Here is an 86,019-nt window from a genome sequence, read left to right as displayed (position 1 = left end):
TGGTGCGCATGGAAGGAGTCGAACCTCCGACCACCTGGTTCGTAGCCAGGTACTCTATCCAGCTGAGCTACATGCGCATCGCATTTGTAAATAGACCGTGATGTATGGTGCGCATGGAAGGAGTCGAACCTCCGACCACCTGGTTCGTAGCCAGGTACTCTATCCAGCTGAGCTACATGCGCTCACAATACAACATTAAGAAAATGGCGGAGAAGGAGGGATTCGAACCCTCGATGGGAGATAAAGCCCATACTCCCTTAGCAGGGGAGCGCCTTCGGCCACTCGGCCACCTCTCCGTCGTTTCTTGGCGCACATATTACTGTTTGAAGAAAATAAGTCAAACGCTTTTTAGGAAAGCTAAAACAGTTTGAAGCGTTTTTAATCATATACCTTTCAAGTGGTTGTAATTACGCTCAATTCGTTTGAATTACAGACAAAATTAAAGCGCCAGTCTTTCGATCTGGCGCTTATGCAACATCACTCACAACGATCTATAGGATCTTAATAGTTACCTTCGTCCGAAGAATTACCATTTTTTTCTGACTGAATGCGTTGATAAATCTCTTCACGGTGTACAGATACTTCTTTTGGCGCGTTAACCCCAATACGTACCTGATTTCCCTTAACTCCTAACACTGTTACAGTGACTTCATCACCAATCATTAAGGTTTCGCCAACTCGACGAGTCAAAATCAGCATTAGTTTGCTCCTCTATGTTTCCATATTCTGTATACGGCGTTTGTCCGTAACCGCAGTTATTATAAAGTGAGCTTAGTACAAATTAATAGTGGTGAGTACTAAATCCCCAGTTTTTCGCTACTTTTATTGCAAAAGGTTGTGGAAATCGCCGAGAAGGCCCCTTTTCAAGCAGTTTCGACCGTTTTTAACAACTTGCCCTTGCACGCTAACATAAAAAAATCTATTTCCCAAATACCGCCGTCACAATTTTAGCAATCGCTAATAAATGAGCATTCACTTAGAGCCGCTTTATCTTTGGCGTTTAATTTTTGTTCACGTTAAACACATTATGAACGAGGCGCGGTCGGCGCCCCTTAGTCCTAAGCAAGCTGGGCGTAACAAAGTTCAGGAGGCGTTTCAATGACCCCTTCGGACTGCAGCAAAAACAACTAGCAAAGATAAACAGCCCCTAGCATTCAATGGCAACAGACAAGTTAACCGAGGGCGGGGAAGCGGCACCAATCGGCATACAACAAGGATGGGGCCAATAAATACAAAAAGTCGGCAAAAGCCGACTTTTTGTATTAGAACACGTTTGCGATTACAGCTTAGCAGCTAACCAATCATTGACTGACGCTAGCGCCGCTGGCAGATTTTCTGGTTGTGAACCACCAGCTTGAGCCATATCAGGACGACCACCGCCCTTACCGCCCACTTGAGCAGCGATCATCGCCACCAACTCACCTGCTTTCACTTTGCCGACCAGATCTTTCGTCACACCAGCAATCAAGTTAACTTTATCTTCGCCAGCAATGCCCAGCACCACTACGCCTGAACCTAACTTCTGCTTGATCTCATCTTGCAAACCGCGCAAAGCACCAGCATCGACGCCTTCCAACTGTTTAATCAAGACTTTTACGCCAGCGATCTCTTTAGCTTCGCCAACCAAATCGGCACTAGCGGCTGCTGCCAGTTTATCTTTCAACTGGCGGATCTCTTTCTCAAGCTGACGCGCATGCTCAAGCTGTGCTTTAAGCTTATTCACCACACCGTGGCTATCGCTTTTCAGCAGTGATGCTGCTTCATGCAACTCTTGCTGCTGCTCGGCGATATAAGCCATAGCAGCCGCACCAGTGACCGCTTCAATACGACGGATACCCGCAGCGATACCACCTTCTGAGACGATCTTAAATACGCCGATGTCGCCGGTGCGGGTTACGTGAGTACCACCACACAACTCGATAGAGAAATCGCCCATGGTCACGACGCGCACGGTGGTATCGTATTTCTCACCAAACAGCGCCATAGCGCCCTTCTCTTTAGCTTGCTCAATATCCATCTCGGCCACTTGCAACTGATGGTTGCGGCGGATTTGGGTATTCACAATCTCTTCAACTTGCAGCAGCTCTTCAGGTTTCACCGCTTCAAAGTGTGAGAAGTCGAAACGCAGACGTTCAGGTTGAACCAAAGAACCTTTTTGAGCGACATGAGTGCCCAAAACTTGGCGCAGTGCCGCATGCAGCAAATGCGTAACTGAGTGGTTGAGTTCGGTGCGGTGACGCAGCTTTTTGTTCACTAACGCTTCTACCGTTTGACCGACTTTCAGGCTGCCAGACTGCAATACACCTTTGTGACCGATAGCAGCGACATATTTCTGGGTATCGACAACATCGAACACGCTATCAGCTTGTTTCAGCTCGCCTTTGTCACCTACTTGGCCACCAGACTCAGCATAAAACGGCGTTTTATCGAGGATCACTACCGCCTCTTGGCCTGGTAACAAACCTTCAACTTCTGCGCCATCAACAAAAATGGCGACAACTTTGCCCTGCCCCGTGGTTGCTTGGTAACCACAGAACTCAGAATCAGCATCCGTTTTCAAACCGGCGTTGTAGTCAGTACCAAACTGACCAGCGGCTTGAGCACGTTTACGCTGTTCTTCCATCGCAGCATTAAAGCCCGCTTCATCCACGGTAATATCGCGCTCACGACATACGTCAGCGGTTAAATCTACTGGGAAGCCGTAGGTATCATACAGTTTGAAGGCAGTTTCACCGTCAAGCACCTTGCCATTCAGATCCGCTAGCGCAGTATCCAGAATCCCCAGACCACGTTCTAAGGTACGGGCAAACTGTTCTTCTTCGGCTTTCAGCGCTTTCTCAACGACAGCTTGCAGTTGTTGTAGCTCTTTCGCTGCATCGCCCATCACGTCGATCAGTGTTGGCACCAACTTGTAGAAGAACGTATCGGTTGCGCCCAACTTATAGCCATGACGTACTGCACGACGAATAATACGGCGCAACACGTAACCACGGCCTTCGTTAGATGGCATCACACCATCAGCGACCAAGAACGCACAAGAACGGATATGGTCAGCAATTACGCGCAAAGATTTAGCTTCTAAATCGGTAACACCGATGATCTCTGCCGCCTTGGCGATCAGCGTTTTGAATACGTCAATTTCGTAGTTAGAGTGAACGCCCTGCATGATGGCAGAGATACGTTCAATGCCCATACCGGTATCCACTGATGGCTTAGGCAGCGGCTGCATTTCACCATCAGCTTGACGGTTGAACTGCATAAATACGATGTTCCAGATTTCAATAAAACGGTCGCCATCTTCTTCTGGCGTGCCCGGACGGCCACCCCAAATGTGGGCACCGTGATCATAGAAAATCTCAGTACATGGACCACAAGGGCCGGTGTCACCCATCTGCCAGAAGTTGTCTGACGCGTAAGGTGCACCTTTGTTGTCACCAATACGGATGATGTCTTCAGCAGCGATACCGATCTTCTTATTCCAGATCTCGAATGCTTCGTCATCATTTTGATAAACAGTGACACACAACTTCTCTTTTGGCAGTTGCAGAACTTCGGTCAAAAAGCCCCATGCAAACTTGATGGCATCTTCTTTGAAGTAATCACCAAAGCTGAAGTTACCCAGCATTTCGAAGAAGGTGTGGTGACGAGCGGTGTAACCAACGTTATCCAAATCGTTATGTTTACCACCTGCACGCACACAGCGCTGGGCAGTAGTGGCACGGCTGTAACTACGCTTGTCGTGACCGAGGAAAACGTCTTTAAATTGGTTCATCCCTGCGTTAGTAAATAGCAGGGTTGGGTCGTTGCCCGGTACTAAAGAACTACTATCAACAATCTGATGACCATGCTTGCTGAAATATTCCAGGAAGGCGCTTCTAACGGCGGCGGTGGTTTTGTACATGAAATCGTCCTGAATTGCGTTGGCACTAAACAATAAGGCTCAAGCATATGGCTCAAGCGCAAACTTATGGATTGCCCCGCATTATAAGCGTGCGGCGTAAGAATACCAATGGGAATAAAAATAGTGCGGGATAAGATGGAAAGACTAATCGCTAGTCAGTTCACGGAGATGGCTGCTGAGCGCGTAATTCGCCTGCTCGTAGTTAAAACCCTGCCCTAATAGATGGCGCACAATTTTCGCTTGCTGCTTTTGCTTTGCCTGAAAATCGGCGGCGGGCGCGAGGTTAGCAAACTTACGTTGCAGTCGTTGTTCGGCTAGCGCAAACCAATCAACTTCAGTGTTATTGAGTACTTGCACGGCAAGTTGTTTGCTAATGCCTTTTAATTGCAAAGCTTGCTCAACTTTCGCGGGGCCATGCAGTTTGGTGAGTTGCGAGCGCAATATAGCTTCAGCAAGACGCTGGTCATCGAGATAACCCAACTCCAACGCCCAGCTGACAGCTTCATCTACAGCAACTTCATCAAAGCCTTTTTGCAAAAGTTGCTGCGCCAGTGCGGCGCAGCTTTTGTCACAGCGAGCAAGAATGTTCACTGCGACAGCTTTGGCAGTGGGTTCGCTCAGAACACTTCTCCAGTTTCGAGATCCACATTGCCTTCATTGTTGTTGTCATTGTCATCGCCAGCTGGCATGCCACCTTTGTGCAGCAGCATTTCACGCAATGCGACATCAATCTCTTTGGCAATCTCTGGATTGTCTTGCAAGAACTTACCAGCGTTGGCACGGCCTTGACCAATCTTGTCACCTTTGTAGCTGTACCAAGCACCCGCTTTTTCAACCAACTTGTGTGCTACACCTAAGTCCACCAGCTCACCCACACGGTTGATACCTTTACCGTAAAGGATTTGGAACTCAGCCTGTTTAAATGGTGCTGCAACTTTGTTCTTCACCACTTTAACGCGGGTTTCGTTACCTACAACTTCATCGCCTTCTTTGATAGAACCGGTACGACGGATATCTAAACGTACAGAAGCGTAGAATTTCAGCGCGTTACCACCCGTGGTGGTTTCAGGGTTACCAAACATCACACCAATTTTCATACGGATTTGGTTGATGAAGATCAGCAGTGTGTTTGACTGCTTCAAGTTACCCGCAAGTTTACGCATCGCTTGGCTCATCATACGTGCCGCTAGGCCCATGTGAGAATCACCGATTTCGCCTTCGATTTCCGCTTTTGGCGTCAATGCTGCAACTGAGTCGACGATGATCACGTCAACAGCACCACTGCGAGTCAGCGCATCACAGATTTCCAACGCTTGTTCACCAGTATCGGGTTGTGAACACAGCAGGTTATCAATATCTACGCCTAACTTACGGGCATAGATAGGATCAAGTGCGTGCTCGGCATCGATAAAGGCACAGACTTTACCTTCACGTTGCGCTGCGGCAATCACTTCCAATGTCAGCGTAGTTTTACCTGAAGATTCAGGACCATAAATTTCAACGATACGGCCCAATGGCAAACCACCAGCGCCCAACGCAACGTCCAATGAAAGCGAACCGGTTGAGATAGTGGCGACATCCATACTACGGTCTTCACCCAGCTTCATAATGGAGCCTTTACCAAATTGTTTTTCAATTTGGCCCAACACGGCATTTAACGCTTTCTCTTTATTTGCATCGATCTTCATATCTGTCCCTCTGTGCTCGAAACCTGCATGGAGTACTACTGACTCCCGATTGCGATGAACTTAATTGCGGTTAGTATACTGTACAATCATACAGTATCAAGTGCTGGATCAGATTATTTCTTCTACGGTTAGCTAAAGTGTTTGAAATTTAGTGGCAAAAATTTTGTAGCACGCCGTTAAAGCGCGTGTCAGAGCTGGTAAGATGACGCCCAAAGTAACATCCCTAGCATCAAAGAAGACAAGGAAACTATGAGTATTCACAGCCAAACGCCGGATTTAGAGGATTTGGAAAAACATACCCCGATGATGCGCCAGTACTTGCAGATGAAAGCAGAGCACAGCGATATGCTGCTGTTTTATCGCATGGGCGACTTCTACGAGCTGTTTTACAGTGATGCAAAACGAGCATCCGAGTTGTTAGGGATTTCACTTACCGCCCGCGGTAAGAGCGGTGGAGACCCGATCCCAATGGCGGGTATTCCTTACCACGCCGTGGATAACTACTTAGCCAAGCTAGTACAACAAGGCGAATCGGTCGCTATTTGTGAACAGATTGGCGACCCAGCATTAGCAAAAGGCCCGGTTGAACGCAAAGTGGTGCGGATTGTTACCCCGGGGACCTTAACCGATGAAGCCCTGCTGCAAGAGCGACGCGATAACTTATTAGCCGCGGTTTACGAAGGCAAAAAAGGCTTTGGTTTTGCCACCTTGGACGTCGCCTCCGGTCGGTTTATTATCGCAGAACTCAACACGTTAGAAGCGCTAGAAGCCGAGTTACAGCGTACACGTCCAGCAGAATTACTGTATAGCGAAGACTTCACCCACAAACATTTAGTCAGTGATGTTAAAGGCGCCCGTCGCCGCCCTGAATGGGAATTTGATTTAGATACTGCACTCCGACAACTGCTGGAGCAGTTTGGCACCAAAGATCTGCGTGGCTTTGGTGTCGATAACGCTCGTTTATCGCTGCAAGCGGCCGGTTGTTTGATTCAGTATGTGAAAGACACCCAGCGCACTGCCCTGCCCCACATCAATAGCATCACCCAATTTAGCCCAAGCGATACGGTGGTGTTAGATGCGGCAACCCGCCGCAATTTAGAGCTTACCGTCAACTTAGCTGGCGGGCTGGAAAACACCCTGGCATCGGTATTGGATAGAACCGCAACTGCCATGGGCAGCCGCATGCTGCAGCGCTGGATCCACCAACCGCTGCGCCACCAGCAACGCGTCAGCCTACGCCATGCTGCAGTAACTGACCTACTGAACAGTGGCCAGTTTGAAGCCTTGCATGAATTATTAAAATCTATTGGCGATGTGGAACGTATTATCGCGCGGTTGGCGATCCGTAACGCACGTCCTCGCGACCTTGCCCGTCTGCGTGATGCGTTAGCAACCTTGCCAGAAGTACGCAGTGCCATTGCAGATAGCGGTAGTGAACACCTGCAAGATTTGTATGGTGCACTCAATGAATTTCCGAGTGAACTAGAGCTACTGCAAAACGCGATTGTTGATAATCCACCGGTACTTATTCGCGACGGCGGCGTGATCCGCGCAGGTTACCACAGCGAATTAGACGAATGGCGCGGTCTGAGCCAAGGTGCCACCGATTATCTGCAACGTCTTGAAACCCGTGAAAAAGAGCAAACTGGCATCGCCACGCTTAAAGTGGGCTTTAACAAAGTACACGGTTACTTTATTGAAGTGTCTCGCGGTCAATCCGCCTTGGTGCCATTGAGTTACCAACGTCGCCAAACGTTAAAAAATACCGAACGTTACATCATTCCTGAGCTGAAGGAATATGAGGAAAAGGTCCTTTCCAGTCAAGGTAAAGCGCTGGCGTTAGAAAAACAGTTATGGGAAGAGTTATTTGATCTGCTGCTGCCGAAATTGCATGAGCTGCAGCAGTTTGCCCTCGCCGCTGCTGAGCTAGATGTACTGAGCAATTTTGCCGAGCGTGCTGAAACGCTTAACTACCAATGCCCGCAACTCACGGCAACCGCAGGCATCGACATCAGTGACGGCCGCCACCCTGTGGTCGAAACGGTTAGCCAGAATCCATTCATCGCCAATCCGGTGTTACTCAATCCTGAGCGACGCATGTTGATTGTGACTGGCCCCAACATGGGCGGTAAGTCGACTTATATGCGTCAAGTCGCCTTAATCACCTTGATGGCTTACATCGGTAGTTACGTGCCTGCGGCTTCAGCCGTTATTGGACCTGTTGACCGAATCTTTACGCGTATTGGCGCCTCAGATGATCTCGCCTCTGGTCGCTCAACCTTCATGGTGGAGATGACTGAAACAGCTAATATCCTGCACAACGCCACGCAAAATAGCTTAGTGTTAATGGATGAGATTGGCCGCGGAACCTCTACTTATGATGGGCTATCACTGGCATGGTCAGCAGCAGAGTATTTGGCACAAAAGATTGGCGCACTCACGCTATTTGCCACCCACTACTTTGAGCTAACGCAATTAGCCGAGTTACTGCCACAAGTGATCAACGTGCACTTGGACGCTATTGAACACGATGATTCCATTGTGTTTATGCATGCGGTGCAAGAAGGCGCAGCGAGCAAGAGTTATGGTTTACAAGTGGCGGCACTAGCTGGCGTACCACAAACAGTAATCCGCGCGGCTAAAACTAAATTACAGCAGTTAGAAAGCCGCGATGACGGGCAAACGGTCGTGGCACAAACTAGCCTGGCACCAGTACAAACCTCGCTGGCACTCGAGGAAGTTTCCGAGTTGGAGACCATGCTACAAGCGATTGACCCCAATGAGTTAACGCCAAAAGCCGCGTTGGATTTACTGTACCAACTCACCTCACTGGCGAAACAACGTTAACCGAGGCTGTAAATGTAAAAAGCGCACTTCACAGTGCGCTTTTTTGCTACAACAAAGAGATAAGCAGTGATTACATGCGGAACAACGCTTCGACAGACAGCCCTTGTGATGACAGCATTTCACGTAAACGTTTCAGTGCTTCCACTTGGATTTGTCTTACACGTTCACGGGTCAAGCCAATCTCAGCTCCTACGTCTTCTAAGGTGGCAGGCTCATAACCCAGTAACCCAAAACGGCGTGCCAACACTTCACGTTGTTTGGAATTCAGCTCGTTAAGCCACTTCACAACCGATTTAGAGATATCTTCATCCTGCACTTGTGAGTCAGGCGTGTTCATATCTTCATCAGTTAATACGTCCAGCAGGGCTTTATCATTATCGCCGCCGATCGGTGTATCAACCGAAGTAATCTTTTCGTTGAGCTTCAACATGCGGCTAACGTCAGCACTGGCCACATTGAGCCGTTCTGCAATCTCTTCTGCGGTAGGCTCATGATCCAGCTTTTGCGCCAGTTCACGGGCAGTACGCAGATACACATTCAGCTCTTTAACCACATGGATAGGCAAGCGGATGGTGCGCGTTTGGTTCATGATGGCGCGCTCAATGGTTTGACGAATCCACCACGTTGCATAGGTTGAGAAGCGGAAGCCACGCTCTGGGTCAAACTTTTCCACTGCGCGGATTAAACCGAGGTTACCTTCTTCGATCAAATCTAACAGCGCTAAACCACGATTGTTATAGCGACGAGAGATTTTCACCACTAAGCGTAAGTTACTCTCGATCATACGATTACGAGACTTCTCACAGCCTTTAAGTGCTTTGCGAGAAAAGTAAACTTCTTCTTCAGCAGTAAGTAGCGGGGAAAAACCGATTTCGCTCAGATAGAGCTGGGTGGCGTCGAGGTTCTTTTGCAGATCGTCTTGGACCATATCTGCCAGTGCATCGTTTTGCACGGCTTCAACGTCGTTTACCGAAAAATCTTGGAATTCTTTGTAAGAAGCATTGGTATTATTGCGGCTCATGATGTGCTCTCCCGAAAATGAAAAAGACAACTACATTGTGTAACTCCTCCAATGCCAAATTGGCGCCTAAACAATTAGCGTCTAGGTAAATAAGTGAGCGGGTTTACCGACTTGCCAAGATATCTGATCTCAAAATGCAACATCACTTGGTTAGTACCAGAGCTGCCCATCAAGGCAACCGTCTGTCCTGCTGAAACCTGCTGTTTTTCCTTCACTAAAATCTTATCGGAGTGGGCATAAGCACTTAAGTAATCATCGCTATGCTTAATAATGACGAGGTTCCCGTATCCTCGTAGAGCATTACCAGCATATACCACGCGACCATCAGCTGCGGCTTTGATTATATCGCCTCGATTCCCCGAGATTTTTATCCCTTTGTTTCCTTGTTCTCCACCGGAAAACGTACCAACTAATTTGCCATTCGCGGGCCATATCCAACGCCCGACTTTTTCCGGGAGCATTGGATCATCTTTCTTAATGACCGCGTTAACATTTTGTTTACCAGTTGTGACAGGGTACGAATTATTATCTGCCGAAGCAAGTGTTTTTTGTGTATTTTGTGTTGATTTTTTATGACTAGCGTTATTTTTTACAACCTGTTGTTTTTTAGGAGATTTATCTTCTACAACTTTAGTTTTATGCGGGTGTTTTACGGCAGGCGTAGCAGATACTGTTCGCTTTTTAGCGCTAATAGGCGCTAAACGTAGTACCTGTCCAGGATAGATGGTGTAACTGCGGTCTAGCTTATTTAGTTGGGCTAAATAACGGAAATCTTTGTCTGCGCCCCAGGCGATTGAATATAAGGTATCACCGCTTTTTACCTTGTAAGTTGCCGAATTAATAGAACCTTTTTCAAATCTGGGTGACTGAGCTTGCTGCAATGAATAGACTGGGGCGGGACGGGATGCTTGAAAACTACAGCCAGTTAACACAAAAATAACAAATACACTCCAAAATAAGCGACAAAGCCGCTTATTGGTGCAATTGATATTGTGCTTGGTTAAATACTGGCGCACTGTGCTCCCCGTTCCATGATTCAGGCTAAGTCTCCATTGATTAATGGCACAAACTTAACGGCCTCAATCACCGTAGAAATATACTGTGCCCCTTGCCGCTGAATCTTCAACAATTGCTGGCTGTCGTCACCTACCGGAATAATCAACACACCGTCTTCGGCAAGTTGCTGCAATAACGCCACCGGAACTTCAGCCGCCGCAGCGGTCACAATGATGGCGTCAAATGGCGCACGATTCGCCCAGCCTTGCCAACCATCGCCATATTTAAAGGCTATATTGTGCAAATCGAGCCGCTTTAACCGTTGGCGCGCTTGGATCTGTAAGCTTTTAATGCGCTCGACCGTACAAAGCTGTGGCACCATTTGCGCCAAAATGGCCGCTTGGTAACCAGAGCCAGTGCCAATCTCTAATACCAGCTTGGGTTGATGTTCCATTAGTAGCTCGGTCATCCGTGCCACAATGTACGGTTGGGAAATGGTTTGCCCTGAGCCAATCGGCAAGGCGGTATTCTCATACGCCTTATGAGTCAGCGCCCCATCAATAAATAGCTCCCTTGGTGTTTGGGCAATCACTTGCAACACCTCTGGATTACGAATACCCGATTGGGCTAGACGTTGCGACAGCTGCACCGCAGCAGAAGCAGAAGCCATGCGACTCATAGTGTATCAATCCATTCCTTTAATTTGGCTAACTGCCGATAAGCAGTTAAATCAACGGTTAACGGGGTTATCGACACATAACCTTCAGCCACAGCGTAAAAGTCGGTGTCTTCGGCGCTGTCGAGTTCAGCTCCAACAGGCCCAAGCCAGAAGATATCACGGCCATGTGGGTCCTGCGTTTTAATCATATCTTCTGCTTTGTGGCGCGTGCCCAAACGGGTCACGCGCACACCTTTAATCTGATCTAGCGGCAAATCCGGCACGTTGATATTGAGAATTTGGTCCGCATCTAATGGGTGACGAATCAGCCCTTCAATGATCTTTACCGTGTAAGCCGCAGCGGTACCGTAATGCACCAACTGGCGCCCAGCCAACGATACCGCAATGGCAGGCAGGCCGAGAAAGCGCCCCTCCATCGCCGCAGCAACGGTACCGGAGTACAGAGTATCATCACCGAGATTGGCACCAGCATTGATACCAGAAACCACAATATCTGGCTCCTGTTCACACAGTTGGCGTATCGCCAAATGCACACAATCCGTCGGCGTACCGTTTACCGCAATATAACCGTTATCTAACCTATTAATTCTTAAAGGGTTAGTCAAGGTTAAAGAGTTACTTGCACCAGAACAGTTGCGATCGGGAGCCACTGTTAAAGTGTCGCCGACACGGCTCAACGCCTCGGTAAGAACTTTAATGCCAACCGCATTCACTCCGTCATCGTTACTGATCAGAATGTTCATGCGTTGTCACCTTCCTGCTGCTCGCGCTCAGCTAGCCACTGCTGCCGACGGACATCGGCCATGTCTTGATATTGTGCCAACTCGCGCAGCACTGAGGTAGCAAATGCCCCGGCGGGCAGCACAAAGTCCAGCGTGATGGCATCGTCGTTAAGCTGTTGCCAACTAAAGTTATCAGCCAAGAGCAACAAAGGTCGACGCTCTTGTTTCAAGTCGTACTTTTCCAACCCGGCCAAATCACTCTCGTAACCCGCTAACGCCGCCAGCTCTACAGCCGCTGCGTCTGAAGCAGATGGCAGTTCGCCGTCGCCCCAAAGTGGCGCTGATAATTGAATATCACGGCTCGTTAAACGGCCGAGCAGTTCATCATCCCACTGTTCAACGGTAAAGAAGCTACGAGAGCCCGCTAGCATGACGCAATCACCCGCGAGCGGCTGCAATTGATGTTGTGCCAAACGCTGTGTCACCACTTGGTTAAATACCAGTGAACGCATTGCTGACAAGAACATCGCTTTCTGGTTGCTGCTTTTCACTTTTTTGCCAGCAAACATATCGCGTGCTTTTTGAATATTAGCGCCATCATTGCCAAAACGTTGTTCACCAAAATAGTTCGGTACACCAAGTTGCTTGACTTGCGCCAAACGCTCTAGCAGCGCATCCATACCAACAACGTTACGCAAGGTTAGCTTAAATCGGTTACCAGACAATGCACCAATTCGTAACTTCTTGTTATGTCGTACAGCTTGCAACACCGTTAAACGCTCACCATTGAGGTTGTGCCAATCTGGCGTTTCTTTACCGGGAATACGCACGCAGAACCACTGTTCAGTGATGGCATTTTTATCTTTTTGACCGGCGTAACTCACATCCCGCGGATGCACTTTAGCAAACTTGGAGAGTCGTTCTGCCACTTCGACGGTATTGAGACCATCTTTTTGGATATACAGCAGATGGTGTTCGCCTTCGCCAGTCATGGTAAACGGCAGAATCTCCTGCACGACAAAGTCGGCATTCTCAGTACGAATATCAGCAGTGGTGAGCGGTGCACCGTGTAAATAAGTCAGCGTATTCACTTAAATGTTTCCTTGCATCAGTACCACAGCTTCTACAGCGATACCTTCTTTACGGCCAGTAAAGCCGAGTTTTTCAGTCGTGGTGGCTTTGACATTGATAGCGTCAATATCCACCTGTAAATCTTGGGCCAATACGGCGCGAATGGCTTCGATATGCGGCAGCATCTTCGGTGCTTGGGCTATCACAGTCACATCTAAATTCCCCACGTAATAACCTTTGTTGTGCGCCAACTTCAGGCAATGACGTAGCAGCACACGGCTATCAGCACCGGCAAACTCGGCAGCAGTATCGGGGAAATGCTTACCGATATCGCCGAGCGCTACCGCACCTAAAATAGCATCAGAAATCGCATGCAGCACCACATCACCATCAGAGTGCGCAATCAAACCACATTCATACGGGACTTCGACACCGCCTAGCATCAGCGGCTTGTCACCACCAAACTTGTGGACATCAAAACCATGACCAATACGTAAATTCATCTGTTACTCCAATGCTTGTTTGATGTGTTGGTGATGAGATAGATACAGTTGTGCGAGGGGCAAATCATCCGGGTGGGTCACTTTGATATTGTCAGCGCGGCCACTGACTAATCCGGGCATGATACCGGCCCACTCCATGGCAGAGGCTTCATCGGTAACGTTTACGCCCGCAGCCACCGCTTGTTGCAGTATCTGTTTTAACTGCAGCGCAGGGAAAAACTGAGGTGTTAACGCATGCCATAACGCTTCCCTTGGCACAGTAGTATCGATACAGCCATTGCCACTGGCGCGCTTCATTGTGTCACGCACTGGCGCGGCTAAGATGGCCCCTTGCGGAAATTGGCGTTGACTTGCGATTAACTTGTCGATGTCCTGATGCGTCAAACACGGTCTGGCCGCATCGTGCACTAACGCCCACGCATCAACTTCATGCAACGAGGCTAACGCGGCAATCACCGAATCAACGCGTTCTCCGCCACCAATCACTTGGGTTAATTTAGGATGTTGCGCCTCGGGCAACTTGGCAAAGTACTCATCTTGCGGATGTAGTGCCACCACCACTCGGCTGATGGCGGGATGGCTCAATAACACATTCAGCGTTACCGACAAAATACAGCTGCCCGCTAATGGCAAATACTGTTTGGGGCACTGCGCTTGCATACGACTGCCGATTCCCGCAGCAGGCACAATGGCAATAATCTCTTGGGAGAAGTGATTCATGTTGAATGGTTAACTCACGCGCTAAAAAACGCTGGCTATAGCCAGACTAATTGGCGGCCATTGAGCGTTGTTCTCCGCCCACGACACGATAAAAGGTTTCGCCCTTTTTGATGAGCCCAAGCTCATTGCGAGCCCGCTCTTCAATGGCTTCTGTCCCACTACGCAGATCGGTAATTTCAGCCATCAACGCATTATTGCGTTGCTGCAATTGGCTATTACTCGCAGTCTGCTCGGCGATTTGGTGCTGTAATTGGAAGTACTCGGTGAGGCTGTTATCACCCATCCAGAGCCGGTGTTGTAGCACAGCTAATAAGACAATACCCAGCAGTAGCAAACGTTTCATGATGATAAATTCCACCGTCAGAGTGTTAGCAACCTGCGAATATTACAACAAAAAAGGCCGCCTGTTGGCGGCCTTTTACTAAATCAGCAAAAATTAAGCTTGGCCTTTGATAGCAGACAGACCGCCGAAAGGTGCTTTTTCGCCCAAAGCTTCTTCAATACGCAGCAATTGGTTGTATTTTGCTACGCGGTCAGAACGGCACAATGAGCCGGTTTTGATCTGACCAGCAGCAGTACCCACTGCCAAATCTGCGATTGTAGAGTCTTCAGTTTCACCACTGCGGTGAGAAATCACTGCGGTGTAACCAGCTTCTTTCGCCATGCGGATAGCCGCCAAGGTTTCAGTCAGTGAACCGATTTGGTTGAACTTGATCAGGATTGAGTTACCAATGCCTTTTTCGATACCACGAGCCAAAATCTTAGTGTTGGTTACGAACAGGTCATCACCCACCAATTGGATCTTGTTGCCGAGGATTTTGGTCAAGTATGCCCAACCGTCCCAATCTGATTCGTCCAAACCGTCTTCGATAGACACGATTGGGTATTGTTCAGTCAGTGACGCCAAGAAATCAGAGAAACCGTTAGAATCGAATTTTTTGCCTTCACCAGACAGGTCATATTGACCGTCTTTGTAGAATTCAGACGCAGCACAATCCAGTGCCAAAGTCACGTCAGTACCCAATTTGTAACCTGCGGCTTCAACGGCTTCTTTAATCACAGCCAGTGCTTCAGCGTTAGATGACAAGTTAGGCGCAAAACCACCTTCATCACCGACTGCAGTGTTCAGGCCTTTGCCTTTCAACACTTTTTTCAGGTTGTGGAAGATTTCAGAGCCCATGCGCAGTGCTTCACGGAAGTTTTTCGCGCCGACGGGTTGCACCATGAATTCTTGAATATCAACGTTGTTGTCAGCGTGTTCACCACCGTTGAGGATGTTCATCATCGGCACTGGCATGCTGTATTGGCCTGGAGTACCGTTCAGTTCGGCGATGTGTTGATACAGTGGGATGCCTTTAGCGGTTGCTGCGGCTTTGGCGGCTGCCAGAGACACGGCCAGAATCGCATTCGCGCCCAGCTTGTCTTTGTTTTCAGTGCCGTCAAGGTCGATCATTACTGCATCAATATCAGCTTGTGCAGTAGCGTCTTTACCTAACAGTGCATCACGGATAGGACCGTTAACATTAGCCACGGCGGTCAATACGCCTTTGCCCATGTAACGTGATTTATCGCCATCACGCAGTTCCAGCGCTTCACGGCTACCTGTAGACGCACCTGATGGTGCAGCAGCCATACCAACGATACCACCTTCCAGATGAACTTCGGCTTCTACAGTTGGGTTACCGCGCGAATCCATGATTTCGCGACCAATGATGTTGATAATCTTAGCCATAATATCCTCGATATGAGATTTAAGTTTGAAAGAAAAAAGCCATACCCATATACCGCTTTTATATGGGTATCGGCTTTTCGTCGCCTCAATCTACAAGTCTTATAATATGATAATATCTTTCCTGCTAATAATGACAGTCCTTTTGATAAAAAAGCCGGAGCTGCTTCGCAGTCCGGCTTTTCCTATCTTACCCTAATTTCTGTTTTTGGTAACTGTTAGCGGCGCTAACAAACCCTTCAAACAGTGGGTGACCATCACGTGGCGTGGAGGTGAACTCCGGATGGAACTGGCCTGCCACAAACCATGGGTGGTTTGGCAGTTCAATCATCTCAACCAATTTACGGTCAGATGACAGGCCGCTGAAGATCAAGCCCGCTTTTTCGAGGCGTTCAACATAAGTATTGTTCACTTCATAACGGTGACGGTGACGTTCGATACAGGTTTCGCTGCCGTAAGCCGTGGCCGCTTTGGTGCCTGCTTTCAGGTGACACAGTTGCGCACCTAGACGCATAGTACCGCCCAAATCTGATTTCTCAGTACGATGTTCAACTTGACCATCTTCGTCAATCCACTCAGTGATCAAACCAACCACTGGGTGCGGCGTATCTTGCTTGAATTCTGTGGAGTGCGCACCTTCAAGGCCAGCAACATGACGGGCAAATTCGATCAGCGCCACTTGCATACCTAAACAGATACCAAAGTAAGGCAGGTTGTTTTCACGGGCATATTGCGCCGCCATGATCTTGCCTTCAACTCCACGCTCACCGAAGCCGCCAGGTACCAGAATGCCATCAAGGCCTTCTAATACTTCTACGCCTTTAGCTTCAACGGTTTGTGAGTCGATGTATTTGATATGTACTGAAGTACGGGTTTTGATACCTGCATGTTTCAGTGCTTCGTTCACTGACTTATAAGCATCTGGCAATTCAGTGTATTTACCCACCATACCAATGGTCACTTCACCATTTGGATTAGCTTCTTGGTAAATCACGTTTTCCCATTCAGACAGATCGGCTTCTTCACATTCAATGCCGAAGCGCTTAACCACTAATTCGTCCAAACCTTGTGAACGCAGCAGTGCTGGGATCTTGTAGATAGAGTCAACGTCACGCAGTGAGATAACCGCTTTTTCTTCAACGTTACAGAACAGCGAAATCTTGGCACGTTCAGTCGCTGGAATCGCACGGTCACCACGGCAGATCAGTACATCTGGCGCAATACCGATAGAACGCAGCTCTTTCACTGAGTGCTGAGTAGGCTTTGTTTTCACTTCTTGCGCTGGGCCAATAAATGGCACCAAGGTCAGGTGCATAAACAAGCTACGATCACGGCCCAGTTCTACCGCCAACTGACGGATAGATTCAAGGAATGGCAGCGATTCAATGTCGCCCACAGTACCGCCGATCTCAACAATCGCCACATCACGGCCTTCGCCGCCTTCAAGCACTTTCTCTTTGATGGCGTTAGTGATGTGTGGAATCACCTGAATGGTGGCACCTAAGTAATCACCACGACGTTCTTTACGCAGTACTTCTTCGTAGATACGACCGGTAGTGAAGTTGTTACGACGGCTCATCTTGTTACGGATGAAACGTTCGTAGTGGCCGAGGTCAAGGTCTGTCTCTGCGCCGTCCTCAGTCACAAACACTTCACCATGTTGAATTGGGCTCATGGTACCTGGATCAACGTTGATGTACGGATCCAGCTTCATGATGGTCACGTTAAGACCACGAGCTTCAAGAATGGCAGCCAAAGACGCTGCTGCAATACCTTTACCAAGTGATGAAACAACACCACCTGTTACGAAAATATACCTAGTTGTCATGCTGAGCCTGAGAAAAACGAGTGAGAATTCAGCGCTGGAAAAGAGCGCCAGGACGGGGCGACAGTATAACAAAGCCGATGCAATTTACCAAACGGCAAACTGCATAAAATAGGAGAGATCTGAGGAGTATGGCGTAATTACTTAGCTTCTAAACGTTTTACATCGTCCCAAAACCTATCCAAACTTGCCAAACTGTGTTCACTAAAGGCTTTGCCAGACGCAGCCACACGCTGCTCTACACCGCGAAAACGTCGCTCAAATTTACGATTTGCCCCTTGCAACGCCGCTTCAGGGTTCACGCCTAAGTGTCTCGCTAAATTAGCGACGGCAAACAGCAGATCTCCCACTTCTTCTTGCAATGCGGCAGAGGCTGGCGGCTCAGGTTCAACTTCCGCGAGCACCTCTTCTAGCTCTTCATGCACTTTATCGAGCACCGGGCCAAGCTCATCCCAATCAAATCCAACCCGCGCCACTCGCTTTTGAATTTTCACCGCGCGCGCCAGTGACGGTAAGGCTTTGGGAATGTCCGCCAAAATTGACGTTTGTTCACGCGCGGCCCGCTCTAACGCTTTTTGCTGTTCCCAATTGTCTTTGAGCTGCTGCTCGGATAACGATGCATCGGCTAGCTCACCAAACACATGCGGGTGACGGCTGACGAGCTTATGGCAGATACGGTTCACTACCTCAGCAAAATCAAACTGTTGTTGCTCACGGCCAAGTTCCGCATAAAACACCACTTGAAACAGCAAATCGCCCAATTCTGACGGCAGTTCCTGCCAATCATCATTGGCGATGGCATCGGCCACTTCGTAGGCTTCTTCAAGGGTGAACGGTACGATAGAAGCAAAAGTTTGTTGTTTGTCCCACGGGCAGCCGTGTTCGGGATGACGCAGCTGCGTCATAATGCGCAGCAGGTCATCAAGTTGGTATTGCTGTTGAGTCATTGATTCCATCTTAAATTACAGGCGACGTGCCTCGACCACACCATCCACTTGGGTCAGTTTAGAGATGACTCGTGATAAGCCTTCAACGTTGTACATCTCCATCTCCAACTCAATCGTAGCGGTTTGATTTTTCAGATCAGAAGAGGTGTTCATTGCCAGCACGTTAGATTTCTCCGCTGCCAGCACCGAAGTTAAGTCACGCAGCAAGCCGGTACGGTCGTTGGCCAATACGCGCAAACGCACCTTGTAACCGCCGGAGTAGTTTTCCCCCCAGACGACATCCACCACACGCTCTGGGTGCGCCCGCATCAACTCTTTCACTTGCTCACAATCGGCACGGTGCACGGAAATGCCACGTCCTTTGGTGATAAAGCCGAAGATTTCGTCGCCCGGAACCGGTTGGCAACAACGCGCCAGATGGCTCATCAAGTTACCCACACCATTGACTTCGATGCGGTCTTTATTATTGGACGATGGTTTTTGGCTGCCCTTCTTGACCAGTTCGTCGATAGCTTCCGCTTCGTCGGGTTCGTCATGACGTAACTTGCTTTGAACATAGTTAACCACTTGGTTCAAGCGCACATCACCGCCGCCAATCGCCGCTAACAAGTCGTCCATTGAGCCCATGTTGAACTTATCGGCCGCCACGATGGCGTCTTTTAAGTTCAAGCCAACGCGAGACAATTCGGCATCCAACATTTCACGACCGGCAACCAAGTTTTTGTCGCGGTCTTGCTGTTTCAGCCAATGTTGGATCTTGCTGCGCGCACGCGATGTTTTGATGTAGCCCATGTTTGGATTGAGCCAATCGCGCTTCGGATTGGGGGTTTTCGAGGTGATGATTTCCACCCGCTCGCCAGTCTGTACTTGGTATGTAAACGGCACAATACGGCCGTCCACTTTGGCGCCAATACAACGGTGCCCCACTTGCGAGTGAATGTAGTAGGCAAAATCCAATACGGTCGAGCCCATTGGCAAGTCGACCACTTCGCCACTTGGAGTAAACACATAGGCGCGATCTTCAAACACTTGGCTGCGGATCTCTTCCACCAAGTTGCCGCTTTCGGCCACGTCTTCCTGCCATTGCAGAATTTTACGCAGCCAATTGATCTTTTCTTCGTAACCCGACTGTTTGCCGCTAACGTTGCCCTCTTTATATTTCCAGTGAGCAGCGACCCCCAGTTCAGCATCTTCATGCATCTGCTGAGTACGGATTTGGATCTCGACGGTTTTCCCTTCTGGCCCAACCACCACAGTGTGAATCGACTGGTAGCCATTGGGTTTAGGGTTGGCAATGTAATCGTCAAACTCGCGTGGAATGTGGTGCCACATGGTGTGCACCACGCCTAATGCGCCGTAACAATCTTGCAGGCGTTCAGTGACCACCCGTACCGCACGCACGTCAAACAACTCATCAAATTTCAGTTGTTTACCGCGCATTTTGCGCCAAATAGAATAGATATGTTTCGGTCGGCCGTAGACCTTAGCTTTGATCTGCTCTTCATCTAAGCGCTGTTGCAACTGCTTAACAAAGTTATCGATAAAGGTTTCGCGGTCAAGACGTTTGCCATCCAGCTGGTGCGCGATGTCTTTATAGGTCGCGGGGTGCAGATAACGAAACGCGATATCTTCTAGCTCCCACTTTAATTGACCAATCCCTAAACGGTTGGCCAGCGGCGCGTAAACATCAGAGATTTCGCGTGCCAGCAAGACGCGGGTTTCCTCATCGGCATTTTTAACCGCGCGCAGCAGATACACGCGCTCGGCCAGTTTAATCACCACCGCACGCACATCTTCTACCATCGCCAACAGCATTTTACGGATCTTGTCGATCTGCGGTTCGGCTTCATCACGGCTTTCGTAATTCACCTTTAAGGAGCCGATTGCTTCCATGGTTTTGGCGCTATGCACTAAGGTTGCCAACGAGTTGCCATAGTTCTCTTCGATGGAGTCTTCGTCAATCACGCCCGCATCGAGATAAACAAACAGCAACGCCGCTAACATGGTATCGATGTCCATATTGAGTGGCGAAAGGATCTCAATCATCTCACGCGCCTTGGCTTGCAGTTCGTGTTGCGTCAACTCGCAATCACCAAGCGGAAGAGTATCCATTCGCTGGAACAGCGCCTTCAGTTGTTCCGCCTCGTCTTTTTGAGTGATGTGACGGCAAACCCACTCATCCAGATTAAAATCTGCGTCCTGAAAGTGTGCTTCTCGAACAGATACCATGGTTTCTTCCCTTAAATGAGCCAAGCGTGGCACAGTGCTATCTATCTTCGGTATTAGGCCGAAGATGTCAAATGTACAATGCAGTTTGCTAAAAGTATCAATCGCATCTGCTGCTTATTTGCGCACCAAATTATTTACGAACAAATAAGGCCATTGCTTCGATATGATGTGTTTGTGGGAACATATCGAGCACTGACAATTTCTCCAGTTGGTAGCCTTGTTTTAATAATTGTTGGCTATCACGCGCTAAACTCAGCGGATTACAAGAGACGTAGACTACCTGAGTCGGCGATAGTTTCGCTAAATATGCCAACGCCTCAAATGCTCCAGCGCGCGATGGATCCAATAACAGTTTGTCGACTTTGCCAAACCAAGGGGCTTTATCCAATGGTTCATTCAAATCGCTACAGAAAAATTCCACATTCGCTAAGTTGGCCGCCCGTGCGTTGTCTTTGGCAAGCTCGACCAGATTAGGCACGCCTTCAACACCGATCACTTGTGCACCGGTAGCCGCTAGCGCCAAGCTGAAGTTGCCCATGCCACAGAATAAGTCCAACACCTTATCGCCAGCGGCTGGAGATAACCACTCTACAGCGCGATTGACCATGGCGTTATTCACACCACCGTTCACCTGAATAAAGTTACCGGGATTGAAATGCAGCGCCAACGGCCCATTTGCCAACTGCAACGCATAATATGGTCGTTCACCTTGCAGGTATTCCCATTGCTCATCGGCATGTTCTAACACCATGGCACAGTCAAGCCGTTGCGCCAGTTCTACCAGCTTGGCTTTATCTTTGTCTGACAAGGTTTGCACTACGCGGATCACCACCATTGGCTGTTGTTGCGTGGCAATGAGTTCCACGTGCCCTAGCGCCGCAACACCTTGCAGTTTGCCCAACGTCGCCGCTACTGGTTTGATCAAGGCACTCAAGCTGGCGTCCAATACCGGACACTGGTCGATGGCAACCACCTTGTGACTCTCGCGCCCGCGAAAACCAAGAGTAAAACCTTTGCTCGCTTTGTCGTACCAGCTACTCAAACGCGCTTTACGACGAAACAGCCACGGCGAGGACAGCACCTCATCGACTGCTGGTAGCTTAGTTTCTGGCGCCAGTTTGTGAAATAAATTGGTTAATGTTGCACGTTTGTGGCTGTTTTGCTCGGCATGCGGCAGATGTTGAAAATCGCAGCCGCCACAGCGTTGATAGTGCGGGCACTCGGCGTCCACTCGTTGTTCACTACGGCTTTCTAGTTGGATTAATTTTGCCTTGGCAAACTGCTTTTTATTCTCTGTAATCGCCACTTTTACGCGTTCTGTCGGTAAAGCGCCGGGCACAAACACCACTTTACCTTGTAACTGACCAATCCCCTGCGCTAAGTGATCGAGTGACTGAATTGTCAAACTCACGTTCTGCGGTTTACTAGAGGATCTATTTGGTTTTTCTCTAAAAAATTGCGCCATGCAGCTCTCGTTCTCTATAATTTACTGGCAATCGCCCTGTTTAATCTGGCAGTCTATACGGCAGATTTTATCTTTCAGTCCCGGACCCGAATAATTTCATGAAAAGCACCGGCAATTTGACCAAGTACAGCCTGCGCTCATGGGTGTTGATGCTGGCTTTGGCTCCGACGATTCTCGTTGGGGTGTTACTTGGCAGCTACTTTACCATAAATCGCTTTTATGAACTGGAAGATACCCTCAAAGAGCAAGGCAGCAATATTCTCGAACCGTTAGCCATCGCCAGCGCCACCGATCTCGCCAACAACAATCGTGAAGCCGCCAAACGTTTACTCGCCGCCGCGCAACTCAATAAATCCACATTAGTAAAATCAATCGCCATTTTTGATGGTGATAACCAGTTGTTCGTCACCTCGCACTACCATAAAGATTTTGAATTAATGCGTTTGTCGGGCGAACTTGGCTCGCTTCAGCAAACCCAATTTGACCCAGTAGGCGATAGTTTAGTAGTACGCACGCCGATTTACGCGGTAACCAGCTTATTAGCACTGGATGATGTGGTGGGCGAACCGCATGCAGGGAAACCAATAGGCTACGCGGCGTTACTCCTCAACAAAGAGAAAGCGCTGTTGGAGCAGCATCGCGCCGCCATGGCCGCGGTGATCATTGTACTGATTGGGGTGCAACTCAACTTACTATTTACCTTTCGACTGGTGAAAAACGTCACCCAACCGATTACCGACATGGTACGAGCGGTGGCAAAAATCCGCGAAGGCAAATTGGATACGCGGCTACAAGAAAACCTCATCGGTGAACTTGATCTGCTCAAGCGCGGCATTAACGCGATGGCCGGCTCGCTGTCGGAATATCACGATGAGATGCAGCAGAATATTGACCAAGCCACCTCAGATTTACGCGAGACGCTGGAGCAGATTGAGATCCAAAACGTTGAGCTAGACCTTGCTAAAAAACGGGCGCTGGAAGCCAGTCGCATCAAGTCCGAATTTTTGGCCAACATGTCGCACGAACTGCGCACACCACTCAATGGTGTAATAGGTTTTGCGCGGCAGTTAATGAAAACCTCGTTGCAAGACAGCCAACGTGATTACATCGAAACGATTGAGAAAAGCGCCAGTAATTTGCTGACGATTATTAACGACATTCTCGATTTCTCTAAGTTAGAAGCCGGTCGCATGACCTTTGAAAACATGCCGTTTTCACTACGCGAATGTGTTGATGAAACGCTGAAAATCCTCTCCCCTGCCGCGCAAGAGAAGCAGCTTGAGTTGGTCGTTGATGTGGCGCCAGATGTACCCGATAACATCAACGGTGACAGCAAACGTCTCAATCAAATTCTGACGAACCTCGTTGGTAACGCAGTTAAGTTTACCGACGAAGGCAGTGTGATGTTACGCATGGTGGTCAATCAACAGTGTGACGACGAGGTGGAACTGCATTGCGAAGTGGAAGACACCGGCGTCGGCATTGATGAATCGCAGCAAGATGTCCTGTTCCAAGCCTTTGGCCAAGCGGATTCCAGTATCTCACGCCGATTTGGTGGCACCGGTCTAGGGTTGGTGATCACCAAACGTCTGGTGGACCAACTCGGTGGCCAGATCGGTTTTACCTCGCGTACTGGTGAAGGCTCAACCTTCTGGTTCACTTTGAGCTTGAAACTCAGTCAATTTCAACTGGATGTGAAGCAGCCAGTGGCACGCTTGAAAGATAAAAGTGTGTTGTTGTATGAACCGCGCGAACTGTCACGCAATGTGTTGCAGAAACGTTTGCGCCGTTGGGAAATGTTGCTGCACGTCGCCGAAGACATCAATCAGCTACAAGCAATTTTGGCCAGTGGTAAACACTATCACTACATTCTGTTGAGCTGCCACGGCTTTGATTCGCCAACACACATTGACGCAGTACTGAAACAAGCCAAACAACATACAGAAGCCTTGGTTGCGTTATTTGATTGCGGCAATCAGCAAGTGCTTAACAGTGTCATTCGCCCTATCGTGGATATTGTGATTCAAACTCCTGTCAGCGAGGCGCAGATGGCAAAACGCCTGTTGGAAACGCCGACAGAACTGCCATGTGAGGAACAAATTAATACCAGCAGTAATGCCCCAATCAATATGTCGGTGCTAGCGGTTGATGACAACTATGCCAACTTGAAACTCATCGACACCGTGCTGCATGAATTAGTGACCAATGTCAGCACGGCCAAAAACGGTGAACAGGCGATTGAACTCTGCGCTCAACAGCCTTTTGATTTGATTTTTATGGATATTCAGATGCCTGGCGTTGATGGTATCAACGCCACGGCTCAAATCCGCGCTAACGGCCCAAACGTTAACACGCCAATCATTGCTGTGACCGCTCATACGATTCAAGAAGAGCGGGACCGTATTCTCAGCAGTGGCATGGACGGTTATCTACCCAAGCCCATCGATGAAGTTGCCTTAAAGAGTATTCTGAGTCGCTGGCATGTGGGCGATAGCACCGCGATTCAACATCAGCCACAAAGCAGTGTGAATTGGGCCATGTGTTTAGTGCAGGCCAATAACAATGAGTCACTGGCGATAGAGATGTTGCAAATGCTGCACGACTCAATCCCTGAAACCCACACGACGATTGAACAAGCACTTGAACGGCATGACCATGAAGTTATGCTCAAAACCGTGCACAAACTGCATGGCGCTTGTTGCTACTCTGGCGTACCGGATCTACAAAAGCTATGTCAAACCATAGAGACGGGACTCAAGCACGCACAACCGCTCGATGAGCTAGAACCTGAAGTACTAGAGTTACTTGATGAGCTAACTAAGGTAGAATCCGCAGCCATTGAGATTATTGCCGCTCACCATACGGATTAATTCATGACCAAACCCGGTTTTTTTAAACGCTTAAAGGCCTTAAGCCTACAGCAAAAGAAGTTATTTGCGGTGGCCCTGTGTCAACGTATGCAGCCCAATTACCAACTGTTTGCCGAAGTATGCGAATTTGGTAATGCCTCAGTGCTCGACACCTTGCAGCAGTTGCTGTGGCAGTCACTGTACGACAACAAGCTCAAGCTGAATTTAGAGGCGCAGATCAACAAGCTAGAAGAGAACACGCCAGAGCCTGAAGACTTTGATGTGTACGGTGTCTATCCCGCGCTAGATGCCGTGGTGGCGTTATCTAGCTACTTAGGCGCACTAGAAAGTAAGATTGAAGATGATATTACCAATATCTCGAAACTCTCTTCAGCCACGGTTGCCAACTATGTTGAAGCATTAATCGGTGATGATTTCACCGATGAGGCCGCTTTAGATGAGGCGGTATATGCCCACCCGATGATGCAGCAAGAACGTGAATTACAAGCATCGTTGCTGGAACTCATCGAGGATAATCCTGAGCCAAGCGCTGACTTTATCAAGGCGTTGCGCAAAGAGATTGTGCAAGATGGCGTGTCTAACATTGGTATCAGTTTGAGCGACAGCGCCGAGTAGTTACTGTTACTAATTAAGACGATTCGTACCGCAGCTAACTTGTAATGATGGTTACAGACCCATTCGCCGCAGTACTAATGACGAAGAGATGAAAACCATAAGGGCCACAAACGTGGCCCTTACTTTTAGCAGTTGCTGACCTTAATAAAACACGAAAGATCAACGTCCTCTATCTATTCAGCAAGCAATTCGCGGGCATTCGCCAAGGTGTTACTGGTAATGGTATCGCCGCCAAGCAAGCGCGCTAACTCTTCAATCCGTTGCTCACGGTTCAATGGCACCATTGAGGTCTCGGTCATACCACCTTTGCTCTGCTTGGCAACAAACATCTGTTGATGTCCGTTACCGGCCACTTGCGGCAAGTGAGTCACACACATCACTTGGGTGGTTGAACCGAGCTGACGCAACATCCGGCCCACTACAGCGGCTGTCGGGCCGGAAATCCCCACATCCACTTCGTCAAAAATCAGCGTTGGCGTGGCCACTTTTTGCGAGGTGATCACTTGAATACCTAAACCAATGCGTGACAACTCACCACCTGACGCCACTTTTGACAAGCTGTCCAATGGCTGGCCGGGGTTAGTACTTACTTTAAAGTCCACACTATCACTGCCGTGCAATGACATCGTCTGCTCGTTGAAATTTACCTCAATGGTAAATTTAGCCTTAGGCATGTTGAGCTCACGAATCGACTCAGTGACTAACTTATCAAGCACTTTGGCGTAGCGTTGGCGACTACTGCTCAGTTTCTGTGCTGCTTGTTGATACGCCTCTTGGTATTGCTGCACCTGCGCTTGCAGCGCTTCAACCATTTCGTCGTTGGAGTCGAGCGAGTTAAGCTCAGCCAACAAACTCTGGTGATGCTGATACAGTTCATTTGGCGTGACGTGATGCTTACGGCTCAGTTGCATCACTTTGGATAGCCGCGACTCCAACTGGGCAAAATACTCAGGGTCCATCTCCAAGTTATCCGCGTAATGCTGTAGTTCGCTACGACTCTCTTGCACTTGGATCAGCGCTTCATTGAGCATGGTATTGACCGAACTCAATTTGTCATCGTAACTCACTAGCTCGTCGGCCATAGAGATCACGCGATTGAGGAGTGACTCAATGTTGGCTTCATCATCCTCACTCAGCATCAACATGCTAGCTTGTAAGCATTCAGCCAAAGCCGTGCTATTCGCCAAACGCTTATGCTCGTTCTCTAACTCGACAAACTCCTGCTCGCCTAAGTCAAAGTCATTGAGTTCCTCAACTTGATAGCTCAGCAGCTGACGCCGCGCTTGGCGCTCTTGTGCAGTTTGCTCCAACTCGCGCAGTTGTTGTTCCGCGTGGCGCAGATTGTGATAGCTTTTAACCACTGCATCCAACAGCAATTGGTGCCCCGCGTAACTGTCCAGCAGCACCAGTTGTTGGTCTGCTCGTAGCAAGGCGTGGTGCGCATGTTGCCCATGAATACCAATTAGCAATGCTCCCAACAATTTAAGCTGGGTAATCGGCACCGGGTTACCATTGATGTATGCCCGCGAGCGACCATCTGCGGCAACGGTACGACGTAGAATACATTCGTCATCCAACTCGAGGTCGTTGTCTTCTAACCAGCGCTTCGCCAACGGCACATCGCTCAAAGAAAAGCGTGCGCTGACTTCAGCTTTATCGGCGCCTGGGCGCACAGAAGCTGCATCAGCACGATTACCTAAACATAAACCTAATGCATCAATTGCGATGGATTTACCCGCACCGGTTTCACCGGTGATGGTGGTCATGCCCGCTCGAAATTCAAGCTCTAAAAAGCGGACAATAGCGTAATTGGTAACACTGAGTTGGCAAAGCATAACCGCTCCTAAAACCACTGTATTGATGAACAGTATATACTGATTTTTTATACAGTAAATATGCTGTTTAAAAATTTGTCATGCATACGTTATCTGGCAATAGTTCACCTGCAACATCGCCTAATCGAGTGCATTTATACTAAGATATGCGCGGGCCTTATGACAGAAGTGAACCACGCCATGCAAAGCCACCAAGCGGCTGAATTTCAGTTAATTTATCTTTTTGTACACCTCGTCAACGTCGGCAGTTTTTCCGGTGCGGCCAAAGAGCTGGATATGCCAGTTGCTACGGTGAGTCGTAAGTTAGCTAAGCTTGAAACCACCATGAATCAGCAGTTATTGATGCGCAGTACCCGCAAGCTGCGACTGACCGAAGAAGGTTTGGCACTGTTTCAAAAGTACCAAGCGTTGATTGCGCAGTTTGACGCATTAAATGGCGCGCCAGAAACGCCGGAAGGCACCTTGCGCGTTTCCGCCCCCATCTCAATCGTAACGGCCCTGTTCATTGACGTGATTAACGACTTCTGTGATCGCTACCCAGATATTCGCTTGCATATCGTACAAAGCAATGAGGAGTTTGATCTGATTGAAGAAGGGATCGACGTTGCTATCGTTGGCGGCACTCAGCCAGATTCTTCGTGGATATCACGCTCGATGGGGGTGCTTGATTATCGCCTAGTCGCCGCCCCCGGTTATTTACAACAAGCCACGCCGCTTCAGCACCCTCAACAACTGGCGCAACATAAGATCATCAAAGCTTGGCCGCTGTATAACTTTTCGTTGCGCCACCCTAATGGCGATAGTTTTTATTACGATGGGCCAGCAAAGTTAACGTTAACGGATTTGAACGGCGCCATCATCGCGGCCGAACGTGATGGCGGCATTTTATATGGCCCAGAGCTGTTCGTGCGCCAGCAACTCGCCAGTGGCAAGCTGCAAATTGTGTTACCTGATTGGCAGTGCGAAAAACGCCGCATTTCACTCTTGCACCATCAACGCAGCCAGCAGCCACTAAAAGTGAAACTGTTTATCGATTTCATGCTGAGCCGCGCTGACGCACTATTTAACTAGGAAGGTGCGAACAAGTCTTAGGGACGCTTGGGATTTGTATGCCATAGCCGTCTTAGCCACAAATATCAGCCAACAAAAAACCTCGTCTAGCGAGGTTTTTTTTGTTGCGTAGCTTAAGCTGATATACCTTCGGCTTATAAACTGATGCCAGCCTCAGCTAAGTCTTTGGCAATAATATTTGCTGGCAAGGACACGTAGCCGTCTTTTTCAACCACCATCTGCCCTTGTTTCGACAGCATGAACTTTACGAACTCACGCTGCATCGGCGTCAGCGGTTGGTTGGGATGTTTATTCACATACACATAGAGATAACGCGCGAGTGGGTACTTACCACTCACCGCATTTTCAGGCGTAGCGGCAATGTAAGGGCCGCCATTTTTAGCAATAGCAACGGCCTTTACTCCCGCCGTTTTATAGCCGATACCAGAGTAACCGATAGCATTGAGCGATTGTGATACCGATTGCACTACCGAGGCACTGCCCGGCTGCTCGTTAACACTGGCTTTAAAATCACCTTTGCATAAAGCATGCTCTTTAAAGAAGCCATAGGTGCCAGATACCGAGTTACGGCCGTAGAGTTGAATATCTTTGGCAGCCCAATCACCGCTTAAACCAACATCGCCCCAACGCACCATGTCGGTGGAGTTACACTTATGGGTGGCCGAGAAAATGCCATCAATCTGAGCGACGGTAAGCCCTTTTATCGGATTATCTTTGTGCACAAACAGCGCCAACGCGTCAATGGCGACGCGAATACGTGTGGGCTTGTAGCCGTAGTGCTTTTCAAACGCTTCCTCTTCATTAGGTTTCATCGCACGGCTCATGGGACCAAACTGCGATGTCCCCTCGGTCAAGGCTGGCGGTGCGGTAGAAGAACCTGCGGCTTGGATCTGCACATTTACGTTGGGATAAATACGCTTAAACTCTTCCGCCCACAACGTCATCATGTTGGCTAAGGTGTCGGAACCGACGGAAGACAGGTTGCCTGAAACACCGCTGGCTTTCTGATATTCAGCTAAGTTGGGATCGACCGCGGCCTCAGCTGAATGAGCAAATAATGCGGCGCTAGCAAGTGCAATAGCGCTCAACCAATAGTTAACTTTCATAGAGGCTCCGTGAACTGATGCGATGACAGCGGAAATGACGCTCAGTATCTAAAGTTAGCATGTCGTTCATATTTCACTTTAGTGACAGTTAAATGACAAACTAAACAATCAAATGTTGTGGAATAACAAAGCTAAAGGTACTGCCCTTGCCCAAGGTGCTAGCAATCACTAACTCACTGTGATGGTGGTTTACCGCATGTTTAACAATCGCCAACCCCAAGCCTGAACCACCGGTCTGCCGCGAGCGCGCATTATCGACACGGTAGAAACGCTCGGTTAAGCGAGCGATATGTTGCGGTGCAATGCCGATCCCGCTGTCAGTGACACTGAACATGGCGCCTTTGGCAACTCGCTGCCAGCGCACCACAATCTTGCCACCCGGCTCAGTGTAGCGAATGGCATTGGAGATCAGATTTGAGCAGGCGCTGCGTAGCTGTAGTTCGTCGCCGTGAATATTCAGCGGTGACTCAAGCTCAAATTGCACTTCATATTGATCACGTGCTAACGCCTGGGCTTCCGAGCGTAATATCGACAACAACTTGTCCATGTCGACCACTTTTTCCAGATTGATCTCGGCCGAGTCTTCAATACGCGACAGCGCCAGCAACTGCTCCACCATCGACTGCATGCGGCTGGCTTGCTGCTGCATCAAGCTTAATGGACGTTGGTTTGGGTCATCGGGCTCCGCCATGCTCTGCATCACCTCTAAATAGCCCTGCAGCACAGTGAGCGGCGTTTTCAGCTCATGGGAAACGTTAGCGACAAAGTCTTTACGCATCCCTTCCAACTGACGCACCCGCGTAATATCACGGGCAATCAACAACATCTGTTGTTCGCCATAGGCAATCAGGCGGATCTCCAGCATACGCTTTTCAGAGACGGGAGACGGCAAGGCGAGCGGCTCATCAAACTGGCCGCTTTTGAGATAGGCTGAAAAATCCGGATGGCGGATAAGGTTGTCGACTCGCTGACCATTATCTTGCGGCCAAACTAAGCCCAACATCAGTTGCGCCAGTTTGTTGCACCAAACAATATTCAACGCAGCATCTAACACCACGGCCGCGTCGGGTAACGCTTCAGCACCTTGGCGAAAACGCCCAAGCAGCCCGGCAAGTTGGCTGACCCGCTTACGGTTTTTGCCTTGCAGGCGATAGATACCGTTAAACACACCTTCCCAACTACCACTGCCCTGTGGCGGCGTTAGTCGGCGATCTTTCCACAGCCAATGGTTGAGGCGTAACAGTTGGCGATAGTGCCAAACCAACAGGACTGATGCACCGATACTGAACACTAGCCAAACGTGGCCAGTGAGCAAACCCAGTAGCAGGCAGCCTAGCAAGTAAAATGCTAGGCGAGAAAACAAGCGGTACCCAGAATAGGAATCAAACATACGTTTTAACAGCCATTAGCGTCCAGCTGGCATTGCACATTATAGCTTGCGGTAACCGTGCAATGACGGCCACGTTACTAGGTGCGCGTTGAAAAACGATAACCCGCACCGCGAACAGTTTGGATCAAGTTATCGTGACCTGACGGCTCAACCGCCTTACGCAAACGGCGAATATGCACATCGACGGTACGGTCTTCTACATACACGTTAGTGCCCCAAACGTTGTCCAATAATTGCTCGCGTGAATAAACGCGTTCAGGGTGTGTCATAAAGAAATGCAGCAAGCGAAATTCGGTCGGCCCCATGTCCAGCACATTTTCGCCCACCGTGACGCGGTGACTAACTGGGTCTAAGGTCAAGCCTTGAACTTCAATGGTATCTTCTAAACGGGTGGGTGCCGCACGGCGCAATACCGCTTTGATACGGGCCACCAGCTCTTTGGGCGAAAACGGTTTAGTAATGTAGTCATCGGCACCTACTTCAAGGCCTTTGACTTTATCTTCCTCTTCACCGCGAGCGGTTAACATAATGATAGGGATTTGCCGGGTAAACTCATCTTGTTTGAGGGTTTTGGCAAACTGAATACCACTGCCACCTGGGAACATCCAATCAAGCAAAATCAGATCGGGGTAAGGCTCAGTTAACAAGGCAGAGGCAGATTCAAAATCTTCGGCAGCACTGGTGGCAAAGCCATGTTGTTCCATCACAAACGTGAGCATTTCGCGAATTGCAGCTTCGTCTTCAACAATCAAAATTCTTGCAGTCATGGTCGCTTCTTTAAGTAATATGACACGCGGTTATTATTGGACAATTTTATGACAGATTTATGAATAACCAGCAACTTATCGGTAATATTCGCGTCATTTTGGCATAGATTGCTGCACGAGTAACCCAAAAACAAAACGCCAGACAGCGCTGGCGTTTTTTTACAACAAAGGCAGTTTAGAACTTGTGTTCCAGACCCAGGCCGATGTAGTTGTCATCGTCTGATACACCTTCCATTGAACGGGTGGTGTAGAAGGCAAACAATTTAGTTGGCTTAGCCAATTTGTAGTCTGCGCCGACTGACCATGAATCACCGGTATCTTCCATATCTTGATACTGAGCTTTTAAGGTCACGGCATTGATATCGTAGGCGGCACTTAACAAATAGCCATCAACGCTATCCGCATCGCCTTCAGACTCTTCTTGAGACTGATACATTGCGCCCAACTTCAGGTCAGCAATTTTGCCTTGCACTGTAGCGCGCACGATATCGTAACCTTTCACTTTTGAATCATACGCAATAGCGGCGTAGATAGGTGTGCTTTTCAAGGCGGCATCACCATACATCAACGCTGCCGATACACCGCTTTCGCCGTCTTGAGAATTCGACGCTTCAGCAGCGTAAGTTACACCCAATCTTACATTGCCCAGCGCTGGAGTAACGTAGTTAACCGTTTGTTCGATACGGTTGTCACCTTTGAACAGGCTTTTCAAGTCACCTGACAAGTCATTGAATTGGTCAACATTACCTTGTGACACTTTCATCATGGTGTCTTGACGGCCAACAGACAGCGCACCAAAGTTACCTTTCAGACCAACAAACTGGTTACGCGCTTTGAAGTTGTTGCTGCTGTCATCGTTAGTAGCTACTTCATATTCTACTTGGTAGAAAGCACTCAGTGAGTTACCTAAATCGTACTCACCTTTAACGCCGAGGCGAGAAGCGTTGCTTTGTACCGCTGTTTCAGATTCACCATCTTCGTCATTTGACTGTACTGTTACGTTCAGTTTGCCGTAAACAGTCAATGGGTCAGCTGCTTGTGCAGAGGCGATACAAGCAGAAGCGATAGCGGTAGCGAGTAGGGTTTTGCAAATTGCGTTCATCATTATTTCCTTTCGACGTTATATTCGCCTTGGTTATGGATTTGGAACGAGCGCAAGTTTGCAGACAGCATGTTGCAGTTTTATTTCATCTAAAATGGCCCCAGTACAAAATGGTGAAAATTCATGGTGGAATAATCCCAAAAAGTCAGCAACCATGGGGCTTTGAGAGCCCATGGAATAAATATGACAATTTGGTTAAATCTTTGAATCAGTGCAATTTGGCGATAATGTGACCGCAGTTTACCGCGCTAGAAAGATGGCTTACACTGCCGATCCCGTTACAAGTGAGCAGTGAATATGTGGTTTAAAAATCTTACCCTTTATCGTTTCAATAAACCTTTTGCGATTGAAACCGAGCAATTAGAACAAGCACTGGAAGCTTATCAATTTCACCCGTGCTCAAGTCAGGATATTAGCAAGTTTGGCTTCAGTAAGGCCTTTGGCAAAATCGGCCAATCGTTAGTACATAGCGCTAATCAACGCCATCTTATTTGTGCCACCAAAGAAGAGAAAATCTTACCTTCTCAAGTCATCAAAGAAGCGCTCGAAGAAAAAGTCGCGCTGCTAGAAGATGAAGAAAACCGCAAAATCACCAAAAAAGAAAAAGACGCGCTAAAGGACGAAATTACCACCACGCTGCTGCCACGCGCATTCAGCCGCCGTAGCCAAATTCATGCGGTGATTTTACCTGAACAGCAACTACTGATTGTTGATAGCAGTAGCGCCACCAAAGCGGAAGAGTTACTGGCCTTGCTGCGTAAAGCAATTGGTAGCTTGCCTGTGGTTCCTGTGAGTTTCGCTACCCCGATTGAACTACAACTGACCGATTGGCTGAAACAAGGTGAGCTGCCAGTACCGTTCTACATGCAAGACGAAGCTGAGCTGAAATCCGCCGCCGATGAAGGCGGTATTGTGCGCTTTAAGCAACAGAATCTCACCGAAGATGAAGTGCTTGCTCACCTCGAAGCTGGCAAGCAAGTACATAAACTGGCGATTCAGTTTGAACAATCGATCAGCTTTGTGTTGCAATCTGATGCGGGTATTCGTCGCCTGAAATTTGCCGAAGAATTCCGTGCCCAAACTGATGATGTGGCAGGTGAAGATCCGCTGGCAAAACTGGATGCCGACTTTGTCCTGATGACCGGTGAAATCATCGCGCTGCTCAACACGCTATTTATCAAGCTTGGTGGCGTTGAAGAGCAAAGTATTTAAGTGTTATCGAGAGTGACTACTAACGTGGTTGCACTCAAAGTGCACACATAACGTCAGTTCGATTACCGCACACGAAAAAGCGCCAATCTGCTTGGCGCTTTTTCATTTTTTCACAATATGGTTATCACGCTGGCGCTAATTACTTCGCCTTATTAATGCCGTATTCACGGAGCTTATTGGCAATGGCGGTATGGGACACCCCCAGTTTTTTAGCCAACTGCCGCGTACTCGGATACGACGGATACAAACGGCGTAGCAAGCTCGACTCAAACTTCTTCATCGCTTGATCTAACGTACCGTCAAAGTCCCCCTCGAAATAGCCCTGCCCCTCTTCATAAGACGGCAATTTAAGCTGGTCAATGGTGAGTTCATTCGCAACCCCGTCCCACATGGAAACGGCACGGAAAATAGCATTTTTCAGTTGGCGCACATTGCCCGGCCAAGCATAAGCAAGTAGGAAGTTGCGGCACTTGGTCGAAATGCGTTTTATTGGGCAAGAAAGCTGTTGGCTGTAGTGTTCCAAAAACATTTCTGCCAACGGAATGATATCGCTGCGACGCTCACGCAACGCTGGCAGATGAAAGCCCAACACGTGAATGCGATAGTATAAATCCTCGCGGAATTTGCCCTCTTGGCAACGTTTGGCGAGGTTCTCTTGCGTAGAGCAGATGATGCGAATATCCGGTCGAATGTCTTCCTCACCACCAACACGTCGAAAACTGCCGTCTTGCAGTAAGCGCAGCAGTTTAATCTGCGCCGCATTACTCATCTCAGCCACTTCATCGAGAAACACGGTGCCGCCTTTGGCTTCCTCAAAAAAGCCATGCTTCATCAACTTACCGTTGGTCACATAGCCAAACAGCTCCTCTTCGACCGCGCTGTCAGGGATCGCCGCACAGTTGATAGCTACAAACGGTTTTTCTCGGCGCATACTAGCATCGTGACAGGCACGTGCCATCATCTCTTTGCCCGTCCCCGTTTCTCCGGTAATCAATAACGGTGCGTCTAATTGCGCCATGCGCTGTGCTTGATTGACCACATCTTGCAGCTTATCACTGACGGCCAGCACATTCTCGAACCCCTTATAACGGCGCTGCAACGCATTAAACTGCTTGCCAACGCGATCAGGGGTTTTAAGAGTGATAACCGCACCGGCCAACAGCGAATGTTGCTCATCTTCTGGCAGCTCAATGGGGAGCATTTCGGCGAGGTATTCATCAACCCCAATGTGAACCCGCGCCGTTTGTCCGTGCACCTGCGATTCACTCAACCAGCGGCTAAAATTGAACCCCTGTACCCAATGATTGAGCGGTTCGTCCTGTACTTCATGCTCTTGCATGCCGAGCATAAATAGCGCGGATTCATTAACAAAACGAATCGCACCTTTGGCATCTAGCGAAAACACACCATCAGGAAGGGTTTTGAGTAAGGTTTTTAAGGCGTAGCGCTCTTGCTCTGATGGCATAATCGCCACCGTGCGCACATCGTGTACACTATCAACCTTGCGGATCTGAGGCATAAGCTCTTTGAGAATATCAAAAGGCACTTCAGCGAACTGTAAATAAAGACGACCTTTAGTCATCGCATCAATAGACACTAAGTTGATACTGTATCGCTCCAGCACCGTCAAAATATCCTTTGCCACACCGACGCGATCTAGGCAGGTGACTTCCAACCGCATAAACATTTTCCCTAATTTTTCTTCATTCTCGGGATCATTGGCTTAATGACAAAAGCCATGCCAGCCGTATTTACTATAAGGTAGAGGGATCGTGACAGAGTGGCAAGGCTTCTTTACAGCCTGACGATATTGATGTACAAAAAACCACCACAAATAGTTCAACTGAGAAGATAAAAACCTGCAAACGACGCGTAACAGCTTAAAATGAATTGTTGATATGTTGTAAAAAACAAACAAAACATGAACCAAGGCTGTCAAAACGACAAAATAGTCAGCAAAAGCTATGAGTTAAGCAAAATTAAGTGGTATTAGTATCAACCACAATTAGAATAGCGTGATCCAAAATTTCAATTCACATAGCACTGAAAAGGATGTCTATGAAAAGCACAATTCGCAAAGCTGTTATCCCTGTGGCAGGCTTGGGTACTCGCATGCTGCCAGCCACCAAAGCTATCCCAAAAGAGATGCTGCCGGTCGTTGACCGCCCGTTGATCCAGTATGTTGTCAATGAAGCTATTGAAGCTGGCATTAAAGAGATTGTGTTAGTGACACACGCCAGTAAAAACTCTATCGAAAACCATTTTGATACCAGTTTTGAGTTGGAAGCCCAACTTGAGCGCCGTGTAAAACGTCAGCTATTGAACGAAGTGCAATCCATCTGCCCTGATGACGTTACCATTATCAGTGTGCGTCAATCGGAAGCCAAAGGCTTAGGCCATGCAATTTTGTGTGCTAAGTCGGTCGTCGGCGATAATCCATTTGCCGTGATCCTGCCTGATGTACTGATCGACAGTGCTAGCAGTAATCTGGCGAAGGATAACCTTGCCGCGATGGTAAGACTGTACGATGAAAACCAACACGGTCAGATCATGGTCGAAGGCGTGCCAGAAGCGATGGTGCATCAATATGGTATCGCCGATGTGAATGGTCATGACCTGCAACCTGGCGGTAGCGCACCATTGGAACAATTGGTAGAAAAACCCAAAGTTAACGAAGCACCATCAAACCTCGCCGTAGTTGGTCGTTATGTGCTGCCAGCCGCCATTTGGCCGCTGCTTGCCAAAACACCTTCTGGCGCAGGTGGTGAGATTCAGTTAACCGACGCCATCGCCATGCTAATGGAACGCGAACAGGTTGATGCCTATTACATGTTAGGTAAAAGCCATGACTGCGGTAACAAACTCGGTTACTTGCAAGCGGTTATTGAGCACGCTGTGCGTCATAAAGAAGTCGGTTCAGAGTTTACCGACTACTTGAAAAGCTTTGTTGCAGCGCTTAAGTAGTCAACAGTCTAGGGGCTGTTTATCTTTGCTGGTTGTTTTTGCAGCAGGCAGAGCGTGATTTAGGCAAGGCAGGTGATGTGCCGTGTAGTTATTCTCCACAAACAGCACCTAACGCTGAATAAATTGCGCTCTGTCGATGCCCGAAGGGTTCATTTAAACGCATCCTGAACTTTGTTGCCCCCAGCTTGCTTAGTTGACTAAGCGTCGCAGGCCGCGCCTCGTTCATAACGCGCTTAATTTGAACAAAAATTAAACACTAAGATAAACAGCCCCTAGCTAATCCATAATAACGCCTGATAAAAACATCAGGCGTTATTATTTGTGAAGGGCAAACATCTCATCAGCCATTTCCGCCAAACAATTGTCACCTGCCCAATCAAACAGCAAATTATTAACAATCCACCACGACCAACTCTCATTCCGTCACAACGCCAATTATTAATGGTTTTCTTATTGGCCTCATCTCGGTAACATCCCCTAAGCTGAAAATTAACAGGATGTCACTTCAGGATGTTTAAAAGTAGTAAAAAGAAATCTGATATCACCTATATCGCTAAAGGCACCAGCATTACCGGCACAGTGTATTTTGATGGCGATACTTTAGTTGGCGGCGCATTACAAGGTGAAATCCACGCTGAGCGCAGTGTCTCTATTGAGCCAAATGGTGTGGTCGATGGCCAACTAAGATGCGTGGAATTGCGCGTGTCGGGCTGCTTCAAAGGTAAATTAATGTGCGAAAAGCTGGTGATTACTGAGCGCGGACAGGTTGAAGGCGAAGTTTCCTGCAGCAATATGGAGATTTTTGACGGCGGACAATTCATTGGTGTTCGTTTAAAAGAACAATTGCACTTGCTAGAAGATGTGCCATCGCTTCTCAAAAACTCACCGAGAGCTGACAAAGAATTACTCGAAGCAGAGTAAATAACGTGGTTTTCGTTCACTGTGTGGCGTGATTTGACTCTCATTTTCGCCACTTTTTTCTATTTTCGATAGCTCTCCCCCGTAAACATCACAGTCAAATGTCATAAGATTGTTTAGCATTATGTGAGATAAGAAACTTTTGTAACTTGCCTCATCAGAAAGGCTGATAATAATTATGACTAGCAGACTGCTAAAACAACTGTGTGAGCTAGATATTTTTACACTGATGGTGTTTAAAAATATCTATGAAACGGGACACGCTAACATAACGGCAAGGGAGTTATCTGTCTCTGCCCCTAAGATCAGCCGATGCCTTAGTTCGCTGCGGTTAGCATTTGATGACGAGTTATTTTATCGCCGTCAACAAAAACTCAAAGCAACGCCGCTAGCAGAAACCCTCTACCAGCCGGTCTGCGATTTTATTCAGTCGGTGTATCAATTAGAGTTACAAGCCAAAAAAAGCCGTGACTACCGCGCGGATGACGGTATTCACATCGCTGTCGGTTATGGACTAATGTCCGCCTTATCACACATCTGTGGCCAAGCCGATTTTCGTAATCGTCTTGGAAAAGTGCGCTTATATAAATGGCAAGATGACTCGGCAGATCTCATTCATAGCGGCGAAATGGATCTTGGTCTCACATTGGAATTTCCAGACAACCAAGAGTTGATTACCACCAATTTAGGGGATGTGGCGGAACTCGGCTTAATCTGCCGCGAGGACCATCCCATCTGGAAAAACGCAGCTTTACTTACGTTAACAGAAATAGCGCGTTATCCGTTTGTCTACCTTGCCATCAAAGGGTTCAATGAGCGGATTGATCCACTGGAACTCTACTGCCAACAGGAAAACATCCCGTTAAACGACATCGACTGCGTTTCAGATATCGAAGAATGGTATGCACATCTACTCACTATGGGCAGCATCGCTTTTGCACCGGCGACAGAATTATGTCACATCGAACAAGTGACGGGGTTACGGACCGAAGTATTACCTAAATCAGAAGTAGACAAACTGCACCGTACCATTTCGATGCCTTCATATAACCTCATTGAAAAATCAGAAAATTATCGCCGATACAATGACACTCAACGGCAAATAATTATTGAGATAGTTACACGTCTGCTCAACTTTCATTGTGAGTCAGATTTACGCCAATTTGGTACTTAATAGTCATTATCATTTACATTAAAAAGAAGCCAAACAAGGCTTCTTTTTGCATTTCAACTGCATATTTTGTCACTTTTTCATCTGCGTAGCGTTTTGCGAAATTACAGATTTCACTTTTCGAAATTTCCATATCGATTTCTTAACCCATGTTTCACAAATCGAACACTTACTAAAGTAATACCCCATTAGTTATAGGTATATTTACGGTACTGCAATAGCAGTCAATATAATTTAAATAAGGGACGCAATGATGAAAAATCATAACATGTCATTACTGGCGCTTATGCTGTCTGGCATGCTCGCTCTAACCGCCTGTGGCGGTGACGACGGCAAAGACGGTGTGAACGGCGCAGACGGTAGCAACGGCGCTGACGGTCAAGATGGCCTGAATGCTGGCGACGTTGTTTCAACCGTTTATCAAGCAGGCGACGTAACCTTTACGATCGACCCAGCTGAAAATACTCTGGCGGGTAGCGGCACTTTTGCACTGAAATTCTCAGCTAACGCTAAAAACCAAGCAGGTGCAGCAACTCCGCTCACTGGTCTGGATATGATTGCGATTTACTCTATTACCGCAGTCACCAATGCTACTAGCAACGGCCCATCCGTTTACTGGCAAAACAACGGCGATGCCGCTGGTGCGCATTCAATGTACTGTACCTTAGATGGTACTTATACTTCACGTGGCCAAACTGGCGAAGCATGTACATTGGTTGAAGACCCAGCTAACCCAGGTACTTACACAGGTACTTGGGCACATGAAGGTACTGCGCCTATCATGAATGCTGCTGACGATTTGAATGCGCCACACCGCGTGATGATTCGTGTTTATAACACCACCGACGCCAACGGCAAGTCAATCAGCGACAAAATTCTGGGTAGCATCGACTACATCCCTGCAACAGGTGAAACTGGCGTCACTACCGGTAAAGACACTGTCGCGGATGCTGCATGTAAACAATGTCACGCTGAAAGTGGCACCACAGGTAACATCGCCAACATCTCAGCTCACAGCAACTATCAAAGCGTAGAAAACTGTGTGTTCTGCCATAACCCAGCAACTCAACCTAGTGAAGAGCAAGCTGCAGAAGGTTATGTATTTGACCTACCAGCCATGATCCACCGTATCCACGGCGGCGCTCACTTAGCTGAATTGGCTCAATATGGCTTTATTCAAACAAAAGAATGGTCTGAAATTGGCTATCCTGCTCCGTTAGATCAATGTACTGTTTGTCACAGTCAAGACGAAGGCAAGACTACTTGGAAAGATGAGCCAACACGTGCTGCATGTGGTGGTTGTCACACCAATATCGACTTTGCTACTGGCGCAAACCACGCTTCATTCTCATTAGCGCAAGCTGATGACTCACAATGTGCTAGCTGCCATGGTACTGGCGGTCTGTCACCAGAAGTTGCCCACGCAGTGGGCGCGCGCGCTGTTGCCGCTGAAAACCTGACTGTTGATTTCACTAGTGCTCAAGTTAATGCGGGTACTTTGACCATCAAAGCAAATGTAACGCTTAACAAACAACCGATTACTGATATTGCTCAATTAGGTATTTTGTCAGTGAAAAGCGTGCTTTTGGGCGGAGTAGATAGCAACGGTACTGTGACTCGTTGGGGAACTCGCCCAACACTCGCAAGTACTTCAGGTTCAGTAACCGACGCGACTAAAGGTGAAGTGACCTTAACTGTTGCCACAACAGCTACCGCAGGTGTGGTTTATGTTGGTACTGAAGCTAACTTCTGTGCACAAAAAGACGGTACTCCAGTAGCGTGTACTTCAGCCGATGCACACTTTGGCTCAACAGATCCTGTAGGTGTGAAATCCACTGTCAAATTCTTTGATATCGGATCTGGTGCTGAAGTCACTGCCGCGAATCAAATCGCTCGTATGGCCGACCCAGCTCGCATTACCATTGCCGAAGCCAAATGTAACGCTTGCCACACTTCTCTTGACTATATCAAGGGTAGTCGTCACGGCGTATACACCTTCGACCAATGTATGGATTGTCACAACAACACCTACCAAGGTTCATACCATCCATTCACTAACCTAGTGCTGACTGACGCCAATGGTGTTAGCACAGTTAAGGATTCAGGTGCTCGCTTCTACAACCGCGATCTCGCCACTGTAGCGCACCGTTTCCATAGCGGTAACATGAATGACGGTACATCTCCTGAAGGTATCTTCTTGGATGGCAGCAAAACACTGCACGGTTATCCTGCACCATCAGCTAACTGCGCAGCATGCCATACATCAGATGCGCTGTTTGGTAATGATGGCATGTTGACTTCTGATCGCCAAAGTATTGCTATCAGCATCACTCAACCACAAAAAGATGAAGCAGCATTGCTGAGTGACACTAGCAACTTCGAAACCAATGCAGTTGTAGGTACAACTTACTACATCTCTCCAGTAGCCGAAGCTTGCCGTGCATGCCATACCAGCAGTTCTGCACTGGCTCACTTCAAATCTAATGGTGCAACTGTTGCCGACGATTTGAATGAATCAGTTAACGTACCTGTTGAATCTTGTGCAACTTGCCACGCCGCTGGTCGCGCAAACGGTATCGACAAAGCGCATGATTGGACAGCAGCAACTGCTGAATAATCACGCTTTAGATGTCTAAATCAAGAAGGACCCTCCGGGGTCCTTTTTTTACGCCTCTATTACGAGTTGCGAGTTGCGAGGCAGAAGTAAAGAGCGGTAAGCGGTAAGCGATAAGCGGTAAGCGATAAGCGGTAAGCGATAAGCGGTAAGCGATAAGCGGTAAGCGATAAGCGATAAGCGGTAAGCGATAAGCGGTAAGCGGTAGGCGGTAGGCGGTAGGCGGTAGGCGGTAGGCGGTAGGCGGTAGGCGGTAGGCGGTAGGCGGTAGGCGGTAGGCGGCGCAGGATTATCAAACCAACTGCTAGGGCGATTAACAGATAAACATCAAACGCTATCCATGAATTCAATACTGCGGCTAACCGAACGACTCAAACTAAAATTTATGGTGGCTCTCGGAACTTTTACCATTTAGCCCAGTCAGAAGTTATGAAACTGCTTAATGTGTTTTGTCTCCTGAATAACACTTGTTCTAGCGCGCAAGTTATTATTCATCTCCAACTACTTATATTTTAACGGCAACCTTAGGTTGCCGCTTTTTTTGGTTTTTTAAAAAAAATTCTGAACTTCTTTCACAGGTTATAGTCATAAATTATGAAGCGAATCTGTTTCATCATTCTCCTCCCTAGGAACAGTTGGACTAGCGCACAACCGTTCCACCTAAAGAGTTCAGGCAGTCAAATGACTGCCTATTTTTTTGTCTAAAAACCGTGTATCGAAATATTTTTAGTCATTCGCAAAAAACTTTGGAACTAACGTGAATTTCCCGAGTCTGATTAATTGAAACGATTTTTGTTCATCATCATTCTCCCTATTTTTTTGGTGTTAGCGCAACCAAACTTACTTATTAAAGCGACCTTCGGGTCGCTATTTTTTTATTCGCATTTACAAGTAGATTGCGGTTTTGGTTGAAGACTGTTGCTGCAACCAAACTAATACCTTAGACACAGATGACAAGCCTAACTTCAGCACGGGTGCTAGTTGGTCATGATCGAGTGATGTCAGTAAATTTTTCACTTGTAAGCCAAGTTCGGTGTCCCCTTCAATCGATAGTTCTCGGCGAAAGAACAGCGAATCGGGATCTTCAATCCCTGCTGCGATCAGTAACAAGTCATCGCTCTTCGCGCGGAAGGTCACATCCGCAGCGGTAACAGGCCGCACGAGTAATCCCTGCTGATAGCCTATTTCAAAGCTGAGCTGTAAATCGGTGACTTCAATAGCAACCCATTTATCGGTAAGAAACGCCAACGCACCTTGAGCCAATGCTTCCTGCAATAACGCTCGGCTTAGTTGCAGCAATAGCTGTTTTTTCAGCGGAAATGGGGTGAGTACTAATGGTTTAGCTAACAGGTTTGGCGCTTTACTAATCACAGCATCTGCTATCTGGCGAGGGAAAATAAACGGCATTGATGGCATCATCCACGGGTAAAAATGAGCTAAGTTTACTGGCTGTTTATGTGGATAATGCTGTTTTAAATCAATTTCATGAATATCTATCCCCGTTAATATTCCTGCTCTGATGGAATGCAAGAGATAGATTCATGGAACTCCTCTGCCCTGCGGGCAACATGGCATCGTTGAAAGCCGCAATCAACGCTGGCGCCGATGCGATTTATCTGGGCATCAAAGACAATACTAATGCCCGCTCATTTGCTGGACTCAATTTCACTCCCGACACGTTGAAGCAAGCTGCCGCCATCGTAAAACGCGCTGGCAAAAAGATGTATCTGACCATCAATACCTTCCCGCAAACGGGGCAAGAGCAACGCTGGTACGATGCCATCAACGCGGCGGCAGATTATCAAGCCGATGCGTTAATCATGGCGGATATCTCACTGCTCGATTATGCCAGCCAGCGACATCCACAGCTGCCACTGCATCTATCGGTGCAAGCCAGTGTCACCAACGCTGCTGCACTCAACTTTTTCCAGCAAGAGTTTGGTATTCGCCGCGCGGTGCTACCACGGGTGTTATCACTGAAACAGATCCGCGATCTCGCCAAAGATACCAGCGTAGAACTGGAAGTGTTTGCCTTTGGCAGCTTGTGCATTATGGCGGAAGGCCGCTGCCAACTGTCATCTTACGTCACGGGGGAATCACCTAACCGTGGCGGCTCCTGCTCTCCAGCAAAACATGTGCGCTGGCACGAAGCCAACGGTGAACGGCTTACTCGCTTAAATGAGGTGTTAGTGGATAAAACTGGCGTTGAGGAAAACATTGGCTATCCGGTGATCTGCAAAGGCCGCTATCTTGCTGATGGTGCCGAACAGCCGGAGTTTATTCTCGAATCGCCCACCAGCTTAAGCACACTCGAACTGCTGCCGGAGTTGGCACGTTCCGGCGTTGGCTCACTCAAAATTGAGGGGCGGCAACGCAGCCCTGCGTATGTGTCACAGGTGACGAAGGTATGGCGCCAGGCCATCGATACTTATTTGCATGCCCCTGAGCAGTATCAAAGTCGCGCCATCTGGCAACAAGTGCTCACCAAAGTGTCGGAAGGACAAGCAACCACCGCAGGCGCTTATCAGCGCAGTTGGCAATAGGATATCAACATGCAGTTTTCTCTCGGCCCATTGCAGTATTGCTGGGACAAACCGGCGGTTGAGGCGTTTTACCAAGCCGCCGCCAATAGTCATATTCCGCTGATTTATCTCGGCGAAACCGTGTGCAGTAAACGGCGTAAACTCCGCTTTGGCGATTATCTAGCGCTAGCGCAGATGTTACGTGATGCGGGTAAATCGGTGGTCATTTCCACGCTCGCGTTAGTCGAGTCTCGTTCCGAAATCACAGAGCTTAAAAAGCAGCTTGAGAATGGTGAGTTTCTGGTTGAAGCCAACGACATGGGCACTGTGGCGCTTGCCAGCCAGTTGCAGTTGCCGTTTGTGTGTGGCCCAAGCATCAATAACTACAATCTGACCAGCCTTAACAAGCTCGCCAGTTGGGGCATGCAACGTTTTGTGATGCCAGTGGATTTATCTAAACAATGGCTAAGCACTATCACTGAGCAGCAGCCACAGTTTGAGATTGAGGTGCTCGGTTATGGTTATCTGCCGCTGGCGCATTCCGCCCGTTGCTTTACCGCCCGCCATCATGGTTTGAATAAAGACAACTGCGAGACTATTTGCGCCAACTATCAGCGTGGGCTGCTAAGCCAAACGTTGGAGCATCAGCCATTACTACGACTTAACGGCATTCAAACACAATCGGCCGCATGTATGGATTTACGGGATGAAATACCGCAGATGGAACAACTAGGAGTGGATTGGTTTAGGGTATCGCCTGACAGTATTGCTAGCGTGGCGTTTACCGATGCGCTCATGCAAGGCGAGCGCTCACTGAGCCAACATCAACTCACTTGCAACGGCTATTGGTATGATGCCGCTGGCATGAGCCAAGTTTAACGCAGCTGGCGGCGTAAGCAGTAATATTTATCGATTAGCAGTGTCAAAATCCACAGGATAAAGACCGAAAAACTAAACCATTCAATACAGGCAGGTAACCACACGTCGGGCCTGCCGCCTTCCAACACCATCTCGTGGTAGAACGGCCGATCACCGTCGGTAAGCCCCAACTTAAATAGTGGCAGTAATAGAAAACTAGACTGCCCTACTAGCGCCAAGCCTGCGGGAAACCATGACCAAGTTTTAAACACTTGTTGAAAGCCCAAGGCGAGATTGACCAAGTAAAACAGTGCACTCAACGAGCCGAGAATGAAAAACCACTTCAGCATGATGATGTGCAAATGGTACACATTGAGCGGAAACAGCCCAATGCCCGCTAGCGTAAAACAGGCAAAGGCCATCGATAAGTAACACAGCGCGCCTGAGACTGATTTAGTCAGCGGCATTGAATACAAGCAAAACAGCACTAAACACAAGCTGCCAAAAAACAGGCCACCGTTTAGCACCACCGCCAGCGGTGAATGGCCATAATTGCCCAACTCACTCATGGTGTAATTCAGTGGAGAAATTGCATAACTGGCAGACGCAGCCGCGCCCGCCAGTGCAATAGCGACACTGGCGACAATCCCGAATACACCCAAGCCACCAAATCCAACAGCGAGCCGGGCTAATCGTGTGTGTTTTTCCATGATTGTCGTTTCCTTAAATCGGACGCTCGTAAGATTAATGATTCACCGTGAAGAATGTTTGACCAGCGTCAAAGCCGAAGCGGATATGGACAAAAACTATCGAAGAAATAATAACATTAGCCACATTAGCTTTTCATGTTATTTAAGTTTACCAAACTCACTTAATTAAATTGCGCCACTATTTTGTGCGCCACAGCGTCCATAATTGCAGCCAAATCCTGCGCTTTTGACCGCGGTAAATTTACAAGCCATTAGCTAACAGGTAACCTTAGCCTTTTGCCGCTGTTATACAGTGAATTGGCGATCCCCCCAAATCATTACTCGCCGCTAAGCAACAATGGATAATTGATGTGACAACAATAAAAAAACATTCATTAAAACAATTACTGACCTTTATCGTGCCATCGCTTATTGGCGTTTTCCTGTTTATGACGCCGATCAGTTACGACGATGCGGTGACCATTCCTGTCGCGCTGATGGCTAAAGCATTACAAGCAGGCATTGGCAATGCCATTACCGGGTTATTAACTGTCGTCGTATTGGTAATGGCGGTGGTTAGCTTGGCGGTAAAGCTGATACGTCCCAAGTTCATTCGCACCAATGGTTTTTTAAATAACCTATTGAACGTTAATCTATTTTGGCTAAGCATGCGATTGTTAGGCGCGGTGTTTATCTTCCTCACCTATTTTCATCTTGGTAGTGATGTCATCACCTCTTCAGACACTGGCGGTTTGGTGCTAAATGACTTATTGCCAACACTGTTTTGTGTGTTTTTCTTCGCCGGCTTATTACTGCCACTGCTGCTTAATTTTGGCTTATTGGAGCTATTCGGTACCTTGCTGACCACCATTATGCGGCCGCTGTTTAACCTACCTGGACGTAGCGCGATTGATTGCGTGGCGTCTTGGCTGGGTGATGGCAGCGTCGGCATTCTGCTGACCAGCAAACAATATGAAGACAAGTATTACACCCAGCGTGAAGCTGCAATTATCGGCACTACATTTTCCGCTGTATCCATCACCTTTAGTTTGGTGGTCATTGCCCAAGTAAAACTGGAAGCGATGTTTGTGCCCTTCTATCTGACGGTGTGCTTAGCAGGATTAGTTGCCGCCGTAGTGGTGCCACGTCTGCCACCGCTACGCTGGAAAAAAGACACGTACATTGATGGTTCACCTCGCCAAGAGCATGATGAAGCCGTGCCCGAACATCACCACGTATTGTCATGGGGTTTTCATCTCGCCATGCAAAAAGCCAGTAACTTTGGTGGCGTAAAGCAACTGCTGACTGAAGGCGGCAAGAACGTGATTGACATGATTTTTGGCATCATTCCCGTGGTGATGGCAATTGGTACGACCGCGCTGATCATTGCCGAACACACGCCAATATTTGACTACCTCGGTATGCCATTTAGACCGCTGTTAGAACTGTTGCAGTTACCTGAAGCGGTTGAAGCCTCAAAAACCATTGTGGTGGGATTTGCCGATATGTTTATCCCGTCCATTTTGGCGAGTGATGCCATCCAAGCCGACATCACCCGTTTTGTGATTGCCGCGCTATCGGTCACCCAGCTTATTTACATGAGTGAAGTGGGTGCACTGCTGATTGGTAGCAAAATCCCTGTGAATGCGGGCGAGCTGTTTATCATTTTCTTGCTGCGTACCTTAGTCACCCTGCCAGTGATTGCAGGTATGGCGCACATGTTCTTCTAATTCTTCTCTATTGGCCCTGCCGCTTCGGCAGGGCTGTCATCATTCTGCCACGCTATCGTCATAGTGCAGTCAAACACCCTCGCTACAGTAAATTCAAATCTGCCGCGATAAGGCCCAGCCGCTCGGTGACCGCCTGCGGTGTTGCCATCGATAAGGCTGAATATGATATTTACTGTCGATAAAGTTGTAGAAGATAACCTCCCTACCCTCAACAACAAACCTTGGTTAGCTAAGCCCACCAAAGCCATGCTGCGCTTTATGCTCAACGAGCAGCAGTGCAACGACATCGCCGCCGAATTTAGTCATCTGCAAGGGCAAGACTTTGTCGAGCAAGTGCTACAACGCTTCAACATCGCCTACACCGTGCCCGATGTGGAACTCGAAAACCTGCCGCCAACCGGCCGAGTGGTAATTTTTGCCAATCATCCCATCGGCTCGCTCGATGCACTGGTACTGATTAAGCTGATTAGTGAAATCCGTAGTGACCTAAAAGTCGTCGCTAACGAACTGCTGATGCAGCTCACGCCACTACATAATCTGCTGCTGCCGGTACGCAATATGACCGGCGGCACGCCCAAGCAACAGTTGGAAAGAATCCACCAGCATCTGAATCAAGACGGCGCAGTGCTGATTTTCCCTGCTGGTGAAGTCTCGCGGCTGCGGCCTAATGGGATCCGCGATACTCGTTGGCATTCAGGCTTTTTACGTTTAGCCCAAAGCTGCAACGCCCCGTTACTGCCGATGTTTGTTAACGCGAAAAACTCCGCGGCGTTTTACGGTGCATCAATGCTGTACAAGCCGTTAGCAACCTTGATGTTAGTTAAAGAGATGTTTAAGCAAACCAACCGCACCATACCGGTACGCATCGGTGCACTCATTGCTGCCGATGTGGTGAACGGTAATGACTTCTCGCTCAAAACCAAGGTGAACCTGTTAAAGAATCATCTATATCGTATCGGCAAGAATCGCCCGGGGATTTTTAGCACCCAAAGTGCAATCGCTCACCCTGAAGAACGCCAAGCACTGCAACGCGCCTTGGCTGAATGTGAACTCCTTGGTGAGACGCAGGATGCGAAACAGATTTACCTGTATCAACATCATCAAAGCAGCCCGATCATGCGTGAAATCGGCCGCTTACGTGAGTTGTCGTTTCGCGCGGTTGGCGAAGGTACTGGCAAACGCCGTGACACAGACCAATATGATCCGCATTACTGGCATCTGGTGTTGTGGGACCGCGACGAGTTAGAAATCGTTGGTGCTTACCGTTTTGCTAGCGCTCAAAGACTTCATCAACAAGGATTATCGTTGTATAGCGAGTCGCTATTTAGCTACCAAGCCAGCTTTGATGAGTTTTTTGCTCAAGGCTTAGAACTGGGCCGCAGCTTTGTACAGCCGAAATATTGGGGTAAACGCAGTTTAGATTATCTCTGGTTCGGCATCGGTGCCTTTCTGGCGAAGCACCCTGAATACCGCTACCTGTTTGGCCCAGTGACCATCAGCAATCAACTGCCTCCTGTCGCCAAAGAGATGTTGGTGCATTTCTATCAAAGCCAATTTCCTGCAACAGCAGATTATTGCCACTCATTCCATCCATTTGAACTCAGTGTGAACCGCCGTCAGCAGCTAGATCAGTTGTATCAAGGATTGGACTACGACGACGCTTTTAAGCTGTTAAAACAGACCTTAGCCACCATGGGCGTGGCAGTCCCGACCTTATACAAACAATATGGTGAGGTGTGTCAGCCGAACGGTGTCAGCTTTTTAGATTTTGGCGTTGATGCCGACTTTGGTGACTGTATTGATGGATTGGTGTTAGTTGATATCGAGGCACTTAAACCGAAGAAACGCAAACGCTATATTGATGCGCATCAGGACTAAACTAAAACAACAAAGCCGCTGCAAAGCGGCTTTGTTTTATCACTCGATATTTAACAGCTAGGGGCTGTTGAGCTTTACTGAATTATTTTGGCAGTAAGCAGAGCGTGATTTACGCAAGGCAGGTGATGTGGCGTGTAGTTCTTCAGCACTAACAGCACCTAGGCTAACGCACTGTTTTCTCATCCAACTTATTCGCCTTCGCACTCTTAAATGGTTGCCCCAGCAGCACACATTCCATCACGCTTTTGATATAGATATCTTGGCCGCCAGAGGACACTTTTCGAGCAATTAGGCCTGCTTGCTGCTTCAGTTTTTCCTCTTCTAGCCACCTAAAGAACATCACCTTATCACCTGCGGTAGAATCAAGATAACATTTGAAATCTTGCTTCTTGGCCTTTTCAGCGTAACTAGGCAAAGCCATTAACAGCGCACTGATGCACATAATTGCTAATAGGATTTTACTCATCACCAGCATCCTCCGGGGCCTTTCACACCAGTGTCAGTAATCGTGATAGTGCCACAACTTGTATCTCGTGTTGCCTGTGAACCTAAGGCTTTGGCGGATACTGTAAATGATGAAGTTCCCGCCGAACTCACCTCATAAATGCCATGTTCAGTGGTGAATGGCGAAGCGCTAAGCCCTAGCTCCTTCAGATCGGTGGTATAGGCTTTGTTGTCCAAATAATACTGTTCTTGCAAATTAGCAACTCGCATCAGCGCTGCATGCGCTTCCGAACGATTGCTCTTGGTGATGTAATCGACATAGGACGGATAGGCTATCGACGCCAAAATGCCAATAATCACCACCACAATCATCAATTCAATCAAGGTAAAACCAGATAACTTCTTCATATCGTTTACTCATTTACATGGTAATACAGGCGATAACGGGTCAGCGGTGATGTCGATTTTGGCGTAATAGTCCCCGTGCAATTATCACCCGATTCATCACACTCACCACTACCGAGAATAAACAGCAACTCACCAGAGGTTTCTCCTTCTGCCGTTGGCGGCGTTATCGGCGGCAATTCTGGCGGGATACAATCCTTACAAATCTCCTCATACTCAGTTACGGCGCTACGGAAACCTTTAGCTAAACCAAATGAGTACAATCGCCCAGTGGAGCTAATTAAACAAGTTTCCGAGGTCGCCGACTCCTGTGCTGGCACAAAGGAGGTGAAATACACATAACCGTCAAAAATCGTCGGACGGGACAAGCTTTTCTCTCCAGCAGAGGTAAAGTCATAACGCCAGCCACGTTTCTGGCCGAAGGCAAGATTCTCTGTATCGGTGTCAACGATGGTAGAGGTGACATCGTAAAGATCATCAATCGTCAATGCACTCGGCACGGCGGCATTGCCTGAGCCACCAAATGTTTGAGTGATGATATTGCGATCTTGCACGACAAAGAACATATCTTGGGTTTCAGTACTTAACGGCCCTGAACGGTTGCCACTACCAATTGCCAAAGCATCAAGAGGGGTATTTTCATAAGCAGTGGTAGTCTTTTCGGTACCGTCAGCGGCAATATAAGTCACCGTGTTCAAGTTGGTCACATATGTTTGCGCAATCACTGGCGCATTAAAGAAACGGCGAGAGGTATTATCCGCAGCACCGCTGAGAGCCGCAAATTTGAATCCACTCCATTTCGTTGCATCGGCAGTTGGCATATCAATACGCCAGATATTACCACCGAGGTCTGCTGCATAAATGCGGTCCGTTACGCCATTGCTATCACTATCTAAAGTAGCCATCTGCGCAGCAATACCATTGTCAATACCGGTTAGAGCAACCTGCCCGCCCACACCAAAGGTGTGTTTTAGTGCGCCGGTTTCAGCATCAACCACATACACGGCGCGGCCATCCGAGTTAGCACCTGTATTAGAGTCATAACCTAAGTTATAACCACCACCGAAAATAACCACTGGGTCATCCGAATCGGGCAGTTTAGTGACCACCGGTATAGACCAAGACTGGGCTAGTTCGCCAAACCCTGTCGTTTCGGAGTCAATGTGCCACAGTAGTCGTGGAGAACTTGGAGTGGTCACATCAAAGCCATAGTAAGAACTGCCACCGCGACGCATACCGACAAATAACCATGCTTTAGTTACATTGCCTGAGTCACCACGTTCAATATAAGCGACCGGTGAGCCGTCGATACCATAGACACTGTGTCCGTTGGAGTAATTGTTTTCTCTTAACGTTTGTACGTTTGGTAGCAACTCGTATGGCATAAAGGCCCAGCTTTCCGAGACATCGGTACCCGTATCATGAAACGCATGGAAGTAACCATGGTTAGTGCCCATAAAGATCATCACATTACTGCTACCACTACTACTGCCGTAATCAATTACCAACGGCCGCGAGTGTAATGGATCACCCATAATGTCACCGCGCACGCCGTTATAGTCGTTCGAAGTGTAATCACCGTTTTCATCTAAGTCGACGTTGTAACCCTTAATCCACCGGAATGCTTTATCAAGGGCAGAACTGTTAGAATCAACCGAGGTATCCACCCCCATATACGTTGCGAGCTCACTATCTCCACCCGCAAAACTACTGGCAGCAGCTTTCGTTAGCGGCACGAGTCCTGAGCCTAAGTCACTGAGTAGGTTACGTGTATCAGGGTTAATCTTACGCGCCACACCGCCTTCTTCGACTTTGTTACCGTCAGGGGAGCGACAATCACTCCACACCGAGCAAGCAGTATTGGCATCACCATTGTCGCGGTCTTTAATCCCCCCATCGCTGTTAATAGCATTGACGTTATTGGCATCCACAATGGCACCAGCCGCGCTGACCTTAAATTTCTTAAGGTTACCAGCCCAACGAGGGCCCAACGATGGTAAGAAGACGGCGTAATAAGCTGAATCTAACGTACGGGTTGGGTCAGCGTTGTTTACCGCAACCCCTGGCGCTGAAAAGCGCTGGCCGGTACGGGTCACTTCATCCAACACGCTACTTAGGGCTGATTGCAATGAAGCCACGCTGTTGGCAGCAAAGTACTGCCCACCACCACGTCTGGCGGTTTCGATCAACAGTGGCTCAGCATTAGAGTCTTCATCCAGCGCAAAACCGATGGTATGAGTGACCACCCGTTGAAAACTGGTCGACGCAGGAATTTGGTCATTGTGGTACATGTAGCTTGCGAGCGCAGGCATATAACTTTGTAATGCAGTATAACCATAACGATTGTACTGGTAACCATAAGTGAAAGCACCGTATTCACCTCCAGAATTAGCGCCACTGGATAATGAATTAACTAAGCTATCTGCACTGTGATCGAGGGTAGGTTCACCATCAGTGATATAGATGATATATGCCACATCACTACAGACCCCCAACGGAGAATCATAAACGCCGTTCTTTTCTGCCGCGACATCATAGGGGGGAGTGTTACCATCTCGGTATCCAACGTCACGGTGGCCGAAATACACACTACGACCACTAAAGTAGCGATATGCCTCGTACAGCGTTTCACAAAGCGGTGTATTAGTTTCAGCGTCTAAGTTATTAACTGAGTTAATTAAGCTTTCTTTTTCTACAATCGTGCGCGGTTTTACCGCAGCAATGATACGGCCACCATCACGATCACCTTCGTTTGGATAGTCTTTATTGAATACAGCTAGGCCGAAGTTCACCGAAGACATACTACCGATGATGCCTTTAATGGCATCTTTAGCGATGTCCAAGCGGCTGACTGACGTCGTGCCCAACTGCCCATTTTGATACAAGGTATACCAACGCAGATAATTGTCGGTATACAGCGTTATCTGCTCCCCTTGTAGAAACTGATTACCCACCGCCATATCGGCAGTAGCGCCCCAAGGTTGATAGTCGCCGCCAGTTCGCACACTGTTTTGCGGAAAACCCGCTTGATAACGACCGTTATTGTCGCCAAGGCCAGACTCAATATCCTCAAAACAGTCCACCGGATTGTTAAGCTCAGCGCCGCTGTTCTCTTTCAGCGGTTGCCAAGTGCCTTTACCGTTGCCTTTGGTAATGTACTCACGTATATAGCCAGTAAAGCGGCCATACTTGTCCAACGCCTGTTTAGCTGCAGTACAAGCGTTAATGGCATCATTAAAACGACGTGACTCCGAAGGACTATCCGGCACCGGTAGCGAACTGTTATCCATACCACTACCCACGGTGAAGTAAATCATTCGACCTTGATAGGAATTTGAAGAACCGACGGCCTCATACTGTCGATCAGGGTCATAGGATGCCGCAACACCGGTTTCCAAGGTATCCATAGAGCCGGAGTTATCAAATATAATCAGTACGTTAGGTTTTTCAGTGGTATTAGCATTAACATACAACTCGGTATCATCAGCAGGCGCCTGACTCGATAAGAGCACTAGGGCAAAAGACCACCAAAGGGCCAATAATTTTTTGCTTTTCATGAGCCGCTCCCATTAAGCACTTGCTGCTCGACACCTTCTGTCACCGTCAGTTGACCGAGGTTGTCGCGACCATAAACTACCGAGCTGGATACTTCTACTCGTCGACACCTAATCAGTGTGGTATCGCTGGCATTGGCAGAACGTTTACAGGAAACGTTCTGCGGCAAGACCTTTAGTCCGCCAGCACCATCATCCACCAGCGGCAGCGGGGTAAGCACTTGCGCGCCATTAAATAAGCTACGTTCAGTACGCTGCATCAATGTTGCTAAGTTACCGCCAGACATACCGTTTAGCACCGCGGCCAAACCACCGTCTGCCACCGCTTTGGCATCAACCCGCTCCGAGCCTGCGCCCGCCATACGCAGTGATTGCCCCGAATTAAGCGCGAGGGCGACGCCAATAAACGTCATCACCACTAACAGTATCAGTGCAAAAAATAAAACTACGCCACGTTGCCGCTGTAGACTTTTCATAAGTTAGCTATCTTCCAACTGAGCCAATGGGTTTTCTAAAACCACCATGGTGGATAACACAACACGTCGATAGTTATCGTTAAATGGCCCCAACTGCTTGTCACCAAGCGTATATTGCTTGTCATTCTGATAACTACGATCCGGATCGACTGCTCGGACCAACAAAAACACCTTAAATGCCACAATTCGGTTGGTAGACGAGTTATTCCACATCGCTTCTGTCATGTTATTAGCCGCTAAAAACTTATCGGCAACATCATCACCATCCATGTCTATGCCATAAAGAATGCGCATATTTTCAATGCCATCGACCAACTGCTCGATATTGTTCATCCCTGAGGAAGACAAGGCTCTGCGGGTAAGTACTGGCTCACCGCCAACGTCACTGATGTAGTAGATACGGTGCTGGTATTGCCACGTCCGATACTCAATATCGGCGGGCTGATTACTGTCGCTGGAAAAGAAAACAATACTGTTACCTTTGGTCGCAGCCCGATAACCACTGGATGCAGCCGCAGGCCCCACCATACGTTTAAGTTGCACCACATCAGTATTAGCCTCAACACTGCTAAGACAGCCGATAGACTCAGCACTATTGCCGTTTTCATAACCCCATAACAGCCGAAAATTGCCCGCCGCGGTAGGCAATGAGCGGTTATTAATGCCTGCGCCAATACAGTCATTCGCAATCGCATCGCGCACCTCAACGCCGGTGCCTAAACGTAGCGACTGACCAGTGGCATCGCCCATAAAACCAGTTTGCATTAAATCAGGAGTAATAATGGCAAGCGCCAGCCGCCCGTTCTCTTGCAATTGATTAAATTGCCCGGTGGTGGTGATATTTGTCGCCGACATAGAAAACATAGCGAAGAGCCCAAGGGTGAGAAACAGGCTAATCAGCATCGCTACCATCAGTTCGACAAGGGAGAACCCTTTGGTCATTGTTATTTTTGTCATAGCCTAATTACGCTCAATCACACTGGCTAACTCAAACAGTCTACGGCGATTATTTAATGCACTACCGCAATTAGAACTAGAGCTAACTTTGCCCGCCATTTCTCGAATACCGCGCCATGCAATCACAATGTTGACATTACGATCATTCACCACAATACACGCCGTAGTGGTGTCTAACCCGCCCACATTCTTGCCATTATCGACTTCGGCGCCGCCAGAGAATGTCCATCGCCATTGGTACAAATCCCAAACACGCATGTTTGAAGAATTACAATTCGCCCCAGATTGGTCACAAGAAGTTGGCACGGTTTCCCCCGCCGCCAAAGCTCCATAGGTGCCAGCATAGTTAGCTAACTCAGTGCGGTTTGACTTCATTCGGTTCAACATGTCATTAGCAAGATACGCCGCTTGCGTTTGCTGAAATGATTCGAAACTCGAACGTTTGGCTACAATGTGCAAATTGAAAATGCCAATAAGGCCGATCACTAGAATCACCAGTGCAACCATCACTTCTATGAGAGAGAACCCGCCTCTCTTATTTTTTAACAAAGTCAAATCTCCGGCATATGCCAATTACACGGCGATAAAAACGAAAAATATTGTTAATTTTCTGCCAGTTATACTGAACATATTCTTTTAAAGAATAGTTAAACATTAGCGTATTTGCTAGTAACAAAGAAATGCTATAGCGCACGTTATTTATACATTTTTGCAATATTACAATAGTGCTTTTGCTCGACAACTGTTGAACGAGCATTTACTAATCACAAAAACTCAACAAGTTACAGCCAATGTAGCAACATAGAAAGCAGCCGAATAGCTGCACGTGAACAACAAAAAAGCCGGATAATTCCGACTTTTTTGCATTAGACATAGAAATTATTTTAGAGAAATAGGTTCGACGGTTTGAATGTAACCACGCAATTCCTCAAACACCACATCATCGCTGTTGGTAAATAAAGGGTCATCTACCAATTTCTCAGAGCAGGTTGATTCAACTCGTTGCCAATCGTCAGCTGTCATGGTCTTTTCTAACAAAGGGAAGATGTGCTCCTCTTCATAGCGCAAGTGTTCTTCCTGCATGGTGACGTAAGCCTTCAGGTCCTCAATCAGCTTTTCTTTAGCCACCACAATGTCATTGAGAATCAAATTGAGCGTAGTGGCCAATGTTGTTGACGCATCAACCAGCTTTTGATGCTCTTGACTGAGCCGTTTGGTAGAGTCTTTGCGCGCGAATCGCTCAAGATAGTATTCATAGATAATATCTTCCAGCGGATGGTGGCTATGCTCGGTATAACTTTGCATGTACTCCACTACATCGCGTACCAAGCCAAAGTTGACCGATTCACCATCGGCTAGCTTCTGGTACTTTCCTTTAAGCAGATTGAGCAACACAGCAATGTGCTTATGATCATTATGTAATCTAGGCAGCATAGGGCTCTCCAGGCTGGGGCCTTCATTGGTTAAAATCTAGTAAAGAACTTTCAATTTACCCAATATTAGCGACTGCATTAGGATAAATACTTGATAGTGATCAAGGAAATTTATTGACCTTGTGGCAGATAAAGCGAACAAAATCACAGAAAATTACAACAACGGCTAGAGTGATGCCGTGTGTTATTGCTGCCGCACAATACTTGAATGGCTAAAGTTGGAGATGGTAGCCTTGCGGCAATTTTTTGATGACAAACCAAAATGCCATGACATCTCAACGTTGGGTGGGCGCTCACGTCAGCGCCCAAGGCGGCGTCGCCAATGCGCCATTAAATGCCGCGAAAATCGGCGCGACCGCTTTCGCGCTATTCACTAAAAACCAACGGCGCTGGCAGGCCGCGCCTTTGCAAGCGGCAGATATTGAGGCATTCCAGCACAACTGTCAGGCTCACGGTTACCAAGCCGCACAAATCCTGCCGCATGACAGTTACTTGATAAACCTCGGCCATCCAGAGCCTGAGCTACTCGCCAAGTCACGTGAAGCCTTTGTTGATGAGATGCAGCGTTGTGAGCAATTGGGACTCACGCTGCTCAACTTTCATCCGGGCAGTCACCTACGCAAGATTTCGGAAACGCTATGCTTACGCAACATCAGCGATTCCATCAACGTCGCGTTGGAGCAAACGCGAGGAGTGACGGCGGTGATTGAAAATACCGCCGGACAAGGTTCTAACCTTGGGCATCAATTTGAGCAGTTGGCGCAAATCATCCATCACGTGGAAGATAAAAGTCGTGTTGGCATCTGTTTAGACACCTGCCATATGTTTGCCGCAGGTTATGATCTGACGACCACCGAAGCCTGCCAGCAAAGCTTTGCGCAATTTGGCGACATTGTCGGCTTTGACTATCTCAAAGGCATGCATTTAAACGATTGCAAAACAGCATTTGCCAGTCGGGTCGACCGCCATGATTCTCTTGGCTATGGCACGATCGGCAAAACGGCGTTTGAGTTCATTATGCAACACCCGGCCACCACCGAAATCCCACTGATTTTGGAGACGGTTCGGCCTGAGATTTGGCCCGAGGAAATTACCTGGCTGCAAAGCGTCAGCCGTTAAACCGCCACTGAAATACGCCTATAAAAAAGGCTCCGCGAGGAGCCTATTGCGACCGAATACTGATTAGCTAACCCAAGGTTTTGAGCATATGTGCTTTCAGTGCCGCAAAGTCTGCTGGCAAAGTTGCCGCCAAACTTGGCTTGTGTGCCACATCAGCTAACGCTTTTGGCAGTGGCAAGTCGGTGCCTAACTCACGATCCACCACATCTTTAAACTTAGCAGGGTGTGCCGTCGCTAAAAAGATACCGCGCTCATCCTCTTTAAGCGTCATGTTGAGCGCTTCGGCGGCAATAGCGGCATGAGGCTCTGATTGGTAGCCCGAGTCTTTCAAAGTCTTCAGCGACTGATGAGTTTGCGACTCAGATAATGCCACGCCAGTTAAGTCGGTCAGCGGCCATTTCATCTCCGCGAAGATCGCTTCTACCCGCGGCCAATTGGAAGGCTCCGACACATCCATAGCGTTCGACATGGTGGCCACAGTGTGGCGAGGCGCCCAATCACCAAAGCTTAAATAACGCGGTACGGTGTCGTTACTGTTGGTGGCAGCCACAAAACGTTTCACTGGTAGGCCCATCGCTTTGGCAAAGAGTCCAGCAGTCAAGTTGCCGAAGTTGCCACTCGGTACACAGATCACTGGGTCATCGTGATACTGCTGGCGATAACGCGTCACAGCCTCAAAGTAGTAGCAGATTTGTGCCAACAAACGGCTGATATTGATAGAGTTGGCCGAGTTCAAGTGCAATCCATCACGCACATCGCTATCTTCAAACGCCTGCTTAACTAACGTTTGACAGTCATCAAAGTCAGATTCCACCGCCACGGTATGGATGTTATCACCCAATGTGGTGAACATTTTTTCCTGCAGTTCGCTGATTTTGCCTTTCGGATACAGCACCATCACTTGCACTTTATCTAAGCCATAAAAGGCATCGGCCACCGCGGCACCGGTGTCGCCCGAGGTCGCAGTAAGAATAGTGATCTTATCGTCGCCGCCCACCGCGTTGAGACACTGCGCCATAAAACGTGCGCCAAAATCTTTAAATGCCAAAGTTGGCCCGTGAAACAGCTCTAAACTGCTGCGACGCTCATCCACCTCAACCAAAGGCAGTTCAAAGTTAAAGGCGTTTTCGACTAATTGGTCGACTAACGGCTGGCCTAATTCATCCGCCAACCAAGCGCCCAACACCGCTTTACTGCGTTCCACAAACGGTAAAGCTAATAAGGCTTCAACATTGGCTAAGCGCGGGATTTTCGTAGGGAAAAACAAGCCGCGATCCATACCGAGGCCGAGCTTAACCGCTTCAGCAAAGTTCACCCGTTGCGCGGGATGTTTAAGGTTATACAGTTCCATAATTCGTCATTGCCTTATAAGTTGTCATACATCATTCAACTGCCAAGACTCTTGCCCCCTGAGAGTCGAGTCGGCAAATATGCGAGAAGCCGCCAGCTTCTGTCAGATAGTGCGCCTGCAGCCATGCATTAGCTTCATTGGCTTTAGCTAGATCATCGGTCACAGTAAACAGTGTCGGCCCGCTACCTGAGATCCCTGTGGCTAACATGCCCAATTCGGCAAGCGCCTGCTTGGCTTGCTCAAAGCCGGGGATGGCAGCAGCACGATAAGGCTCAGCCAACACATCTTTCAGTACGGTAATAGCCAGTTGTGCGTCTTGGCGATAGCTGGCGTGCACAAACGCGCTGAGGTTTTTACCAAATTCTATCGCCACGCTTTTATCGTACTGCGCTGGCATCAAGGCACGCATCTTCGCGGTTGAGAGCGAAATGCCCGGATAGGCGACGACCCAATACCAATTTTCAAAGGCGGGGATCGCTTCACAAATACGCTCCGGCAGATCCAACATAAGCTGCATACCACCGAGGTAACATGGCGCTACGTTATCGTAATGAATCGCACCACTGATACGCCCTTCAAACTCGCCCATTAACGCCAGCAATTGCTGTTGATTACACGGACGGCCAAAAAATTCATTCAACGCATAAAGTGCGGCCACCACGGAACTTGCGCTAGAACCTAAGCCGCTACCCACCGGCAGGTTTTTACTCAGGCTTAACGCTACGCCGCGATTGATGGCAAATTTATCAAGAAAAAACTCGGCACACTGATAAACAATATTATCCTCTGGCGCTGGCGGCAGCTTAGCTGCCCACTCACCCACTTGCGCCAAATGCACGCCGCTATCCGCCGCACTAATGGTCACTGTGTCGCCCAATAAACTGCCATCTATCGGTGCCAGTGCCGCCCCCAGCAGATCAAAGCCCACACCGACGTTGCCCATCGAGGCTGGCGCATACACAGTTAACGCTGCCGAACTCATAAATCTACCTCTCTTGTCCAATTCAGCGTACGTAGCAAGTCAGCAAATACCCCTGCTGCAGTTACCTCAGTACCCGCGCCATAGCCGCGCAGTACAAATGGAATCGGTTGATAATATTGGCTGTAAAATGCCAACGCATTTTCACCGTCTTTCACTCTGAACAATGGATCATCTTCCCCCACGGCACGAATACCTACGCTGCAACCCGCGTCGGAGATTTCGCCAACATAACGCAGGGTTTTACCTTGCGCTTTGGCGCTAGCAATCTGCTCAGCCATCCACGCATCAATGCTCGGTAAACGCGCCATAAACTGTTCGACATCGCCGTCGCTATCAAAATCAGCAGGTAGCACAGGTTCAACATGAATATCTTTCAGTTCCAATGGCATACCCGCTTCACGCGCGATGATTAACACCTTACGCGCCACGTCCATACCATTCAAGTCGTCACGCGGATCTGGCTCGGTAAAGCATTTTTCGCGGGCAATATGAGTAGCTTCCGACAGGCTCATACCCTGCTCTAACATGCCAAAGATATAAGACAGCGAGCCAGACAAAATGCCTTTAAACGACTTTAATTTGTCACCGGCATACATCAGTTTCTTCAAGTTATCGATAACGGGCAAACCAGCACCAACGTTGGTTTCGTACAAGAATTGGCGCCGCTGAGCCAATGCGGTTTTACGCAGTACGCGATAGAAGTCCATATCGGCGGTATTGGCTTTTTTGTTCGGCGTTACCACGTGGAAGCCAGCATTCATGATATCTGGGTAGGCGCTAGCAATTGCTGAAGATGAAGTGCAATCCACCAACACAGGGTTGAGCAGTTGCTGTTCTTTGCTCCAATCCAACATCGCTTGTAGATCAAACGCTTGCTGGCACGCATTCAAATTATCCTGCCAATTCTCTAAAGCGATGCCACCAGCATCGAGCAGCATGGTATTCGAGTTGGCAATCGCACAGACACGAATGGTGATGTTCTGCTTTTTCAGGAATTCAGTTTGTTTCGCGATTTGCTCTAACAATCCTGCGCCGATGTTGCCTGAGCCAACCAAGAACAGATCCAGATATTGCTGCACATCGAAGAAGCCTTGATGACACGCACCAATGGCGTTGGTGATCTTACGTTGCTCGATTACCGCCGAGATAGAACGCTCAGATGAACCTTGGGCGATAGCGACAATGTTGACACTGGCTTGCGCCAATGCTTGGAAGAACTTAGCCGCCGCACCTTTATAAGTACGCATGCCATCACCGATCAGCGAGATGATAGACAATTGATGACGCATGACGATAGGCTCAAGCAGCTCGCTCTTTAGCTCCAGCTCAAACTCCTGCTCCAATACCCATTTGGCCTTGGCCGCATCGGCCGATGGTACGCAGAAACTGATGCTGTATTCACTCGAGCTTTGAGTAATCAAGGTCACGGATACCCCCGCCCGAGCGATAGCACCCAAAATGCGCGAGGCCATGCCCACCATGCCTTTCATACCTGGGCCAGACACATCCACCATAGTTTGGTTGTCTAGGTTGGAGATGGCTTTCACCTGCAAACCGGTTTGATCTGGGCTACTCGACACTAACGTGCCCGGCGCCTGTGGATTGAAGCTGTTTTTGATGTAGCAAGGAATTTGGAATTGAGCGATGGGAGCAATGGTTTTCGGGTGCAACACTTTGGCACCAAAGTAAGAGAGTTCCATCGCCTCTTGGTAACTAAGCTGCGACAGCAACTTGGCATTTTTTACAATGCGTGGGTCAGTGTTATAGACACCATCGACGTCAGTCCAGATTTCACAACTTGAGGCATCCAAACAAGCCGCCAATACTGCAGCGGAATAATCTGAGCCATTACGGCCAAGGGTAACCACTTTGCCTTCGGCGTTTGCCGCCGTGAAACCTGGCATAACCCACACTCTTTTGTCGTCCAGATTTAGCAGTGAAAAACGCGGTTTACTCACGTTAATATCAACAACAGATTCCGCCGGTGTTCCATGAGCTAAGAATAAAGAGCGCGGTTCAAGTAAACCAGAAGTCAGCCCTTTTGCTTCCATCACTTTGATCATCAACGCCGCCGATAGACGCTCACCCGCGACAACCACTTCAGCCCGCACAGTATCAGGACACTCCCCCAAGAGCACGATACCGTCTAATTTGGCTTTCCAGTCTTTCAGCTGTGCGTCCAGCTTATGGGTTAACGAGGCTTCCGCTGCCGCATCATGAATCATCACTAACGCATCGCGATAAAGCTGACGAAATACGCTTTCCACCTTTTCGAGCGCTGCGGCAACATCGCCTTTTTCCAACGCACATTCCACCATGGCAAGCAATCCATTGGTGACCGTAGCGGGAGCCGACAGCACCACCGCGATGCTCTCCTCCTTCGCTGATCCCGCCACAATATCAGCGGCCATCTCAAAACGTTGCCAATTTGCCAACGATGTACCGCCAAACTTCATCACCTTCATCGTTTTTCTCCTAAATACCGCCACCCAACAACAAAAAACCCGCTTCTCTTTCGATCGGCGGGCTTTACTTAATTCTCTAAACTCAGGGTATATCAGCCCGCCCCCACACCAGTAATGGTGGTGGTAATAATAATGGTAGTAGTGATATTGGCTGACATCGTCATGGATAAAACCATAAAATCTTTACGACCCTGAATTTGTTAATATTTATGTACTAAATTTGCTGGCAACAAGAATTGCTTTTTTTGACGCTGCTTGTCAAGGAGTTTTTCGGACGATTTACTAACAAAATTCTGAGTTAAATGAAAATATCTCAGTTAGTCGCCAAAGATATTACATTTTATTTAACACGTTCTCGCTCAACGAGCTTTGCTTGCCTATGGGCTGCACGGGGCAGATGCACTGCAATAGTTCAAACACTGTGCAGTAGTTAGCATAAGCAAAGGCCATTATTCGCCAGCGATAAAAAAGCACGCTATCATGCCGCGACATCTTTAACGGGAGGCGATATGCAAATCACCCAACAAAGTGCGGTCACTATTCATTACCGTTTGACCGACACACAAGGCAAATTAATTGAAAGTTCATTTGACGGCGAACCTATGGTTTACCTGCACGGAATGGGCAATCTGATCCCAGGACTGGAAAAAGCACTTGAAGGTAAAACTCAGGGTGAAACTCTAGAAGTCACTATCGATTGCGAACAAGCCTATGGTCCATACCACGACGGCTTGCGCCAAGAAGTTCCGTTAGAAGCGTTCGGCGATATCCAAGATATCGTTCCCGGCATGCGTTTCATCGCTGAAACCGAAATGGGTCAACGTCCAGTACAAGTAACTGAAGTACGCGATAACACCGTTATTGTTGATGGCAACCATCCACTGGCGGGTCAATCACTGGTATTTAACGTAGAAGTGATGGAAGTGCGTGAAGCGACCGCTGAAGAAGTGGCTCACGGTCATATCCACGCCCATGGTCACGATCACGGTCACGAAGGTGGCTGCTGTGGCAGCCATGACCATGGTGATGAAGGTTGCTGCGGTGGTCATGATCACGGTGACAAAAAAGAAGGTTGTGATGGCAACGGTGGTTGCGGCTGCCACGGCTAACCATCTTTTCTCATCATTCCGCCAAAAAAGAGCCTTCGGGCTCTTTTTTATTGGATTAAGGCACTGATCCGCTGCCGTAACTCTGGTGACATGTTCTTTAGGTAGTTAGAGCAGCGAGTAATGGTAGCAATACTGACCTCATACTCTGCGGCAATCTGTCGCTGGCTCAACTGCCCCTCAAGTAACAATTGAAACACCCGTAAACGCCCTGCAATTGCATGCCGCTCATCTTCCGTCAGTAGCAGTTCAAATAAACAAATTAGGTTATCGGCATTATCCATCGCAATAACTTTTTCTAGCACTTGTTGCCAATCTGGCCGCATAACTACACCGTATTCATGTAACAGTACGTGAAGACAGTTTACCGAATTTACTGACGATGTGAAGTAGCTTGCGAGATTGGTGTTAATAGAGGGAAATTTTACAGCAATTATTGATAGGACAGATAAGTGATTGATAGTTCGAAAAACGCACTAGAAATGGGGATTCCAGCCTTGTTATCCACTCAAATATGGCGGGTTATAGCAGCAGTTGCAAGCATTTTTACCTTACTTAATCAAAAGGTGTTTAACAGCTCAAAATTATGAACTAAACGTTCTTAGTAAATGCCTCAAGGTGATTTACATCACAAATATAGCGGCCATAATTGATACTCTGAAGACGTGGAAACAACAGAGGGTTGAACAATATGCTTAAAATCACCAGCAAAGAATTCAATGTCACCGAAGCTATCCGCAATCGCATCGAAAGCCGCTTGGAGAAGCTGAATCGCCACGATGTAGACATGATTAATCCCCACATCATCATCATCACTGATGGACCGATGTTTAAAATAGAGTCTTCAATTAAGGTCAACAATGGCCAGCTGTTCGCTCAAGCCAAACATCAGAATTTATATACGGCTATTAACGCCATGGGGCAGAAGCTGGAAAAACAACTCAATCGCTTGACCCACAAGCCGGCTAAACGTACACCTGTGGCACTTGTCGAGCCACCAGAAGATTACTCCGAAGAGTACGCAGCATAAACCTTTCAGGGCGCATTAAGATGCGCCCTTTTGATTTCTGAACAAAATATGATTGACACATCCTCCGCTTCGTTTTAGTTTGACTGACCATGAATACCGTACTCTTCTCGTTTTTTACTTTCTTTTTTACACCTCATTGCGGAGGCGGCGGTATCGTGTAAAAACGAAAGTGAAAATTACCAAGCCTCCCAATCGGGAGGCTTTTTTGTATATTAAATAGCATTAGCCAGTACCAAGAGGTCAGCATGAAGAAAGCACCGCAACTGAACCAACTTAGAGAACTCATCACCAGTTTGGACAATGAGCTACTCTCACTACTGGCTAAACGTCGTCATCTAAGTATTGAAGTCGCCCGCAGCAAAGAAGCGGATATTCGCCCCATTCGCGACACGTTGCGAGAAAAGGAACTGCTGGCGCGTTTAGTACAACAAGGGCGAGCGCAAGGATTGGATGCGCATTACGTCTTGAGTTTGTATCACACTATCATTGAAGACTCCGTGCTCAACCAACAAGCCTATCTGCAAGGGCAAGCCAACCCCAATAGCCAAAAGCAGCGCATGGCGGTGGCATACCTCGGTGCTAGAGGAACCTATTCTTATCTGGCTGCATCACGTTATTGCCAACGTCGCCAAGTAGAAATGCACGACATTGGCTGTTCGAGTTTTGATGAAATCGCCCAAACGGTTGAATCGGGTCACGCCGACTACGGTTTTCTGCCAATTGAAAACACCTCATCAGGTTCAATCAACGAAGTGTTTGACCTGCTGCAACACACCAATCTGGCCATTGTGGGTGAAACAACGATTGATGTAGGCCATTGTTTGCTCGCCAAACCTGACAGCCTAATGAGCGATATTCAAACGCTTTATGCTCACCCACAACCTATCAGTCAATGCAGCCAATACTTAGCTAGGCATGGACATTTAAAGCTGCAATATTGCTCCTCTAGTGCTGAAGCGATGGAGAAAGTGCTGCAAGGTGACCGTTCAGTGGCAGCCATTGGCAGTGCAGAAGGCGGTGCACTCTACGGCTTGGAGGCGTTAGAGTCGGGTCTTGCGAATCAGAAAGTGAACCGCACCCGTTTTATTGTGGTCGCCCGCAAGCCAATTGACGTACCAGAACAAGTCCCCGCTAAAACCACGTTAATTATGGCGACCGGCCAAAAACCCGGGGCGTTAGTGGATACCTTGCTGGTATTGAAAGCGCACAATATCAATATGAGTAAATTGGAATCTCGTCCAATTACCGGCACGCCGTGGGAAGAGATGTTCTATCTTGATGTGGATGCCAATTTGGCCTCAGCAAGCATGCAACAAGCACTGAAAGAGTTAGAGCGTTCAGCACGCTTTATTAAGGTGCTCGGCTGTTATGCGAGCGAAACCGTTAAACCAACACAGCTTGAACATGGCCAGTTATTGATTGAGCCCGAAAGCTCAAAATCAACCAAACAAACCCCGCGTGACGCACGCCATAGCCGCCAGTTCAAACCAAGCAGCACCGAAGTGCAATTGGGACAAACGCTGATTGGTGAGCAACATTACGCGGCGCTAGCACAGATGCCGATTGAATGGTTCCACGAAAGCTTTAGCGCCCACGCCACCGCGTTAAAAGAAGCGGGGTTCCAAGCAATGATTATCACCAATAATGATAGTCATGCGATTGATGAGTCGATATTGAGCAAGCTGTGCCAACAATTAGAGTTAGCAGGATTAGAAGCGATTTTAGCCATTGAACAACCGCAAGACCTCAGTGTACTGCAAAGCTATGCCAACGCGCTGCTAGTGCCGGGCAAACAGATGTTCAACAAAGCGTTGCTCACTGCACTCGGCTCATCAAGCTTACCGGTGCTGCTAGAACGCAATACCATGGCAACCGAAGCTGAATGGTTAGCCAGTGCAGAGATCTTCTTACAAGCGGGTAATCAGCAACTGGTCTTGTGCGAGTCCGGTGTGCGTAACTTTAACCATCCCGAAGCGCTTGAAGTAGATTTAACCTCGTTAGTTAATGTGCGCGCCACTAGCCACTTGCCAGTGATTGTGAACTTGAGTTACTCCAAACATAATGCCGAAGCGATGGCGCTGGCGGCCAGTAAACTCGGCGCCAGTGGTTTAGTGCTGAATGCACTGGAAGATATTGAAGTGAGTCAGTCGCTATTAGCGGAGCTATATCAGGCGGAATAGTTGCGAGTTACGAGTTACGAGTTGCGAGTTACGAGTTACGAGTTGCGAGTTGCGAGTTGCGAGTTGCGAGTTGCGAGTCAGCAATATTAACCATTAAAAAACCAGCCTCGGCTGGTTTTTTAGCTCATACAAGAAGCTTATACGGCGATACCATCTGCTAAGCTGATCCAACCTTTAAACACACGGTAGCTAAACCAGATAACACCCAAAGCAAACAACGCCATGCTGAGCCATACGATGCTAGTGCCATAACCGATCGCAAATAACGCCAGCAATCCTAAAATGCTGTGTCGTTGCCAACGCAGGTGTCGTCCCATCACCGAGTCAGCCTCAAATTGCTTTTGATTAAGATTTATTGCCAAACTGAGCAATACAGGTAAAAGAAAAAGTGGAAAGGCACACATTAACGCATAAAGGAAATGTCCAATGGAGCGGTCTTCGGCATGAATAGCATGTGAAGTGGTTCCGGTCATTATCATCTCTCCAATCTACTGCAGGACGTAAGCTAGTTACTGCTTCCATAAACATACGTTGAGAATGAGCGATGTGCAATCATACAATTGAAATAATCTTCAGCTATGAGCAACCGCATCAACGGCAACTATCCCTAGCAGCAAGGTATTTCGACTATTTTTTGCCCTATAAGTTCCTCGTTCGCTCAGGCGATACAGTAATGGCTTGCTGTATCAAGCTGAAAATGACGAAGAACCTATTGACTCTCCGTCACTAATAGTCCACTCAGTGAGATTTCAGATCATTCACCGATTGCAACATCGCGCGGCTTTCATTGCGAAATTGCGGTGCTAACTCACCAAACCATTGCGATACTCGCTCAAATTCAGCAATAAACCCGGCACGATCTTGCTGTTCAATCAGCGTTAGCGCCTTGGTGAAGTTTTCTAAGTAGTGAGAAATGACGCCAAAGCTGTCTTTCTGAGCGAAGATAATGTCGGCATATAACTCAGGATTCTGTGCAAACAACCGCCCCACCATAGCCAATTCTAAGCGATAGATGGGCGAGCTAAACTGCAGCAAGCTTTCCATGTCGACACCTTCATTACACAGGTTGAAGCCGTAAACAAAGGTACAAAAGTGACGCATCGCTTGCACAAACTGCATTGCTTTGTCGTGTTGTGGCGCCTCAGCTTCGACTACACGAGCGCCCCAGATGGTGATCTGTTCCAGCAACCATTGGTAATGCTGTTGGCCGCGGCCGTGACACACCACCACCACTTGTTTTGCCAAACTGCCCACGTCAGGGCCAAACATTGGATGCAAACCAACCACTGGCCCTTTATGGGCTTCCATCATGGCGGTTAACGGCGCTGATTTAATCGAGGTTAAGTCGGCCAAAATGCAATGTTCAGGCAAAGATGACAACTTCTCTCGAATCACCTCGCAGGTGACCGCAATCGGCACCGATACAATGACCATACCCGCACCATCAAGCAGAGCATCAGCTTGCTGCCAATCGTCTTTATCTAATGACACCACTTGATAACCAGACAAGTTGAGCATCTGTCCGAACAGCTTACCCAGTTGCCCTTCGCCACCGACAATGACCACTTTGCCGAGATCTTCGCGCACTTGCTTAAAACCCACATCCTTTTCATTGAGATAAGACTCACGCATCAAACGACGCAGCACATCTTCAATCAGCTGAGGCTGAATACCGATAGCTTCAGCTTCCGCACGACGCTTCGCCAGCATCGCCGCTTCTCGTTCTGGTGCATAAATGGGCAGACCTGCACCATGTTTGACCGCGCCGACTTGCGCCACTAAATCGAGTCGTTTACGCAACAAGTGCAATAATTGTTGGTCAACACCATCAATCAGATCACGTAGCTGTTCCAGCTCTTCTGTGGTCTTTTCTGCCATTAGCGATTCCTTCTTCATGCTGTTTTATTTTTATTATCAAAGCGTTGAGAAATAACTTCCGCTAACTGAGCGGCACCACTACGCAGCAAATTCTCCGTGGCGGCCCAATCAATACACGCATCGGTTACCGATACCCCATAGCGCAGTTCGCTCAAGGGGAGGCTCACACTTTGATTGCCTTCAAACAGATGGCTTTCCAACATTATGCCAATTATTGAAGTATTGCCTGAATTAATCTGATCAAACACGTTTTGGCAAACTATCGGTTGACGATTATGGTCCTTACTGGAGTTGCCGTGGCTGCAATCAATGACCAAGCGCGCCGTTAAACCTGCCTTATGCAACTGCTCAGCACTCTGCGCTACGTTATCCGCATCATAGTTAGGTGCAGCACCACCACGTAGAATAACGTGCCCATCCGGATTACCAAGCGTTTGCAGCAAGGCAACCTGCCCTGCTTGGTTAATCCCCATAAAACGGTGCTGGCTTGCCGCCGATTTGAGCGCATTAATAGCCACACTGATGCTGCCGTCAGTACCGTTCTTAAAGCCTACCGGCATAGATAAACCAGAGGCCAATTCGCGGTGGGTTTGTGATTCCGTCGTACGTGCGCCAATCGCTGACCAACTGATGAGTTCGGCAATGTATTGCGGGCTGATTGGGTCAAGCGCTTCAGTCGCCACTGGTAACTCAATTTCGGCGAGAAACAACATCAGTTCTCGCGCCATACGCAGGCCTTTCTCTAAATCAAAGGACTCATCCATATCGGGATCGTTGATCAGCCCTTTCCAACCGACAGTGGTACGTGGTTTTTCAAAGTAGACCCGCATAACGATGTAGAACTGATCTTGCAGCTCATCGTGCAATTTTTTCAGCTTCAGTGCGTATTCTTTGGCTGAAGCAATATCGTGAATGGAGCACGGGCCGGTAATCACCAGCAAACGGTTATCGCGTTTATGGACGATATCGGAGATGGTTTGGCGCGCTTGTAAAATAAATTGATGACCGCGTTCAGACAGCGGCAACTGCTGCTTGAGTGCTTCAGGGGTGACTAACACTTTTTCCGCATGAATGCGAATATCTTCGAGATGACTTTTGGGCATGACCATTTCCAATATTAACTGACGAACAATACGACTCAGCGATTGTATTGTTGTAATGCTACACCATTACATTGATGAGCAGTTTGCCTGCGAACAGCATTGAGGTCAAGCCAATTTTTGGACAGTTTTAGAAAAACAAAAACCCGCCATATAGGCGGGCTTTGTGCGAACACTGCGTCTGTTGGGTAGTGGCTTACTTAGTAGCCAGCTTTTCACGGATACGTGCAGCTTTACCTGAACGTTCGCGCAGGTAGTACAGCTTAGCACGACGAACGCGACCACGACGTTTCACTTCGATGCTAGAAACCAGAGGGCTGTGAGTCTGGAATACACGCTCTACACCTTCGCCGTTAGAAATTTTACGAACGGTGAATGCAGAGTGCAGACCACGGTTACGCTTAGCGATAACGATACCTTCGAACGCCTGCAGACGTTCTTTATCGCCTTCTTTAACACGTACTTGCACGACAACGGTATCACCGGCGCCGAATGCAGGTACATCTTGTTTCATTTGCTCGTCGTTGAGCATTTTGATGATGTTATTCATGAATTTCTCCAACTAGAAATAACTGAGCTTGACTACGCATCGTTCGGCTTTGCAGCAAACTGCGCTAATAACGTCTTTTGTTCGTCAGTCAGAGCTAGATTTTCAAATAATTCTGGTCGTCGCTGCAGAGTTCTTAACAAACTTTGTTGCAAACGCCAGCGTTCAATTTCTTTGTGGTTGCCGCTTAATAACACTGCCGGTACGTCAATTCCATCAAGTGATTCAGGACGAGTATAGTGTGGGCAATCGAGCAAACCGTCAGAGAAGGAATCCTGCTCTGCCGATGCTTGTTTGCCAAGCACGCCTGGTACCAATCGCGATACCGCATCAATCAGCGTCATCGCCGGTAATTCGCCGCCCGAAAGCACGTAATCACCAATGGACCATTCTTCGTCAATCTCAGTCTGAATGATGCGTTCATCGATACCTTCGTAACGACCACACACCAAAATCAGCTTCGAGTTTGTTGCCAGTTCAGCGGCGCCTTGCTGTGTCAGCTTGCGTCCCTGAGGCGACAAATAAATCACTTTTGCCCCTTCACCTGCGGCAGCTTTCGCTGCATGTATCGCATCGCGAAGTGGCTGAACCATCATCAGCATTCCGGGACCACCGCCATAAGGGCGATCATCAACGGTTTGATGCCGATCATGAGCGAAGTCACGCGGACTCCACAAATTCACGTCCAGCAAGCCATTTTTAACGGCTCGACCCGTTACCCCAAAGTCTGTAACTGCTCGAAACATCTCAGGAAACAGGGTTATCACCCCTAACCACATAGTTGTTCCTCGACTTAGAAGTCTGGGTCCCAATCCACTTGGATCTGTTTCGCCGAAATATCCACCGATTTGATGAATTGTTCGGTGACAAAGGGAATCAAACGTTCCACTTTGCCAAAGCTATCTCTGGCGTTGGCTTTCACTTGCAATACGTCGTTAGAACCGGTTTCAAGCACCTGATCTACTACGCCCATGTGATAGCCTTTTAAGTTAATTACTTCGCAACCGATGAGGTCACGCCAGTAGAATTCATCTGCTGGCAAATCCTTCATCTGATCAGCTGCAATACCAATTTCACAATGGGTCAGCATCTGAGCTTGTTCGCGCGTTTCAACACCGTCGAGTAAGGCCACTACAGCCTGCCCGTGCCAGCGCCACTTTTGCAATTTAACTTCTTTCCATTCTCCTTGACGGCTAAGCAGCCAAGGCGAATAGTCAAAAATACCTTCGACAGATTCGGTATACGAGGTGATTTTCACCCAACCTTTGACACCATAAGGTGCCCCAATTTTGCCCAATACTACGGGTTCTGGGTTACTACTCATCAGCTATACCTATTGACCAATTAAGCAGCTTTGTTAGCTTCTTTGATCAGTGACGCAACGCGGTCACTGGTAGTCGCACCAGTAGCGATCCAGTGTTGAACGCGTTCCAGATCAACACGCAGAGTTTCTTCTTGACCACGAGCTTGTGGGTTGAAGAAACCTACACGTTCAATGAAACGACCGTTACGAGCGTTACGGCTGTCTGCAACAACGATGTTGTAAAATGGGCGCTTTTTAGAGCCACCGCGAGATAAACGAATGGTAACCATGCGTTCTAGTTCCTCTATTGATTTGCTTAGCAGCAAAATAAAAACTGGAACTCCGTGTTCGCGAAGAGTCCCAGGTAGAAAGCCGGGGAATTTTACCTAAGTTTTGGCTGAATGCAACCCGATAGCCTAGGAAATTCCGAGTATTTAATTATAAGCAACAGCCCGCAATGCGGGCTGTTTTTCAGTTTTTAGCGGCCGGGGAATTTCATTCCCGGTGGCATCATGCCACCTAAACCGCGCATCATCTTCGACATACCGCCTTTCGATGACATCTTTTTCATCATCTTTTGCATCTGAGTAAACTGCTTCAATAAGCGGTTTACATCTTGGATTTGGGTACCGGAACCCGCGGCAATACGGCGTTTACGCGAGCCTTTAATCAAGTCTGGGTTGCGGCGCTCTTTCGGCGTCATAGAATTGATAATGGCTTCAAGCTGCCCCGTCATCTTACCGCCTTGCAACTGCGCCATCGCATCGGGTGGCAGCTTGCCAAGGCCGGGCATTTTCTCCAGCATGCTCATCATGCCGCCCATGTTTTTCATCTGCTGCAACTGATCACGGAAATCTTCCAGATCAAAGCTGCCGCCAGATTTCACTTTGGATGCGAGCTTAAGCGCTTTTTCCTTATCAACACCCTGCTCTACTTGCTCAATCAGAGACAATACGTCGCCCATGCCCAAGATGCGTGATGCGATACGATCAGGATGGAACGGTTCTAGCGCATCGGTCTTTTCACCCACACCCAAGAATTTAATCGGCTTACCCGTAATGTGGCGAATCGATAGTGCCGCACCACCACGAGCATCACCGTCAACTTTGGTGAGGATCACCCCAGTTAGCGGTAAGGCATCATTAAACGCTTTGGCAGTATTGGCCGCGTCTTGACCCGTCATGGCATCAACCACAAACAAGGTTTCGATCGGTTTCACCGCAGCATGCAGCGCTTTGATTTCGTCCATCATCGCTTCGTCGACGTGCAGACGACCGGCGGTATCGACAATCACCACGTCAATGAATTTGCGCTTGGCGTAATCAATAGCGGCGTTGGCAATATCTACTGGCTTTTGGCTAACATCTGACGGGAAGAATTCAACTTCCACTTCTTGCGCCAAGGTTTCCAACTGTTTAATCGCCGCTGGGCGATAGACGTCAGCACTGACCACCAATACCGATTTTTTCTCGCGCGTGCGCAGGAATTTACCCAGTTTGGCAACGCTGGTGGTTTTACCAGCACCTTGCAAACCTGCCATCATCAATACTGCTGGCGGTTGTGCGGCGAGGTTCAGCACTTCATTGGCTTCGCCCATCGCCTTTTCAAGTTCGTTTTGGACGATTTTGATAAACACCTGACCTGGCGTCAGGCTTTTGGTGACTTCCTGTCCGACAGCGCGTTCTTTAACGCTGTTAACGAACTCTCTCACCACTGGCAATGCGACGTCGGCTTCCAGCAGTGCCATACGCACTTCTCTGAGCGTGTCTTTGACGTTGTCTTCGGTCAGTCGGCCTCGACCACTGATGTTTTTCAGTGTCCGCGATAAGCGGTCGGAGAGATTTTCAAACATACGGCGTTCTTCATATTGATTCAGATACAGTTCTGGTCGCTATTATATAGAGGCGCGAGTAATATGCCACTATCGAGGCCACGAGTTTGGCCGTGGTGGAACTATTTACATCTTTTTACTACTAATTATGCAGGCGACGCCCGTTTTTGTTGCCTGTATCACTGCCCAATAGCGGTAAGCTCATGTTATTCTAAATAACGCAACATGTTTATGTCCGCACCAGCACCACTTACAATAAGGATAGGTTAACGTCTGATGGTCATATTTTCTGCCGTTGCTATGGTCTTCTACGGCATAGCGCTGATTTTGGTGACAAGCCGTCTTTTTCACCCAGAAGGGCCTAATCGTAAGGCTGTAGCATTATTCGCCGCGGTTGGCGTGGTATTTCATGCGGTGGCGTTATATCACGCCATCTTCACCGGTAATGGACAAAACTTTAGTCTGACCAATGTGATTTCACTGGTGTGTTGGATTATTGCTCTCACCTTCACCATAGTGATGCAACACATCAAAGTGATTGTGCTGGTTCCCGTGGTATATGCCTGCTCGATTATTTCGGTCGCGCTGTTGTGGCTAGTGCCACCGCAGTATATCCGCCACTTTGAACATAACCCAGAAGTGCTTGTGCACGTGGTGTTGGCATTAATGGCGTACAGCACCTTGGTGATTGCTGCGCTGTATGCGGTGCAATTGCTGTTTATTCAAAATCGCCTCAAAGCTAAGCAGCTCAAAGTGTCTCCTGTGTTACCACCATTGATGACGGTTGAGCGTCAGTTATATCACTTGGTGATTATTGGTGTGATCCTGCTGAGTTTATCGTTGGCGACTGGCTTTATCTTTATGGACGGCTTGTTTACTGGTCCACAAGGCCACAAAGCGGTACTTTCTAGCATTGCTTGGTTTGTTTATATCGCCATGTTGTGGCAGCAATACACTAAAGGCGTGCGTATCAAAACCGCCGTTATCTACACCATCAGTGGCGCATTTCTTCTGTCACTCTCCTACTTTGGAGCGCGTATCGTTAAAGAATTAATCCTCAATTGATTCTTTAAAAGTGTTGAGGCAGGTGTTATCTGCCTTGACACTGTTTATCAATCTCGGTAATTACTAAGCCTACTATTTCCTACGGAGCCATTTCTTGGACGACATATCGACCGGCGCATTAATTCTGTTCTTGCTGCTGCTTATTGTTATTTCCGCTTACTTTTCCGGTTCAGAAACCGCCATGATGACGCTGAACCGCTACCGCTTACGCCATCTCGCCGGCAATGGCAATAAAGCGGCAGAGCGCGCACAAAAGCTATTAGACCGTCCAGACAAGCTGATTGGCGTCATTCTTATCGGTAACAACTTAGTCAATATTCTCGCTGCGCAAATTGCCACGATTATTGGTCTGCGTTTGTACGGTGACCTTGGTATCGCCATTGCTACCGGCGTACTGACATTGCTCGTCCTAGTATTCGCCGAAGTGACCCCAAAAACCCTAGCAGCATTACATCCAGAGCCAATTGCGTTTCCCTCTAGCCTGCTGTTGAAATGGTTGTTGATCATCCTCTCGCCAGTGGTGAAGATCATGAATTTCATTACTTCTGGCATTCTACGTTTAATTGGTATTCGTTCAGTGAAAACCAGTGATGCATTGAGCCAAGAAGAGTTGCGTACCGTGGTACATGAAGCGGGCGCACTGATCCCCCGCCGCCACCAAGAGATGCTGCTGTCGATTTTGGACCTAGGTACTGTGTCGGTAGAAGACATCATGGTACCGCGTAACGAACTATTCGCGATTAACGTCAACGATGACTTTAAGAGCATTAACCGCCAATTGATCAATAGCCCGTATACTCGAGTGTTGCTGTATCGCGATACTATCGATGATGCTGTTGGCTTCGTGCATATGCGCGATGCACTGCGTCTACAATCCAAAGAGCAATTCACTAAATCGTCACTGTTACGCGCGGTAAAAGAGCTGTACTTCATTCCTGAAGGCACGCCGCTGAACGTGCAATTAGCCAACTTCCAAAAGAACAAAGAACACATTGGCTTAGTGGTAGACGAATACGGCGATATCCAAGGCTTGGTAACCTTAGAAGACATTCTAGAAGAGATTGTGGGTGACTTTACTACCACCATGATTGATGCGCCAAGTGACGACATTACGCCGCAAACAGACGGCACTTTAGTGATTGACGCCACCATTAACATTCGTGACCTGAACAAAGAGATGGGCTGGGATTTCCCAACCGACGGACCGAAAACCCTCAATGGTTTGATCTTGGAGTATTTAGAAGATATTCCATCGGCCAACACCTGCTTACGTTTAGCCGGGTATCCAATAGAGATTATTGAAGTATCAGACAACATGGTGAAAAACGTGCGGATCATGCCTGAGTTTTATGATGCCAGCATCCGTTAATCCCAATGTTTTTGATTAAAAAAAGAAGGCTTCCAACTGCAAGCCTTCTTTTTATCTAGCATTAGACACCGACAATGATTGGCTAGGCCTCGATAATCACCGTGGCTACCGCGTAGTGCTTTTCATCGCTGAGCGATACCCACAGCTTACTTTGCGCAGGAATACGCGCTAACGCGGGCTCAAACAGCTCAAGCTGCGGCGCGCCAAATTCGTTATTGCTCACTTCAAAATGCTGGAATGACACACCGCGACCAATACCGGTTCCCAACGCTTTAGAGGCCGCTTCTTTAACTGCAAAGCGTTTCGCTAAATAACGTGCAGGAAAGCGATGCTCGGCAAAGGTATGCAGCTCGTTGGCCGTTAACACCCGTTTAGCCAAACGTTGCAACGCATTAGCCGCCATCTGCTCGAAACGCGCCAATTCAACAATATCGGTACCTAACCCAATAATCGCCATGATTACTCGCCTCGGCGGCCTTCCAACATCAGTTGCTTCATGTCAGCAACCGCTTTGGCTAGGCCATCAATAGCGGCGCGGCCGATGATAGCGTGGCCGATATTCAATTCATGCAGCTCAGGAATGGCAGCAATAGGTTTAACGTTGTGATAATGCAAGCCATGACCTGCGTTGACCACCAGCCCTTGTTGATGGGCGTAGCTTGCCATTGCCGCGATGCGTTGCAGCTCTTTGGCAGCATCTTCGTCATTAGTGGCATCCGCATAATGGCCAGTGTGGATCTCAATCACAGGGGCGCCAACTTTTACTGCCGCATCAATTTGGGTTTTATCGGCATCAATAAACAGTGACACTTTAATGCCCTCTGCAGCCAAACGCTTAACCGCATCGGTCATCTTGTCCAGCTGGCCAGCCACATCAAGGCCACCTTCAGTGGTCAACTCAGCACGCTTTTCTGGCACTAAACAGCAATAGGTTGGTTTAACTTCGCAGGCGATGTTAAGCATCTCTTCCGTTACCGCCATTTCAAGGTTCATGCGAGTCTTAATCGTTTTTGCCAGCACGTAGACATCGCGGTCGGTGATGTGACGACGGTCTTCTCTTAAGTGAAGCGTGATCCCTTCTGCGCCAGCGTGTTCAGCAACGGCTGCTGCATGCACGGGATCAGGATAATTCGTGCCACGCGCTTGGCGTAAAGTGGCGATATGATCGATATTGACCCCAAGCAAAATCCTGCTCATTGTTCGATTCCTCTTCTTATAATCACGTCGATACGGCTAAGGCCCTATCGTTAATTCTATTAGTTTACCGCTTTCTACCGGCAAAAAGTTGTCTGCTGAGTAACGGTTTGTCGCCGAGCAACGGTGCCAGCAAGCTACGCGTTAAATGTTTGGCCGAGGCGAAATCGTCTTGTTGCAATGTTTCAGCCGCTAAACGCTGTAACATCGCGCCTTGATAACGTCCTTCCCCCGCTATAAAACCGGCTTCCGTCAGATAACGGTACGTCATTTCGGCGGACAAGGTTTCCCCTGCGGCATCATGGCTGAGTGATGGCATACAGCCAAGCTCGTGCATCAAGTGCACCTCAAAATAACGTAAACTCGCTTCATCAAAGCTGCGCGCGAGCTGCAATAACGTACGGTGATAAGGTAAAAACAGACTCTCACCCGTTTGGTGTGAACTCAATGTCCGCATCAATAGTTCGTTGAGATACATGCCCGCATATAAAGCGTCCCCAGACAGTGGCACTGCTGGGGACGCGCTTTCAATTTGGTACATGCTACGAAGCTCGCTGCGACCTGATAATTCAAATAGCAGCGGCTGAAACGGCTGAAGAATACTTTTAAGCGAGCGCTTGCCGGAACCGACTCGCGCTACGGCATCGACGCGGCCAACCTTGTCGACCAACAAGCGCACCAGCAAACTGCTTTCGCGATAGGCACTGGTGTGGAGCAGATAGCCGCGCTGCATATCGGATTAGTCTTCGCCGTATCCTAAGCTGCGCAGTGCACGCTCATCATCAGCCCAACCGGATTTCACTTTGACCCAGACTTCGAGGAACACCTTGTTGTCGAACAAACGTTCCATGTCCATACGTGCTTCAGTGGCGATAGTACGGATACGTTCGCCTTTTTTGCCGATGACCATACGTTTTTGGCCATCACGCTCAACCAGAATCAAGGCATTGATCTGATACACGCCGTTTTCCATCATTTTGAACTGTTCGATTTCAACGGTGGCATCGTATGGCAGTTCATCACCCAAAAAGCGCATCAGCTTTTCACGCACAATTTCCGACGCCATAAAGCGCTGAGAGCGGTCAGTGATGTAATCTTCAGGGAAGAAGTGCACGCTTTCTGGCAGACACTCTCTCGCCATGTCCAACAGTTTGTTGACGTTGGTACCGGTTTTGGCAGAGATCGGCACGATGTCATCAAAGGCAAATTTCTGCTGTAGGGTTTCGAGGTGGGGGAACAATGCCTCTTTATCTTTAATAAAGTCGACTTTGTTCACTGCTAACACGGTTTTACGCTCTTCCGCACCGCGGCGCAGTTTATTAAGCACCATCTCATCATCAGCGGTCCACGCGAGACCATCGACCACAAAAATCACCATGCAGACATCAGCAATAGAGCTGGCGGCGGCACGGTTCATCAAGCGGTTGATGGCGCGTTTTTCTTCCATGTGCAAACCGGGCGTGTCGATAAAGACGATTTGTGCATCACCATCAGTGTGAATGCCCATAATACGGTGACGCGTGGTTTGCGGCTTACGCGAAGTAATACTTACTTTTTGACCGAGCAAACGGTTCAACAAAGTCGATTTACCCACGTTAGGACGACCAACAATGGCCACCATACCGCAGTAGGTCACGTCATATTTGGGGGCTTCATCAGATGAATTTAACTGCGCTAACAGATCATCTAGTGATGGTTCGTTTTCTGGCACGTCTGGGGTGCGACTCATTTTTTCAGTAACTCCAGCGCTTGCGCGGCAGCTTGTTGTTCCGCTTTACGACGAGAGCTGCCAACGCCAGTAACAGCATTAGCCTGCCCTTCAATACGGCATTCTACGGTGAAGCGTTGGTTGTGCGCCTCACCTTCAACTGAAACCACTTCATACTCTGGCAGTGGTTTCTTATCCCCTTGCAGATACTCCTGCAATTGGGTTTTTGCATCTTTCTGGCTCAATCCTGGCTTAATCTCTTGCAGGCGTTGCTCATACCAACCGAGCAATAAACCACGCACCGTTTCCAGTTCGCTATCAAGATAAATCGCGCCAATAATCGCTTCTACGGCATCGGCGAGAATCGATTCACGGCGGAAACCACCGCTTTTCAACTCACCGGGGCCAAGCGTTAAATAGTCACCCAACTGAAACTCCTTGGCGACTTTCGCCAAGGTATCACCACGAACTAACGAGGCGCGCATACGGCTCAAATCGCCTTCAGTCGCCTTAGGAAACTGACGGTATAACGCGTCAGAAATGATGATAGATAAAATTGAGTCACCTAGGAATTCTAGACGCTCATTGTGATTGTTGGCTGCACTGCGGTGAGTCAATGCTTGCAGCAGCAATGACTCATCGTTAAAGCTATAGCCTAATGTACGGCACAAACGACCGATGTTTTTAATCGGTTCCATTACTCCAAACCACCTATACGGTCAAATCTCACGCCGCTTGGTACCCAGTGCGGCAGAAAATCATCCGGTTTACGATCAAATTCAAAACTAATCCAAATGCATACCGCGCGGCCAACTAAGTTAGCCTCTGGCACAAAGCCCCAAAAACGGCTGTCAGTGCTGTTATCACGGTTATCCCCCATGGCGAAATACATGCCTTCAGGCACGAGGTATTCACCTTCTGTGGTACCGGGTTGTTGGTAATAATATGCAGTTGGCTCTGGGCGCAGTGGGTTGATCAAAATATCGTGTTTCACTTCGCCAAGTTGTTCATGGTAACGCAACAACGGTACACCGTCTTGCAGGAAATCACCGCGGCTTACTTCAGTATGGCTGATCAGCTCAGGCTGCGGACACGGTGTCTGCTCGTGACAGGCTTGTTGAATATACAACTGTTTGTTGCGATAGATGATGCGATCACCCGGTAAACCGACCACGCGTTTAATGTAATCAACAGTTTCATCTTCAGGGTATTTAAAGACAAAAATATCGCCACGCTGAGGTTCACCAGTATCAACCAATTTAGTCCGCCATACAGGGTCTTTAATCCCGTAAGCAAATTTCTCTACCAAAATGAAGTCACCCACCAGCAGAGTCGGCATCATTGAGCCTGAAGGAATTTGGAACGGTTCCCACAAGAATGAGCGCAGAATCGTTACAAAGGCGATCACCGGAAAGATCGACTTAGCAGTTTCTACAACGCCGGATTCACGCAGAATAGTTGCTTGCGCTTCTTCGGTTAACTCCTGAGTCTTAGCTTTCGCCGCCGCTAGACGCGCTTTACGCTTCGGTGCCCACAACCACGCATCAAGTGCCCAAATGACACCAGAAATCAGCGTTACAATGACGAGGAACGTCGAAAAATAGGCTGCCATGAATTAAAAAGTCTCCTGCCTTAATGGGTATCAGTCTTTTCATTCACTTTGGTTAATCGCTCGCGCTCCACGTTGAGCAAACTAACCAAAGCGCCGCAGAAAGCGGCGCAATGAAAAGAAGTGAGTTATTACAACGAATCCATTACTCGTTCAGTTTTAGTACGGCGAGGAAGGCTTCCTGCGGTACTTCAACGTTGCCGAGTTGCTTCATGCGTTTTTTACCTTCTTTCTGCTTCTGTAGCAGTTTCTTCTTACGCGATACGTCACCGCCATAACATTTAGCGGTTACGTCTTTACGCAATGCTTTCACGGTTGAGCGCGCAACCACTTGGCTACCAATGGCGGCCTGAATTGCGATATCAAACATCTGCCGTGGGATCAGCTCTTTCATCTTATCGACCAAAGCTAAACCACGGTAGCGCACGTTTTCGCGGTGCAGAATCATCGCCAATGCATCAACACGATCACCGTTAATCAAGACATCGAGACGCACCATGTCGGCGGTTTGGAAGTAAACAAAGTTATATTCCAACGATGCATAACCACGGCTGGTTGATTTCAAGCGGTCGAAGAAGTCCATTACCACTTCTGCCGCAGGCAGATGGTAAGTCAATGCCACTTGGTTACCGTGGTACACCATGTTTTTCTGCACACCACGTTTTTCAACGCACAGCGTGATCACGTTACCAAGGTAATCTTTCGGCACCAGAATGTTGGCTTCAACAATCGGCTCGCGGATCTCTTCAATATTGCTCAATGGTGGCAACTCAGAAGGGTTATCCACGTAGACCACTTCACCGTTGGTGAGTTCCACTTCGTACTCTACTGTAGGAGCAGTAGTGATCAGGTCGAGATTATATTCGCGCTCTAGGCGCTCTTGAATAATCTCCATGTGCAGTAAGCCGAGGTAACCGATACGGAAGCCAAAGCCCAATGCGGAAGAGGTTTCTGGCTCAAACTGCAATGAAGCGTCGTTAAGGCTCAGTTTATTCAGTGCGTCGCGGAAGCTTTCATAGTCGTCGGTACTGATGGTAAACACACCGGCGTAAACCTGTGGTTTTACCTTTTTAAAACCCGGCAATGGTTTTTCAGCGCCGTTTTTCGCAAGCGTTAAGGTATCGCCCACAGGTGCGCCGTGGATCTCTTTAATCCCGGCAACCACAAACCCCACTTCACCAGTTTTCAGTTCAGTTTTATCGGTTTGCTTTGGCGTGAAGATACCAACGCGGTCAGCGGTATGAGTTTGGCCAGTCGACATCACTTTAAACTTGTCGCCTTTGCGCAAAATACCATGCTTGATACGTACTAATGACACCACACCAAGATATGAGTCAAACCACGAGTCAATGATCAAGGCCTGCAATGGAGCATCTGGATTACCTTCTGGTGGCGGGATCTGCGCCACGATAGTTTCCAGCACCTCATCGACACCTAAACCTGTTTTAGCAGAACAACGCACGGCGTTCTTCGCTTCAATACCAACGATGTCTTCGATTTCTTCGATCACACGTTCAGGCTCAGCCTGTGGCAAATCGATTTTGTTTAGAACAGGCACGACGTCCATGTTCATATCCAAAGCGGTGTAACAGTTGGCTAGCGTTTGCGCTTCTACCCCTTGTCCAGCGTCTACAACCAGCAGAGCACCTTCACAAGCGGCCAATGAACGTGACACTTCATAAGAAAAGTCGACGTGGCCGGGAGTATCAATAAAGTTCAACTGATAGATTTCACCGTTTTTGGCTTTGTAATCCAAAGTCACACTTTGCGCTTTGATGGTAATACCACGCTCGCGCTCAAGGTCCATAGAGTCAAGCACTTGAGCCGCCATTTCGCGGTCGGTTAAACCACCGCAAACTTGGATCAGTCGATCTGACAGGGTAGATTTACCGTGGTCAATGTGCGCAATAATTGAGAAGTTTCGAATATTTTTCATTATGCTGCTGGGAAAACTCTACTGAGACAGGGGTTCTAAAAGTGCGGAATTGTACCTGATTGCCGCACTTTTACCAATTAGATTAGTCGATGAGAAAAAAGTGAACAGACTTAGCACTGGCAATGAGAAGACTCACTCTCCATGGCGGTGCCAAGGTTGGCTAAAATGACCGGTTGCGCATCACGTTCCATGGTAACGGCGCGCGCTTTACCTAACCGCCAAGCGGCCAGAGCGGCAGCGACGGCAAACATGGCGCTGCTGGCATCGGTATTAATATCCAACGCAGTCGCCAACATGCCCCCCACAATACCGCCTAGGAATAACCCCAACAGCGGCAACAGGTAGACTAGCGCTGCGGCTTTTAATACCACACTTTCAGGTAGACCAAGCTTTAACAAGGTTCCAGGGGCATAGGTTTGCGAAGCAGGCAAAGAAAACTGCTGGACACGCGCACTAAACGCTTTAGAGATCGCCGACGTGCCACATGATTCGCTCTGTGAGCAATGGCTACATGCGCTTTTCATCTCAACTTCAACGGTTACCCAACCGTCGGTATCCGCCTTAATGACTCTTCCGACCTGCTCCATCATACCCAAGCCCTCACTTTAACTTAATGCTCTCGGCGATACGTTCTAACGCAGATTTGGGGACTTTACCAATCGCAACCACTTCGACCTGCTTCCCAGCATCACGCGTCACCATGGCAATGCCATTGCGAGTGATCAACTCGTCCGGCAATGAGGTATCACCTTTGCGAGCAATATATACCGAAATATTGCTCAAACCATCGGTTAGGGCAACATATTCCACCGCTTGGCTGCTATTAAACAACCGATGATAGTCACGCACGATCACTTTAAAACCAGCAGGCAGCCAGTCAAATTGCCAATTTTGACCATCTTGGCGTTCCGACGGGCTCATCGCCTCTGGCCAAGGCTGTTTATATGCTTCTTTAATCAATGATGGTGGTTCATCAAAATCAAATAACTCGATAGCCAACACTTGCTCAAGCAGCTTGTTGTCTTGAGTAATTACGTCATAACGCAGCGGCAGATAAGTTTCCATATCGATCCATACTGCCGCCTGATAACGATAATCATCGCGCGGCATGAAACGAATCATCTGCCCTACGCGTCCAGCAAGTCGAGTACGTCCACCGACAACAAACTGGTATCCAGCCTCAAGCTCGTTAATGTCGCCAGCGAGTGCTTCAGGTAACACACCGGGGATACGATTAGCTCTGATACTGTACGCTTGTTGTTCATGCTCTAAATAGGTCACCGTGTTACCCACGCGGATCGCATTCTTTTTAGGGCCGTTTAGGTGCTCAAGAAAGGCAACTTCCGTATTATCAACAACACCATGCATGTAGATAATCGGCCGAATCTCATCGGCTTGTAGTTGAATAACTGAAAGTTTGAACTGCTTTTGATGTAAAGCCTGACTCATATTCTCGAGCCAGGCTTTCGCGGTCAGTTGCTCCTGCGCAAATGCAGGAACAACTAAAAAGATAAAGGACAGGATTACAGCACGCAAAAAGAATTCCTTACTGATTTGCCGGAGCTGGGGTTTCCTTCATATTGTTATCCACAACAGCACCTGCATTCAATCTTTGTTGCAGCAAATGGTCTTGCAGATAACTATTAACACGTTGTTGCTGCTCACGCAGTTGCTCGTTGGTGTACCCTTGCTGGACACCGGGGCCTTGATAGCTCACCGGTGAAGCACTACCGATTAATGGTCGAGTCACCAATGCCGGAGAGGTAATATCGGTATCACCTGCTGTCTGGTTCATATTTTGCACACCCACAATCGCCATCACAGCGACCGTTGCGGCAATCGCATATTGACCAAACTGCTTGTAAAACGGTACCACTTTGACTGAATCACCTGACACTTTCGCCGCGATCTGTTGCTCAGTAGCTTCTTCGCGAGATGGCGTTGGTTCCATGATAGTTGGCTCCTGCTCAATCGCATCAGCAATGCGGGCTGAGAGGTCCAAATTCAGGGTCTGAGGCAGCTCCCCTCTCATCGCATCACCAATCATATGATAGTTGCGCCACTTTTCATGAGAAGCTTTGTCGCTAGCAAGCTCAGCAATTGCTTGTGAATCGGTTTCACCATCCACTGCTGCAGAGACCCACTCTTGACCAAATTTTTCCATTACTTAACTCACCTGTTAGATTGATGATTATCGCTCAAGCAAAGGCTGGAGCTTTTTGTCGATGGCTTCACGCGCCCTAAAAATACGAGACCTCACGGTTCCGACGGGGCACTCCATCACATTGGCAATCTCTTCGTAACTCATACCATCAAGTTCTCGAAGCGAAATCGCCATTTTCAATTCTTCTGGCAATGATTCTAAAGTGTCGAAAATCACTTGTTTGATTTCGTCAGAAAGCATTAAACGTTCGGGCGAAGCAAACTCTTTCAACGCATCACTGCCTTCATAAAACTCAGCTTCCTCTGCATCAACATCATTACTTGGGGCTCTGCGCCCCTGCGATACAAGATGGTTTTTCGCTGTGTTTACGGCAATGCGGTACAACCAAGTATAAAAAGCACTATCACCACGAAAATTAGGCAACGCGCGGTAGGCTTTGATGAAGGCTTCTTGAGCGACATCTGCCACGTCGGCTTGGTTGCGTACGTAACGCGATATTAAGTTAATTACCTTACTTTGGTACTTTTGTACCAACAGGTTAAATGCGTTTTTATCACCTCGTTGAACTCGTTCAACCAGTTGTTGATCACTTATCTGTCCACTCATTCGAGCCGACTTCTCCCAAATCTAAAATGCTGATTTCTCAGTCGCTCGAATCACATTCACATATGTAGACCGGCGCCTTTCTAAAAAGTTCTTAATGATCTTTTAATTTTTTGAAATCTGTTTTCAAAGACAAAAGTATTACCTAACAAGCATGAGTTGGTATAGGATTATCCAACCATCTTATTTGTGCATAATACCCCATGAAACAAGCAGTTGAACACTCCACTGACGTGTTAATTATTGGTAGTGGTGCCGCAGGCTTAACCCTAGCGCTACATCTGGCAACTCGTTGTAAAGTCACTGTATTGTCTAAGGGACCACTTAATGAAGGTTCCACTTATTATGCGCAAGGAGGCATCGCCTCCGTTTTCGACGCTGAGGATACCATAGAATCCCATGTGGCCGACACTTTGGTTGCTGGCGCCGGCTTATGCGATGAAACGGCGGTGACCTTCACCGCCGAAAATGCCAAAGCGGCCATGCAGTGGCTGATTGAATGTGGCGTTGCGTTCGATAAAGATGAATTACCCGATGGCAGTGTCGATGAGGCGC

General features: G+C 48.2%; 76 protein-coding genes, 3 tRNA genes and 1 other annotated feature (1 of these 80 only partly in view). Of the genes, 20 read left to right on the top strand and 59 right to left on the bottom strand.

Features of this window, described 5'->3' with window-relative positions:
* From L9G74_RS02560 to recA, 7 genes are all read right to left on the bottom strand, one after another.
* Positions 1–77, bottom strand: a tRNA-Arg gene (locus L9G74_RS02560).
* Positions 78–105: 28 nt separating this feature from the next.
* Positions 106–182: transfer RNA gene (locus tag L9G74_RS02555), tRNA-Arg, on the bottom strand.
* Positions 183–204: 22 nt separating this feature from the next.
* Positions 205–296: transfer RNA gene (locus L9G74_RS02550), tRNA-Ser, on the bottom strand.
* Positions 297–501: 205 nt separating this feature from the next.
* Complete coding sequence (gene csrA / locus L9G74_RS02545) at positions 502–699, bottom strand: carbon storage regulator CsrA (RefSeq protein WP_238894701.1); 198 nt, start codon at positions 697–699, stop codon at positions 502–504.
* A 580-nt stretch (positions 700–1,279) separates the two neighbouring features.
* A complete protein-coding gene (gene alaS, locus L9G74_RS02540) occupies positions 1,280–3,901 on the bottom strand; it encodes an alanine--tRNA ligase (protein WP_238894700.1) in 2,622 nt (873 codons plus the stop codon).
* A 144-nt stretch (positions 3,902–4,045) separates the two neighbouring features.
* Complete coding sequence (locus L9G74_RS02535) at positions 4,046–4,522, bottom strand: regulatory protein RecX (RefSeq protein ID WP_438944541.1); 477 nt, start codon at positions 4,520–4,522, stop codon at positions 4,046–4,048.
* Complete coding sequence (recA, locus tag L9G74_RS02530; protein WP_238894698.1) at positions 4,519–5,589, bottom strand: recombinase RecA; 1,071 nt, start codon at positions 5,587–5,589, stop codon at positions 4,519–4,521. The genes L9G74_RS02535 and recA overlap by 4 nt, the downstream gene beginning before the upstream one ends.
* Positions 5,590–5,838: 249 nt before the next feature.
* Between recA and mutS the strand changes: the two genes are divergently transcribed.
* A complete protein-coding gene (gene mutS / locus L9G74_RS02525) occupies positions 5,839–8,436 on the top strand; it encodes a DNA mismatch repair protein MutS (RefSeq protein ID WP_238894697.1) in 2,598 nt (865 codons plus the stop codon).
* Positions 8,437–8,506: 70 nt separating this feature from the next.
* On the opposite strand, the gene rpoS is transcribed toward mutS, so the two are convergent.
* The 13 genes from rpoS to rlmD all read right to left on the bottom strand — a co-directional run bounded on the left by rpoS (position 8,507) and on the right by rlmD (position 22,343).
* Positions 8,507–9,457, bottom strand: a complete 951-nt coding sequence (rpoS, locus tag L9G74_RS02520) for an RNA polymerase sigma factor RpoS (RefSeq protein WP_238894696.1) — start codon at positions 9,455–9,457, stop codon at positions 8,507–8,509.
* Between the two features lie 74 nt (positions 9,458–9,531).
* Entirely contained in the window at positions 9,532–10,446 is a 915-nt protein-coding gene (locus L9G74_RS02515; RefSeq protein ID WP_238894723.1) for a peptidoglycan DD-metalloendopeptidase family protein, read from the bottom strand.
* A gap of 47 nt (positions 10,447–10,493) precedes the next feature.
* Positions 10,494–11,132, bottom strand: coding sequence for a protein-L-isoaspartate(D-aspartate) O-methyltransferase (locus L9G74_RS02510; protein WP_238894695.1), 639 nt, complete (start codon positions 11,130–11,132; stop codon positions 10,494–10,496).
* The gene (gene surE / locus L9G74_RS02505) at positions 11,129–11,875 is read right to left on the bottom strand and encodes a 5'/3'-nucleotidase SurE (RefSeq protein WP_238894694.1); all 747 of its coding nucleotides are present in this window, start codon (positions 11,873–11,875) and stop codon (positions 11,129–11,131) included. The genes L9G74_RS02510 and surE overlap by 4 nt, the downstream gene beginning before the upstream one ends.
* Complete coding sequence (truD, locus tag L9G74_RS02500; RefSeq protein ID WP_238894693.1) at positions 11,872–12,945, bottom strand: tRNA pseudouridine(13) synthase TruD; 1,074 nt, start codon at positions 12,943–12,945, stop codon at positions 11,872–11,874. The genes surE and truD overlap by 4 nt, the downstream gene beginning before the upstream one ends.
* A complete protein-coding gene (ispF, locus tag L9G74_RS02495; RefSeq protein ID WP_238894692.1) occupies positions 12,946–13,428 on the bottom strand; it encodes a 2-C-methyl-D-erythritol 2,4-cyclodiphosphate synthase in 483 nt (160 codons plus the stop codon).
* A gap of 3 nt (positions 13,429–13,431) precedes the next feature.
* Entirely contained in the window at positions 13,432–14,148 is a 717-nt protein-coding gene (gene ispD / locus L9G74_RS02490) for a 2-C-methyl-D-erythritol 4-phosphate cytidylyltransferase (protein WP_238894691.1), read from the bottom strand.
* 46 nt (positions 14,149–14,194) lie between these two features.
* A complete protein-coding gene (gene ftsB / locus L9G74_RS02485; protein WP_238894690.1) occupies positions 14,195–14,491 on the bottom strand; it encodes a cell division protein FtsB in 297 nt (98 codons plus the stop codon).
* Positions 14,492–14,584: 93 nt separating this feature from the next.
* A complete protein-coding gene (gene eno, locus L9G74_RS02480; protein ID WP_238894689.1) occupies positions 14,585–15,880 on the bottom strand; it encodes a phosphopyruvate hydratase in 1,296 nt (431 codons plus the stop codon).
* A 187-nt stretch (positions 15,881–16,067) separates the two neighbouring features.
* On the bottom strand, positions 16,068–17,705 hold the full coding sequence (gene pyrG / locus L9G74_RS02475; RefSeq protein WP_238894688.1) for a CTP synthase: 1,638 nt from the start codon (positions 17,703–17,705) through the stop codon (positions 16,068–16,070).
* Between the two features lie 137 nt (positions 17,706–17,842).
* Positions 17,843–18,649 carry a nucleoside triphosphate pyrophosphohydrolase gene (gene mazG, locus L9G74_RS02470; RefSeq protein WP_438944540.1) on the bottom strand — a complete coding sequence of 269 codons (807 nt, stop codon included), beginning with the start codon at positions 18,647–18,649 and terminating at the stop codon, positions 17,843–17,845.
* Positions 18,650–18,664: 15 nt separating this feature from the next.
* Positions 18,665–20,878, bottom strand: a complete 2,214-nt coding sequence (gene relA / locus L9G74_RS02465) for a GTP diphosphokinase (protein ID WP_238894686.1) — start codon at positions 20,876–20,878, stop codon at positions 18,665–18,667.
* 130 nt (positions 20,879–21,008) lie between these two features.
* Positions 21,009–22,343 carry a 23S rRNA (uracil(1939)-C(5))-methyltransferase RlmD gene (gene rlmD / locus L9G74_RS02460; protein ID WP_238894685.1) on the bottom strand — a complete coding sequence of 445 codons (1,335 nt, stop codon included), beginning with the start codon at positions 22,341–22,343 and terminating at the stop codon, positions 21,009–21,011.
* A 98-nt stretch (positions 22,344–22,441) separates the two neighbouring features.
* On the opposite strand from rlmD, the gene barA reads away from it, so the two are divergent.
* Together barA and L9G74_RS02450 are read left to right on the top strand one after the other, a co-directional pair.
* Positions 22,442–25,213 (top strand): two-component sensor histidine kinase BarA, encoded by a 2,772-nt coding sequence (gene barA / locus L9G74_RS02455; protein ID WP_238894684.1) that lies wholly within the window; start codon positions 22,442–22,444, stop codon positions 25,211–25,213.
* A 3-nt stretch (positions 25,214–25,216) separates the two neighbouring features.
* The gene (locus tag L9G74_RS02450) at positions 25,217–25,828 is read left to right on the top strand and encodes a YjaG family protein (RefSeq protein ID WP_238894683.1); all 612 of its coding nucleotides are present in this window, start codon (positions 25,217–25,219) and stop codon (positions 25,826–25,828) included.
* Positions 25,829–26,001: 173 nt separating this feature from the next.
* On the opposite strand, the gene recN is transcribed toward L9G74_RS02450, so the two are convergent.
* On the bottom strand, positions 26,002–27,663 hold the full coding sequence (gene recN, locus L9G74_RS02445; RefSeq protein ID WP_238894682.1) for a DNA repair protein RecN: 1,662 nt from the start codon (positions 27,661–27,663) through the stop codon (positions 26,002–26,004).
* 180 nt (positions 27,664–27,843) lie between these two features.
* Between recN and L9G74_RS02440 the strand changes: the two genes are divergently transcribed.
* Positions 27,844–28,734 (top strand): LysR family transcriptional regulator, encoded by an 891-nt coding sequence (locus tag L9G74_RS02440; RefSeq protein WP_238894722.1) that lies wholly within the window; start codon positions 27,844–27,846, stop codon positions 28,732–28,734.
* Between the two features lie 134 nt (positions 28,735–28,868).
* Here L9G74_RS02440 and L9G74_RS02435 read toward each other — a convergent pair whose 3' ends face one another.
* The 4 genes from L9G74_RS02435 to L9G74_RS02420 all read right to left on the bottom strand — a co-directional run bounded on the left by L9G74_RS02435 (position 28,869) and on the right by L9G74_RS02420 (position 33,102).
* Positions 28,869–29,840: a PstS family phosphate ABC transporter substrate-binding protein gene (locus L9G74_RS02435; RefSeq protein WP_238894681.1), complete on the bottom strand. Its 972-nt coding sequence runs from the start codon at positions 29,838–29,840 to the stop codon at positions 28,869–28,871.
* A gap of 100 nt (positions 29,841–29,940) precedes the next feature.
* Positions 29,941–31,230 carry a phosphate regulon sensor histidine kinase PhoR gene (phoR, locus tag L9G74_RS02430; protein WP_238894680.1) on the bottom strand — a complete coding sequence of 430 codons (1,290 nt, stop codon included), beginning with the start codon at positions 31,228–31,230 and terminating at the stop codon, positions 29,941–29,943.
* Positions 31,231–31,307: 77 nt separating this feature from the next.
* Positions 31,308–31,997: a phosphate regulon transcriptional regulator PhoB gene (phoB, locus tag L9G74_RS02425; RefSeq protein WP_238894679.1), complete on the bottom strand. Its 690-nt coding sequence runs from the start codon at positions 31,995–31,997 to the stop codon at positions 31,308–31,310.
* Between the two features lie 175 nt (positions 31,998–32,172).
* On the bottom strand, positions 32,173–33,102 hold the full coding sequence (locus L9G74_RS02420) for a porin (RefSeq protein WP_238894678.1): 930 nt from the start codon (positions 33,100–33,102) through the stop codon (positions 32,173–32,175).
* 294 nt (positions 33,103–33,396) lie between these two features.
* Here L9G74_RS02420 and rdgC point away from each other — a divergent pair, with 294 nt between their 5' ends.
* Positions 33,397–34,311, top strand: a complete 915-nt coding sequence (rdgC, locus tag L9G74_RS02415) for a recombination-associated protein RdgC (RefSeq protein ID WP_238894677.1) — start codon at positions 33,397–33,399, stop codon at positions 34,309–34,311.
* A gap of 139 nt (positions 34,312–34,450) precedes the next feature.
* Here the strand turns inward: rdgC and tyrR are convergent, their stop codons facing one another.
* On the bottom strand, positions 34,451–35,992 hold the full coding sequence (gene tyrR / locus L9G74_RS02410) for a transcriptional regulator TyrR (protein ID WP_238894676.1): 1,542 nt from the start codon (positions 35,990–35,992) through the stop codon (positions 34,451–34,453).
* A 377-nt stretch (positions 35,993–36,369) separates the two neighbouring features.
* On the opposite strand from tyrR, the gene galU reads away from it, so the two are divergent.
* The 4 genes from galU (at position 36,370) to L9G74_RS02390 (ending at position 41,981) form a co-directional block, all read left to right on the top strand.
* Positions 36,370–37,275, top strand: coding sequence for a UTP--glucose-1-phosphate uridylyltransferase GalU (gene galU, locus L9G74_RS02405; RefSeq protein ID WP_238894675.1), 906 nt, complete (start codon positions 36,370–36,372; stop codon positions 37,273–37,275).
* A 510-nt stretch (positions 37,276–37,785) separates the two neighbouring features.
* Positions 37,786–38,196 carry a bactofilin family protein gene (locus L9G74_RS02400; RefSeq protein WP_238894674.1) on the top strand — a complete coding sequence of 137 codons (411 nt, stop codon included), beginning with the start codon at positions 37,786–37,788 and terminating at the stop codon, positions 38,194–38,196.
* A 175-nt stretch (positions 38,197–38,371) separates the two neighbouring features.
* A complete protein-coding gene (locus L9G74_RS02395; RefSeq protein WP_238894673.1) occupies positions 38,372–39,367 on the top strand; it encodes a LysR family transcriptional regulator in 996 nt (331 codons plus the stop codon).
* Between the two features lie 247 nt (positions 39,368–39,614).
* A complete protein-coding gene (locus L9G74_RS02390; RefSeq protein WP_238894672.1) occupies positions 39,615–41,981 on the top strand; it encodes an OmcA/MtrC family decaheme c-type cytochrome in 2,367 nt (788 codons plus the stop codon).
* Between the two features lie 59 nt (positions 41,982–42,040).
* Here L9G74_RS02390 and L9G74_RS02385 read toward each other — a convergent pair whose 3' ends face one another.
* Positions 42,041–42,328: a hypothetical protein gene (locus tag L9G74_RS02385; protein ID WP_238894671.1), complete on the bottom strand. Its 288-nt coding sequence runs from the start codon at positions 42,326–42,328 to the stop codon at positions 42,041–42,043.
* 535 nt (positions 42,329–42,863) lie between these two features.
* Positions 42,864–43,508: a ubiquinone anaerobic biosynthesis accessory factor UbiT gene (gene ubiT / locus L9G74_RS02380; protein ID WP_275297205.1), complete on the bottom strand. Its 645-nt coding sequence runs from the start codon at positions 43,506–43,508 to the stop codon at positions 42,864–42,866.
* Between the two features lie 11 nt (positions 43,509–43,519).
* Between ubiT and ubiU the strand changes: the two genes are divergently transcribed.
* Together ubiU and L9G74_RS02370 are read left to right on the top strand one after the other, a co-directional pair.
* Positions 43,520–44,521, top strand: coding sequence for a ubiquinone anaerobic biosynthesis protein UbiU (gene ubiU / locus L9G74_RS02375; RefSeq protein WP_238894670.1), 1,002 nt, complete (start codon positions 43,520–43,522; stop codon positions 44,519–44,521).
* 9 nt (positions 44,522–44,530) lie between these two features.
* The gene (locus tag L9G74_RS02370) at positions 44,531–45,379 is read left to right on the top strand and encodes a U32 family peptidase (protein ID WP_238894669.1); all 849 of its coding nucleotides are present in this window, start codon (positions 44,531–44,533) and stop codon (positions 45,377–45,379) included.
* Here the strand turns inward: L9G74_RS02370 and L9G74_RS02365 are convergent.
* A complete protein-coding gene (locus tag L9G74_RS02365) occupies positions 45,376–46,068 on the bottom strand; it encodes a DUF998 domain-containing protein (RefSeq protein ID WP_238894668.1) in 693 nt (230 codons plus the stop codon). The genes L9G74_RS02370 and L9G74_RS02365 overlap by 4 nt on opposite strands.
* Positions 46,069–46,496: 428 nt before the next feature.
* On the opposite strand from L9G74_RS02365, the gene L9G74_RS02360 reads away from it, so the two are divergent.
* Together L9G74_RS02360 and olsF are read left to right on the top strand one after the other, a co-directional pair.
* A complete protein-coding gene (locus L9G74_RS02360) occupies positions 46,497–47,777 on the top strand; it encodes a YjiH family protein (RefSeq protein ID WP_238894720.1) in 1,281 nt (426 codons plus the stop codon).
* A gap of 162 nt (positions 47,778–47,939) precedes the next feature.
* Positions 47,940–49,655 carry a bifunctional ornithine lipid synthase OlsF gene (gene olsF, locus L9G74_RS02355; RefSeq protein WP_500142654.1) on the top strand — a complete coding sequence of 572 codons (1,716 nt, stop codon included), beginning with the start codon at positions 47,940–47,942 and terminating at the stop codon, positions 49,653–49,655.
* 163 nt (positions 49,656–49,818) lie between these two features.
* On the opposite strand, the gene L9G74_RS02350 is transcribed toward olsF, so the two are convergent.
* The 7 genes from L9G74_RS02350 to L9G74_RS02320 form a co-directional block, all read right to left on the bottom strand.
* Positions 49,819–50,121, bottom strand: coding sequence for a TapY2 family type IVa secretion system protein (locus L9G74_RS02350; RefSeq protein WP_238894667.1), 303 nt, complete (start codon positions 50,119–50,121; stop codon positions 49,819–49,821).
* Complete coding sequence (locus L9G74_RS02345; protein ID WP_238894666.1) at positions 50,121–50,507, bottom strand: type IV pilin protein; 387 nt, start codon at positions 50,505–50,507, stop codon at positions 50,121–50,123. Before L9G74_RS02345 ends, L9G74_RS02350 begins: the two co-directional genes overlap by 1 nt.
* 5 nt (positions 50,508–50,512) lie before the next feature.
* Positions 50,513–54,061, bottom strand: a complete 3,549-nt coding sequence (locus L9G74_RS02340; RefSeq protein WP_238894665.1) for a pilus assembly protein — start codon at positions 54,059–54,061, stop codon at positions 50,513–50,515.
* Positions 54,058–54,534: a pilus assembly PilX family protein gene (locus L9G74_RS02335; protein ID WP_238894664.1), complete on the bottom strand. Its 477-nt coding sequence runs from the start codon at positions 54,532–54,534 to the stop codon at positions 54,058–54,060. The genes L9G74_RS02340 and L9G74_RS02335 overlap by 4 nt, the downstream gene beginning before the upstream one ends.
* 3 nt (positions 54,535–54,537) lie before the next feature.
* Positions 54,538–55,491 carry a PilW family protein gene (locus L9G74_RS02330; protein ID WP_238894663.1) on the bottom strand — a complete coding sequence of 318 codons (954 nt, stop codon included), beginning with the start codon at positions 55,489–55,491 and terminating at the stop codon, positions 54,538–54,540.
* 3 nt (positions 55,492–55,494) lie between these two features.
* Positions 55,495–56,064 carry a type IV pilus modification protein PilV gene (gene pilV / locus L9G74_RS02325; protein ID WP_438944531.1) on the bottom strand — a complete coding sequence of 190 codons (570 nt, stop codon included), beginning with the start codon at positions 56,062–56,064 and terminating at the stop codon, positions 55,495–55,497.
* A 306-nt stretch (positions 56,065–56,370) separates the two neighbouring features.
* The gene (locus L9G74_RS02320; RefSeq protein ID WP_238894662.1) at positions 56,371–56,925 is read right to left on the bottom strand and encodes a hemerythrin domain-containing protein; all 555 of its coding nucleotides are present in this window, start codon (positions 56,923–56,925) and stop codon (positions 56,371–56,373) included.
* A 266-nt stretch (positions 56,926–57,191) separates the two neighbouring features.
* Between L9G74_RS02320 and nfo the strand changes: the two genes are divergently transcribed.
* On the top strand, positions 57,192–58,043 hold the full coding sequence (gene nfo / locus L9G74_RS02315; RefSeq protein WP_238894718.1) for a deoxyribonuclease IV: 852 nt from the start codon (positions 57,192–57,194) through the stop codon (positions 58,041–58,043).
* A gap of 67 nt (positions 58,044–58,110) precedes the next feature.
* On the opposite strand, the gene thrC is transcribed toward nfo, so the two are convergent.
* The 3 genes from thrC to thrA are packed head-to-tail and all read right to left on the bottom strand — an operon-like array spanning position 58,111 to position 62,841.
* The gene (gene thrC, locus L9G74_RS02310) at positions 58,111–59,394 is read right to left on the bottom strand and encodes a threonine synthase (RefSeq protein WP_238894661.1); all 1,284 of its coding nucleotides are present in this window, start codon (positions 59,392–59,394) and stop codon (positions 58,111–58,113) included.
* Positions 59,395–59,425: 31 nt separating this feature from the next.
* On the bottom strand, positions 59,426–60,376 hold the full coding sequence (thrB, locus tag L9G74_RS02305) for a homoserine kinase (protein WP_238894660.1): 951 nt from the start codon (positions 60,374–60,376) through the stop codon (positions 59,426–59,428).
* Positions 60,373–62,841 carry a bifunctional aspartate kinase/homoserine dehydrogenase I gene (gene thrA, locus L9G74_RS02300; RefSeq protein ID WP_238894659.1) on the bottom strand — a complete coding sequence of 823 codons (2,469 nt, stop codon included), beginning with the start codon at positions 62,839–62,841 and terminating at the stop codon, positions 60,373–60,375. Before thrA ends, thrB begins: the two co-directional genes overlap by 4 nt.
* A gap of 509 nt (positions 62,842–63,350) precedes the next feature.
* Between thrA and slyD the strand changes: the two genes are divergently transcribed.
* On the top strand, positions 63,351–63,950 hold the full coding sequence (slyD, locus tag L9G74_RS02295) for a peptidylprolyl isomerase (protein ID WP_238894658.1): 600 nt from the start codon (positions 63,351–63,353) through the stop codon (positions 63,948–63,950).
* A 47-nt stretch (positions 63,951–63,997) separates the two neighbouring features.
* Here the strand turns inward: slyD and trpR are convergent, their stop codons facing one another.
* Positions 63,998–64,273, bottom strand: coding sequence for a trp operon repressor (gene trpR / locus L9G74_RS02290; protein ID WP_238894657.1), 276 nt, complete (start codon positions 64,271–64,273; stop codon positions 63,998–64,000).
* 365 nt (positions 64,274–64,638) lie between these two features.
* On the opposite strand from trpR, the gene hpf reads away from it, so the two are divergent.
* Positions 64,639–64,977, top strand: a complete 339-nt coding sequence (hpf, locus tag L9G74_RS02285; RefSeq protein ID WP_238894656.1) for a ribosome hibernation-promoting factor, HPF/YfiA family — start codon at positions 64,639–64,641, stop codon at positions 64,975–64,977.
* Positions 64,978–65,068: 91 nt separating this feature from the next.
* Positions 65,069–65,187, top strand: a sequence feature (Phe leader region).
* Positions 65,188–65,222: 35 nt separating this feature from the next.
* Complete coding sequence (pheA, locus tag L9G74_RS02280; RefSeq protein WP_238894655.1) at positions 65,223–67,157, top strand: prephenate dehydratase; 1,935 nt, start codon at positions 65,223–65,225, stop codon at positions 67,155–67,157.
* Between the two features lie 137 nt (positions 67,158–67,294).
* On the opposite strand, the gene L9G74_RS02275 is transcribed toward pheA, so the two are convergent.
* The 8 genes from L9G74_RS02275 to ffh form a co-directional block, all read right to left on the bottom strand.
* Positions 67,295–67,630 (bottom strand): hypothetical protein, encoded by a 336-nt coding sequence (locus L9G74_RS02275; protein ID WP_238894654.1) that lies wholly within the window; start codon positions 67,628–67,630, stop codon positions 67,295–67,297.
* 265 nt (positions 67,631–67,895) lie between these two features.
* On the bottom strand, positions 67,896–69,035 hold the full coding sequence (gene tyrA, locus L9G74_RS02270; RefSeq protein WP_238894653.1) for a bifunctional chorismate mutase/prephenate dehydrogenase: 1,140 nt from the start codon (positions 69,033–69,035) through the stop codon (positions 67,896–67,898).
* Between the two features lie 14 nt (positions 69,036–69,049).
* Positions 69,050–70,138, bottom strand: coding sequence for a 3-deoxy-7-phosphoheptulonate synthase (locus L9G74_RS02265; protein ID WP_238894652.1), 1,089 nt, complete (start codon positions 70,136–70,138; stop codon positions 69,050–69,052).
* 193 nt (positions 70,139–70,331) lie between these two features.
* Positions 70,332–70,685 (bottom strand): 50S ribosomal protein L19, encoded by a 354-nt coding sequence (gene rplS / locus L9G74_RS02260; RefSeq protein WP_238894651.1) that lies wholly within the window; start codon positions 70,683–70,685, stop codon positions 70,332–70,334.
* A 32-nt stretch (positions 70,686–70,717) separates the two neighbouring features.
* Entirely contained in the window at positions 70,718–71,461 is a 744-nt protein-coding gene (gene trmD / locus L9G74_RS02255; protein ID WP_238894650.1) for a tRNA (guanosine(37)-N1)-methyltransferase TrmD, read from the bottom strand.
* A 14-nt stretch (positions 71,462–71,475) separates the two neighbouring features.
* Positions 71,476–72,006, bottom strand: a complete 531-nt coding sequence (gene rimM / locus L9G74_RS02250) for a ribosome maturation factor RimM (protein WP_238894649.1) — start codon at positions 72,004–72,006, stop codon at positions 71,476–71,478.
* A 20-nt stretch (positions 72,007–72,026) separates the two neighbouring features.
* On the bottom strand, positions 72,027–72,275 hold the full coding sequence (rpsP, locus tag L9G74_RS02245; RefSeq protein ID WP_238894648.1) for a 30S ribosomal protein S16: 249 nt from the start codon (positions 72,273–72,275) through the stop codon (positions 72,027–72,029).
* Positions 72,276–72,463: 188 nt separating this feature from the next.
* Entirely contained in the window at positions 72,464–73,837 is a 1,374-nt protein-coding gene (gene ffh, locus L9G74_RS02240; protein ID WP_238894647.1) for a signal recognition particle protein, read from the bottom strand.
* Between the two features lie 255 nt (positions 73,838–74,092).
* On the opposite strand from ffh, the gene L9G74_RS02235 reads away from it, so the two are divergent.
* Positions 74,093–74,881, top strand: coding sequence for a cytochrome C assembly family protein (locus L9G74_RS02235; RefSeq protein WP_238894646.1), 789 nt, complete (start codon positions 74,093–74,095; stop codon positions 74,879–74,881).
* 94 nt (positions 74,882–74,975) lie between these two features.
* Complete coding sequence (locus L9G74_RS02230; RefSeq protein ID WP_238894645.1) at positions 74,976–76,250, top strand: HlyC/CorC family transporter; 1,275 nt, start codon at positions 74,976–74,978, stop codon at positions 76,248–76,250.
* An 82-nt stretch (positions 76,251–76,332) separates the two neighbouring features.
* Here the strand turns inward: L9G74_RS02230 and acpS are convergent, their stop codons facing one another.
* The 11 genes from acpS to rpoE all read right to left on the bottom strand — a co-directional run bounded on the left by acpS (position 76,333) and on the right by rpoE (position 85,467).
* Positions 76,333–76,707, bottom strand: coding sequence for a holo-ACP synthase (acpS, locus tag L9G74_RS02225; RefSeq protein WP_238894644.1), 375 nt, complete (start codon positions 76,705–76,707; stop codon positions 76,333–76,335).
* A 2-nt stretch (positions 76,708–76,709) separates the two neighbouring features.
* Entirely contained in the window at positions 76,710–77,447 is a 738-nt protein-coding gene (gene pdxJ, locus L9G74_RS02220) for a pyridoxine 5'-phosphate synthase (protein WP_238894643.1), read from the bottom strand.
* Between the two features lie 64 nt (positions 77,448–77,511).
* Positions 77,512–78,177 carry a DNA repair protein RecO gene (gene recO, locus L9G74_RS02215; protein WP_238894642.1) on the bottom strand — a complete coding sequence of 222 codons (666 nt, stop codon included), beginning with the start codon at positions 78,175–78,177 and terminating at the stop codon, positions 77,512–77,514.
* A gap of 6 nt (positions 78,178–78,183) precedes the next feature.
* Positions 78,184–79,173, bottom strand: coding sequence for a GTPase Era (gene era / locus L9G74_RS02210; RefSeq protein WP_238894641.1), 990 nt, complete (start codon positions 79,171–79,173; stop codon positions 78,184–78,186).
* A complete protein-coding gene (rnc, locus tag L9G74_RS02205) occupies positions 79,170–79,850 on the bottom strand; it encodes a ribonuclease III (RefSeq protein WP_238894640.1) in 681 nt (226 codons plus the stop codon). Before rnc ends, era begins: the two co-directional genes overlap by 4 nt.
* Positions 79,850–80,764, bottom strand: a complete 915-nt coding sequence (gene lepB / locus L9G74_RS02200; protein ID WP_238894639.1) for a signal peptidase I — start codon at positions 80,762–80,764, stop codon at positions 79,850–79,852. The genes rnc and lepB overlap by 1 nt, the downstream gene beginning before the upstream one ends.
* A 142-nt stretch (positions 80,765–80,906) precedes the next feature.
* Positions 80,907–82,697, bottom strand: coding sequence for a translation elongation factor 4 (lepA, locus tag L9G74_RS02195; RefSeq protein WP_238894638.1), 1,791 nt, complete (start codon positions 82,695–82,697; stop codon positions 80,907–80,909).
* A 110-nt stretch (positions 82,698–82,807) separates the two neighbouring features.
* Complete coding sequence (locus L9G74_RS02190; protein ID WP_238894637.1) at positions 82,808–83,287, bottom strand: SoxR reducing system RseC family protein; 480 nt, start codon at positions 83,285–83,287, stop codon at positions 82,808–82,810.
* 10 nt (positions 83,288–83,297) lie between these two features.
* Entirely contained in the window at positions 83,298–84,233 is a 936-nt protein-coding gene (locus tag L9G74_RS02185; RefSeq protein ID WP_238894636.1) for a MucB/RseB C-terminal domain-containing protein, read from the bottom strand.
* A gap of 10 nt (positions 84,234–84,243) precedes the next feature.
* The gene (locus L9G74_RS02180) at positions 84,244–84,861 is read right to left on the bottom strand and encodes a sigma-E factor negative regulatory protein (RefSeq protein ID WP_238894635.1); all 618 of its coding nucleotides are present in this window, start codon (positions 84,859–84,861) and stop codon (positions 84,244–84,246) included.
* A 27-nt stretch (positions 84,862–84,888) separates the two neighbouring features.
* On the bottom strand, positions 84,889–85,467 hold the full coding sequence (gene rpoE / locus L9G74_RS02175) for an RNA polymerase sigma factor RpoE (protein ID WP_238894634.1): 579 nt from the start codon (positions 85,465–85,467) through the stop codon (positions 84,889–84,891).
* A gap of 200 nt (positions 85,468–85,667) precedes the next feature.
* On the opposite strand from rpoE, the gene nadB reads away from it, so the two are divergent.
* Positions 85,668–86,019 carry the 5' portion of an L-aspartate oxidase gene (gene nadB, locus L9G74_RS02170; protein ID WP_238894633.1) on the top strand. It continues 1,259 nt past the right edge of the window, so only the first 352 of its 1,611 coding nucleotides appear in the window; its start codon is at positions 85,668–85,670; its stop codon lies beyond the right edge, outside the window.

The organism is Shewanella electrica, assembly GCF_022321485.1.
In the GTDB taxonomy this organism is placed as follows: Bacteria; Pseudomonadota; Gammaproteobacteria; order Enterobacterales; family Shewanellaceae; genus Shewanella; species Shewanella electrica.
This window is presented reverse-complemented; position numbering and strand designations above follow the sequence as displayed.

What these genes read in the sequence shown, in the direction of transcription:
- pdxJ (WP_238894643.1), bottom strand. Translation starts at nt 77,447, where the DNA reads ATGAGCAGGATTTTGCTTGGGGTCAATATCGATCATATCGCCACTTTA.
- L9G74_RS02265 (WP_238894652.1), bottom strand. Translation starts at nt 70,138, where the DNA reads ATGCCCAAAAGTCATCTCGAAGATATTCGCATTCATGCGGAAAAAGTG.
- surE (WP_238894694.1), bottom strand. Translation starts at nt 11,875, where the DNA reads ATGAACATTCTGATCAGTAACGATGACGGAGTGAATGCGGTTGGCATT.
- L9G74_RS02435 (WP_238894681.1), bottom strand. Translation starts at nt 29,840, where the DNA reads ATGAAAGTTAACTATTGGTTGAGCGCTATTGCACTTGCTAGCGCCGCA.
- L9G74_RS02440 (WP_238894722.1), top strand. Translation starts at nt 27,844, where the DNA reads ATGCAAAGCCACCAAGCGGCTGAATTTCAGTTAATTTATCTTTTTGTA.
- alaS (WP_238894700.1), bottom strand. Translation starts at nt 3,901, where the DNA reads ATGTACAAAACCACCGCCGCCGTTAGAAGCGCCTTCCTGGAATATTTC.
- phoR (WP_238894680.1), bottom strand. Translation starts at nt 31,230, where the DNA reads ATGTTTGATTCCTATTCTGGGTACCGCTTGTTTTCTCGCCTAGCATTT.
- relA (WP_238894686.1), bottom strand. Translation starts at nt 20,878, where the DNA reads ATGGTATCTGTTCGAGAAGCACACTTTCAGGACGCAGATTTTAATCTG.
- galU (WP_238894675.1), top strand. Translation starts at nt 36,370, where the DNA reads ATGAAAAGCACAATTCGCAAAGCTGTTATCCCTGTGGCAGGCTTGGGT.
- L9G74_RS02510 (WP_238894695.1), bottom strand. Translation starts at nt 11,132, where the DNA reads ATGAGTCGCATGGCTTCTGCTTCTGCTGCGGTGCAGCTGTCGCAACGT.
- L9G74_RS02335 (WP_238894664.1), bottom strand. Translation starts at nt 54,534, where the DNA reads ATGAAAAGTCTACAGCGGCAACGTGGCGTAGTTTTATTTTTTGCACTG.
- olsF (WP_500142654.1), top strand. Translation starts at nt 47,940, where the DNA reads ATGATATTTACTGTCGATAAAGTTGTAGAAGATAACCTCCCTACCCTC.
- mutS (WP_238894697.1), top strand. Translation starts at nt 5,839, where the DNA reads ATGAGTATTCACAGCCAAACGCCGGATTTAGAGGATTTGGAAAAACAT.
- lepA (WP_238894638.1), bottom strand. Translation starts at nt 82,697, where the DNA reads ATGAAAAATATTCGAAACTTCTCAATTATTGCGCACATTGACCACGGT.
- rdgC (WP_238894677.1), top strand. Translation starts at nt 33,397, where the DNA reads ATGTGGTTTAAAAATCTTACCCTTTATCGTTTCAATAAACCTTTTGCG.
- rnc (WP_238894640.1), bottom strand. Translation starts at nt 79,850, where the DNA reads ATGGAACCGATTAAAAACATCGGTCGTTTGTGCCGTACATTAGGCTAT.
- ftsB (WP_238894690.1), bottom strand. Translation starts at nt 14,491, where the DNA reads ATGAAACGTTTGCTACTGCTGGGTATTGTCTTATTAGCTGTGCTACAA.
- ubiU (WP_238894670.1), top strand. Translation starts at nt 43,520, where the DNA reads ATGGAACTCCTCTGCCCTGCGGGCAACATGGCATCGTTGAAAGCCGCA.
- recA (WP_238894698.1), bottom strand. Translation starts at nt 5,589, where the DNA reads ATGAAGATCGATGCAAATAAAGAGAAAGCGTTAAATGCCGTGTTGGGC.
- phoB (WP_238894679.1), bottom strand. Translation starts at nt 31,997, where the DNA reads ATGACTGCAAGAATTTTGATTGTTGAAGACGAAGCTGCAATTCGCGAA.
- L9G74_RS02400 (WP_238894674.1), top strand. Translation starts at nt 37,786, where the DNA reads ATGTTTAAAAGTAGTAAAAAGAAATCTGATATCACCTATATCGCTAAA.
- L9G74_RS02360 (WP_238894720.1), top strand. Translation starts at nt 46,497, where the DNA reads ATGACGCCGATCAGTTACGACGATGCGGTGACCATTCCTGTCGCGCTG.
- csrA (WP_238894701.1), bottom strand. Translation starts at nt 699, where the DNA reads ATGCTGATTTTGACTCGTCGAGTTGGCGAAACCTTAATGATTGGTGAT.
- recN (WP_238894682.1), bottom strand. Translation starts at nt 27,663, where the DNA reads ATGCTTTGCCAACTCAGTGTTACCAATTACGCTATTGTCCGCTTTTTA.
- L9G74_RS02190 (WP_238894637.1), bottom strand. Translation starts at nt 83,287, where the DNA reads ATGATGGAGCAGGTCGGAAGAGTCATTAAGGCGGATACCGACGGTTGG.
- L9G74_RS02450 (WP_238894683.1), top strand. Translation starts at nt 25,217, where the DNA reads ATGACCAAACCCGGTTTTTTTAAACGCTTAAAGGCCTTAAGCCTACAG.
- pheA (WP_238894655.1), top strand. Translation starts at nt 65,223, where the DNA reads ATGAAGAAAGCACCGCAACTGAACCAACTTAGAGAACTCATCACCAGT.
- slyD (WP_238894658.1), top strand. Translation starts at nt 63,351, where the DNA reads ATGCAAATCACCCAACAAAGTGCGGTCACTATTCATTACCGTTTGACC.
- rimM (WP_238894649.1), bottom strand. Translation starts at nt 72,006, where the DNA reads ATGAGTAGTAACCCAGAACCCGTAGTATTGGGCAAAATTGGGGCACCT.
- rplS (WP_238894651.1), bottom strand. Translation starts at nt 70,685, where the DNA reads ATGAATAACATCATCAAAATGCTCAACGACGAGCAAATGAAACAAGAT.
- thrC (WP_238894661.1), bottom strand. Translation starts at nt 59,394, where the DNA reads ATGGAACTGTATAACCTTAAACATCCCGCGCAACGGGTGAACTTTGCT.
- L9G74_RS02350 (WP_238894667.1), bottom strand. Translation starts at nt 50,121, where the DNA reads ATGAGTAAAATCCTATTAGCAATTATGTGCATCAGTGCGCTGTTAATG.
- L9G74_RS02345 (WP_238894666.1), bottom strand. Translation starts at nt 50,507, where the DNA reads ATGAAGAAGTTATCTGGTTTTACCTTGATTGAATTGATGATTGTGGTG.
- rpoS (WP_238894696.1), bottom strand. Translation starts at nt 9,457, where the DNA reads ATGAGCCGCAATAATACCAATGCTTCTTACAAAGAATTCCAAGATTTT.
- lepB (WP_238894639.1), bottom strand. Translation starts at nt 80,764, where the DNA reads ATGGCAGCCTATTTTTCGACGTTCCTCGTCATTGTAACGCTGATTTCT.
- L9G74_RS02390 (WP_238894672.1), top strand. Translation starts at nt 39,615, where the DNA reads ATGATGAAAAATCATAACATGTCATTACTGGCGCTTATGCTGTCTGGC.
- tyrR (WP_238894676.1), bottom strand. Translation starts at nt 35,992, where the DNA reads ATGCGGTTGGAAGTCACCTGCCTAGATCGCGTCGGTGTGGCAAAGGAT.
- recO (WP_238894642.1), bottom strand. Translation starts at nt 78,177, where the DNA reads ATGCAGCGCGGCTATCTGCTCCACACCAGTGCCTATCGCGAAAGCAGT.
- L9G74_RS02365 (WP_238894668.1), bottom strand. Translation starts at nt 46,068, where the DNA reads ATGGAAAAACACACACGATTAGCCCGGCTCGCTGTTGGATTTGGTGGC.
- nfo (WP_238894718.1), top strand. Translation starts at nt 57,192, where the DNA reads ATGACATCTCAACGTTGGGTGGGCGCTCACGTCAGCGCCCAAGGCGGC.
- trmD (WP_238894650.1), bottom strand. Translation starts at nt 71,461, where the DNA reads ATGTGGTTAGGGGTGATAACCCTGTTTCCTGAGATGTTTCGAGCAGTT.
- L9G74_RS02320 (WP_238894662.1), bottom strand. Translation starts at nt 56,925, where the DNA reads ATGCTGCCTAGATTACATAATGATCATAAGCACATTGCTGTGTTGCTC.
- hpf (WP_238894656.1), top strand. Translation starts at nt 64,639, where the DNA reads ATGCTTAAAATCACCAGCAAAGAATTCAATGTCACCGAAGCTATCCGC.
- L9G74_RS02395 (WP_238894673.1), top strand. Translation starts at nt 38,372, where the DNA reads ATGACTAGCAGACTGCTAAAACAACTGTGTGAGCTAGATATTTTTACA.
- era (WP_238894641.1), bottom strand. Translation starts at nt 79,173, where the DNA reads ATGAGTCGCACCCCAGACGTGCCAGAAAACGAACCATCACTAGATGAT.
- L9G74_RS02275 (WP_238894654.1), bottom strand. Translation starts at nt 67,630, where the DNA reads ATGACCGGAACCACTTCACATGCTATTCATGCCGAAGACCGCTCCATT.
- rlmD (WP_238894685.1), bottom strand. Translation starts at nt 22,343, where the DNA reads ATGGCGCAATTTTTTAGAGAAAAACCAAATAGATCCTCTAGTAAACCG.
- mazG (WP_438944540.1), bottom strand. Translation starts at nt 18,649, where the DNA reads ATGACTCAACAGCAATACCAACTTGATGACCTGCTGCGCATTATGACG.
- tyrA (WP_238894653.1), bottom strand. Translation starts at nt 69,035, where the DNA reads ATGGCAGAAAAGACCACAGAAGAGCTGGAACAGCTACGTGATCTGATT.
- thrB (WP_238894660.1), bottom strand. Translation starts at nt 60,376, where the DNA reads ATGAGTTCGGCAGCGTTAACTGTGTATGCGCCAGCCTCGATGGGCAAC.
- acpS (WP_238894644.1), bottom strand. Translation starts at nt 76,707, where the DNA reads ATGGCGATTATTGGGTTAGGTACCGATATTGTTGAATTGGCGCGTTTC.
- L9G74_RS02340 (WP_238894665.1), bottom strand. Translation starts at nt 54,061, where the DNA reads ATGAAAAGCAAAAAATTATTGGCCCTTTGGTGGTCTTTTGCCCTAGTG.
- L9G74_RS02370 (WP_238894669.1), top strand. Translation starts at nt 44,531, where the DNA reads ATGCAGTTTTCTCTCGGCCCATTGCAGTATTGCTGGGACAAACCGGCG.
- thrA (WP_238894659.1), bottom strand. Translation starts at nt 62,841, where the DNA reads ATGAAGGTGATGAAGTTTGGCGGTACATCGTTGGCAAATTGGCAACGT.
- pyrG (WP_238894688.1), bottom strand. Translation starts at nt 17,705, where the DNA reads ATGACAACTAGGTATATTTTCGTAACAGGTGGTGTTGTTTCATCACTT.
- L9G74_RS02235 (WP_238894646.1), top strand. Translation starts at nt 74,093, where the DNA reads ATGGTCATATTTTCTGCCGTTGCTATGGTCTTCTACGGCATAGCGCTG.
- rpoE (WP_238894634.1), bottom strand. Translation starts at nt 85,467, where the DNA reads ATGAGTGGACAGATAAGTGATCAACAACTGGTTGAACGAGTTCAACGA.
- ispD (WP_238894691.1), bottom strand. Translation starts at nt 14,148, where the DNA reads ATGAATCACTTCTCCCAAGAGATTATTGCCATTGTGCCTGCTGCGGGA.
- eno (WP_238894689.1), bottom strand. Translation starts at nt 15,880, where the DNA reads ATGGCTAAGATTATCAACATCATTGGTCGCGAAATCATGGATTCGCGC.
- rpsP (WP_238894648.1), bottom strand. Translation starts at nt 72,275, where the DNA reads ATGGTTACCATTCGTTTATCTCGCGGTGGCTCTAAAAAGCGCCCATTT.
- trpR (WP_238894657.1), bottom strand. Translation starts at nt 64,273, where the DNA reads ATGCGGCCAGATTGGCAACAAGTGCTAGAAAAAGTTATTGCGATGGAT.
- L9G74_RS02420 (WP_238894678.1), bottom strand. Translation starts at nt 33,102, where the DNA reads ATGATGAACGCAATTTGCAAAACCCTACTCGCTACCGCTATCGCTTCT.
- ispF (WP_238894692.1), bottom strand. Translation starts at nt 13,428, where the DNA reads ATGAATTTACGTATTGGTCATGGTTTTGATGTCCACAAGTTTGGTGGT.
- L9G74_RS02330 (WP_238894663.1), bottom strand. Translation starts at nt 55,491, where the DNA reads ATGACAAAAATAACAATGACCAAAGGGTTCTCCCTTGTCGAACTGATG.
- barA (WP_238894684.1), top strand. Translation starts at nt 22,442, where the DNA reads ATGAAAAGCACCGGCAATTTGACCAAGTACAGCCTGCGCTCATGGGTG.
- ffh (WP_238894647.1), bottom strand. Translation starts at nt 73,837, where the DNA reads ATGTTTGAAAATCTCTCCGACCGCTTATCGCGGACACTGAAAAACATC.
- L9G74_RS02180 (WP_238894635.1), bottom strand. Translation starts at nt 84,861, where the DNA reads ATGGAAAAATTTGGTCAAGAGTGGGTCTCTGCAGCAGTGGATGGTGAA.